Annotated in this window: 84 protein-coding genes, 4 tRNA genes and 6 rRNA genes (2 of these 94 only partly in view); 50 read left to right on the top strand and 44 right to left on the bottom strand. The window is 35.5% G+C overall.

Going from position 1 to position 115,343, the window contains the following annotated elements:
- Together ACKX2A_RS09875 and topA are read left to right on the top strand one after the other, a co-directional pair.
- A protein-coding gene (locus tag ACKX2A_RS09875) for a T9SS type A sorting domain-containing protein (RefSeq protein ID WP_415329261.1) crosses the window boundary here: on the top strand, window positions 1–3,208 show its 3' portion. The gene continues 275 nt to the left of window position 1, outside the view; only the last 3,208 of its 3,483 coding nucleotides appear in the window; the start codon falls outside the window, past its left edge; the stop codon is at window positions 3,206–3,208.
- A 269-nt stretch (window positions 3,209–3,477) separates the two neighbouring features.
- Window positions 3,478–6,051 carry a type I DNA topoisomerase gene (gene topA / locus ACKX2A_RS09870; protein ID WP_415329259.1) on the top strand — a complete coding sequence of 858 codons (2,574 nt, stop codon included), beginning with the start codon at window positions 3,478–3,480 and terminating at the stop codon, window positions 6,049–6,051.
- 154 nt (window positions 6,052–6,205) lie between these two features.
- Here the strand turns inward: topA and ACKX2A_RS09865 are convergent, their stop codons facing one another.
- A complete protein-coding gene (locus tag ACKX2A_RS09865; RefSeq protein WP_415329257.1) occupies window positions 6,206–6,889 on the bottom strand; it encodes a hypothetical protein in 684 nt (227 codons plus the stop codon).
- A gap of 267 nt (window positions 6,890–7,156) precedes the next feature.
- Between ACKX2A_RS09865 and ACKX2A_RS09860 the strand changes: the two genes are divergently transcribed.
- From ACKX2A_RS09860 to ACKX2A_RS09730, 27 genes are all read left to right on the top strand, one after another.
- Window positions 7,157–8,245 carry a glycoside hydrolase family protein gene (locus ACKX2A_RS09860; protein ID WP_415329255.1) on the top strand — a complete coding sequence of 363 codons (1,089 nt, stop codon included), beginning with the start codon at window positions 7,157–7,159 and terminating at the stop codon, window positions 8,243–8,245.
- 326 nt (window positions 8,246–8,571) lie between these two features.
- Window positions 8,572–9,642, top strand: a complete 1,071-nt coding sequence (locus tag ACKX2A_RS09855) for a formimidoylglutamase (RefSeq protein WP_415329253.1) — start codon at window positions 8,572–8,574, stop codon at window positions 9,640–9,642.
- A 3-nt stretch (window positions 9,643–9,645) separates the two neighbouring features.
- Window positions 9,646–10,647, top strand: coding sequence for a glycosyltransferase (locus ACKX2A_RS09850; RefSeq protein ID WP_415329251.1), 1,002 nt, complete (start codon window positions 9,646–9,648; stop codon window positions 10,645–10,647).
- Between the two features lie 102 nt (window positions 10,648–10,749).
- Window positions 10,750–11,877, top strand: coding sequence for a glycosyltransferase family 4 protein (locus ACKX2A_RS09845; RefSeq protein WP_415329249.1), 1,128 nt, complete (start codon window positions 10,750–10,752; stop codon window positions 11,875–11,877).
- A gap of 29 nt (window positions 11,878–11,906) precedes the next feature.
- Entirely contained in the window at window positions 11,907–12,797 is an 891-nt protein-coding gene (locus ACKX2A_RS09840) for a polysaccharide biosynthesis/export family protein (protein ID WP_415329247.1), read from the top strand.
- Between the two features lies 1 nt (window position 12,798).
- Window positions 12,799–15,294, top strand: coding sequence for a polysaccharide biosynthesis tyrosine autokinase (locus ACKX2A_RS09835; protein WP_415329245.1), 2,496 nt, complete (start codon window positions 12,799–12,801; stop codon window positions 15,292–15,294).
- Window positions 15,295–15,508: 214 nt separating this feature from the next.
- A complete protein-coding gene (locus ACKX2A_RS09830; RefSeq protein WP_415329243.1) occupies window positions 15,509–16,402 on the top strand; it encodes a DUF6089 family protein in 894 nt (297 codons plus the stop codon).
- Window position 16,403: 1 nt separating this feature from the next.
- Window positions 16,404–17,153 carry an isoprenyl transferase gene (locus tag ACKX2A_RS09825; RefSeq protein ID WP_415329242.1) on the top strand — a complete coding sequence of 250 codons (750 nt, stop codon included), beginning with the start codon at window positions 16,404–16,406 and terminating at the stop codon, window positions 17,151–17,153.
- 29 nt (window positions 17,154–17,182) lie between these two features.
- A complete protein-coding gene (gene bamA / locus ACKX2A_RS09820; RefSeq protein WP_415329240.1) occupies window positions 17,183–19,723 on the top strand; it encodes an outer membrane protein assembly factor BamA in 2,541 nt (846 codons plus the stop codon).
- An 8-nt stretch (window positions 19,724–19,731) separates the two neighbouring features.
- Window positions 19,732–20,277 carry an OmpH family outer membrane protein gene (locus tag ACKX2A_RS09815; protein WP_415329238.1) on the top strand — a complete coding sequence of 182 codons (546 nt, stop codon included), beginning with the start codon at window positions 19,732–19,734 and terminating at the stop codon, window positions 20,275–20,277.
- A 69-nt stretch (window positions 20,278–20,346) separates the two neighbouring features.
- The gene (locus ACKX2A_RS09810) at window positions 20,347–20,850 is read left to right on the top strand and encodes an OmpH family outer membrane protein (protein ID WP_415329236.1); all 504 of its coding nucleotides are present in this window, start codon (window positions 20,347–20,349) and stop codon (window positions 20,848–20,850) included.
- A 69-nt stretch (window positions 20,851–20,919) separates the two neighbouring features.
- The gene (locus ACKX2A_RS09805; RefSeq protein ID WP_415329234.1) at window positions 20,920–21,405 is read left to right on the top strand and encodes an acyl-CoA thioesterase; all 486 of its coding nucleotides are present in this window, start codon (window positions 20,920–20,922) and stop codon (window positions 21,403–21,405) included.
- Window positions 21,405–22,265, top strand: a complete 861-nt coding sequence (gene rfbD / locus ACKX2A_RS09800; RefSeq protein WP_415329232.1) for a dTDP-4-dehydrorhamnose reductase — start codon at window positions 21,405–21,407, stop codon at window positions 22,263–22,265. Before ACKX2A_RS09805 ends, rfbD begins: the two co-directional genes overlap by 1 nt.
- A 10-nt stretch (window positions 22,266–22,275) precedes the next feature.
- Entirely contained in the window at window positions 22,276–22,962 is a 687-nt protein-coding gene (locus tag ACKX2A_RS09795; RefSeq protein WP_415329231.1) for a hypothetical protein, read from the top strand.
- Between the two features lie 100 nt (window positions 22,963–23,062).
- Window positions 23,063–23,344, top strand: a complete 282-nt coding sequence (locus ACKX2A_RS09790; RefSeq protein WP_415329229.1) for a hypothetical protein — start codon at window positions 23,063–23,065, stop codon at window positions 23,342–23,344.
- 751 nt (window positions 23,345–24,095) lie between these two features.
- Window positions 24,096–25,612, top strand: a 16S ribosomal RNA gene (locus tag ACKX2A_RS09785).
- Window positions 25,613–25,827: 215 nt separating this feature from the next.
- Window positions 25,828–25,901 (top strand) — tRNA-Ile (locus ACKX2A_RS09780).
- An 80-nt stretch (window positions 25,902–25,981) separates the two neighbouring features.
- Window positions 25,982–26,055: transfer RNA gene (locus ACKX2A_RS09775), tRNA-Ala, on the top strand.
- Between the two features lie 158 nt (window positions 26,056–26,213).
- Window positions 26,214–28,966, top strand: a 23S ribosomal RNA gene (locus ACKX2A_RS09770).
- Window positions 28,967–29,091: 125 nt separating this feature from the next.
- A 5S ribosomal RNA gene (rrf, locus tag ACKX2A_RS09765) occupies window positions 29,092–29,200 on the top strand.
- Between the two features lie 1,441 nt (window positions 29,201–30,641).
- Window positions 30,642–32,158, top strand: a 16S ribosomal RNA gene (locus ACKX2A_RS09760).
- Between the two features lie 215 nt (window positions 32,159–32,373).
- Window positions 32,374–32,447: transfer RNA gene (locus ACKX2A_RS09755), tRNA-Ile, on the top strand.
- Window positions 32,448–32,527: 80 nt separating this feature from the next.
- A tRNA-Ala gene (locus ACKX2A_RS09750) sits at window positions 32,528–32,601 on the top strand.
- Window positions 32,602–32,759: 158 nt separating this feature from the next.
- Window positions 32,760–35,512 (top strand): 23S ribosomal RNA (locus ACKX2A_RS09745).
- A gap of 125 nt (window positions 35,513–35,637) precedes the next feature.
- A 5S ribosomal RNA gene (rrf, locus tag ACKX2A_RS09740) occupies window positions 35,638–35,746 on the top strand.
- Together the 16S, 23S and 5S rRNA genes with 4 tRNA genes alongside form the textbook arrangement of a ribosomal RNA operon.
- Window positions 35,747–36,432: 686 nt before the next feature.
- Window positions 36,433–39,342: a SusC/RagA family TonB-linked outer membrane protein gene (locus tag ACKX2A_RS09735; protein WP_415329227.1), complete on the top strand. Its 2,910-nt coding sequence runs from the start codon at window positions 36,433–36,435 to the stop codon at window positions 39,340–39,342.
- A 21-nt stretch (window positions 39,343–39,363) separates the two neighbouring features.
- On the top strand, window positions 39,364–41,259 hold the full coding sequence (locus ACKX2A_RS09730; protein ID WP_415329226.1) for a SusD/RagB family nutrient-binding outer membrane lipoprotein: 1,896 nt from the start codon (window positions 39,364–39,366) through the stop codon (window positions 41,257–41,259).
- A 252-nt stretch (window positions 41,260–41,511) separates the two neighbouring features.
- Here ACKX2A_RS09730 and ACKX2A_RS09725 read toward each other — a convergent pair whose 3' ends face one another.
- The 12 genes from ACKX2A_RS09725 to ACKX2A_RS09670 form a co-directional block, all read right to left on the bottom strand.
- Window positions 41,512–42,039, bottom strand: a complete 528-nt coding sequence (locus ACKX2A_RS09725; RefSeq protein WP_415329225.1) for a hypothetical protein — start codon at window positions 42,037–42,039, stop codon at window positions 41,512–41,514.
- Window positions 42,040–42,050: 11 nt separating this feature from the next.
- Complete coding sequence (locus ACKX2A_RS09720; RefSeq protein WP_415329223.1) at window positions 42,051–42,584, bottom strand: hypothetical protein; 534 nt, start codon at window positions 42,582–42,584, stop codon at window positions 42,051–42,053.
- On the bottom strand, window positions 42,581–45,322 hold the full coding sequence (locus tag ACKX2A_RS09715; protein WP_415329222.1) for a hypothetical protein: 2,742 nt from the start codon (window positions 45,320–45,322) through the stop codon (window positions 42,581–42,583). The genes ACKX2A_RS09720 and ACKX2A_RS09715 overlap by 4 nt, the downstream gene beginning before the upstream one ends.
- The gene (locus tag ACKX2A_RS09710; RefSeq protein ID WP_415329221.1) at window positions 45,315–46,094 is read right to left on the bottom strand and encodes a WxL protein host-binding domain-containing protein; all 780 of its coding nucleotides are present in this window, start codon (window positions 46,092–46,094) and stop codon (window positions 45,315–45,317) included. The genes ACKX2A_RS09715 and ACKX2A_RS09710 overlap by 8 nt, the downstream gene beginning before the upstream one ends.
- A 118-nt stretch (window positions 46,095–46,212) precedes the next feature.
- Window positions 46,213–46,788 carry a hypothetical protein gene (locus ACKX2A_RS09705; RefSeq protein WP_415329220.1) on the bottom strand — a complete coding sequence of 192 codons (576 nt, stop codon included), beginning with the start codon at window positions 46,786–46,788 and terminating at the stop codon, window positions 46,213–46,215.
- 240 nt (window positions 46,789–47,028) lie between these two features.
- Window positions 47,029–49,380, bottom strand: coding sequence for a phosphocholine-specific phospholipase C (locus ACKX2A_RS09700; protein WP_415329218.1), 2,352 nt, complete (start codon window positions 49,378–49,380; stop codon window positions 47,029–47,031).
- Window positions 49,381–49,470: 90 nt separating this feature from the next.
- Window positions 49,471–51,075 (bottom strand): hypothetical protein, encoded by a 1,605-nt coding sequence (locus ACKX2A_RS09695; RefSeq protein WP_415329217.1) that lies wholly within the window; start codon window positions 51,073–51,075, stop codon window positions 49,471–49,473.
- A 159-nt stretch (window positions 51,076–51,234) separates the two neighbouring features.
- The gene (locus ACKX2A_RS09690; protein WP_415329216.1) at window positions 51,235–52,029 is read right to left on the bottom strand and encodes an SDR family oxidoreductase; all 795 of its coding nucleotides are present in this window, start codon (window positions 52,027–52,029) and stop codon (window positions 51,235–51,237) included.
- Window positions 52,030–52,155: 126 nt separating this feature from the next.
- Window positions 52,156–53,385, bottom strand: coding sequence for a 3-phosphoshikimate 1-carboxyvinyltransferase (locus ACKX2A_RS09685; RefSeq protein WP_415329214.1), 1,230 nt, complete (start codon window positions 53,383–53,385; stop codon window positions 52,156–52,158).
- An 88-nt stretch (window positions 53,386–53,473) separates the two neighbouring features.
- Window positions 53,474–53,800 carry a nucleotide pyrophosphohydrolase gene (locus ACKX2A_RS09680; RefSeq protein WP_415329212.1) on the bottom strand — a complete coding sequence of 109 codons (327 nt, stop codon included), beginning with the start codon at window positions 53,798–53,800 and terminating at the stop codon, window positions 53,474–53,476.
- On the bottom strand, window positions 53,800–54,003 hold the full coding sequence (locus ACKX2A_RS09675; protein WP_415329210.1) for a hypothetical protein: 204 nt from the start codon (window positions 54,001–54,003) through the stop codon (window positions 53,800–53,802). The genes ACKX2A_RS09680 and ACKX2A_RS09675 overlap by 1 nt, the downstream gene beginning before the upstream one ends.
- An 18-nt stretch (window positions 54,004–54,021) precedes the next feature.
- The gene (locus tag ACKX2A_RS09670) at window positions 54,022–55,434 is read right to left on the bottom strand and encodes a hypothetical protein (protein WP_415329208.1); all 1,413 of its coding nucleotides are present in this window, start codon (window positions 55,432–55,434) and stop codon (window positions 54,022–54,024) included.
- Window positions 55,435–55,617: 183 nt separating this feature from the next.
- Here ACKX2A_RS09670 and ACKX2A_RS09665 point away from each other — a divergent pair, with 183 nt between their 5' ends.
- From ACKX2A_RS09665 to guaB, 7 genes are all read left to right on the top strand, one after another.
- On the top strand, window positions 55,618–55,869 hold the full coding sequence (locus tag ACKX2A_RS09665; protein ID WP_072961771.1) for a type B 50S ribosomal protein L31: 252 nt from the start codon (window positions 55,618–55,620) through the stop codon (window positions 55,867–55,869).
- Between the two features lie 177 nt (window positions 55,870–56,046).
- Window positions 56,047–57,207: a GlmU family protein gene (locus ACKX2A_RS09660; protein WP_415329206.1), complete on the top strand. Its 1,161-nt coding sequence runs from the start codon at window positions 56,047–56,049 to the stop codon at window positions 57,205–57,207.
- A 98-nt stretch (window positions 57,208–57,305) separates the two neighbouring features.
- Window positions 57,306–57,815, top strand: coding sequence for an RNA polymerase sigma factor (locus ACKX2A_RS09655; protein WP_415329204.1), 510 nt, complete (start codon window positions 57,306–57,308; stop codon window positions 57,813–57,815).
- Complete coding sequence (locus ACKX2A_RS09650) at window positions 57,790–58,467, top strand: hypothetical protein (protein ID WP_415329202.1); 678 nt, start codon at window positions 57,790–57,792, stop codon at window positions 58,465–58,467. Before ACKX2A_RS09655 ends, ACKX2A_RS09650 begins: the two co-directional genes overlap by 26 nt.
- A gap of 67 nt (window positions 58,468–58,534) precedes the next feature.
- Window positions 58,535–59,806, top strand: a complete 1,272-nt coding sequence (locus ACKX2A_RS09645; RefSeq protein WP_415329200.1) for a GIN domain-containing protein — start codon at window positions 58,535–58,537, stop codon at window positions 59,804–59,806.
- Between the two features lie 18 nt (window positions 59,807–59,824).
- A complete protein-coding gene (locus tag ACKX2A_RS09640) occupies window positions 59,825–60,331 on the top strand; it encodes a DUF4252 domain-containing protein (RefSeq protein ID WP_415329199.1) in 507 nt (168 codons plus the stop codon).
- A gap of 167 nt (window positions 60,332–60,498) precedes the next feature.
- Window positions 60,499–61,959: an IMP dehydrogenase gene (gene guaB, locus ACKX2A_RS09635; RefSeq protein ID WP_415329197.1), complete on the top strand. Its 1,461-nt coding sequence runs from the start codon at window positions 60,499–60,501 to the stop codon at window positions 61,957–61,959.
- Between the two features lie 167 nt (window positions 61,960–62,126).
- Here the strand turns inward: guaB and ACKX2A_RS09630 are convergent, their stop codons facing one another.
- Window positions 62,127–62,645, bottom strand: coding sequence for a DsbA family protein (locus tag ACKX2A_RS09630; protein ID WP_415329195.1), 519 nt, complete (start codon window positions 62,643–62,645; stop codon window positions 62,127–62,129).
- Between the two features lie 3 nt (window positions 62,646–62,648).
- Window positions 62,649–63,116: a redoxin domain-containing protein gene (locus ACKX2A_RS09625; RefSeq protein ID WP_415329193.1), complete on the bottom strand. Its 468-nt coding sequence runs from the start codon at window positions 63,114–63,116 to the stop codon at window positions 62,649–62,651.
- A gap of 275 nt (window positions 63,117–63,391) precedes the next feature.
- Here ACKX2A_RS09625 and ACKX2A_RS09620 point away from each other — a divergent pair, with 275 nt between their 5' ends.
- Window positions 63,392–65,260, top strand: coding sequence for a GEVED domain-containing protein (locus tag ACKX2A_RS09620; protein WP_415329192.1), 1,869 nt, complete (start codon window positions 63,392–63,394; stop codon window positions 65,258–65,260).
- Between the two features lie 44 nt (window positions 65,261–65,304).
- Here the strand turns inward: ACKX2A_RS09620 and ACKX2A_RS09615 are convergent, their stop codons facing one another.
- The 4 genes from ACKX2A_RS09615 to ACKX2A_RS09600 all read right to left on the bottom strand — a co-directional run bounded on the left by ACKX2A_RS09615 (window position 65,305) and on the right by ACKX2A_RS09600 (window position 68,093).
- Window positions 65,305–65,502: a KTSC domain-containing protein gene (locus tag ACKX2A_RS09615; RefSeq protein ID WP_415329190.1), complete on the bottom strand. Its 198-nt coding sequence runs from the start codon at window positions 65,500–65,502 to the stop codon at window positions 65,305–65,307.
- A 103-nt stretch (window positions 65,503–65,605) separates the two neighbouring features.
- Window positions 65,606–66,304 (bottom strand): T9SS type A sorting domain-containing protein, encoded by a 699-nt coding sequence (locus ACKX2A_RS09610; RefSeq protein ID WP_415329189.1) that lies wholly within the window; start codon window positions 66,302–66,304, stop codon window positions 65,606–65,608.
- A 6-nt stretch (window positions 66,305–66,310) separates the two neighbouring features.
- Complete coding sequence (locus ACKX2A_RS09605) at window positions 66,311–66,904, bottom strand: phage tail protein (RefSeq protein WP_415329187.1); 594 nt, start codon at window positions 66,902–66,904, stop codon at window positions 66,311–66,313.
- 118 nt (window positions 66,905–67,022) lie between these two features.
- Window positions 67,023–68,093, bottom strand: a complete 1,071-nt coding sequence (locus tag ACKX2A_RS09600) for a DUF4407 domain-containing protein (protein ID WP_415329185.1) — start codon at window positions 68,091–68,093, stop codon at window positions 67,023–67,025.
- A 171-nt stretch (window positions 68,094–68,264) separates the two neighbouring features.
- Here ACKX2A_RS09600 and ACKX2A_RS09595 point away from each other — a divergent pair, with 171 nt between their 5' ends.
- Complete coding sequence (locus ACKX2A_RS09595; protein ID WP_415329184.1) at window positions 68,265–68,675, top strand: hypothetical protein; 411 nt, start codon at window positions 68,265–68,267, stop codon at window positions 68,673–68,675.
- An 86-nt stretch (window positions 68,676–68,761) separates the two neighbouring features.
- Here ACKX2A_RS09595 and ruvC read toward each other — a convergent pair whose 3' ends face one another.
- Entirely contained in the window at window positions 68,762–69,316 is a 555-nt protein-coding gene (ruvC, locus tag ACKX2A_RS09590; RefSeq protein ID WP_415329182.1) for a crossover junction endodeoxyribonuclease RuvC, read from the bottom strand.
- 102 nt (window positions 69,317–69,418) lie between these two features.
- On the opposite strand from ruvC, the gene ACKX2A_RS09585 reads away from it, so the two are divergent.
- Together ACKX2A_RS09585 and ACKX2A_RS09580 are read left to right on the top strand one after the other, a co-directional pair.
- The gene (locus ACKX2A_RS09585; RefSeq protein ID WP_415329181.1) at window positions 69,419–69,910 is read left to right on the top strand and encodes a hypothetical protein; all 492 of its coding nucleotides are present in this window, start codon (window positions 69,419–69,421) and stop codon (window positions 69,908–69,910) included.
- A gap of 2 nt (window positions 69,911–69,912) precedes the next feature.
- Complete coding sequence (locus ACKX2A_RS09580) at window positions 69,913–71,274, top strand: M64 family metallopeptidase (RefSeq protein ID WP_415329179.1); 1,362 nt, start codon at window positions 69,913–69,915, stop codon at window positions 71,272–71,274.
- Window positions 71,275–71,333: 59 nt separating this feature from the next.
- Here ACKX2A_RS09580 and ACKX2A_RS09575 read toward each other — a convergent pair whose 3' ends face one another.
- Window positions 71,334–71,855 (bottom strand): 2'-5' RNA ligase family protein, encoded by a 522-nt coding sequence (locus ACKX2A_RS09575; protein ID WP_415329177.1) that lies wholly within the window; start codon window positions 71,853–71,855, stop codon window positions 71,334–71,336.
- Between the two features lie 82 nt (window positions 71,856–71,937).
- Here ACKX2A_RS09575 and ACKX2A_RS09570 point away from each other — a divergent pair, with 82 nt between their 5' ends.
- From ACKX2A_RS09570 to ACKX2A_RS09560, 3 genes are all read left to right on the top strand, one after another.
- Window positions 71,938–72,261 (top strand): PadR family transcriptional regulator, encoded by a 324-nt coding sequence (locus ACKX2A_RS09570; RefSeq protein WP_415329175.1) that lies wholly within the window; start codon window positions 71,938–71,940, stop codon window positions 72,259–72,261.
- Window positions 72,258–72,974, top strand: coding sequence for a hypothetical protein (locus ACKX2A_RS09565; protein ID WP_415329173.1), 717 nt, complete (start codon window positions 72,258–72,260; stop codon window positions 72,972–72,974). Before ACKX2A_RS09570 ends, ACKX2A_RS09565 begins: the two co-directional genes overlap by 4 nt.
- Window positions 72,975–73,069: 95 nt before the next feature.
- Window positions 73,070–73,705 carry a hypothetical protein gene (locus ACKX2A_RS09560; RefSeq protein WP_415329172.1) on the top strand — a complete coding sequence of 212 codons (636 nt, stop codon included), beginning with the start codon at window positions 73,070–73,072 and terminating at the stop codon, window positions 73,703–73,705.
- A 3-nt stretch (window positions 73,706–73,708) separates the two neighbouring features.
- Here ACKX2A_RS09560 and ACKX2A_RS09555 read toward each other — a convergent pair whose 3' ends face one another.
- From ACKX2A_RS09555 to ACKX2A_RS09540, 4 genes are all read right to left on the bottom strand, one after another.
- The gene (locus ACKX2A_RS09555; RefSeq protein WP_415329170.1) at window positions 73,709–74,851 is read right to left on the bottom strand and encodes a serine hydrolase domain-containing protein; all 1,143 of its coding nucleotides are present in this window, start codon (window positions 74,849–74,851) and stop codon (window positions 73,709–73,711) included.
- Window positions 74,852–74,983: 132 nt separating this feature from the next.
- Window positions 74,984–75,694 (bottom strand): diphthine--ammonia ligase, encoded by a 711-nt coding sequence (locus tag ACKX2A_RS09550; RefSeq protein WP_415329168.1) that lies wholly within the window; start codon window positions 75,692–75,694, stop codon window positions 74,984–74,986.
- 42 nt (window positions 75,695–75,736) lie between these two features.
- The gene (locus ACKX2A_RS09545; RefSeq protein WP_415329167.1) at window positions 75,737–76,777 is read right to left on the bottom strand and encodes a hypothetical protein; all 1,041 of its coding nucleotides are present in this window, start codon (window positions 76,775–76,777) and stop codon (window positions 75,737–75,739) included.
- 166 nt (window positions 76,778–76,943) lie between these two features.
- A complete protein-coding gene (locus ACKX2A_RS09540; RefSeq protein ID WP_415329165.1) occupies window positions 76,944–80,291 on the bottom strand; it encodes a methylmalonyl-CoA mutase family protein in 3,348 nt (1,115 codons plus the stop codon).
- Window positions 80,292–80,549: 258 nt separating this feature from the next.
- Here ACKX2A_RS09540 and ACKX2A_RS09535 point away from each other — a divergent pair, with 258 nt between their 5' ends.
- Window positions 80,550–80,882 (top strand): hypothetical protein, encoded by a 333-nt coding sequence (locus ACKX2A_RS09535; protein ID WP_415329163.1) that lies wholly within the window; start codon window positions 80,550–80,552, stop codon window positions 80,880–80,882.
- Here the strand turns inward: ACKX2A_RS09535 and ACKX2A_RS09530 are convergent.
- Window positions 80,879–81,991, bottom strand: coding sequence for a DUF3667 domain-containing protein (locus tag ACKX2A_RS09530; RefSeq protein WP_415329161.1), 1,113 nt, complete (start codon window positions 81,989–81,991; stop codon window positions 80,879–80,881). The genes ACKX2A_RS09535 and ACKX2A_RS09530 overlap by 4 nt on opposite strands.
- 338 nt (window positions 81,992–82,329) lie before the next feature.
- On the opposite strand from ACKX2A_RS09530, the gene rplM reads away from it, so the two are divergent.
- The 3 genes from rplM to rpsB all read left to right on the top strand — a co-directional run bounded on the left by rplM (window position 82,330) and on the right by rpsB (window position 84,147).
- Window positions 82,330–82,785, top strand: a complete 456-nt coding sequence (gene rplM / locus ACKX2A_RS09525; RefSeq protein ID WP_072961855.1) for a 50S ribosomal protein L13 — start codon at window positions 82,330–82,332, stop codon at window positions 82,783–82,785.
- Between the two features lie 7 nt (window positions 82,786–82,792).
- Window positions 82,793–83,179 carry a 30S ribosomal protein S9 gene (rpsI, locus tag ACKX2A_RS09520; RefSeq protein WP_039364978.1) on the top strand — a complete coding sequence of 129 codons (387 nt, stop codon included), beginning with the start codon at window positions 82,793–82,795 and terminating at the stop codon, window positions 83,177–83,179.
- 206 nt (window positions 83,180–83,385) lie between these two features.
- On the top strand, window positions 83,386–84,147 hold the full coding sequence (rpsB, locus tag ACKX2A_RS09515; protein WP_415329157.1) for a 30S ribosomal protein S2: 762 nt from the start codon (window positions 83,386–83,388) through the stop codon (window positions 84,145–84,147).
- Window positions 84,148–84,209: 62 nt separating this feature from the next.
- On the opposite strand, the gene ACKX2A_RS09510 is transcribed toward rpsB, so the two are convergent.
- From ACKX2A_RS09510 to tsf, 12 genes are all read right to left on the bottom strand, one after another.
- A complete protein-coding gene (locus ACKX2A_RS09510) occupies window positions 84,210–84,374 on the bottom strand; it encodes a bacteriocin-like protein (RefSeq protein ID WP_415329155.1) in 165 nt (54 codons plus the stop codon).
- Between the two features lie 142 nt (window positions 84,375–84,516).
- Complete coding sequence (locus tag ACKX2A_RS09505) at window positions 84,517–84,978, bottom strand: DUF6759 domain-containing protein (RefSeq protein WP_415329153.1); 462 nt, start codon at window positions 84,976–84,978, stop codon at window positions 84,517–84,519.
- 33 nt (window positions 84,979–85,011) lie between these two features.
- Window positions 85,012–85,659 carry a DUF6759 domain-containing protein gene (locus ACKX2A_RS09500; RefSeq protein ID WP_415329151.1) on the bottom strand — a complete coding sequence of 216 codons (648 nt, stop codon included), beginning with the start codon at window positions 85,657–85,659 and terminating at the stop codon, window positions 85,012–85,014.
- Between the two features lie 201 nt (window positions 85,660–85,860).
- Entirely contained in the window at window positions 85,861–86,538 is a 678-nt protein-coding gene (trmB, locus tag ACKX2A_RS09495; RefSeq protein ID WP_415329149.1) for a tRNA (guanosine(46)-N7)-methyltransferase TrmB, read from the bottom strand.
- 84 nt (window positions 86,539–86,622) lie between these two features.
- Window positions 86,623–87,417, bottom strand: a complete 795-nt coding sequence (locus ACKX2A_RS09490; protein ID WP_415329147.1) for a DUF6759 domain-containing protein — start codon at window positions 87,415–87,417, stop codon at window positions 86,623–86,625.
- Between the two features lie 211 nt (window positions 87,418–87,628).
- Window positions 87,629–88,417: a hypothetical protein gene (locus tag ACKX2A_RS09485; RefSeq protein WP_415329145.1), complete on the bottom strand. Its 789-nt coding sequence runs from the start codon at window positions 88,415–88,417 to the stop codon at window positions 87,629–87,631.
- Between the two features lie 164 nt (window positions 88,418–88,581).
- A complete protein-coding gene (locus ACKX2A_RS09480) occupies window positions 88,582–91,995 on the bottom strand; it encodes a T9SS type B sorting domain-containing protein (protein ID WP_415329143.1) in 3,414 nt (1,137 codons plus the stop codon).
- A 115-nt stretch (window positions 91,996–92,110) separates the two neighbouring features.
- Window positions 92,111–94,936: a T9SS type B sorting domain-containing protein gene (locus ACKX2A_RS09475; protein ID WP_415329141.1), complete on the bottom strand. Its 2,826-nt coding sequence runs from the start codon at window positions 94,934–94,936 to the stop codon at window positions 92,111–92,113.
- Window positions 94,937–95,048: 112 nt separating this feature from the next.
- Window positions 95,049–97,868, bottom strand: coding sequence for a T9SS type B sorting domain-containing protein (locus ACKX2A_RS09470; RefSeq protein WP_415329139.1), 2,820 nt, complete (start codon window positions 97,866–97,868; stop codon window positions 95,049–95,051).
- Window positions 97,869–98,002: 134 nt separating this feature from the next.
- Complete coding sequence (locus tag ACKX2A_RS09465) at window positions 98,003–101,161, bottom strand: gliding motility-associated C-terminal domain-containing protein (RefSeq protein ID WP_415329137.1); 3,159 nt, start codon at window positions 101,159–101,161, stop codon at window positions 98,003–98,005.
- Window positions 101,162–101,239: 78 nt separating this feature from the next.
- Entirely contained in the window at window positions 101,240–104,587 is a 3,348-nt protein-coding gene (locus tag ACKX2A_RS09460) for a T9SS type B sorting domain-containing protein (RefSeq protein ID WP_415329135.1), read from the bottom strand.
- A 197-nt stretch (window positions 104,588–104,784) separates the two neighbouring features.
- On the bottom strand, window positions 104,785–105,609 hold the full coding sequence (tsf, locus tag ACKX2A_RS09455) for a translation elongation factor Ts (protein ID WP_415329133.1): 825 nt from the start codon (window positions 105,607–105,609) through the stop codon (window positions 104,785–104,787).
- A 145-nt stretch (window positions 105,610–105,754) separates the two neighbouring features.
- Between tsf and ACKX2A_RS09450 the strand changes: the two genes are divergently transcribed.
- The gene (locus tag ACKX2A_RS09450) at window positions 105,755–106,477 is read left to right on the top strand and encodes a DUF6759 domain-containing protein (protein WP_415329131.1); all 723 of its coding nucleotides are present in this window, start codon (window positions 105,755–105,757) and stop codon (window positions 106,475–106,477) included.
- A gap of 64 nt (window positions 106,478–106,541) precedes the next feature.
- Here ACKX2A_RS09450 and ACKX2A_RS09445 read toward each other — a convergent pair whose 3' ends face one another.
- Both ACKX2A_RS09445 and gltX read right to left on the bottom strand, forming a co-directional pair.
- The gene (locus ACKX2A_RS09445) at window positions 106,542–107,498 is read right to left on the bottom strand and encodes an acetyl-CoA carboxylase carboxyltransferase subunit alpha (RefSeq protein ID WP_415329129.1); all 957 of its coding nucleotides are present in this window, start codon (window positions 107,496–107,498) and stop codon (window positions 106,542–106,544) included.
- A 48-nt stretch (window positions 107,499–107,546) separates the two neighbouring features.
- On the bottom strand, window positions 107,547–109,052 hold the full coding sequence (gltX, locus tag ACKX2A_RS09440) for a glutamate--tRNA ligase (RefSeq protein WP_415329127.1): 1,506 nt from the start codon (window positions 109,050–109,052) through the stop codon (window positions 107,547–107,549).
- A gap of 122 nt (window positions 109,053–109,174) precedes the next feature.
- Here gltX and ACKX2A_RS09435 point away from each other — a divergent pair, with 122 nt between their 5' ends.
- Window positions 109,175–109,519: a phosphomannose isomerase type II C-terminal cupin domain gene (locus tag ACKX2A_RS09435; protein ID WP_415329126.1), complete on the top strand. Its 345-nt coding sequence runs from the start codon at window positions 109,175–109,177 to the stop codon at window positions 109,517–109,519.
- Between the two features lie 41 nt (window positions 109,520–109,560).
- Here ACKX2A_RS09435 and ACKX2A_RS09430 read toward each other — a convergent pair whose 3' ends face one another.
- Window positions 109,561–110,445, bottom strand: a complete 885-nt coding sequence (locus tag ACKX2A_RS09430; protein ID WP_415329124.1) for a hypothetical protein — start codon at window positions 110,443–110,445, stop codon at window positions 109,561–109,563.
- A gap of 62 nt (window positions 110,446–110,507) precedes the next feature.
- On the opposite strand from ACKX2A_RS09430, the gene ACKX2A_RS09425 reads away from it, so the two are divergent.
- Window positions 110,508–112,574, top strand: coding sequence for a glycosyltransferase (locus ACKX2A_RS09425; RefSeq protein ID WP_415329122.1), 2,067 nt, complete (start codon window positions 110,508–110,510; stop codon window positions 112,572–112,574).
- 26 nt (window positions 112,575–112,600) lie between these two features.
- Here ACKX2A_RS09425 and ACKX2A_RS09420 read toward each other — a convergent pair whose 3' ends face one another.
- The 3 genes in view from ACKX2A_RS09420 to ACKX2A_RS09410 are tightly spaced (at most 31 nt apart) and all read right to left on the bottom strand, a layout consistent with a single transcriptional unit that may run on beyond the window.
- Window positions 112,601–113,554 carry a hypothetical protein gene (locus tag ACKX2A_RS09420; protein WP_415329120.1) on the bottom strand — a complete coding sequence of 318 codons (954 nt, stop codon included), beginning with the start codon at window positions 113,552–113,554 and terminating at the stop codon, window positions 112,601–112,603.
- 31 nt (window positions 113,555–113,585) lie between these two features.
- Complete coding sequence (locus ACKX2A_RS09415; protein ID WP_415329118.1) at window positions 113,586–114,626, bottom strand: glycosyltransferase family 2 protein; 1,041 nt, start codon at window positions 114,624–114,626, stop codon at window positions 113,586–113,588.
- 6 nt (window positions 114,627–114,632) lie between these two features.
- Window positions 114,633–115,343 carry the 3' portion of a glycosyltransferase gene (locus ACKX2A_RS09410; RefSeq protein WP_415329116.1) on the bottom strand. It continues 477 nt past the right edge of the window, so only the last 711 of its 1,188 coding nucleotides appear in the window; the start codon falls outside the window, past its right edge; it ends in the stop codon at window positions 114,633–114,635.

Genomic DNA, 115,343 nt, shown 5'->3' with positions numbered 1-115,343 from the left:
CCCTGTTAGGAAAGCTTACGCGATGTGGGATCAGGATAAATATATTGGCGGAGCTACAATTCCTAACGGAAAAATTACTGCCGATGTATTGTGGGAAGATGTTCATGGATTGATAAAATCCGGTGCGAATTACACTTTGGATATTATAGATTCCGGACAAAATGCGAAAATAAAAGTTCCGATCAATAAGGCTAAAGAAGGAAATGCAGTCATAGCATTTCGGGTAGATGGGGAAATCTACTGGTCTTGGCATGTTTGGGTAACAGATGATCCGTCAAACGGCTCAAAATATAAAAGTTTCCCGGGTGTAAAAAGACAGAAAGCAGATGGTACTGTCGAAGCAATTCCCGATACAGATTGGGGATGGATGGATAGGAATCTAGGGGCAGTTGGAAGTTCAATTACATCAAATGAATGGAATCGAAACGGAGGATTATTATATCAATGGGGAAGAAAAGACCCTATTCCGCCGTTGGTTTACAAAGGGAATGATTTTTATGAAGTTTCAGGAACAATAGGAAGAATTCGACACAGAGGTGCGAAAAACTTTACAGGAGCAACGAATTTTGATAATCTGAGAAAATTTGTTCTTCTTTCAAATGCGACAATTGCGAATAATATCAAGCTCGCTGTAAAAAATCCGTTGAGTCTCATTTATGTAAATAAAGATGATAATTCGGGGATTGCTTATTACAACAATAATGCAAACTTGATGGTCAATTGGTTTGGGAAAATGCCGGGTATGAGTGATGCACAATTGCCGGAACTCAATCTTTGGTCAGATAACTCTCAAGGGAAAGTATATTCAAATTATAATAGTGATAGTTCGGCACAGCCTTACCGGGATAAATCTGCTTATGATCCCTGTCCCAACGGTTGGAGACTGCCTTCGGCTTTGGTTGCTAATTTAGGTTCTTCCGCCTATATTGATGATATAAGGGTGGATTACTCTCCTTTTGGAGTAAGAACAAATATTGGAACAAATACATTTGAAGCCAATAATTATCATAAAATTAAGCCTTCGGATTCAGGAGTTCCTAGTTTCATGACTGGTTTTAAAATCTATTCCAACTTTGGTTTTGATTTGTCTAATGTTGGAGGGTTTAATATGGGAATTTTCCCTGGAACAGGAACAATATCTTATAATGCACATCAAGGTCAGTATTCCGATCAGCACCACACTGTTTTATGGACGGCAACAATGGCAAAGCATTTTGATACGACACCTGCTGTAGGTGCGAGAGCCTTATTCATGATTCCGGATAAAGGGCAGCCTGATGTTCCGGATCCAAATCAGCCTGGTGTTGTGGGGCGGTATTTATATTATCCTATGGGATATAATCCTACTTCCGATGTTAATGGTTGCAGATGTATAAAAGATCCTTTGTATGTAGTAGATGATTATAATTTCCCAACAGAATATCTTGCTCCTGCAACAGAATATAGTGAAGGTATTGACAATCCAAATACTTATCAGGTTGTAAAAAATACAACAACATTTACAGTAGAAATTCCTGTGAGTAAAGCCTTTTCTGTTCAAAGCCAATTATTGAACAATAAAGATATTTTAAATACAACAAGCTTTAATAATCTAAAAGCCAATGTACTTTGGACAACAAACACCTCATTATTAAATAAGGTCGAAGTCATAAATCCATCTCCAAGTTCTTTAGATGCAATTTCATCTTCAAAAATTGTCGTTACGGTTAACCCGAACCAAAGTGGAAATGCAGTTGTGACTTTGCATAACGGAAGTATTGCCAATCCTGTCTATTGGTCATGGCATATTTGGATTACAGATACTGCCGTTGGATCCTACAGTTATACAACAGAACTTCCGGCTGCAGCTGCTCCGAACTATGTTAATTATGTTCCAAAAGCAGACAATATTTTCCAGACAGAATTTATGGACAGAAATTTGGGAGCAACAGATGCTTTTCCTGTTGTTGTTAATAACCTTTTACCAACTGCGGCAGAATTGGCTAAAATAAAAGCTTCTACAGGTATGCATTATCAATGGGGAAGAAAAGACCCGATTCCTACATTCACTTATGCGGATGACAGAACAACATATCCTATTTATCTTGGAAGTGTGACAGCAAGTGGTACAGTAACTTATACAACTTTAACGCCTGCAGCTTACAATGATTTGGGAGGAAACTATATTGTTCCTTATAATACTTATACAAATGCTACCAATGCAAATGTGTTGGCTACAGATAAAACTCCAGATAAAATTGCAAAAGTTCTTTCTTATTCAGTTCAAAAACCTTTGGTTTATATGATTCCGAGTGCTTTTGCTCCGTATAATAGTGCTACTCCTGTTTATACTAATGGTACGGACTGGCTGGCAAACGAACCCAACTTAGCTCCCGACAGATGGGGCAGAGGCGGTAAAAAATCTCCTTTCGATCCATGTCCTGCAGGCTGGAGAATTCCAGATCTTAGCAATGTAGCAATTATCACCAATAAAGATTTTGGATTGACACCTTATTATAAAAAAGATAAAAACGTGGCAACGTCTTATGTTCTTACTTCAGATTATGCCGGAATCAGAATTAGAAGAAACGCTACTTATAGTTATACAATAGGTTATACATTTAATGATCCGAGCTATTATGTTGGTAATTATCCAAATTCAGGATCTAGAGGATTTAGAAGTGTTACGACAAATCAAACAGCTACAGGAACTTATAACTCAATTAATTTACAATATCCGGGAATATGGTCGGCTGGTCTAAATGCCAATTATATGGGAAGACCAATCAATCTTTTATTTGATGCCGCTGCAACAGCCAACCGCGAAATTGCTTTCCATGATAACAATGACCCTTATTTTGGAATGAGCTGCCGTTGTGTAAAAATAAAATACGATACCAATGGTAGTGAGGAGGGTGTAATTCCAAGGCTACAAATTCCTTCATCGATAGGAACAAAACCTGCTTCTGTTTTGAATAGCAATGATGTTCGAAATGCTGTGAAAGAAGATAAAATATCATTGTTTCCAAATCCTGTAAAAGACGATCTTTATATCAAAGCACCAAATAATAAGGGAGTTTATTATTATCAGATTTATAATATGTCCGGACAATTGGTGAAATCAGGGAAATTTGAAAACGATAAAACAAATATTTCTTCATTAATATCAGGAGCTTATTTAATTAGAATAAACAATTCCAAAGAAATTGTAAAAATCATTAAAGAATAGATTAAATTTAAATAATGAGTAAAAGGATAGAGCAGAAATTGTTCTGTCCTTTTTTATTTGATTTTATGTTTATCTATTTTAATTGATGATAATATCTATAATTAAATTTGACGGAATATTAGTTTTCTATGCTAAAAGCCTTTTAATCATTAATAAGTTTGAATTAATTTTTTAATTTAAATAAGAATAAAACCGCTTCATTTTTCAAATTAACCGACATTTCAAAATCTATCTAATAAAAAAACTTTACTTTTGCAAAAATTTTTAGAATGTCGAAAAATTTAGTAATCGTCGAGTCACCGGCAAAAGCAAAAACTATTCAGAAGTATTTAGGTAAGGATTTCGAAGTGAAATCCAGTTTCGGGCATATCCGCGATTTACCTAAAAAAGGAATGGGGATTGACTTGGCGACCTTCAGTCCGGATTACGAAGTTTCTGCCGACAAGAAGAAATTGGTAACAGAACTGAAAGCCGCTGTGAAAAAAGCCGAAATGGTTTGGCTGGCTTCCGATGAAGACCGCGAGGGAGAAGCTATTGCATGGCACTTGGCGGAAGAACTGAAATTAAAGCCGGAAAACAGAAAAAGAATTGTTTTCCATGAGATTACTAAAAATGCTATTCTAAAATCTATTGAAAATCCTAGAGATATCGATCAAAACTTAGTGAATGCTCAACAGGCAAGAAGAGTTTTAGACAGAATCGTAGGTTTCGAAATGTCTCCGGTCCTTTGGAAAAAAGTAAAGCCGGGATTATCTGCAGGTAGAGTACAATCTGTTGCAGTAAGACTGATTGTTGAAAGAGAAAAAGAGATCCGCGAATTTATACCAAAAGCAAGTTTCAAGCTGGATGGAGTTTTCTTAAATAAGGCTGAGCAGGAAATTTCAGCAAAACTTAAAAAAGATTTCGACAAAGAAGAAGATGCAGAAAAATTCTTAGAATTATCAAAAACAACTGAGTTTAAAGTTTTAAATGTTGAAACAAAACCGGGAACACGCTCTGCATCTGCACCTTTTACAACTTCTACGTTACAACAGGAAGCATCTTCAAGGTTAGGATATAATGTAACCAACACCATGCGTCTTGCACAAAGATTGTACGAAGAAGGATACATTACCTATATGAGAACAGATTCGGTAAATCTTTCTCAGGAAGCAATTGAAGGCGCGAAAAAACAGATCACCTCAGAATACGGAGCAGAATATTCTGCACCAAAAAATTATACAACAAAATCAGCCTCTGCGCAGGAAGCTCACGAGGCGATTCGTCCGACCGATTTTGCGGTGACAAGTATTGGAGATGCTCAATTAAACAGATTATATCAATTAATTTATAGAAGAACATTAGCTTCTCAGATGGCAAATGCTAAAATTGAGAAGACAATCATTGAAATTGGTAACGCAAAACTTCCTCAGCATTTCGAAGCGCAAGGAGAGGTTATCATTTTTGATGGTTTCTTAAAAGCTTACGGAATTGTAAAAACGGAAGAAGATGACGAGGAAAACAACGAAAAATTACTTCCGAAAGTAAGTGTTGGAGAAGTTTTAGACTATAAAAAAATCACGGCAACAGAAAAATTCACAAGACCAAGCGCAAGGTATACTGAAGCCGGCTTGGTAAGAAAGCTGGAAGAGTTGGGAATTGGTCGTCCATCGACGTATGCTCCAACGATTCAGACCATTCAAAACCGTGAATATGTTGATAAAAGAGAGATCGACCCACAAATTCGTGAGATCGTGAAAATGTCTCTGGTAAAAGATAAAATTAAAAAAGAAGTTCTTGACGAGAAATTCGGAGGGGATAAAAATAAATTCGTTCCTACGGACACGGGTGAGGTTGTAAGTGATTTCTTGACGGATAATTTCAAGGAAATCTTAGATTACGGTTTCACAGCAAGAGTTGAAGGTAGTTTCGACGAAATTGCAAACGGTGAACAGAAATGGAAAGAAATGATGACTGATTTCTACTCAAAATTCCATCCGAGAATTGAAGATGTAGAAGAAAATGCAGACAGAGCAACAGGAGACAGACTTCTTGGTGTTGATCCTAAAACGGGTAAAAACGTTCACGCAAGAATCGGAAGATTCGGAGCGATGATTCAGATTGGCGAAACGGATGATGAAGAAAAGCCTGTTTTTGCATCATTAATGGCTGGTCAAAATATCGCAACCATTACTTTTGAAGAAGCGTTGGAATTATTCAAGCTTCCATTTGATCTAAATGAAGTTGATGGACAGCCGGTTTCAGTTGGTGTAGGTAGATTTGGACCTTATGTGAAGTGGGGCGAAACGTATATCAGTATTCCAAAAGGTGAAGATCCGCTTTCGGTAGATCAGAAACGTGCGGAAGAAATCATCAACGAAAAGAAAATTGCAGATGCACCGATTGCTTCATACAAAGGTGAGCCCATTACCAAGGGAACGGGAAGATTTGGTCCTTTTATTAAGTATCAAAGTATTTTCATTAATGTCCCTAAAAAATATAACTTCGAAAATCTTTCTCAAAGCGATATCAATGAATTGGTGGAAGCTAAATTAGAAAAAGAAGCAAACCGCTACATTCAACAATGGGAAGCTGAAAAAATCTCAATTGAGAATGCAAGATGGGGTCCTATCGTAAAACATGGAAAGAATATTTATAAAATTCCAAAGAAAAAAGACGATACAAAATACGAAAGCGAAGAGCTGAAAGAAATTTCTCTTGATGAGGTTAAAAAATGGATTACCGATCAGGATCCGAAAGCTTTTGCAGAGAAAAAGAAACCTGCTGCGAAGAAAGCGACTACGGCTAAAAAGGCAACGACTGCGAAAAAACCTGCAGTAAAAAAACCGGCAACGAAGAAATAATTTATTTTAATGAAATAGAAAGCATAGATTTTAGGTCTGTGCTTTTTTATTGCTCTCCGAAGTCTCCTGACTTCGGAGTTGATTTGTTTATTGCGCAAAGTCGGGAGACTTTGCGTCGCAGAGATTACAAATCCGCGCTATCGGGTGCCGGAAATTAGGAAGTTGACACTAACATAACATCTTCTATTTCCCAATAATTATCATGCAATCTTAATTTAAATATAGCATTTCTACCGTAATAATCTTTTTTTATACGATGGTCAACAAAAACTAATGCTCTTTTTTTTGAAGTATCGAATACAATCTCTGAAAAATAGACAACACCTATCTCACATTCATTGGTATGTTTATCATACTCTGCCAGATCCAGCACTTTTGCGGTACACAAATTAAATTGATTTGCTTTTATAGAACTTCGTAGGCTTAAATTTTTAATAATATCTGGACTATTGGAAAAGTCTTTAAAAAAATCCTTCTTTCTTTGTATGTATTTTATATTATCTTCGGTACTACCTGTAGCAAAATCAGTATTTTTATTTTTAATAGAATCTATATACAAATTGCAAAATTTTTCAGGATGATTAAAAATTTCGTTGTGCGCTTTTGTCTTCTCTTCGATATATAAATCATCATCGTGAACTCTTAAACTATCAAAATATCTTTTTTCACCTAAATAATCTTCTCTAAAAAAATAAGGTATCAACTGATCTGTTAAATCATTATATAGTTTTACATTAGTATCGGTAGATTGGCTTATACATTTCTTCATTTCCTCCTTACAACTCGTAATTAATAAAGAGGATAATAAAATCATAACTATTTTAGTTTTAAAATTCATATTGTTAGGAGTTTTGGATTAACAACATCATCCTTAGAATTTAAAAGCAAATTATATTTGGTTTTTTATAACAATCTCTTATTTAAAATTACAAAATTTCATCAAAGAAAAGCCTCGAATTGAAATTAAGTGGCATCGAATTGCTTGTGATTTTAAAGTAGAAACAAAAAAATCATTATCAAACCATTTCTATTCTAAGAAAACCCGAAAGTGCAGGATGCTCTGCACAATCAATCCCATTACCTTGGCAGTAGCAAATTTTATGATATGGAACAGCCGAAAAACTTTTCACGCAAAGAATTTTTACAAATCTCAGCTTTGGGAATTGCGGCGGTATTTTTCGGTTCTTCGTTTACGAGCTTATTGTCTTCGGATGAAAAACCAAATTTCAATTTAAAACCAATTGGAAGGTCGTTAGCTTTGGAAGGATATTACATTTGGTGCAGTTCTCCGATTTGGGGCGACGACGGAAAAGTTCATCTTTTTTATTCCCGATGGAAAAAAGAAAAAGGAATGGGAGGCTGGCTCAATGGTTCGGAGATTTGTCGTGCAGAAGCCAATTCGCCATTTGATAAATTTGAACATAAGCAAGTCATTCTTGCGCCAAGAGGTGAAGGTTTTTGGGATGCAACGACATGTCACAACCCTTTAATTAAGAAAGTTGGCAATCAATATTTGTTGTTTTTCATGGGAACTTCCAACGGAAAAACAAATACCAAAAGAATAGGTTTGGCAACATCTAAAAGCCTTGATGGAGAATGGAAAAGACCGGATGAACCATTGCTTCTTCCCGGAAAAAAAGGCTCTTGGGACGATCATTGCACGACAAATCCAGCTTTTGTAAAAGGAAACGACGGAAAATATTGGTTGTTTTATAAATCATGGAACACATATGAATATGAAACTCAAAAAGGACCTATTCGCGGAAATAGAAAATATGGTTTAGCAAAATCAGATTCTCCGCTTGGACCTTACAAAAAAGTATTGGAAAATCCGGTGATTGATTTTTCATCCTTACCGAATAATGTTCAGCTTGAAGATGCTTTTGTCTGGAAGCAAAAAGGGGAATATCACATGGTTGCCCGTGACATGGGATTTTTTAATCATGAATTTGGATTGCATTTAACCACAAAAGACGGAATTCACTGGACAAAACCGGAAGTGGCTTATCTTAATATGAAAAGTTACATCACAGAGCCAACTCCTCCAAAAAACTTAAACAGATTTGGAAGATTAGAACGACCTATGATTTTGTTAGATAAAGACGGTGAGACTCCAAGATTTTTGTTCGGGGCAACGCAGGGTGGAGGATTTGAAACTTCTACGACTTTTGTTTTCGAGATTTTGAAGTCCTAAAATTTAAGACTGTTGTATATTTGAAAATCATCTTTTTGTTTTTCTTTTTTAAATGAAATGCCTTTGTTTATCTTTATTAAATATTATTGATTTCAAAAAAAGCTTTGTTTAGCCTTGCGATTATTAAAAGCAAAGAGAGACAAAGAATTTTTTTTAATCTTTTTTGCATTAAGATAAACAAAGGCGTTTCACTTATTTTCGAAATACAAGTGTAAAATGCCGAGTTGTTAACAATTTGTTGATGGTTTTTTTATGCATAAAAACCGTGACATAAGTTTAAATTCTTGAGGTTTTTTGTATGTTTGTGGAAATAACGCGGATCATAAATGAATTTTGAAGATTTTATCATTTCACCAAGGAATTTCAAGACTGAAAGCTGGCAAATCGGAAATCGAATCACGAAAGATATAAAGGAAGACAGCATTGTTCTCCTTTTTGTTTCGGATTACAGAGGCGCGAACGGCGATGCAGAGGTTCAGGATTTTACAGGAATCAGACAGGAGTTTTACAAATTGTCGCAACTGGATTTTGAAATTCCGATTGTGGATTTGGGGGATTTGGTTTCAGGAAAATCGGTTCAGGATTCTCATTATATTTTGCAGGAAGTTTTATCGGCTTGTCATTACAAAAGAGCGATTCCGGTAATTATTGGAGGTTCCAATGACTTTGCTTTTTCGCTTTTTTCGGCTTTAAATTTTCATACAAAAAGCATTAATTATACTCAAATCAGCAACATCATTTCTCTGAAACAAGGGGAAATGATTAACGAACATACCTTTTTAAGTAAAATTTTCGGAGCTAAAAATTTTGCAATTAAAAATTATCATCATTTAGGATATCAAAAGCATTTAAATGAAGCTGATTCCGTAAGATTGATTAAAGAAGTTGAGTTCGACATTATCCGTTTGGCTGAAATGATGAATTCCACAGAAAAAACAGAACCATTCTTCCGAAAAGCAGATTTGGTGACTGTAAATTGCGATGCGATTGAGAGTTTCAGCGAACCTTTTTCTATGAATCCTCAGGTAAATGGTTTGAACAGAAGAGAAGTTTGCGCTTATATGAAAGAAATCGGATTGAGCGAAAATTTAAAATCTGTCGGAATTTTTAATTATAATATTTATTCCGAAAATCAATTAAATCACCAGCTTTTAGCACAAATGATCTGGTATCTGATTGAAGGAATTAACATTCAAAAATCTCATCCCAAAGAACGACATTACGAAGTATTTTATGTGCTGGTTGATGACAGACAATATGCATTTAAGCGTGATACCTTCAGTAATCTTTGGTATTTTGGTGATGATGAAAATATAGAAAACTGTATTCCTTGTTCGAGGAAAGATTTCGACGAAGCCAAAAAGGGCTGGTTGAATGCACGACTGACGAAAATTTAATGTATGACAAACGTTCCCTCAAAAGTTTCCATCATTATTCCCGTTTATAATGTCGAAAATTATTTGGCGAAATGCCTTAATTCTTTGATAAACCAAACGCATCAAAATATCGAAATTTTGGTGGTGAATGATGGAAGTAAAGACAATTCTGAGCAGATTATTCAAGATTATGCTCAAAAATATCCTGAAAAAATTAAGCCTTTCCATAAAGAAAATGGTGGACTGAGCGATGCCCGAAACTTCGGAATCGATCGTGCAACCGGAGATTATCTGGGTTTTGTGGATAGTGACGATTATGTTACTCCAACAATGTTCGAAGAAATGGTAAACCTTGCAGAAAAATATGATTCTAAAATGGTGATCTGCAATATTCAAAAGGTCGATCAGAACGGAAATGTAACTCAAAAATTGACACAAATTCCGAATATGCCGGAGAAAATTGATTTGGATAAAAATTTTTCCGTTTTTTCGGATTTGAGTTATTTTGCCTGTAATAAATTGTTCAAAAAAGAACTTTTTAATGAAAAAAGATTTAAAAAAGGTGTTCATTTTGAAGATATTCAATTAATTCCTCAGCTTTTATTGGAATGCAAAACGATTGCTCAGACGCAAAATTTTCATTACCAATATCTGGAACGTACCGATTCTATTACAAAAACTCACACAGAAAGAGGTCTTGATATTTTGAAAGCCGTAACGGATGTTGAAACTGTTTTTACAGAATCTCAGTATTCAAATAAAAAGAAGGAATTAAAGGATTTCCAGATTTTCGAAGGGGTTTATTCTTTTTTGGCTTATTTAGCTTTTGTTAAAAATGATAATATATTCTATGAAATGGCTGATAAATTGGAGCTTTTCATGAAGGAAAGGCAGATAAAATTGAAAGATATATTGAATTATAATCGTTTTGATAAAAATTATCTGTTATCTTTGCCACTGAAAAAAAAGATATTTTATCTGTTGTTTTTTGCGGGGCAGAAAAAATTGATAAGAAAATTAATGTAAACACAAATGTAAGTACGATTGTTTCGTATGATAAAATTCCTTTGTTTTTGGAGGCTTTTTATTATGTCTTTACGAAACAACACAGTGCTTGAATAGAAAAAAATGAAGAATTTTGAATTGTTCTTAACCCAATCAGGAATACCTATTTTTTATATGAAGATAGGGATGGGTTTTTTGTTCTCCTTTTTAATCACTTATTTTTCCGTTCCTACCATCATTAAAATTTCAAGAAGAAAGAATTTGATGGATGAGCCAGGCGTAAGAAGTTCCCATCTTCGTAAGATCCCTAATCTGGGCGGAATTGCAATCTTTTATTCCATCGGAATTTGTGCATCTATTTTTGCCTACGAGCTTTTCGATTCGTATAAATTTTTATTTGCGTCATTAATTATTCTCCTTTATATCGGTGTAATGGATGATATTGTGGTGATGAGAGCGTACAAAAAGTTAGTAGCTCAAATTATTGTTTCAGCGCTTATGGTGATTGGGTCTGATGTAAGAATCAGGAGTTTATTTGGTGTTTTTGGGGTTTATGAAATGGAGTATTTTGTAAGTATCATTGTTACGATTATTACATTTATTATTCTGATAAATGCATTTAATCTTATTGATGGAATCGACGGACTGGCAGGAGGTTACTCTGTAATTTGTAGTGCGCTTTTTGGTATAAGTTATTATAGGTTAGGTGAATACAATTATCCATTGGTTGTTTTGTCGATGATTATAATAGGTGCTGTTTTAGCATTTTTATATTACAATTTATCCAATTATAGAACAAATAAAATATTTATGGGAGATACAGGGTCTATGCTTTTAGGTTTTTTACTTGCATTTACCTCTATTTGTTTTATTGATATTTTTATTGATAAAGAATTACCTAATATTCCAAGATATCATCTTCAGTCTGCTCCTGTTGTGGCTGTTGCTATACTTATTTTACCGATTGTTGATACTTTAAATGTGATTATTATTCGATTGGCAAATAAGAAATCACCTTTTGATGCAGATAAAAATCATATCCATCATAAATTATTAAAATTGAATCTTACGCACAGAAGATCAAGTTTTTATATTATTATCTATTATCTTTTTATTGTGTCAATAGCCTATTATTTCAGGCATGTTAATGTGAATCTCTTATTATTAATTATTGTATCTCTGGGTTTTTTAGGTGCCTATATTCCAGATATTGTTTATCTTTTAAAGAATAATAAGAAGACTATCAATTAAATTTTTATTTTTGCAAACAACTTGAAAATATGATGAAGAATTATAAGTATTTATTTCTAATATTGCCTTTTATGATGACAACATCGTGCATCACTACAAAAGATGTTCGATATATGCAGCCTAATGAAAGTCTTGTTATCAACGAAGAAGGTTTAGTTCCCTATAATATTCCCGTTTATAGAATTACTAAAAATGATCTCTTAAATCTAAACATCGTTACAACCCCAAAAGGAGATGCCGCGCAGTTTTATTCGTCACTGAATACATCTGGATCTGCTGTTTCTGCAGGTTCTGCAAACTTGGGAATAAGTGGAGGTGTTAACAGTGGGGGGCTCATCGGTGGTGGCGGTGGAGGAAATGGTCCTGGAGGAAACAGTATGTTTTATTTTAATGGGCTAAAAGTTGATGCGAATGGAGATGTTAATATCTTCGGTATCGGATATGTAAAGGCAGAAGGCAGAACTATTGATGAGGTAAGCAAAGAAATCCAAGATAAGGTAAATGAAAACTTTCAGGAAGGTAAGTCTGAAGTAAGATTGAATATTAACGGGATTACGTATTATATTCTTGGAGACGTTGAAACTACTGGCCTTACAGGGGAAAAAGTAGTTCATAAAAATACTCTTACCATTACCGAAGCATTATCTATTGCAGGAGGTTTAAATAGAACCGTCGACAGAAAAAATATTGTCATTCACAGAAAACTTCCGGAAGGAATCAAGATTGCAAAAATCGATCTTACCCGTGAAGATGTCATGAATTCACCTTATTATTATGTACAGAATGGTGACGAAATTTACCTTAATACAAGAGGAAAGAGTTTGAACGGATTCGGAAAAGACCCGATCCAGACTTTAACGACTGGAGTGTCGGTAATTACGACAGCTTTATCAATTTATCTACTTCTAAAAAACCTTTAATATGATTCCAGGAAAAGATGCTACTGTCGAGAGGAATGACTCTCAGAAGGAAAAGTACGGTTCTTTCTCTATGTTTGATATTGAACATTTTTTAAGAAGAGTTTTAAAGAATTGGTACTGGTTCGTATTTATGCTTTTAATTGGTTACGCAATCTCTTGGGTATATAGTAAATATTATGCGCAAAATGTTTATGCATCGAATTTATCATTAAGTATCTCTAGTAATACAGCAAGTTATTTTACACCCAATCAATCTATCAATTTCATTTGGGGACAGGGAGGAAATCAGGATGGAGTTTATCTTAAAAAAATGCTTTTATCAAGATCTCACAACGAATTTTTGGTAAAAGAATTAGATCTTTTTGTGAACTATTCTACAAAAGGAGCTATTAAAGAAACTTATCTTGATAAAGACGATTCGCCTGTATTTTTACAAATAGATAAAAAACACCTTCAACAGATAAACTATGCTATCACTTTAATTCCTAAAAATGGTAATACATACGAAGTTATTTTGCCTGATGAAGGTCAATCTACAAATCTATATAGCTATGAATCTGAAGGTTTTCAGACGATAAACGGATATAATAGACCCGCCAACAAAATAATAAAAGTTGGGGAATGGTACGAATCTCCCAATCTAAAATTCAGATTAGTTCCCAACCCTGTAAAGACTAAGATAAAACTAGATAATATTATTATTAGTCTTAATTCAGTCAATCAATCAGTTACAGATATCGTATCTACGATAGGTGTTGAATTTGATAAAGAAATTAACAGTATCATGATTATTACTAAAAAAGGGTATAATCTGAATAGTACGGTAAACTTTCTTAATAGATCTGTAAGTCAGCTTCAAAAGAAAAGACTGGCAGACAAAATTACAGTAGATAAAAATACGGATATCTATCTTCAAGGTAACCTTAATACAATCAGAAAAAAATTGGATTCTAGCGCAAACATACTGAATGACATGAAGACCAATGAAAAATTATATGATATTAAGGATAGAGATGAAAAATCATTAACGAGAATTAAAGATCTTGAAGCGAAAAAAGCAGATTTGGAAAGCAAAGTAAGTTCTTTAAACCAAATAAAACAAACTCTTGAATCTCAGAATTTCGATAAAATGATCAGCACCAATGCTGCAGGCTTTCAGGATGGTCTTTTTACTGCATCTATATCAGAATTGAAGGCTCTATATCTTAAGAGAAGAGAAATGGCGCTTATTTATAAGCCAAATTCTGAACCTATGAAGGAAATTGACAGGTTGATCAATGAGGCAAAAATGAATTCTAATGGCTCATTAAGAAACTATTATCAGGGTTATTATAACGAAATTAATAAAATCAATAGGCAGGTTGCAGATGCCAACGCTGATCTTGAAAGCTATCCGGAAAAAGAAAGAAGATATTTAGATGCGGAAAGAGGGTATAATATGATTGAAGCTACCTATAATAGCTTATTGGGTAGACAAAACGAAACCAAGATGAGAATGGCGGCAAACCAATCGGACATAACGGTTATTGACCCTGCTAAAAATGTTGGCCAGCCTGCCATCGGACCCAATGTTAAAGCCGCTAAAGCCGGTATCATTGGGGGATTGTTTATCTTACCTTTGTTATTCATACTTATTGGCGAAGTTTTGGACAGCAAGATTAGAAATATTAAAGAATTGCTTAGTGCAACAAAAATTCCTTTGCTTGGAGTAATTGGCAATAACAATCACGATAATATGCTTACCGTTTTGGATCAACCTAAATCTTCGGTATCGGAAGCTTTCAGAGGGATAAGAGCCAATATAAGATTCTTATCCGGTGAAAACGGAAATAGCAAAGTTATTCTTGTAACTTCATCTATTGGTGGAGAAGGGAAAACTTATGTATCCATCAACTTGGCATCTGTTCTTGGTTTAAGCGATAAAAAGACAATTTTATTAGGAATGGACTTAAGAAAGCCGAAAATTTTTGGAGATTTTAAGATTGATAACAAATACGGGATCTCAAATTACCTTACAGGTGAAGTTGATATGGATCAGATTATTAATAAAACAAAGATTCCGAATCTTGATGTTGCTACTTCTGGACCAATTCCGCCAAATCCTTCTGAACTTTTAATGAGTGACAGAAATATTAAATTCATCGAAGACCTTAAAGAAAGATATGATTTTATAATCATCGATTCACCTCCGGTAGGTCTTGTTGCCGATTCTTATGAATTGATGAAGCATTCCGACGCAAATATTTACGTTGTTCGTCACGAATATACAGAGAAATATATGCTCAAAATGATCACAGAAAAGTATCACAATGGAGAAATTGAGCATCTTGGATTAGTTTACAACGATTATAATACGAAGCAGGGATATGGTTATGGCTACGGTTATGGCTACGGTTATGGCTATGGTTATGGCTATTTCGATGAAGATAAAAATTATACAGAACCATTGTTGATAAGAATTAGGAATAAAGTGCAGTCGATATTCAATAAAAAATAATACATTTAAGCCCTCATTTAATGGGGGTTTATTATATAATGATAATTTATAATTCTATTAAAAAAAGAATAATTTTACGAGTTTATCGTTTACTTTATAACAAATTATGTTTTTTTGTTTATTTTTAACTAAACATTAAGATTATCATTAATATAAAAATGTTTTATATTTGCAAAAATTAATTTTTAAAATAACCATAAATCCATATTCTTTTATGAATAGAAAATTATTGTTTAGCTTCCTTGCCGCTCTAGGAACTGTGGTAAGTGTTAAAGCTCAAAGAAACGAACTTGGAGTTCGTCTAGGTATGAGTAACCTAGTTGGGGATATAGGAAGAACGAATTATATTTTACAAAAGCCATTGGATTTAAATAAAGCGTCGGATTGGGGAATCCCGTTTTATGGGGGTATTTTATACAGGTTTAATTTTAATCCGCATCAAACCGTAAGACTAGATCTTGGATACAACCAGGTTCAGTTCAGCGATAAAGCGGCAAAAGAAGAGTACAGAAAGAATAGAAATGCTTTTGGGAAAAACAATGTCTATGAAGCAAGCTTAATGTTTGAATATAATTTCTTTCCTGTAAATAATGAGCAAAAAGGTATGGTAAGTCCATATATTTTTGGTGGGGTAGGTGCTTTGATGTTTGATGCTCCGAAGGCAACTTTGGTGAATGATTTTAGAAGAGATGCAGATGGTGTGGCTCAGGCTCCGATTAATGAATTAGACTTCACAACGACACCTGTATATTCTACCGGAACCAAAACTACAATGCATATTCCTTTTGGAGTAGGTTTGAAATATAAATTTAATTATAGCTGGGCAATTTTTGCTGAAGCTACATTTAGATACACATTGACGGATCAGTTGGATCATAACAAGATTCTGTCAAAAGATGTAGTATCTACTTATAATGGGGATATTTTAAGTCCTGTTACAGGAGGTTCTCTTCTTCAGACAGATGCATATTATGTTGTGTCTAAGGAAAGAGAAGCTGCAATTATAGGTGAAAGAAATATTGGAGATCTTAAATCTAAAGATTGGATGAATACATTTAGTTTAGGACTAACATATTCATTCGGAAGACCTCCATGTTATTGTGATTAATATGTCGTTGATAAAAGATAAAATAGATCCTGAAAATTTACCAAAGCACGTTGCTATCATTATGGATGGTAATGGAAGGTGGGCAAAAACTCGTGGCGAAGAAAGAACTTTCGGACACAAGAATGCCATTGATGCAGTAAGAAATGCCATTAATGCGTGTAACGAGATACATATTCCTTACCTTACGCTTTATACCTTTTCATCGGAAAACTGGAACCGCCCGGCTGAAGAAGTAAATACTCTTATGAATTTACTTGTAGAAACTTTGTTGCTGGAAGCGGAAGAAATTTTCACGAAAGGGCTAAGAATGCACGTTATTGGTAATCTGGAAAAACTTCCTACACTCGTAAAAGATCAGCTTCTGCGAGTGGTGGAACTTACAAAAGAAAACACAAAAGGTAATTTGGTATTGGCAATCAGTTATGGTTCGCAAAACGAAATACTAAATGCCGTTAAAAACATAAGCACTGACGTAAAAGAAGGAAAAGTAGATGTAGAAAATATCGATGAAAAATTATTCGAAAACTACCTTTACACAAAAGACTTTCCACCTGTTGATTTATTAATCAGAACAAGTGGCGAAATCAGAATCAGTAATTTCCTCCTTTGGCAGATCGCTTATGCAGAGCTGCAGTTTTTAGATGTTCTGTGGCCGGACTTTACAAAAGATATTTTTTTCCAATGTATTGTAAATTATCAAAACAAGGAAAGAAGATTCGGTAAAACCGGCGAACAAATAAAGATCCAGTAAAATTTTAAGAAAAGAAAGACTACGATAAAATGAAGTTTAGACTATTACCCATCATTATGTTTGTTGCTTCTGCACATTTTTATGGACAGGTAACTCCACAGGATAGCACAAAAGTGAGCAGTTCTGTACATGCAGACAATCAAACAGGGACGTATACCTTGAAAGACATCGTTGTAGATGGGGTGAAAAAATATACGCCGGCTCAGATCTTGAGATTTACAGGACTTACGAAAGGAGAATCTGTAGACATTCCGGGACAAAAAATCAGTAACGCTGTAAAAAAACTTTGGGATACCCAATCTTTTTCGGAGGTTGAAGTATATGTTCAAAGCATTGAAGGCGAAACTATTATTCTTAAATTTTACTTACAGGATCTTAAAGATCTTGGAGAAGTGAAATTTAAAGGGAAAGGGATTGGTAAATCAAAAAGCGAAAAATTAGCAAAAGATAACAATCTTAAGCCCGGAACTAAAATTACTCAAAACTTAGTTTCAAGCCTTAAAACAAATATTCCAAAAGACTACGTTAAAAAAGGATTTGCAGATACTAAAATCACTATCGAGGATAAAGTAAATGCAGGAGATCCTAATTTAGTTGACTGGACTATTAATGTTGATAAAGGTAAAAGAATAAAAATCGATCATATCGAGTTTGAAGGGAACACTGCTGTTACTGACAGAAAATTGAGAAAAAGTGCCTTTAAAGAAACTAAACAAAAGAGATTTGGTATCGGTGGTATTTTAAAGTCTTCTAAATTCATTGAAGAAAAATATCAGGAAGATAAGCAAAACTTAATTAGCTATTATAACTCTTTAGGATATAGAGATGCGGCTATTGTTTCAGATTCCGTTTGGAGAAACAAAAGAAACAACTACGAAATTGATGTAAAACTTAAAGAAGGTAAGCAATATTATATCGGTGATATTACATTTACCGGAAATACTGTGTTTTCTACAGATTATTTACAAAGACTTTTAGGATACAAAAAGGGGGATATCTACGATGCAGTAGGTTTCAATAAAAAAGTAGGTGAAGACGGAGGTAAAGAAGATGATTCTGATATCAAGTCTATTTACATGAACAACGGCTACCTTTTCTCAAACGTAACGCCTGTTGAAAAATCTGTAGACGGAGACAAAATTAATCTTGAAATCCGTATCAACGAAGGTGAAAAAGCTAGCTGGAACAGAGTAACATGGGAAGGAAATACAACTACTCATGACCACGTTATTCTTAGAGCTTTGAGAACAAAGCCGGGTAACCTTTTTGCTAAAAGTGATATTAAGAGAACGTATTTCGATTTAGCGGGTATGCAGTTCTTCGATCCACAGCAGGTTGGGCAGGATATTCAGCCAAATCAGCAGGATAATACAGTAGATATTAACTGGAAATTAGTAGAGAAAGGTTCTTCTCAGGTTCAGTTGCAGGCTGGTTACGGTGGTAACAGCTTCATCGGAACATTGGGATTAACGTTCAATAACTTCTCATTAAAGAATTTCCTTAAATTCAAGGACTTTAAGCCGGTTCCTCAAGGTGATGGGCAAACACTATCTCTTCAGGCACAGGCTGGACAATATTTCCAAAACTATGGGGTTTCATTTACTGAGCCGTGGTTATTTGGAACAAGACCTACAGCACTTTCTGTAAGTTTAAACAACTCTAGAGTAAAATATTCTGATGCTTATGGAGCTTCTCAGAAATTGAATATTTTCTCCGCTTCAGTTGGTTTGAACAGATTATTGAAATGGCCGGATGATTATTTCTCATTATATACAGGTCTTCAGTTCCAGAAATATGATTTCAACAACTATCCTTTCGATTTCGGAGGAACTACAGAATATTATGGTAGTGCAAACAACTTAAGTATCAACTTAGGTTTAAGCAGAAACTCAGCAGGTATCGACCCTATTTTCCCGACTACAGGTTCAAACCTAGATCTTTCGGTGAAATTTACTCTGCCATATTCTGCATTTAACAATAAAGACTACTCTACGATGACTCCTACGGAGAAATATAAGTGGATGGAATTTTATAAAGTGAAGTTCAAAGCTGATGTTTACAACGAGATTGTTGGAAAATTAGTTCTTAGATCTTCTGCAGAAATGGGATTCATGGATGGATATAACTCTAAATTGGGGGCACCGCCATTCGAAAGATTCTATGTTGGAGGTACCGGCTTATTTGGTGGTAGATACGATGGTAGAGAATTGATCCCGTTAAGAGGTTATGAAAATGCTTCTACATACGGTGGACAATCAGGAACAGATATTACACCACTTGGAGGAGGTACTATTTACAACAGATTTACGTTAGAATTAAGATATCCGATTTCATTAAACCAAACTGCAAAAATTTATGCATTAACATTTGCTGAAGGAGGTAACGTATGGAATTCTTGGGGAAGCTACAATCCATTCCAGTTGAAAAGATCTGTTGGTGTTGGTGTAAGAGTTTATATGGGAGCTTTTGGTTTGATAGGGTTTGACTTCGCTTATGGATTCGATAAAACGATTGGATCTAGTGATCCGTCAGGTTGGAAGACACACTTCTTGATGAACCAGTCATTATAACTCAAAATATGAAAAATTTAAAAATTGTTTTCTCATTTGTTTTATTCTTGCTTTTCGGATTAAGCAATGCACAAAAGTTTGGTGTTGTAGATACCGAATATATATTGAGCAAAATGCCTCAGTATAAAGAAGCAGAAGCAAGAATGAATGCACAGATTGATACTTGGCAATCGGAACTGCAGAATCTGCAATCAGAATATGAGCGTAAAAGATCTGCCTTCGAAAGTGAAAAAGTACTTTTAATTGGAGATCAATTGAAATTAAGAGAAAAAGAAGTATTAGATTTAGAAAAAAATATCAAGACAACTACCAGTTTACGTTTCGGAGCTACGGGAGAAATCGCTAAGCTGAGAACAAATTTGGTGCAGCCTTTCCAGGATCAGATCTGGGGTGCGATCAAAACGATGGCAGAGAAAAATGCATTAGGCATGGTTCTTGATAAGACGAGTAACAATGTTTTGTTTCTTCAAAAAAGAATGGATTATTCAGATAAAGTATTGGATATCTTATTGAAAGGATCTGAAACAAAAGAAAAATCTAAATCTAAAAAATAAAAGTTACTTAAATTAACTTTTATTAAATTTATAGATCTAAAAACAAATTAAATTATTTATTTACCAATTATGAAAAAATTAAGCGTATTATTTGCAGCGGTAACGATGTTTGTATCGGTAGGTATGGCGAAGGCTCAGAAAGTTGCTACTTTAGACGTTATAGGTGTTCTTAATGCAATGCCTGAAAAGAAAAAAGCTGATGCAGATCTTAAAGCTTTCTTAGATACTAAACAAGCTGAGATCAAGAAAAAAGCTGACGCTGGACAAGCAAAACTAAAGCAATATTCTGAGGAAGCTCCTAAGAAAACTGCTGACGAAAACAAAGCTAGAGAAGCTGAATTAGCAAAAATGCAGGAAGAAATCCAGCAAATGAACGATAAAGCTCAAAAAGATTTTGTTGCTAAACAAGATGTTGCTTACGAACCAATCGAGAAAAAACTAAATGATGCTGTATCTAAAGTTGCTAAAGCAAACGGATACGATTACATCATGGATGCAAACTCTTCTGCTTTTGTATTCAAAGGAGGACCAGATGCTACTGCAGCTGTGAAAAAAGAACTAGGTGTTCAATAATTTTTAGAAATTAACAAACATTTATAAAATAACCATCTCTCATCGAGGTGGTTTTTTTATTTTTGCAGAATGGAAAAAGAAGTATCAACCACGGTAAAGGTGCGCTTTAGCGATTGCGATCCGATCGGTCATTTAAATAATGTGAAATATCTGGACTATATGTTCAATGCCAGAGAAGATCATGTGGAAACATTTTATGGCTTCACTTATGAAGAATATACTAAACAGACCGGTTGTACATGGATCGCGATTCAAAATGAAATTGCATACCTGAAAGAAGTAAGATATAATACTTCGGTTGTTATCAGCAGCAAAACTATTGAAGTAGCAGACAGAACTGCAAAAGTTGAAATCTTAATGAAAAGTTTAGACGAAAAAACAATTCATGCAGTATTGTGGGTTACGGTTATTTATTTTAATGTTAAAACAAGAAAATCGGAAGTACATCCTGAAAACATTAAAGAAACATTCAATCAATTTTATGTAGATTTGGAACAAAAAGATTTCCAGTCGAGAGTTAAATTTTTAAGATCACAAAACGCGAAAAATTCATAATGAAAAAAATATTAGTAATTGGAGGAAACGGACAATTAGGAAACTGTATCAGGAAAATCGCTCCGGATTTTGAACTGGATTATGAATTTACTTTTACAGATTCTCAAACTTTAGATATTACCAACGAAGATCAGATCACCAACTTTTTTGCAGAAAATAAACCAGATTTTTGCATCAATGCATCTGCTTACACTGCAGTAGATCTTGCCGAAACGGAAAAAGATAAAGCATTTGCTGTAAATGCAGAAGGTGTTGGATATCTTGCACGGGCTTGTAAAGATTTTAAAACAACTTTTATTCACGTTTCTACAGACTATGTTTTCGATGGCGAAACCAATCTTTGTTATTCTGAAGACGATTTCACAAGTCCGATTGGAGTTTATGGAGAATCAAAATTAAAAGGGGAAGAGCTGGCTTTAGAGATCAATCCGAATACAATTATTTTAAGAACATCCTGGTTGTATTCTGAGTTCAACAAAAACTTTGTGAAGACAATGTTGAATCTTTTCTCTCAAAAAGACGAATTGGGAATTGTTGCAGATCAGTTTGGTCAACCAACAAACGCGAACGATTTAGCAGAAGCCATTATGAATATTATTGAAGCTCCACAAAAAACATATGGCATCTTCCATTTCTCCAACTATCCTGAAACTACTTGGTTTGAATTTGCAAAAAAAATCGCTGAATTTTCAAAATCATCAGTTAAATTAAATGCATTAACGACCGAGCAATATCCAACACCGGCAAAAAGACCAAAAAGAAGTACCATGTGTTTGGATAAAATTGAAGAAACGTATAAAATTGAACCAAAATATTGGGAGCACAGCTTGGAAGAATGTGTAGAGATACTTTCAAAATAATAAATAAAGAATGAAAAATCTTATCCTTGTCGCTTTTGTTTTTCTTGCCCAGCTTTTGAGTGCACAAAATGTGTATCTTACAAAAGTTGCAAAAACTAATGAAAACACCGACAAATTTTTATATAAAATAGATGAAGAAATAAAAGACGCTGAATATTTAGGCGAAATAGAAGTTCAGGGTTTCTGGAAATACGACGACGAAGTTTTTTCATTAATATATAAGAAGGCAAAAGAAATCGGTGCAAATACATTTTCATTAAAGCCTTTTGAAAATATCGATGGTTTCCCTCAAAGCTTTAATCCCTCAAACTATCGTTTTAATTTATACTACTTGCCGAAAGCGAAGTTGCAGGATCAATCTGGAAACATGTATATTTTTGCATCTTCCGAAAAAGATCAGAAAATCAATCTCAATAAAAAGGATTATGTTCTTTCGCCAAGATCTTATATGGTTGTAAAAACAATTCCTGGAGAAGTTTACACGCTTTCAACAAAAAAATTATTAGGCTCTACAATCAAAATCCAGCCAAAAGAAAATAACTATAACCAATACTTCCAAATTTCTTCAGCAAAAATCAAAGCCGACGAAACAGGAGTAGGAGGTTTAAACTTAAAAAGCGGAGACATCATCGGTCTTGAAAAATCCTACGCAGAATTTTTGAGTACCATATATAATAGACAAAAGCAAAGTAATTAAACTTTGCTTTTTTTTATTTTCAAAAATCATCACAACATTTCGTCATTGCGAGGAGCACAATAATCTCAAACGAGAGCATTTTATAAAATTTATCCTTTCAATGTCAGATAAATGCATTCACACTATAACTCTCAAACGCTCAAACTCTCCAACCCTCATTTTTTTATTTGGAGCTAAATCCGGCTTTCCGCTGTATCTTTATGTCTACGGCTTGCGCTTTGCTCCATCCGCAGCCAAAAAGGATGCCGCTTCAATCCGGGCTATGGTTGAGGAATGTCCATTCCGCTTTCGTCAATCATCAAAAAGCTTAAGTTTTCAAATAAGACAACAATTTCCATCCAGCTTGTCATTCCGAAAGAATCCAGGCATATTATTAGAATAAGTTTACGTCATTGCGAGAAACACAGTTCCGAAGCAATCACTATCATATAAATACAAGAACACAAAAAATCACAAACATTAGCGTCATCGGCAAAATCTGCGAAAGATAAAAAAATAAAAAGGGGGGTATCCCAAATGACTATCATTCCAAAAATCACCCATTCTCATACCCAAATCCCTGTAACCCCAACTTAACAAACATTAGTTTAAAATTATTGTGACTAAGATTCAGTAGTTTAGCTTTAAATATTACAAAAAAGTAAATTTTATGTTAAATAAATTAGGATTATAAAGGAATAAATTTCTACTTTTGCCCCACTGAAAACGAGAGGAAGTAGGAAGCGCAGAAGAGCCTAAAACAAGGCCAATAACAAGAAACACTTTTAGATAACAAACGATTACATCAAACACAATTTTATTTAAGCTAATTGCAAAATTAAATTAGATAAAAAGTTGTGAGATTAGAAAAGTTTTGTATCTTTGCAGTCCGGTAAAACGGGGAGCAGGAGTGAGATTGACGGAGTGGAAATAAAGAGAATTAAGGTCATCAAAAAACTTTAAAAAATCTTTAAAAAGATTTGGTCAATTAAAAATAAGTTATTACTTTTGCACACGCAAATACGGGGTGACACTGACAGAAAGATTGTCCCGTTAAAAAGCGAAAGAACGAAGTTCATTGAAATACAATATAACAACCAAGTAAGGAAAAACTAAAGCGTTAAAAAAACTTTGAGTGAGTCAAGAACAAACATACAATGGAGAGTTTGATCCTGGCTCAGGATGAACGCTAGCGGGAGGCCTAACACATGCAAGCCGAGCGGTAGAGATTCTTCGGGATCTTGAGAGCGGCGTACGGGTGCGGAACACGTGTGCAACCTGCCTTTATCTGGGAGATAGCCTTTCGAAAGGAAGATTAATATCCCATAATATATTAACTGGCATCAGTTGATATTGAAAGCTCCGGCGGATAGAGATGGGCACGCGCAAGATTAGATAGTTGGTGAGGTAACGGCTCACCAAGTCAATGATCTTTAGGGGGCCTGAGAGGGTGATCCCCCACACTGGTACTGAGACACGGACCAGACTCCTACGGGAGGCAGCAGTGAGGAATATTGGACAATGGGTGCAAGCCTGATCCAGCCATCCCGCGTGAAGGACGACGGCCCTATGGGTTGTAAACTTCTTTTGTATAGGGATAAACCTTTCCACGTGTGGAAAGCTGAAGGTACTATACGAATAAGCACCGGCTAACTCCGTGCCAGCAGCCGCGGTAATACGGAGGGTGCAAGCGTTATCCGGATTTATTGGGTTTAAAGGGTCCGTAGGCGGATCTGTAAGTCAGTGGTGAAATCTCATAGCTTAACTATGAAACTGCCATTGATACTGCAGGTCTTGAGTAAGGTAGAAGTAGCTGGAATAAGTAGTGTAGCGGTGAAATGCATAGATATTACTTAGAACACCAATTGCGAAGGCAGGTTACTATGTCTTAACTGACGCTGATGGACGAAAGCGTGGGGAGCGAACAGGATTAGATACCCTGGTAGTCCACGCCGTAAACGATGCTAACTCGTTTTTGGGTTTTCGGATTCAGAGACTAAGCGAAAGTGATAAGTTAGCCACCTGGGGAGTACGTTCGCAAGAATGAAACTCAAAGGAATTGACGGGGGCCCGCACAAGCGGTGGATTATGTGGTTTAATTCGATGATACGCGAGGAACCTTACCAAGACTTAAATGGGAAATGACAGATTTAGAAATAGATCCTTCTTCGGACATTTTTCAAGGTGCTGCATGGTTGTCGTCAGCTCGTGCCGTGAGGTGTTAGGTTAAGTCCTGCAACGAGCGCAACCCCTGTCACTAGTTGCCATCATTGAGTTGGGGACTCTAGTGAGACTGCCTACGCAAGTAGAGAGGAAGGTGGGGATGACGTCAAATCATCACGGCCCTTACGTCTTGGGCCACACACGTAATACAATGGCCGGTACAGAGGGCAGCTACCTAGCGATAGGATGCAAATCTCGAAAGCCGGTCTCAGTTCGGATTGGAGTCTGCAACTCGACTCTATGAAGCTGGAATCGCTAGTAATCGCGCATCAGCCATGGCGCGGTGAATACGTTCCCGGGCCTTGTACACACCGCCCGTCAAGCCATGGAAGTCTGGGGTACCTGAAGTCGGTGACCGTAACAGGAGCTGCCTAGGGTAAAACAGGTAACTAGGGCTAAGTCGTAACAAGGTAGCCGTACCGGAAGGTGCGGCTGGAACATCTCATTTTAGAGCGTCTTAAGACGTAAAACAAAATTAGTGTCCTAGACACACTGTACTTACTTCAAAGTAAAGCTTTAGTTTTTTGTTTGGTTGATATATAAAAAAATACAAAACCCACTAGAAATTAGTAAAGGGAAGAGATTTTAGTAAGAAGTTAGAGGTTAGCAATTAGAAGATAGTTTACTATCGACTAAAAACCGACAACCACGAACTAAAAACAAAGTCTCGTAGCTCAGCTGGTTAGAGCGCTACACTGATAATGTAGAGGTCGGCAGTTCGAGCCTGCCCGAGACTACTAATTAAAGCGGATAGCAATTAGCGACTAGCTTCTGGCCAAAAGCCAATAGCAAAAAGCCAAAAGCTAAAAGCACTAGAGGGGAATTAGCTCAGCTGGCTAGAGCGCCTGCCTTGCACGCAGGAGGTCAAGGGTTCGACTCCCTTATTCTCCACAGTTTTGGAGGTTTAGTTTAAAAGTGACGATTGGAGCCAAAAACAACAATTGTTTACTAAACCAAAAAGAAGACATTAAGATCATTGACATTAACGGTAAAGACATCACAAAGAGAAAACCGAGCACTTATAAGTGCTTGAGTAACCTAAAAATAGGAAAGAAATCGTTAAGGGCGTATGGCGGATGCCTAGGCTTTCAGAGGCGACGAAGGACGTGGTAAGCTGCGAAAAGCTCGGGGGATTGGCACACACGAATAGATCCCGAGATGTCCGAATGGGGCAACCCGGCAGGTTGAAGACCTGTCACCTCGTAAGAGGAGCAAACCCGGAGAACTGAAACATCTAAGTACCCGGAGGAAAAGAAATCGAAGAGATTCCGTAAGTAGTGGCGAGCGAAAGCGGATTAGCCCAAAAGTCTATATATATTTAGAGGAATGTTCTGGAAAGAACAATCATAGAAGGTGATAATCCTGTACTCGAAAGGTATATATAGATGATAAATGAGTATGGCGGGACACGTGAAATCCTGTCTGAATATGGGGGGACCATCCTCCAAGGCTAAATACTCCTGAAAGACCGATAGTGAACAAGTACTGTGAAGGAAAGGTGAAAAGCACTTCGAATAGAAGGGTGAAATAGAACCTGAAACCGTACGCCTACAAGCGGTCGGAGCCCACAAGTTGGGTGACGGCGTGCCTTTTGCATAATGAGCCTACGAGTTAATTTTACTAGCGAGGTTAAGGACTTCAGGTCCGGAGCCGGAGCGAAAGCGAGTCTGAATAGGGCGGATAGTTAGTAGGATTAGACGCGAAACCTTGTGATCTACCCATGGGCAGGTTGAAGCTTTGGTAACACAAAGTGGAGGACCGAACCGGTTGACGTTGAAAAGTCTTCGGATGACCTGTGGGTAGGGGTGAAAGGCCAATCAAACTGGGAGATAGCTCGTACTCTCCGAAATGCATTTAGGTGCAGCGTCGCAAATGAGTTTATTAGAGGTAGAGCTACTGATTGGATGCGGGGGTTTCATCGCCTACCAATTCCTGACAAACTCCGAATGCTAATAAATGTTCTGCGGCAGTGAGGGCATGGGTGCTAAGGTCCATGTCCGAGAGGGAAAGAACCCAGACCAACAGCTAAGGTCCCCAAATATATGTTAAGTTGAAGCAACGCGGTTGGACTGCATTGACAGCTAGGATGTTGGCTTGGAAGCAGCCATTCATTTAAAGAGTGCGTAACAGCTCACTAGTCGAGCGGTCCGGCATGGATAATAATCGGGCATAAACATATTACCGAAGCTATGGATTTGTATTAATACATCTGGTAGGAGAGCATTCTGTTTGCGCCGAAGCAGTATCGTGAGGTATTGTGGAGCGGACAGAAAAGAAAATGTAGGCATAAGTAACGATAAAGGGGGCGAGAAACCCCCTCACCGAAAGACTAAGGTTTCCTCAGCCATGCTAATCAGCTGAGGGTTAGTCGGGACCTAACGCGAACCCGAAAGGGGTAGTGGATGGACAATGGGTTAATATTCCCATACTTGCTCACACTAAAAAGGGGACGGTTCGACGTAGCTATTGAAGACGGACGGAAGTGTCAAGGCCTAGCCTTCGGGCGAAGCTGTTATAGTGAAATCGGATCCAAGAAAAGCCGAAGTGAAGCAACCCGTACCAAAACCGACACAGGTGGTCGAGGAGAGAATCCTAAGGTGCTCGAGTGAGTCGTGGCTAAGGAACTAGGCAAAATAGTCTCGTAACTTCGGAAGAAGAGACGCCAGCAGCAATGCTGGCCGCAGTGAAGAGGCCCAGGCGACTGTTTATCAAAAACACAGGACTCTGCTAAATCGAAAGATGCTGTATAGGGTCTGACACCTGCCCGGTGCTGGAAGGTTAAGGAAGGGCGTTAGCGTAAGCGAAGCGTTTGACTGAAGCCCCAGTAAACGGCGGCCGTAACTATAACGGTCCTAAGGTAGCGAAATTCCTTGTCGGGTAAGTTCCGACCTGCACGAATGGTGTAACGATCTGGGCACTGTCTCAGCCACGAGCTCGGTGAAATTGTAGTATCGGTGAAGATGCCGATTACCCGCAATGGGACGAAAAGACCCTGTGAACCTTTACTATAACTTCGTATTGACTTTGAGTAAGTAATGTGTAGGATAGGTGGGAGGCTTTGAAGCAGGCACGCTAGTGTTTGTGGAGCCGACGTTGAAATACCACCCTTTACTTACTTGGAGCCTAACTTCTTTTAGAAGGACATTGCGTGGTGGGTAGTTTGACTGGGGTGGTCGCCTCCAAAAGAGTAACGGAGGCTTTCAAAGGTACCCTCAGCACGCTTGGTAACCGTGCGTAGAGTGTAATGGCATAAGGGTGCTTGACTGTGAGACCAACAAGTCGATCAGGTGCGAAAGCAGGACATAGTGATCCGGTGGTTCCGTATGGAAGGGCCATCGCTCATAGGATAAAAGGTACTCCGGGGATAACAGGCTAGTCTCCCCCAAGAGCTCACATCGACGGGGAGGTTCGGCACCTCGATGTCGGCTCGTCACATCCTGGGGCTGGAGAAGGTCCCAAGGGTTGGGCTGTTCGCCCATTAAAGTGGCACGCGAGCTGGGTTCAGAACGTCGTGAGACAGTTCGGTCTCTATCTATTGCGGGCGTTAGATGTTTGAGAGGGCTTGATTCTAGTACGAGAGGACCGAATTGAACAAACCTCTGGTGTATCAGTTGTACCGCCAGGTGCACCGCTGAGTAGCTACGTTTGGAAGAGATAAGCACTGAAAGCATATAAGTGCGAAACTCGCCTCAAGATGAGACATCTTTTAAGGGTCGTGGGAGATGACCACGTTGATAGGCTACAGGTGTAAAGTTGGTAACAGCATAGCCGAGTAGTACTAATTACCCGTAGATTTATAGCCTATTGGTTATTATTAAAACAAGCCTTATAAGTGCAGCCTTGGTTTTGCCTTTGTGATGAAATTTACCGATAAAACGCTAATGGCCAATGGCAATAAGCCAATAGCCAACAGCTATATACAACCTTTAGGGTGGTTTTAGCGGTGGGGCTCACCTGTTCCCATTCCGAACACAGAAGTTAAGCCCACCAGCGCCGATGGTACTGCGAATAGCGGGAGAGTAGGTCGCCGCCAGTTTTTATTTAAAAGTCTCATAGATTAAGTTCTATGAGACTTTTTTTTGCAATAAACTGAAGAAATCCGGGCTCAAAACTCAAAGATTTATCTTTGCCTATTGCCTATTGCCTATTGCCTATTGCCTATTGCCTATTGCCTATTGCCTATTGCCTATTGCCTATTGCCTATTGCCTATTGCCTATTGCCTATTGCCTATTGCCTATTGCCTGAAATAGAGCTCCGGAGGAGCGAACTGGTAATAGCATTACAATGTGATGCAGAGATCACGAGCCCCGTAGGGGCGGTCTGCTAATCACAGAAGATAGTTTTGTATTTTGTATCATTACGATACCGAAGCCGTCTGTGCTGTTCTGATGGAAGAAAGCCATCTCCTTAAATAATGCAACGATCTTACTTTTTAGAATATCTTTGATGTTTTTTAATATGACTTAAGATCTTAAATCTTATTTCATGGTTAATATAATATTCATTTTATATTTGAAGCAACCAGTCTGGATCCTCCAAAGTACAAACTGTATAGAGATTAATAAAGAAAGAAAATAAAATTTAAAATCAGTATAAAAATTTGCGCTCTCTGCAAAATCTGCGAGAGATTATCAGAATAATATATATTCCTGTATTTTATTTAAAAAGTAGAATTACTTTTAAGGGATCAAGTCCGCCGATTATTTTACGTCTCTTACATTCAATTTAAAATTATAAAAAAATTAATCAAAAATATCTGAATTTTTTTGAAATTCTCTATATGCTTTAATTTTGCTAAAACACTAAAACACTAAAACACTAAAACACTAAAACACTAAAACACTAAAACGCTAAAACGCTAAAACGCTAAAACGCTAAAACACTAAAACACTATTTCATCAATGTGGATAAGTATGAATAACCTTTTAATATAAAACAAACCAATAAGTTAGATATCAAAGTTTCCCACAATTGCGATTCTATTTTAATTTTATGTTAAATAAACTTGTTTGGTATTAAGTAAAGAACCTATCTTTGCCCCACTGAAAACGAGAGGAAGTAGGAAGCGCAGAAGAGCCTAAAACAAGGCCAATAACAAGAAACACTTTTAGATAACAAACGATTACATCAAACACAATTTTATTTAAGCTAATTGCAAAATTAAATTAGATAAAAAGTTGTGAGATTAGAAAAGTTTTGTATCTTTGCAGTCCGGTAAAACGGGGAGCAGGAGTGAGATTGACGGAGTGGAAATAAAGAGAATTAAGGTCATCAAAAAACTTTAAAAAATCTTTAAAAAGATTTGGTCAATTAAAAATAAGTTATTACTTTTGCACACGCAAATACGGGGTGACACTGACAGAAAGATTGTCCCATTAAAAAGCGAAAGAACGAAGTTCATTGAAATACAATATAACAACCAAGTAAGGAAAAACTAAAGCGTTAAAAAAACTTTGAGTGAGTCAAGAACAAACATACAATGGAGAGTTTGATCCTGGCTCAGGATGAACGCTAGCGGGAGGCCTAACACATGCAAGCCGAGCGGTAGAGATTCTTCGGGATCTTGAGAGCGGCGTACGGGTGCGGAACACGTGTGCAACCTGCCTTTATCTGGGAGATAGCCTTTCGAAAGGAAGATTAATATCCCATAATATATTAACTGGCATCAGTTGATATTGAAAGCTCCGGCGGATAGAGATGGGCACGCGCAAGATTAGATAGTTGGTGAGGTAACGGCTCACCAAGTCAATGATCTTTAGGGGGCCTGAGAGGGTGATCCCCCACACTGGTACTGAGACACGGACCAGACTCCTACGGGAGGCAGCAGTGAGGAATATTGGACAATGGGTGCAAGCCTGATCCAGCCATCCCGCGTGAAGGACGACGGCCCTATGGGTTGTAAACTTCTTTTGTATAGGGATAAACCTTTCCACGTGTGGAAAGCTGAAGGTACTATACGAATAAGCACCGGCTAACTCCGTGCCAGCAGCCGCGGTAATACGGAGGGTGCAAGCGTTATCCGGATTTATTGGGTTTAAAGGGTCCGTAGGCGGATCTGTAAGTCAGTGGTGAAATCTCATAGCTTAACTATGAAACTGCCATTGATACTGCAGGTCTTGAGTAAGGTAGAAGTAGCTGGAATAAGTAGTGTAGCGGTGAAATGCATAGATATTACTTAGAACACCAATTGCGAAGGCAGGTTACTATGTCTTAACTGACGCTGATGGACGAAAGCGTGGGGAGCGAACAGGATTAGATACCCTGGTAGTCCACGCCGTAAACGATGCTAACTCGTTTTTGGGTTTTCGGATTCAGAGACTAAGCGAAAGTGATAAGTTAGCCACCTGGGGAGTACGTTCGCAAGAATGAAACTCAAAGGAATTGACGGGGGCCCGCACAAGCGGTGGATTATGTGGTTTAATTCGATGATACGCGAGGAACCTTACCAAGACTTAAATGGGAAATGACAGATTTAGAAATAGATCCTTCTTCGGACATTTTTCAAGGTGCTGCATGGTTGTCGTCAGCTCGTGCCGTGAGGTGTTAGGTTAAGTCCTGCAACGAGCGCAACCCCTGTCACTAGTTGCCATCATTGAGTTGGGGACTCTAGTGAGACTGCCTACGCAAGTAGAGAGGAAGGTGGGGATGACGTCAAATCATCACGGCCCTTACGTCTTGGGCCACACACGTAATACAATGGCCGGTACAGAGGGCAGCTACCTAGCGATAGGATGCAAATCTCGAAAGCCGGTCTCAGTTCGGATTGGAGTCTGCAACTCGACTCTATGAAGCTGGAATCGCTAGTAATCGCGCATCAGCCATGGCGCGGTGAATACGTTCCCGGGCCTTGTACACACCGCCCGTCAAGCCATGGAAGTCTGGGGTACCTGAAGTCGGTGACCGTAACAGGAGCTGCCTAGGGTAAAACAGGTAACTAGGGCTAAGTCGTAACAAGGTAGCCGTACCGGAAGGTGCGGCTGGAACATCTCATTTTAGAGCGTCTTAAGACGTAAAACAAAATTAGTGTCCTAGACACACTGTACTTACTTCAAAGTAAAGCTTTAGTTTTTTGTTTGGTTGATATATAAAAAAATACAAAACCCACTAGAAATTAGTAAAGGGAAGAGATTTTAGTAAGAAGTTAGAGGTTAGCAATTAGAAGATAGTTTACTATCGACTAAAAACCGACAACCACGAACTAAAAACAAAGTCTCGTAGCTCAGCTGGTTAGAGCGCTACACTGATAATGTAGAGGTCGGCAGTTCGAGCCTGCCCGAGACTACTAATTAAAGCGGATAGCAATTAGCGACTAGCTTCTGGCCAAAAGCCAATAGCAAAAAGCCAAAAGCTAAAAGCACTAGAGGGGAATTAGCTCAGCTGGCTAGAGCGCCTGCCTTGCACGCAGGAGGTCAAGGGTTCGACTCCCTTATTCTCCACAGTTTTGGAGGTTTAGTTTAAAAGTGACGATTGGAGCCAAAAACAACAATTGTTTACTAAACCAAAAAGAAGACATTAAGATCATTGACATTAACGGTAAAGACATCACAAAGAGAAAACCGAGCACTTATAAGTGCTTGAGTAACCTAAAAATAGGAAAGAAATCGTTAAGGGCGTATGGCGGATGCCTAGGCTTTCAGAGGCGACGAAGGACGTGGTAAGCTGCGAAAAGCTCGGGGGATTGGCACACACGAATAGATCCCGAGATGTCCGAATGGGGCAACCCGGCAGGTTGAAGACCTGTCACCTCGTAAGAGGAGCAAACCCGGAGAACTGAAACATCTAAGTACCCGGAGGAAAAGAAATCGAAGAGATTCCGTAAGTAGTGGCGAGCGAAAGCGGATTAGCCCAAAAGTCTATATATATTTAGAGGAATGTTCTGGAAAGAACAATCATAGAAGGTGATAATCCTGTACTCGAAAGGTATATATAGATGATAAATGAGTATGGCGGGACACGTGAAATCCTGTCTGAATATGGGGGGACCATCCTCCAAGGCTAAATACTCCTGAAAGACCGATAGTGAACAAGTACTGTGAAGGAAAGGTGAAAAGCACTTCGAATAGAAGGGTGAAATAGAACCTGAAACCGTACGCCTACAAGCGGTCGGAGCCCACAAGTTGGGTGACGGCGTGCCTTTTGCATAATGAGCCTACGAGTTAATTTTACTAGCGAGGTTAAGGACTTCAGGTCCGGAGCCGGAGCGAAAGCGAGTCTGAATAGGGCGGATAGTTAGTAGGATTAGACGCGAAACCTTGTGATCTACCCATGGGCAGGTTGAAGCTTTGGTAACACAAAGTGGAGGACCGAACCGGTTGACGTTGAAAAGTCTTCGGATGACCTGTGGGTAGGGGTGAAAGGCCAATCAAACTGGGAGATAGCTCGTACTCTCCGAAATGCATTTAGGTGCAGCGTCGCAAATGAGTTTATTAGAGGTAGAGCTACTGATTGGATGCGGGGGTTTCATCGCCTACCAATTCCTGACAAACTCCGAATGCTAATAAATGTTCTGCGGCAGTGAGGGCATGGGTGCTAAGGTCCATGTCCGAGAGGGAAAGAACCCAGACCAACAGCTAAGGTCCCCAAATATATGTTAAGTTGAAGCAACGCGGTTGGACTGCATTGACAGCTAGGATGTTGGCTTGGAAGCAGCCATTCATTTAAAGAGTGCGTAACAGCTCACTAGTCGAGCGGTCCGGCATGGATAATAATCGGGCATAAACATATTACCGAAGCTATGGATTTGTATTAATACATCTGGTAGGAGAGCATTCTGTTTGCGCCGAAGCAGTATCGTGAGGTATTGTGGAGCGGACAGAAAAGAAAATGTAGGCATAAGTAACGATAAAGGGGGCGAGAAACCCCCTCACCGAAAGACTAAGGTTTCCTCAGCCATGCTAATCAGCTGAGGGTTAGTCGGGACCTAACGCGAACCCGAAAGGGGTAGTGGATGGACAATGGGTTAATATTCCCATACTTGCTCACACTAAAAAGGGGACGGTTCGACGTAGCTATTGAAGACGGACGGAAGTGTCAAGGCCTAGCCTTCGGGCGAAGCTGTTATAGTGAAATCGGATCCAAGAAAAGCCGAAGTGAAGCAACCCGTACCAAAACCGACACAGGTGGTCGAGGAGAGAATCCTAAGGTGCTCGAGTGAGTCGTGGCTAAGGAACTAGGCAAAATAGTCTCGTAACTTCGGAAGAAGAGACGCCAGCAGCAATGCTGGCCGCAGTGAAGAGGCCCAGGCGACTGTTTATCAAAAACACAGGACTCTGCTAAATCGAAAGATGCTGTATAGGGTCTGACACCTGCCCGGTGCTGGAAGGTTAAGGAAGGGCGTTAGCGTAAGCGAAGCGTTTGACTGAAGCCCCAGTAAACGGCGGCCGTAACTATAACGGTCCTAAGGTAGCGAAATTCCTTGTCGGGTAAGTTCCGACCTGCACGAATGGTGTAACGATCTGGGCACTGTCTCAGCCACGAGCTCGGTGAAATTGTAGTATCGGTGAAGATGCCGATTACCCGCAATGGGACGAAAAGACCCTGTGAACCTTTACTATAACTTCGTATTGACTTTGAGTAAGTAATGTGTAGGATAGGTGGGAGGCTTTGAAGCAGGCACGCTAGTGTTTGTGGAGCCGACGTTGAAATACCACCCTTTACTTACTTGGAGCCTAACTTCTTTTAGAAGGACATTGCGTGGTGGGTAGTTTGACTGGGGTGGTCGCCTCCAAAAGAGTAACGGAGGCTTTCAAAGGTACCCTCAGCACGCTTGGTAACCGTGCGTAGAGTGTAATGGCATAAGGGTGCTTGACTGTGAGACCAACAAGTCGATCAGGTGCGAAAGCAGGACATAGTGATCCGGTGGTTCCGTATGGAAGGGCCATCGCTCATAGGATAAAAGGTACTCCGGGGATAACAGGCTAGTCTCCCCCAAGAGCTCACATCGACGGGGAGGTTCGGCACCTCGATGTCGGCTCGTCACATCCTGGGGCTGGAGAAGGTCCCAAGGGTTGGGCTGTTCGCCCATTAAAGTGGCACGCGAGCTGGGTTCAGAACGTCGTGAGACAGTTCGGTCTCTATCTATTGCGGGCGTTAGATGTTTGAGAGGGCTTGATTCTAGTACGAGAGGACCGAATTGAACAAACCTCTGGTGTATCAGTTGTACCGCCAGGTGCACCGCTGAGTAGCTACGTTTGGAAGAGATAAGCACTGAAAGCATATAAGTGCGAAACTCGCCTCAAGATGAGACATCTTTTAAGGGTCGTGGGAGATGACCACGTTGATAGGCTACAGGTGTAAAGTTGGTAACAGCATAGCCGAGTAGTACTAATTACCCGTAGATTTATAGCCTATTGGTTATTATTAAAACAAGCCTTATAAGTGCAGCCTTGGTTTTGCCTTTGTGATGAAATTTACCGATAAAACGCTAATGGCCAATGGCAATAAGCCAATAGCCAACAGCTATATACAACCTTTAGGGTGGTTTTAGCGGTGGGGCTCACCTGTTCCCATTCCGAACACAGAAGTTAAGCCCACCAGCGCCGATGGTACTGCGAATAGCGGGAGAGTAGGTCGCCGCCAGTTTTTATTTAAAAGTCTCATAGATTAAGTTCTATGAGACTTTTTTTTGCAATAAACTGAAATGAAAACTCAAACAATCTATATCATTTATTTTTGCTAGATGCTAGATACAATACGTTTCTATGACCCTGACCTAATGATATGATAGGAATTTATCTTGCCTTGGACTAAAGCGCCGTTTCGTACTCTCCTTGATAACTTTAAAGATTATTCACTTTTCTTGCAATGACAAATGTGAATAAGAATGACATCAACCCTAGCCTCGATAGTAGCGGTTACCCCGCAGTTGGGTTGGAGAGTTTGGGAGTGGATGGATTTAGAAACGGGGAAGGAGGGAAAGCAGTGGAGCGAGGAGTATGAGCGGATAGCGAGATTGAGCTCCTAGAAAATTATATTTTTATATAAATAATTTAACACATCTAAAATTTTTTAAGTTGGATTTATATTTTGGGGATTGTTTATTTATTTTAATTATTTGATTAATCGTTTAAATAAAAAAATCATTAAAAATCCAACATTAAGGACTTTATGTAATTTGGTTAAAAATTTTATTTTATCACTTAAATGTGATTATTTTTATTAATATATTTAAAATAAATAATTAATGATTCTGCATAATTTTAATATGAATCATTTCTATTTGTTAAAATATATTAAAATATTAGTAAGTTTATACCAAATCGCATTTTATGAAAAAAACTATTTTTAAGATTGGATTACTTCAATCCACATTATTTTGTATGAGTGGATTGTATGCGCAAAATAGTGATTCGCTTAAGACATCTAAAATTGATGAAGTCGTTGTCACCGCTTATGGTGTGAAAAAAGAAAAGAAAGCTCTTGGATATTCTTTCCAAGATGTAAAAGGCCAAACTCTTGTCGATGCTAAGGAAAACAATGTTACTAATGCTCTTGTTGGTAAGGTTGCGGGACTTCAAGTGATAAAAGGAGGTTTTGGTCCTGGATCGTCTTCGAGAATCAATTTAAGAGGCTTTAATTCGTTTGGAGGAGATAATCAACCTTTGATTGTTGTTGATGGCGTTCCTTTAAGCAATGGCTTAGGATCGAAGGTTAAACAAAATGGTAAAGACTTTAATAACGATTTTTGGAATCCTGATCTTGATATGGGGAATGGATTGAGCGACCTTAATCCCGACGATATCGAAAGTGTTTCTGTTTTGAAAGGTGGTGCAGCTTCTGCACTCTATGGTGCGAGAGGTGGAAATGGTGTTATTTTGATTACTACAAAAACCGGTAAGAAAAAAGGTGGTATAGGAATTAATTATTCTACCAGTTTAGGTTTTGAAAATATTTTTATGAAACCTGATTTGCAACATAGCTTTGCGCAGGGAAGTAATGGGCTATCTAATCCGACTGGTGTTGATAATACATCTTCTTGGGGACCCGCATTTGAGGGTTCGGATATGACGGTGCATGATAATTTAAAAAACTTTTTTAGAACAGGGACAAATACCCAACATACTTTAAGCTTTCAGGAAAACTTAGGAGAAGGAGCGAGTTTGTATACCTCTGCAAATTATTTAAGCAGTAATAGCCAGATTCCTAATTCTAAGTATGAAAGGTTCAATTTTATGGGTAAAATGAACGCTAATTTCGGGGCTAATAAAAAATGGACTACGGAAGTGAAAGCTCAATATATGAGCGTAAAAGGTAAGAATAGACCTTCTGGGGGACAAGGAGATGGGAACTATTATCCGCAAATTCTATTGATGCCACAGAATATCGATGTGAGAGATTATCGTGAAGGTCAAATGCAGAATGAAGTTACGTCACGCTGGATTACTTCAAATGGAATTAATCCTTATTGGTCGGCTTATAACAGTCTCAATGAAGATAAAAAAGATCGTTTTTTATTGAACGGTTATTTAAAATATCAGTTTAATAGCTGGCTAAATGCAGACGTAAGATTAGGAACGGATTTTTATTCATTAAATTCAGATGCAAGAGTTTGGACAGGTTCTTCCCGCAAAAATTCTTATTCGACGAGCCAAGAGAAGTTCTATGAAAATAACTATATAGCAAGTTTAAACGCCAAAAAAGATAATATTGTTGGAAAATGGGGAGGATCGCTTTCGGTTTACGGACAAATGATGGAAAGTAGAACCAAAGCGCTTTATTTTACAACGCAAAATCTTATTCTTGCTAATGTTTTCAGTACAACTAATACAAGTGATTTGGCTTCGCTTACGACGACTGAAGTTGATCAATGGAAAAAAATTAATTCAGTATTTGCAGCTGGGGAGATTAATTATGATGGATATTGGTTTATCAATGCCACTACAAGAAATGACTGGTCTTCAACTTTAAATAATACGAACAGATCTTATTTTTATTCTTCGATAAGCACATCTTTAGTTTTAACGGATATGCTAAAAAAACTAAACGGGACAAGTTCCAAAGTGCTGACTTTCGCCAAACTTCGTGCAGCATATTCGGCAACGGGGAATTCATTGGGGCCACAACAGTTGTATAATACATATTTTGCTTCTACCGATCCTACGGGACATATTACTTTAACTAGGAATAAAATACTTTTTGATTCAAATCTGCATGCAGAGAAATTAAAGACTTTTGAAGTGGGAGCAGACTTGAAATTCTTTGACAGAGTTTCATTGGATATAAGTTATTATAATAATAATGCAACAGATCAATTGATCGCTATTCCAATTAATCCGCTTTCAGGATATGAAAGAAAGATGATCAATTCTGGAGGTCTTCATAACAGAGGATTTGAATTTGTTTTGAATACGGATATTTTTAAGAAAGAAAATTTCACTTGGAATGTAAATGCTAATTTTTCAACATTACAAAGTAACATTGATAAAATTGACGGAAATATCACAAAATATGCTTTAGGAGGATACGATACTGTTGGAATTTTTGCTGAAGTAGGAAGACCTTATGGAGCTATTTATGGAACTAAGTTTTTGAGAGTTGAAGATCCAAACAGTCCTTATTTTGGAAAATTAATTGTAGGAACTAATGGATTACCCATTGCAACTTCAGATAGTCAGTATTTAGGAGATCAAAGTCAAAGGGCTTTATTTGGTTTTACGAATAGTTTTAATTATAGAAATTTCGGATTATCATTTTTAATTGATGGAAGAATTGGAGGTAAATTTTTCTCATCCACCCAAAACGCATTACAGAATGCTGGTCTTGCCGCAGATACAGCTCCAGGAGGAAGACGTGATAATTTTGTTCTTGATGCTGTTGTTCAAAGTGGAAATAGCTATACAGCGAATACTACTCAAATTACACAACAGGATTATTGGACGGCAGTAACGACATCAGGAGGAAATTTGGGAATTAATGAACAAAATATCTACGATGCAACCAATATTCGTTTAAGAAATATTCAACTGTCTTATAGTTTACCTAAAAGTGTTTTCCAAAAAGTTGCATTACAGAGTGCAAAAATAGCTTTTACAGCAAATAATGTATGGATGATTTACAGTAAGTCAAAAGGGATAGATCCGGAATCGGTTTTTGCGATCAATTCTAATGCTGTAGGATTTGAAAACCTCGCATTTCCTACCTCAAGATCATATTTATTTACCATTACTCTAGGATTTTAACACCAATAAAAAATTGAAACAATGAAAAAATATATCTTATCCATCTTTGCATTAACGGTACTTTCTGTTTCATGCAATGATTTTGAAGACATCAATAATAATCCTTTTGCTGTTGATACCAATAAAGCAGAACCGGAATATTTTTTAAATAACTCTATTCTCGGAGCTCAACAGGATCCTAATATCGCCGAACGAGTTTTTGTCTTATATTGGAAAACAGCGGGAAGACAACATTTAACAACAGGAATTGCAGGAGGAACCTATGATGATTCCTGGACGTCTGAATATTGGAAATATATTTCCGAATGGTTGAATAATGCCAACGGAGCTATTCAGCTTGCCAACGAAAAGAAAGCACTTGGACAAGGAAAGCCTTATTATGATAATATCATTCAGGTTTCTAGAATTTGGAGAGCTTATTTGATGAGCGAATTTTCCGATAATTTCGGACCACAACCTATTCAGGCATTTCAAGGAACCAATCCTACTTTTAATTCAGAAAAAGAAGTATATTATTTTATTTTAGATGAATTAAAAGAAGCAGTTTCAAAAATGGACGTAACTCAAGGTGTTCCTTCAAATTCGAATGCTTATGATATGGTTTACGGATTTAAATGGAGCCAATGGGTAAAATATGCCAATTCCATGAGAATGAGAATTGCCATGAGAATTGCCGAAGTAGATCCTGCAAAAGCAAAAACGGAATTTGAAGCAGCAGCCAATTCTAATATGTTTATTGCGACAAGCACAGATAATTTTAAAGTTGCAGAAAAACCGGGTTGGGATGCCCTAACCGGAGTGATGTCCAGAGAATGGAATTCTCAGATTTTATCAGCAACTTTAAATAATATTTACATTGGCTTAGGCGGAATCAATTCTGCAAATCAATTACCAGCATCGCAGGCTTCGGCTATAAAAGCTTCTGATTATATTGGAATTAAATATGATCAGCAATTTACAACCATGACCAATGATCCAAGTGCTGGTTATTGGCTGGATGGGCTTCCAAATAAAATTGACCCAAGGGCATACAAAACGTTTTATATTCCTGGAGATCTTACAAGTCCGATCTATTCATTATATCCGACATATACGAATCAGGCAACGACCAATCATGGTGATCTTACTTTTGCAGATAATTCTAAAATTACCATTAATACTGTAAATACCTGGAATGCGTATACCATAGGAAACTGGGGAGTAAAAGGTCAGCGAAACGGATTGAGGAATGTTGTAGGCTGCATGCCTGCTTTGGGAAAACAGTACAGAGAAAGTACCAATTCCAGAATATTTTTCGCGAGTTGGGAGTCTTATTTTTTAATTGCTGAAGCTGCTTTAAAAGGCTGGAATGTTCCAATGAGCGATGAAGCGGCCTATAATAAAGGTATTCAGGATAGTTTTACGTATAATAATGTTTCGCAGTTTTACAGTCAATATATAACTTCCACAGATTATAATAGGGATGGAACTTCGGTTTCTTATAGCCATACAGCAGAGCCCGGAGCAACGCATACCATGCAGTATAAAGATCCCGCAACCAATAATCTGATTTCTGTGGCAATTAATTATCCGGTCAATACAATTTATAAAAACGGAGCATTTAAAAATGATAAATTAACAAAAATTATTACCCAAAAGTACATTGCCAATATGCCGTGGTTACCTTTGGAATCTTGGAATGATCATAGAAGATTGGGTCTTCCTTTCTTTGAGAATCCTGCTATTGAAACGCCTTTAGTTAATTTACCAAACTTGAATTCAGGAAATTATATGACGAATTCTATTAAAAATTTCCCGCAAAGATTAAGATATCCAAGTACATTTAGAAATACGGATCAAACTGGATATGATAAAGCTGTTCAGCTTCTAGGAGGTGAAGACGCTGTTCTCACTCCCCTTTGGTGGGCAAAACATTAAAATAAAAGCGCAAATTTTATTTTTCATGGAGTTCTTTTCAAATTTTTGAAAGGGACTTTCTTTGCTTTGAACTTTTCTTATTTAAATTTATATCCATACAATTTGTCACTCCCATGCGATCTTGGGGATAACAGATTGTGATATTTTCTCCAATGTTTAATTGTGTGACTGCAACCCTAGCCCCGATTGGAATGAAAATCCTTTTTTGCAAAAAAAGATTGTAATGGAAAGCGGGAAAAGCTTCAAATATATTTATGGAGCAGCAATCGTAAAAACAACCAAACTATTGTAAGTCGCAGCAGGAATCGTCACAGAAACGCCCGACAACTCCAATTGTACAGGAATATTAGTATAAGATGCCAATGTCAAAACTGCTGTAATTCTAAACAATTCAACATCTGTAGACAAAGGAATAGTTGTATAATTTGTTCCTCCTGTAATCGTACAACCAACACATGAGGTCGTTCCGTTTCCGGTTCGTCTCGCCTTTAAAACAAGATTAGAATTCCATGTCGGGTTAGCCAGATAATGCACACTTACTTTTCCGTTTCCTAATAATAAAGGAACACTTGCATCCAATAAAACCTGATTGGTAGCGCTTTCGTAAGTTCCTGCATAATTAGACCCGGCTTCAGTTATGGAGGGAATTGAAACCGTCCAGTTTGTTCCGCCGACAGTAATTGTTCTTTGTGATTTTAAATTAAAACTTAAAATTAAAAGAATAATGAATATGCTTTTTGCAATAAATGAATGCCTAAAAAAATTATAGTAAAACTTCATTTCTTTTAATTTTATTCTGTGATAGTATAAGTAATGACAACGGGAGTGTTCGTTCTCGCAGACAGATTCGCATAGGTATTGGTTGTTAACGTGATGGTCAGTCGATGTCCGTTGTTTGCGCCGTTTCCTGTGAATGCTCCACCAATTCCACTGATGATAGTTTGAGCTGTCGTCGTCAACGTAACTTGTGCAGTAGGTGTTCCCAAAGTTCCGCCTCCTGAACCAGAGGCTGCGGCTGCCTGAATTTTAATATCAACTCCAGGAATCACCTGATTGATGGATGCTGTAATTCTTCTGGTTAATCCTCCTGATGCAATTGCAGACGTATAATTGATCCATTTTGTGGTATTGGCAGAAGGTGCAGTTACAGAGTTTCCTGCTTCGGTTGGAGCAGTGTAATTAAGACTTATGGCTCCGGTTGGTTCGATATCCATTAAAGTTACAACAGGCAAAGTCACAGCAACAGATCTGTTGCCCGTAGTTTGTGAAAATATTTTACAGGAAATTATAAGAACGGTTAAAAATATAATTTTGAAATACATCATTTTTTCTTCTTGTTTTCGTTGTAACTTACCTTGATGGTTTCCTGTTGGTATTTTATTTCAGATTGCTGTTTGATAATATTAATGGTTATTTTTTTTGTTTCTGATGGTTTTAAATTAAATTCAAACTGATCGACCGGAATTTTATACCGTTTATCCAAACCATTTCTATACACTTTTACTTTCCAGTCACCGGGACGCAGATAAGTAAAATCAAAACTTTCTCCGATAATTCCCATTTTTCGGAAAACCTGATCTCCGCTTGAAACTTCAAGAATGATATTGTCTTTTTTCTTTTTGTCTTTATTAAATGAATATCCTGCAAAACTTGCCTGTCCTGTTTCCGAATATTGAATTTCTCCTTGAATTTTAGCCGCACTTGTCAGCCCAAAATTGAAAATATTTTCTTTATTTGCTAAAACTAAAGAAGCGGGTACATTTACATTTGGAATATCATTAATATCAGTTGAAGATCGGTCAATCTCTAAAACATAATCTCCTGGAATTACATTTTTAAATATAAAATTTCCGCTTTTGTCCGTTATAGATAAATGATTTCCTAATTGTAAGCGGATTCCCTCGACTTTTTTCACACCAAGATTGTTGATATTTCCGGAAAGAGTTGTGTAATCTGCAATTTTCTGAGTGGGAACATTCATTCTTAAAGTATAGCGAAGCGAAAAAATGAAGTCTTTATTTCCCAATTCACCTCTTTGCAAAGCATATCGACCCGAAAGATCGAATTCATGACCTCGGAAAATCTGTTGATGAAAAAGCAATTCAAAAAGATTTCGGTCGGCGAAATATTCTTCCGGCATATAATTATTTTGATAGAACAAACTAAAGTTAGTTTTGTCTGAAAGCCGGCTTAAAATTCTCATACCATAATAAAACTGCTTCTGATTGAGCATCTCATAACGCGAAGTAATCGCATAACTTCCAAAAATATTAAATGAAGTTCTAAATTTTTCAAAACTAATATTAGCAGAATAAATACTTGAATTTCCAGAAAATCCACTCAAATAATTGTTGGTTTTTCCAAATTGCCCTTCAATATTTATCTGAAACATTCCGATTTGCTGATCGACTGTTGCGCGGAAGAATCGTTCTTTATAATCAAATTCTTTTGGCATTAAACGGTCTTCGTATCGTTGAAATCCGTTGTATAACATCAACGAGCCTTTTTTTGCATATTTATATTGTAAACCATACTGCAGAAATTTTCGGTAAGGAGCTGCTAAAAATAACGTATCACGCTGAAAATTTCTCGCATCCTGAACGTAATTAGCTATAATATTTATTCTTTTCGAAAGTTTATATTGAAGATTTCCGTTAAAATTATTGGTGTTGTTAAAATATCCTGCATATTCGGGACTCGATCTCATGTACATGACATTTCCACTTAATTTTTCAAAATTAACGATGGCTTGAATCATGAAAGCTGTTCCGTCGGTTCTGTCGGTTTTGCTGTAGGAAGCTTCTCCTGAGACTTCGATATTTTTATTTAATTTGAATTTTCCGGTAACATAAGGTAAATGTGCATTGGAGTCCAATCTCACATTGGTAAAACTTAAACCAATATTTTCCGTACGCGGAATTTTATACAGATATCCGGCGGTGATTTCCGATTCTTTTGCAATTTTATAAGTTGAATAAATATTAAATTCATCTTTAATATCTCTGAAAAATCTCGGATGATTGTAAAAACCACCAAAGCTGATTTTCTTTAAATCAAAACGAATTTCCGCACCGCGACCGTATCTCGCATACTCAGTTAAGAAAGATGATGAATAATTTTTATCTCCTAAATGAATATAGAAATCCTCTCTTCTGTAATTGATAAAATATTCTTCGTATTGTGTAAAAGAACTGAATTCCACTTGATTTTTGGTGACCGCATGAAATTCAATCTGATTTTTATTGTCTTTATCCAAACTTCCTTTTCCATAAATTTCTCCCTGAAAACCGTCATTATATTCACCCCGATTTCTCATTCCAATAAAAGATAGGGAAGCAGCAACAGGTAATCTGTGAAAAATATCTTCTTCAACAGGTTTTACCGAAATAATTTTTACGCTTGTATAAGCGGTCTGATTTTCTTTTGGATTGTCCGCGGAATAAACTGAAAGATTTAGATTTTGATATTCATTTGTTCCAAGATTAGGATTTGTGATTTTTTTGACCGTGATGATTTTGCTTTCTCCCGGAGGTAAAATTAATGATGAACCTTCTTCAACAACTGCATTTTTACTTTCGAGCAGTAAACTTTCGGAGACATTTCCGTTATTTTTTAAAAGAAAAGTAGATGAAATGATTTCTCCAGCTTTTACAAATTCAGGAGAATGTAAAGGATTTAAAGTGATTTTTCTGCTTCCTGTAACAAAGAAATCTGTCTTTTTAATGAATTTTTCACCTGTTGTTTTTTCTGTTCCGTTGAGAAATACAGAATATTTTCCTTGTGGTGTTTCTGTTGCGATTTTTAAGGGAACGATATAAATATTATTTTCATTAGAGGAAATTTTCAGTTCTCCATTTTTTAGAATCGGTGAAATATGAGGACTGGAAGTATCAACTTTAATGTCATAAATCTTATTTTCCGAGGTCGGATTTTCTATCGTAAAGGAAATAGAAGTAGAGGTTCCCGGCAGCAGACTATCTTTTTTGTTGACAAAATTTTCTTTTTGAGCAAAAATGAATACTGGGAATAATATGAATAGATATAAAGCACAATTTTTAATCATTCTTTACTTCTAATTCCACATTGAGAGCAAATGCGTTTTCATCTTCATCGGTGGCGATGAGTACAGCATTGTATTTATCAGGCGGCATTTTGCTGATATCAATATGGAAAGATTTTGAGGTTTGTGGTAGTAATCCCAATGCCTGACTGGAAAAATTACCAAGTTTTTCTCCTGTTTTTTTGTTATAGATCTCAATATTTGCGGTTGGTTTGCAATAGAGATTTCCTTGGTTGGCGATGGCAACTTTTAAAATTTGTTTTCCATCTTCTTTTTCAATTTTTACATCTTCAAATTTCAGATCGGGTTTTGCTTTATCAGAATTTAAATCCGTAATCACCTGAATCGCATAGCGAATAATCGACGTGATATTTACGCCTTGTTTATTATCATTAGGTTTAATTTCTTCAACAGGTTCTACCATAATCACACTCCAATAACTTCCCGGTTCGGAAACATTGTTGGGAACGGTGATTTCATAAAATATTTCTGTTTTTTGTTTCGCTTTAAGAGTTACGAGATTGGTATTCATTTTAATCCAATCTGTATTTGTTTTATCGTTGGTATGAGGAGCTGAATAATAAATCGTTCCGTCTGATTTATAGCTGTAATCCTGAAGAAATAATTTTACACTTTGTGATTGATTGCCTGTATTTTCTATTTCAATTTTTCCTTTGTAAACTTTTCCATTTTCGACCTGATAAGAATGTGAAAGCCCGTTGAGAACAACAATACCTGCTTTCAGAAAATAGAATTGAAAGATAAAAATTGACAAAAAGAGAATGCGCTTTATCATAATTATGTAAAGTTTGGTGTTTAAAAATTGATAATACAAGACCAAGAAGAAAAGAGGACTATTTCTTCTTGACTGTATATATATGAAATTGGGACAGTTAGTTGTCCGAAATCGTGTAAGTGACTGTAGCAACAGTAGTTGCAGTTGCTTGTAGATCTGCATAGACTGCAACTCCACCAGGTCCGCTTCCCGCAGCCAGAGCATAAGTCAGATTATGCCCGTTATTGGCTCCGTTTCCTGTGTATGCACTTCCAATTCCTGAAATGATTGTTTGATCTGTTGCGCTCAAAGTCAGCTGAGCAGCAGGAGTTCCCAATGTTCCTCCGCCGGAACCAGTAGCTGCAGCCGCAGTAACATGGATATCGATTCCCGGAATAATTGCGTTTACTTTTACGGATACATTACGGGTAGGATCTGCAACGGATTTTATAGAAGAGTAATTCAGCCAAAGTGTACTGTTAGCAGCATTTGCAATGACCGGATTTCCTGCTTCTGTAGGTGCTGTGAATCCCAGAGTGATGTTTTTGGTTGCAGCAGGCTCAATGTCAACCAGTGCAACTTCGGGTACAGAAATCGTTACAGTGTGATTGTCGGTGTTTGTGTCTTGTGCGTTCATCGCTGATGATGCGAAAGCAATCAAAGACAATGTTACAATTGAATTAAATTTTTTCATGGCGGTATATTTAGTAGGGTGAAGTTAATAAAATTCAACAAAGTATGAAATATTTTTAACAATAATTTTTTATGCTTGTTATTCGTTATCAGTATTTTAACATGTCACTTTGAGTTAATGAAGAAATATTTATGCGTTTTATTGCTTTTCAATTTAAAATTTTATGATCTGAGTCAATAAAACAAAAAGTCTTACACTTTTTTAAGTATAAGACTGTAAAAATTTCTCTTGTAGGTCTAATTAAGCCCAGTGTGGATCGGAAACAGAAGTCTTTCCATTTTCAATTCTTCCTGCAAAATGCCAAAAATTTTTTCCTGAAATTAATTTTAAATCATACCAACCTTTCATTTTACTTACATCAATAGTTATTTTTTCTAATAATCCATTGGCTGAGATTTCGCTTTTCTTCTTTTCATAAAGATTTTCTAAATCTATTTTTGTGGCAGTACTTTGCTTTTTATACCTTTCAATTATCAATTCAACCTGATTTTTTGATGGAATATTCATCAACGAAATTCCTAGTTCAGGATTATTTTCGCCTGAAAAATGTCTGTAAAAACCATTCGGCCCAAAAATTTCATAATCATATTTTCCCGATTTTACAGTATGCGACAATTCCTGTTTTGAATATAAAGCATATGAAAAATGGAAACTGTCTTTATTAAATTGTGTCCTGTCGTAGACTAATAAAGGAACAGCCCTTTCTTTTAAATTAATCATCGAGATTTTTCCATATCCCAAATTCACTTGATAATCATAGGGGAGCGGATTGGAAGGTTTTAAACCTCTTTCCTGAATTTCCAGTAAATTTTTATTTAATTCATTTTCAGAATACCATTTCAGATTCGGAACAGGTTTGTTTTTCGCTGAATTGATTGTTTGGGCGTAATCTTTTTGATTTAAATAATCCATCTTAGGAATTTTTACATTTGATGAATTAAAAGCTGAAGTCAAATCTCCACAAATTGCCCTTCTCCAATCACTGATATTTTCAACGGTAACATCTTTTTTAAGCTTCTTCTGAATAAATTTCTCCAAAAATTTTAAAACAGAAGTATGATCGGAAACCTCGGAATTTACAAAACCGCCTTTCGTCCATGGTGAAGCAATAATCATCGGAACGCGATACCCCAAACCTACAGTTCCTTCAATTTTTTCATAATCTTTTAAATCTGGTGAAGTCATGTATTCCTGATTGATGCTTACATATTCCGCGCCTTCTTTTCCGTCAAAATCAATCAATTGAGTCGGATTCATCGGTGGTGCGAAAGGGAGAACGTGATCGAAATATCCATCATTTTCATCATAATTAATAATGAAGATTGTTTTTTTCCACGTTTCAGGATCTTTAGTTAAAATATTTAAAACCTCAGAAATATACCATGCTCCGTACCAAGGTGAGCCGGGATGATCCGAAAAATGTTCCGGTGCAACTAACCAGGAAACCAATGGAAGTTTTTTTTCCTCAACATCTTTCCTGAATTGGAACAAAATATCACCTTTCGGAACGACCAATCTTTCTCCGGTTTCGTCTTGCCCGATTTCTAAATTCCAAAAATCGGGATCGTTGGAATTGTTGGTAAATGCTTTCTCATGAAGATTTTTTTCAAACTGTGAAAGTTTAGCAAAATTATCGGGATGATATTTAACTTTATCTTCTTCCAACTCGGCAATCATTTTTTCCAATCTTTCTTTCTGACTCGGATTTTTTTCGATTTCCTTTTTTAAATTGAAAATAATATTCGGAATGTTCTGATAATAACCTTTTGAAAATTTCACATTAAATCTTGAAAACCATTCAATCGGGTTGTCTGTAAAATTGCTCAACCAAGCTTCCTGTTCACCTGACATTCCTTTTGGAAGACTGATTTCATTCTGGTAAATTTTCCATGAAACATTATTTTCTTCTAAAATTTCAGGAAAAGTTTTCCATCTTGCCTGATGATTTTTATCGTAATCGATGTTTTCATTATAAACATTCGCCTTTACTTTTCCATTTTTTTGTTCACGCAATGTTCCCGACCAATGGAAAAGCCGGTTGGGAGTTGTACCCGTTAAAGACGAAGAAAAATATTGATCAAAAATGGTAAATGCATCTGCCAATTGATAATAAAACGGGAGATCTTCACGATTGTAATATCCCAATGTCAACGGAATTTCTTTGTAATCTTTATTTCCGGAGGCTTTTGCCTGAAGCCATTGATCGTATTTTCCTTTATTCAAAGCCTTTTGCTGGTTATCCCACGAATGTGGAAGTGAGCTCATCCATGTAGATTTTGTATTTCTTAAATCCAAACGCGCCGGAGCTGCATATTTTCCTGAATCACCTTTTTGAAAAAACGCTGAGTGACCATCGGGTTTTGTAAAAGTTCTTTGATCTAAAAATCCACGAACGCCTTTCAAAGCTCCAAAAGCATGATCGAAAGAACGGTTTTCCTGCATTAAAATCACAACATGTTCCGCATCATAAAAAGTTGATTCAGCAGCGGGATCTATCGTTAAAGCCTTTAAAATAGAAGGATGTAAAACCCCCGAAGTTCCCAAACCCGCTAAAAGTAAACTCGATTTTTCTAAAAATTCTCTTCTGTCCATTTTATATAGTAATACAAAGAAACCGCAAGTTAAGAGGTTTTTCCTGCGATCTATTTTATTTAATGTTAAAAAATGTTTAGATTTTAAGATTTAGAACCTACTTAAAATTCCCCAATGTATCTTAATATCATTAAACTTAAAAGGATTTCCAAATTCATTACCATTGGAAAGTTGGAAGCTCATTAGTCCGATCGGAATAAAGAAATTGAAACCGAGCCCGACACTATAGAGTTTGGGTTTTACATTTAGAGATTTGTTATTGAGCTGTCCATATTGCCCAAAGAGATCGAAGAAAGCCTGATTTCCGATGAGGTATCGGTATTCTAAACTTCCATAATAATAAAAGTCGGCGGCGAGGGAATTTTCATTGAAACCCCGCATGGAATTCCAGCCTCCAAAACGATATAATTCGTTGGCAGAAAACTCAATTTTTGAGTCCATCATTGCGCCTTCCGCTTTTATATTGAGGAAATGATTTCCATTGATATGATAATTGTGCTCTCCAAAAAAGTAGAATTGATTTTGAGGAGCTTTAATATTATCTTTCGTATAAGTCGTTGTTAGATAATCATATCCGGCGTTGATTTTTGTTTTGTAAAGAAACAGATCAATATCCGTAGGTTCGATCATTTCAAACCAAACCCCTATTCCTTTTTTGTTGTAATCTTTTCCCTGAACATACAAAGTATCGATGATGCTGGAACTTTCAAATGTTCCCCTTAGACCAATTTTATTTCTTGAATTCACATGATAATAGAATGCCGGCAACGCCTTCACATTGGCAAAAGTCGAGTCCTGTCTGAAGATATTTACTTTCATATTTAAACCGACATTAGATTTAAAAAGATAAGGAATATCAGTCTGAAGATCGAAAGTCTGTCCTTTATCAGGGTTTCTTTGCCAATACAAATTAACGGCTTCAAAACCGTTGAACATATTTTTAAAATTAACGTTCAGGGTTCCGTTTAAAGTAAATTTATCCGTTTTATCGTTTCCGAAACCGATCACCCCGTCAAAAGTATTCGTTTTTTTCTTTTCCATAAAGAGGTAAATACTGGTGGAATCTTTTGTAAATAAGGTTTGCGGAGGTCTTTCCAATGATATGAAAGGGTGGCTCTGGAAGTTTTTATTAATGGCGATCAGATTTTTGTCGTCGTAAGTTTTTCCTTTAAATTCTTTTTCGAGATTTTTGATAAATCTTTTGGGAACGCTGGTATATCCTTTTACAACAAATCCGTCGATGGTTCTTTTATCGTTTTTATTGATGTCGAGTTCGACAATCGGATAACCATTTTTCTGACCTTTATATTTCGACTTAATTCTGCTGAATGCAAAGCCATCATCAATATAAGTTTTATTGATACTTTTTTTGGTTGAATCTAAATTTTTAGTGAAAAATTCTTTCTGATTTTTAGTTTTAGCAATAATAGAATCCGAAAGATTGACGTAAGTGATATTGAAATTTTTTCCTTTGTCGTAAATAATTTCTGTGCTGTCGCCTTTTACTTTTACTTCTTTTAATTTGGTGAAAAAATAATTATTCTGAGCCAAAGAATCCAGAAATTTCACCGCAGAAGCGGAATCTTTTACCTTTTTTTTGAGCTTCGTTTCTGAATCTATTAGGAAATATTGTTTCTTTTGCGCCTGTACAAAAACGCAAAACAGTACAAAAAATATTTTCAGAAATAACTTCAATTAATACAAAAAATTAAAAAAATCTTGTTTGTCATTCCGTAGGAATCTCAACGATTTACGTTAAATTCTTTGCTTAGATTCCTACGGAATGACAAAAATGCTGTTTTATTTTGGTTAAATTTATATTTAAAAATAAAGTTTAAATATGTTTAACTGAAACTACGCCAGTTTATTATATTTCTTCATTAAATTCTCGTAAGTTCCCTGCGGAAGAATCCATTTCAATGGAACTCCGATTTTCTGCCCGAATTTACCAAAATAATAATGAGGTTTCCATTTATTTTTACTTAAAAGTGCGTCAACATATTCTGCAACTTCCAAAGGTTCGGTTCCGTCGCCAACGTGAGAATTCATCAAGGCGTACACTTTATCAAACACATTTTTATACGGCTCGGAAACCTTTGTTCTTACACGGTTTTCTGCAATATTGGTTTTAATATCACCCAAATGAAGCGAACAAACATGGATATTCCAAGGATAAACTTCATATCTCATGGCTTCCGTTACTTTATCCAAAGCCGATTTTGACGCCGAATAAAATCCGCGGAATGGCAGTCCCATTTCACTTCCGATACTGGAAACATTAATGATTTGTCCAAACTTATTTTCACGCATTTTAGGCATTACTGCACTCATCATTTGAACAGCTCCGACAAGATTTAGATTAAATAATTTTAAAATATCCTCTTTCGAAGAATCTTCCACAGCACCAACCATTCCCATTCCTGCATTATTAATTAAAACATCGATTCTTGTTTCTGCTTTCAGAACTTCTGTGATGGCATTTTGTACGGCATCATTGTCTGTAACATCAGTCGGAATAGATTTGAAATACTGATTTTCGGTATGTTTTCTGCTCAAGCCATAAACTTTATGACCTTTCTTCCCGAAATATTCTGCTAAAACGAAACCGATTCCTGATGAGGTTCCTGTGATGATTATAGTTTTTGACATTTAATTTTAGTCTAAATTTTTATTTATTCTTGTCATTCCCAATTAAAACGGAATGAAATAAAGAAACTGGCATTTTAAATTCATTTTCCTCTGTTGTCGGAATGACAAATATGCTGTTGATCTTTCTTAATTTTTATTATTTAATAAATTTTCCAAATCTTCCCAAAACATCGGATAAGACTTTTCCACAACATCTTCCTCTTCAATATTTAATTCTTTAATCAAACAAAATGGAGCAAAACTCATTGCCATTCTGTGATCTTGATAGGTTGCGATGGATATATTTTCTTGAGGCTCACCAAAGCTGATCGATTTTATCGTTAAATCCGTGAACTCTGTTTCTGTCCCCAGTTTTTTCAGCTCATTATGCAAAGCCAAAAGTCGGTCGGTTTCTTTCACTCTCAATGTTCCCAATCCTGAAATTTCAAAAGGTATTTTCAAAGCTGCTGCCGTTACACAAAGCGTTTGTGCGATATCTGGACAATTGTTCATGTCCAAAACAATCTTTTCCGGAAACTGGAAATTTTCAATTGGTTGAAGTGTTAATTGATGCTCATCTTCCGCGAAGGTTGTTTTAATTCCGAAAAACTTCTCATAAATTTCTGCAATCGCCGAATCTCCTTGTGTAGATTCTTTGTAAAAACTTTTCAGATGAATTGTTTCTCTTCCCAACGCTGCAAAAGAGTAGAAATAAGAAGCTGAACTCCAATCGCTTTCAACTTCATAGCTGATAGTTGATCGTTGTTGGTTGATCGTTGATTCTACTTTAATAGTATTGCCAACGAAACTATTTTTAATTCCGAATTTGGTTAAAATATCCAAAGTCATTTCGATATAAGATCTTGAAGTCACTTCACCAACAAGATTTATTTCCAATCCCTTTTCCAATTTTCCTGCAATCAATAGGAGAGAAGTGATGAATTGACTCGAAATATTGGCAGGAACATCTACTTTAGTTTCTGTGATTTTTCTTCCTTTAATTTTCAACGGCGGAAAACCTTCATTTTCCATGTACTCGATTTCAACGCCAAGATTTTGTAAAGCCGTAACCAGATTTTTGATTGGTCTTTCTTTCATCCTTTTAGAACCCGTCAGAATTGTCGTTTTTCCATCCTGAATAGAATAATAAGAGGTAAGAAAACGCATTGCTGTTCCCGCGTGGTGAATGTCTACAGTTTCTGTATTCTCAGACAATGCTTTTTTCAATAATTGCGTGTCCTGAGAATTAGACAAATTTCCGATTTGTATGTTTTTAAACAAACTTTCTAAAATCAACAAACGATTCGAAATACTTTTCGAACCGCTGATTTGTATGGTTTTGTTTCCTATTAGTTTTGATTTTTCTAGCTTCTTCATTGTTCTTCTTAAAAATGGAAGCCAGAGGCGGGGAGCGGAAAGTTTGTATTGCGCTAAACTTCCTGCTTCCATCCTCCATCTTCCTGCATTATTTTAATTTTTCATTATTCTGATGACGATCTTTGTCACGATCAGTTTTTAGCTCCATTTTTTTATCAAAAGCATCCTGCAAGTTCACTCCAGTTTGATTGGCGAGACATAAAGTTACAAACAGTACATCTGCCAATTCTTCACCAAGGTCTTTATTTTTATCGCTTTCCTTTTCGCTTTGTTCTCCATATCTTCTTGCGATAATTCTTGCAACTTCGCCCACTTCTTCCGTCAGCATTGCCATATTGGTGAGTTCATTAAAATATCGAACGCCAATTGTTTTTATCCACTCATCAACTTGCTGTTGCAGATTTGTAATTTCCATTAGGGTTTGTTGTTGATCTTTTGTTCTAAAGTGATGACTTTTGTATTTAATCTTTTCAGCTCTTCAGCCATTTCTTCTGAGCTATTGGTTGGATTTCCTAGTCTTTCTGTGAAATCAGCAAACTTTTTAAAAAGCTTTCTGACTACAAGATAAACTATCATCAATACAATAAAAATTAATAATTTAAAAATATCAAATTCCATTTTTTAATTAATTTTAAATTAGAAATATTGATAAGCTCCCAAAGTAGGATTTGATGTTCTTGAAACACCGGCAATATCTGTAGGAACAGTCGCCGCAACGGCTGTACTACCTTTTCCGATAGCGGGAGAATTTTGTTTTACTCTTAAATTCATCTGCGCCGCAAAATAATTAACAAATAGAGGATCCTGATTTTTTATAGATTGAATCACACTTGCATTTGTATCAAAGTTGAAGCCTGCTTCCGATGTATTGGAATATTTTAATAAGCAATTTTCAAAAGTGAAGTTGAATAATTGTCCCGGAGTTTGTTCAAAATTTACCGAGTTATCTCTGTCTGAATAAACGATACTATTTCTTACATTCAGAATTAAAGCGCCTTGTTCGGTTTGTCCCGAATCGTTTGTCCATTCGTTGGTAGCGAAAATTCCGTTTCTGTTATAAGAATGCATTACATCAGAGTAATTTGCAATCGTTGAATGAATATAATTATGAGTTCCACCCTTGAAAATCCCAATTGCAGATTCTCCACAGTTATTCATTACTAAATTTTTAGCATTAACTGTTGATGCCACGGCATAAATTCCATATTCTTCGAAAGTATGGATGAAAGTATTGTTGATGGTTGCATTGGTCTGCTTTAGTTCCAAACCTCGCATTCCTCCGAACAATCTTGCATAATTCATATTTAAATTAGAACCCGCTTCCATTTTAATAGAATTCCAGTTTTTAGGAATCGTATCGTGAGCAGGATCGTTTCTGTCACCGCGAAGAATGATATTGTCGGTCAAAGTCCCATTAATATTTAAAGTGGCTCCGGAGAGGACTCTCATTCCGCTGTTTTTATGGAAATAAACTTTTGTTCCGGGTTGAATATTTAAATTAACATTTTGATCAATCGTTAAATCACCATAAATAATTTTAGCTTTATTATTCGTCCAGGTTGCATCAGATGAAATTACATTCGGATTGGTCGGAGTTTCGATAAAGAATTCCGCGTCCTGAACCACAGAAAATAAAACTACCTGTTGCTGACCAGTCGGACTGTCGAAAAGAATTTTATCTTCGGCAATCGCTTCAGGACCAGTTGCTTCTGGTGCAATTTCAATGAAAATATATAAGCTGTCTTTCTTTCTTAAAGGAACATCTTTAAAATCGTACCCCGGTTTTCCGTCTACATTGATCTTATATAAAGAAGTTGCGCCTTTATCAAGATGGATTCTTGGGATCAAAACGTCCTTGTCTTCATTATTATATACCTTTACCGCATATGTTTCGGAACGAACCTGATGATAAACCGTGTCGCAAAATACCGTGTCTTTTGAAAAGCTTAGTTCCTGAGAAGGTGCATCGAAACTGATGTCATCCTTGTTACAAGATACAGCCATAACAAGCATCCAGAAAGAAAAAGCCAGTAATAATTTGAATTTCATCGAAATTAAAGTTTAAATAGATTTCAAATTTAACGAAAATACTTTGAATTTCTTATCCTGAAAAAAATATTGAGGACATATTTGGAAAATTAAAAAAATGTTGTATTTTTGCACCCTAAAATTAGCAGAGAAATATCCATTACTATTTCGAAAGCAAAATTTAATTTATTTAAAAATTGTATTATGAAAAACGGAATTCACCCAGAAAATTATAGACTTGTTGTTTTCAAAGATATGAGTAACGACGAGGTGTTTCTTTGCAAGTCTACTGCAGAAACAAAAGATACTATCGAGTACGAAGGACAAGAGTACCCATTGATTAAAATGGAAATCTCTTCAACTTCTCACCCTTTCTACACAGGAAAAACTAAACTAGTTGATACTGCAGGTAGAGTTGATAAGTTCATGAACAAATACAAAAAATTCGCTAAGTAATTTTTTGTTGTTAAAAATATAAAAAGTCTTTCGGTTTTCGGAAGACTTTTTTTATTGTAATTTTGTTGAGACTAGAAATTAGAAACTAGAAATTGGAATTTAATTGAAATCATACATTCAAGAACTTTCTGCTTCCATCCTCTGACTTCTAGCTTTTAACATCTAACTTCTATTAAAATGCAATTAGTATTTTCAGATGCGCAATATTGGGAAGATTTTCTTCCGCTTACTTTTACACGTCCCGTTGCAGAAATGCGTTGCGGAATTCTTACCTTCTCCGAAAGATGGCAGAAAATTTTAGATAACACAGAAATTTCTTTTTTCACAGAAACTTATTTACAGGACAAGTTCCAGGAGCCTGAAAAGAAAGAAAGTCTTTTTTTGGTAACAAATTTTTTACCAACAGAAACGGTTATCCAACAAATAAAAGATTTGAAACAAGGAGAAGCACTGGTTTATGAAGATGAATTGGTTGCTGCTAAAATAAATATGGATGGTTTTTCTCTTCATCAGATCGAAAAAATGACTGATATTAAAGAACAACTGATTTTCTATAAAAAGCCAACCGACCTTTTTACTTATAATAAAGAAGCGATCGATTTCGATTTCAATTTATTAACAAAAGGAAGAACTTCCCATGAATTATCTTCAACTAACGGATTTTTGGGAGATAAAAAAGACCTGTTCATAGAAGAAGGTGCGCAAGTTGAGTTCTCCACATTGAACACCAAAACCGGGAAAATCTACATCGGAAAAAATGCTGAGGTGATGGAAGGTTGCAATCTTCGTGGTCCGATTTCTTTGGGTGAAGAATCTAAATTTAATCTAGGATCGAAAATTTACGGAGCAACAACGATTGGTCCTCATTGCAAAGTTGGGGGAGAAGTGAATAACATTATTATTTTCGGATATTCCAGCAAGGGACACGACGGATTTTTAGGAAATTCTGTCGTCGGAGAGTGGTGCAATTTCGGAGCAGATACAAATTCTTCGAATCTCAAAAATAATTATGGTCACGTAAAATTGTGGAATTACAGAACAAAATGTTTTGAAGATACAGGCTTACAATTTGCGGGTTTAATAATGGGAGATCATTCTAAAACCGCAATTAACACTCAGTTGAATACAGGAACGGTTGTTGGTGTGGCTTCTAATATTTTTAAAGAAGGCTTTCCGCCAAATCATGTGGAAAACTTTTCGTGGGGCGGTTTTAAAGATGATGAAAAATTTAAACTAGACAAGGCCTACGAAGTTGCAGAAAAAGCAATGGCAAGAAGAAAAGTAGCGTTGACGGATCAGGATAAGGCTATTTTGAAACATATTTTTGATGTGTATTAATGCGACTAATAAAGAAACTTCAAAATTTTTTGAAGTTTTTTTGTTTTTGATGTAATGAAATTAAAATTCTAATTGTCTTACCTATAGAAACAAAACTTATGACCCAAGAGACTTTCAAGAATACGGTATTTATTCTCAAAGATGAGATGTATCGCTTTGCGAAAAGATTTGTCATGAGTAGTGATGAAGCGGAAGACGTAGTGCAGGATCTGATGATAAAATTCTGGCAGAAGAAAGAAGAGCTGGAGCAGTTTGGGAATTTAAAATCCTATGCCTTGAAAGCCGTCCGGAACGAATGCCTCAACAGATTAAAGCATCACGATGTAAAGTTAGGATTCGCAGATATGCAGCTTCATCGGTCGGAGCTTTACAGCATGGATGTCAATAATTTAAAGGAACATATCATTGGTTTTATCAACCAGCTTCCGGAAAAGCAGAAAGCAGTGATCCATTTGAAAGATGTAGAAGAATATGAAGTCTCGGAAATAGCAGAAATGCTGGAAATGGAAGAAAACGCAGTAAGAGTAAATCTGATGCGCGCCAGACAAAAAGTAAAAGAACAAATTTCACAATTGATGAGTTATGAACAACGACAAATTTCAAAATAAATACGACGAGATCTTCCAACATATAAAGGAAGACAAAATGGACTGGGATTTTGAAGATTTCCTGAAAAAAGCGGAAGGAAAAACAGGTGAGGTTCAGGAAGAAAGTGAAACACCAATTATCCCGATTGATACCAAAACAAAACCTTCGTTCCCGAAATGGTTCTGGATGGCTGCTGGTCTGGTTTTACTTTTCAGCATTGGACTTGTATTTAATTATAATAAAAATTCAAATGTAGAAGATCGGGCACAGTTGGTGGAAAATCAGATTAAAAAAGAAAAAAATAATTTCATTGAAGAAAATAATGATCATCAGGATCAGGTTGCTGTAAACCATGTGAATGATACGATTTCCGATGTAAAAAAAGATTCGCTTTCGCAGGAAAATACAATGGCCGAAAAAGATGTTCTTGATGAAATTTTACCCAAAAGAGGAAGACTGAAAAAGGAAAGAAAGGCAAAATATGTTTATAATTCCTCTTATAAAAAAGCTTCAGATTCTACGGGCTACAAAGATTCTTACGTCATTGTGAACGGGAAAAGAATCGAAAATGTGGAAGAAGCCATTAATGTGACTAAGTATTCATTTCAAATATTTGCAAATAACGTCAGTGAAAAATTAGTAAAGCCTACCGTCGTTGACGACGATTATTAATTAACCTTAACCCTTAAAGATTATGCTCCTGATCAGGCTCTAATAATCAGAAAAATAAAATTGACTCATGAAAAAGATAATCATAATATTCGCACTTGCTTTTTCCCACTTCTTCAATATATATGGGCAGGAAAAAGATAAACTCGATCAGCTTTTTGATAAATATCAGGAAGTGGAAGGAGTGACTTCTATAAAAATTGCAAAACCAATGTTCGGAATGCTGAATAATCTGGATTTGGGAGATGCAGAATTGGATCAGATCAAACCATTATTATCAAAAATTAAAGGTCTGAAAGTGTTCATTGCAGAAAAACCTCAAGGAGGAAGTTCTGCAAAAGCGCAGAAATTGAATCAGATCAGTAAAGATATTTCATCTTATTTAAGCACTTTGAATTACAACGAAATCATGACGATGAACAGTAATGGTGCAAAGATAAAATTCCTTTCTGCAGAAGAAAAAAATGGGATTCTTGATGATTTGTTATTAAGTATCGACAGCGGAGGTGAAGAAAATATCCTTGTAAAGCTGGACGGACAATTGTCGATGGATGATATCAATAAAATTATCAATTCCACAGAGACTAAAACAAATCCGGTTACGAATACAAGAAATAATATTACTTCGGAAAACACTTCTTCTTATTTAAGCGGTGAGTCCAGAAACGTAGGTGAATTTTCAGGAATAAATGTGAGCACAGGTGTGAACGTGGTTTTCAAACAGGAAAGTCCGACCAATATTAAAGTCATTGCAGATGCCGACAAACTTCAATACATTATTACTAAAGTTGAAAGCGGTGTTTTGAAAGTTTATGTTGATAACAAAGGTCAGAAAAATTTAAAATTCAAAAATATTAGTGTTAATGTTTCTTCACCAAGATTGGATAATATTAAAACATCTTCAGGATCGACTTTTACAACTGTGAGTTCTGTGAAAGAAAATAATATGATGATCGATGCGTCTTCTGGTTCTGTGGTGAAAGGTAAATTCAATATTTCCAACAATACAACGGTAGAAGCAACTTCCGGATCTGATATTAAAATTGATATTAATTCTAAAAACTTTGCATTCAAAGGATCAAGCGGTTCGAGTACAACGTTTGACGGACAGGCCGGAATGGCAGTTTTCGACATCAGCAGCGGCGCGCTTTGTAAAGCGGAAAATTTAAGAACAAACGTGATGGAAGCAGAGTCTTCTTCAGGATCGAGTCTTTCTGTAAATGTTGTTGATAAATTAAAAGCAAAAGCGTCTTCGGGCGGTGTCATTAAATACAAAGGAAATCCGCAAATCACTTCTGATATCAGTAAAAATTCTGGTGGAGCTTTAAAACAAATCAATTAAAATTAAAAACCAATCACCATGAAAATATTAAAAAACATTTGTCTCATCGTTTGCACGATATTTTTAATGCAGTCTTGCATCGTTTCTCCGGGAGCAGGTAAAATGGCTTACTTTTCAGATTCCGGGAACGATTTTAAAGGAGCGAGATTTACAACCATCAATGTTCCGATGTTTCTCGCAAAGCCTGTCATTAAAAAAGCATTGAGAGAAGATGGAAAAGACAACGAGGAAATTATTCAGCTTATAAAAAAAGTTTCTAAAATAAAAGTTTTAACGGTTGAAAATGGTGACAGAACCATGCTGAAAGATTTTGCTAATTATTTAAACAACAATAATTACGAAGATTGGGCAACCATAAAACACGACGGAGATAATGTAAACATCCGTGTAAAACAAAAAGATGATGTCATCAAAAGTATGCTGATTACCGTAAACTCGGATAAAGAACTGGTTTTTGTGGATGTGAAAGGAAGTTTTACAGCAGATGACATCTCAAAAATGATTGCTTCGGCATCGGATAAATAGACACTTCATATTCAAAATCATATACTAAATTTTATTTTGTACAAACTGCCGTCCCGCAAATTGGGGCGGTTTTTTGATTTAAGTTATTGATTGTTAAGTTTTATTTAAACTATTAAAATCAATTTTTGTATCTCGCCAAAATGTCTTAATTTTGCAAGAAAGTAAAGATGTCTATTCATAACAAAATTGTAGAGACAGCCATCACTTTCGATGACGTGCTTCTAGTCCCTTCTTATTCTGAAGTTTTACCTAATCAGGTTTCATTAAAATCAAGACTTACCGACAAAATTACGCTTAACGTTCCTATCGTTTCCGCTGCAATGGATACCGTGACGGAAGCTGAATTGGCGATTGCATTAGCAAGAGTCGGAGGTTTGGGCTTCATTCATAAAAATATGACGATCGCGGAACAGGCTGCACAAGTAAACAGAGTAAAACGTTCTGAAAACGGAATGATCTCTGATCCTGTTACCCTTTCAAAAGATCATACTTTAGGTGAAGCTAAAGAATTAATGGCTAAATATAAAATCTCGGGTCTTCCGGTTGTAGATGCTGAAAACACACTGATCGGAATTATTACCAACAGAGATGTTAAATATCAGGAAAACCTTAATGCTAAGGTAGAGGAGATCATGACGAAGGAAAATCTGATCACTTCTGATAAAAATACAAACCTGGAGAAAGCTAAAGAAATTCTTCTTAAAAACAGAGTAGAAAAACTTCCAATCGTAGACGCTGAAAATAAATTGGTAGGTTTAATTACGATTAAAGATATCGACAATCAGCTTGAATATCCAAATGCAAACAAAGATCAAAACGGTAGGTTAATCGTTGGAGCAGGTGTTGGAGTTGGTGAAGATACCTTAGAAAGAATCGAAGCTCTTGTGAAAGCTGGAGTTGATATCATCGGTATCGATTCAGCTCACGGACATTCTATCGGGGTTTTAAATAAGATTAAAGAAATCAGACAGGCATATCCAGATTTGGATATCGTTGGAGGAAATATTGTAACGGCTGAAGCTGCAAAAGACTTGATCGAAGCTGGTGCCAATGTTCTAAAAGTTGGAGTTGGACCTGGTTCTATCTGTACAACGAGAGTTGTGGCAGGAGTTGGAGTTCCTCAGTTATCTGCGATTTACAACGTTTACGAATATGCTCAGACTAAAAATGTTGCAGTAATTGCTGATGGAGGAATTAAACTTTCAGGTGATATCGTAAAAGCTATCGCAAGTGGAGCAGGAGCGGTAATGTTAGGTTCACTTCTTGCAGGAACCGATGAGGCACCGGGTGAAGAAATCATCTTCCAGGGTAGAAAATTCAAAACATACCAAGGAATGGGAAGTCTTTCTGCGATGAAAAGAGGAGGAAAAGAAAGATATTTCCAAAGTGAAGCTAAGAAATTCGTTCCGGAAGGAATTGAAGGAAGAGTTCCAAGCAAAGGTAAATTGGAAGAAGTTATTTTCCAGTTAGTTGGAGGGCTAAGAGCCGGAATGGGATATTGTGGAGCAAAAGATGTTACAGCTTTACAAACCGAAACTAAAATGGTAATGATCACAGGAAGCGGATTGAAAGAATCTCATCCTCACGATGTAATCATCACTCAGGAAGCTCCGAATTATTCTTTGTAATAATAAATTAAATATAATGAACAAGGCTATCTCAATGATGAGGTAGCCTTGTTTTTTAGGTTAATTGTTATCCATGTTTGTCATTCTGAATGAAACAAAGTGGAGCAAAGAATCCCTTCGTCAGAATAGTAAATGCTTTAAAATTATTTTGATTTGGAAACAGTCAACTAAGAAATTAGTTCAACAAAAGAATTATAAGTTCCATCATAATCTTCCCATCTTTGATTGTTCACGAAAAAAGATGGTGTTCCATTTACTCCGCTTCTTACGCCACCTTCAAAATCATTTTCAATCTTATCCTGAATATCTCCGGTGTTGATATCGTTTTCAATTTTATTAAAATCTAATTGTAGATCTTTTACGCATTCCTTCAACATTTCATTACTCAACTGATCCTGATTTTCATAAATAAGATCATGCATTTCCCAAAATTTTCCCTGATTTCCTGCCGCTTCGGCAATCGTTGCTGCTGCCATCGCAAATTCATGAGAATCTGTTAAAGGAAAATTCCTGAAAACAAAGGCAACATCATCGCCATATTCTTCGACAAACTTTTTTACCAAAGGAAAAGCATGTTTGCAATGTGGACATTGATAATCACCATATTCAACTAAAACAATTCTTGCGGTATCTGGATTTCCCTGAACTTGGTCTTTATCGCCAATTGGAATTCTTAATGTAGCCATAGTTTATGCATTTTTATTTAATTCTTCTAAAGCGTCGATAATTCCATCTGCTCCGGGATTTATTCCGTCCGGCGAAAGATAGCTCCACTGAATTATTCCTTCTTTATCGATTACAAACAATGCTCTTTGTGAAGTTCCATTTTCTTCATTATAAACACCGTAAGCTTTAGCAACTTCACCTTTAGGGTTAAAATCTGCCAGAAGAGGATAATGTAATTTTCTGTCTGCCATAAAAGCATCGTGACACCACGCGCTGTCTACAGAGATTCCTAAAATATCAGCATTGTATTTGTGAAAAATACTCAGCATTTCGTTGTATAATGCAACCTGATCTCCGCAAACCGGACTCCAGTCGGCTGGATAGAAAACAAGAATTAAATTTTTTCCTAAAAAATCAGTTCGTTTTAATTTCTGATCAGGAGTAGAGTGTAAGTCAAAATCAGGTGCTGCTGTTCCTTTTTCTAATATCATTTTTTTGTGGTATTGGTTAAATAATCAACTGTATTGTTTGAATTATAAATTAAAATTAGGGATAAGAATTTAATATTTTATAAAATGTTTACTTAAATTAATATTAAACTTTAAAATAGAGGTTGTGATAAATAATATTTTATGAATATAAATATTTGATAGAATTAATTTTTTATTGCTTTTTTTGAAATGTTGTTTTTACAATAAATTGATTTAAAAAATGTTTATAAAACATTAAATTTGCAAAATTATTCAAGTAAATAAAATTTTTTAAAATGAAGAAAACTTTCCTTTATGGTGCTATTCTATTTTCGTTGACATTAACTGCACAGCAGCAACAAAGACTGTGTGCTTTCGATCAGCATTTAGAAGAACAGGATAGAGATAATCCTGGAGCAAGACAAGCTATTGATGATATTGTAAGAAAAGTTCAGGCGCAGAAGAAGAAGAATCCAAATTCAACCTTTAATAAAACAGTGAATGGTGTGTATGAGATTCCTGTGGTTGTTCACGTTATTTATCCTACAGGAGCTGCTATAGGAAGTACTTATAACAAAACAGATGCTCAGATCCAAGCTTGGCTTGATAGAGCTAACCAGATGTACGCAGGTACTTATGCTTGGCCTTCATCTCCGGCAGATTTTGGTACATCGGCTGCATTTCCAATTAAATTGGTTTTAGCGAAAAGAGACCCAAACTGTAATGCTACAACAGGTATTGTAAGATATGATGGTGGAGGTATTACAAATTATAATACGAGTGGTGTAAGACAGCAAACAACAAACGGTGCTACTACTACTCAAATCAAAACTCTTGCTCCACATTGGCCTGAAGATACTTATTTCAATATTTATGTAGTAAGTATGTTTGATGGTGATACAACTCCCAATGCTGGTTTAATGGGTTGGGCTGCCTTTCCAACAACAGCGAACTCAGGATATGAATCTTTCATGAAGTCGGGTGTTGTTACAAATACTCATGATACAACTTTAGCTCACGAATTTGGGCATGCAATGGGATTATATCATACGTTCCAGGGTGGTAATTATGCTGCGCAAAGTGGAACAACAGGATATTGTCCACCTGCAGGAACGGGAGATTGTACACAAGATAACGATCAGGTTTGTGATACTGAAGTTTCTGGAGCTGCTTATTTCCAGTTTCCTTCACCTACAAACTCTCAGACAAACCCTTGTACAGGAGTAAACTATCAGGGTGTTCAATATAATATTATGAACTATACAAATTCTCCTGCACAGAAATTTACTTTAGGACAAGGCGATAGAATTCAGGATTTGTTTATGTTGATAAGAGGTAGCTTAACGACTTCGAAAGGTGCTACAGCAATTTCAGGATCTACAGGATCTGTAACGCCAGTAGCTTCTACTTGCGCTCCTTCAGGAATTGCAACTCCTGGAAATTATTTAGTAGGACCAACATCAGTGAAGCTAGGTCAAATTAATAATGCTTCGGCGGGATATTGGTCTGGTGCTCCCAATTATTATGTGGATTATACATCAAGAGCTTGCCAGATGAACATTAATACGCAATTGTTGGTTAATCAACCTCAAAATGTTCAGGTAGGATTTTCAGGAAATCCCCAGTCTGTAAGAGTTTGGATTGATTATAATAATAACGGAGCATTCGAAGCATCGGAATTAGTTGCATCAGGTGATAGTGTTGCTTTGGATCCTACGACAGGAGAAGGAAATTTCTCTGGAAATTTTATACCACCAGCTACAGCCGTTTTAAATACACCTTTAAGAATGAGAGTTCTTGCAGATTACAATGATCCTGCAGTTATTTCTGCTTGTGGGCAACTGAATTACGGACAGGTAGAAGATTATTCAGTAACTTTAGTAACAACTCTTCTTGGAACATCTGATGTAAAAGCAGATAATGATGATTTAGTGATTTATCCTAACCCAGTTGCAAGTGGTGATCAGGTATTTATTAAAGCTAAAAATGCTAAAGATCTTAAAGTTATAATTTCTGATATGTCAGGTAGAAGAATTGCAAGTCCATCTTTAACAGAGCAAAATACAGGAGTTTATAAAATCAATCAAACATTGAAAACTGGAGTTTATATGGTTCAGATTTCTAATGGAAAAGACAGTAAAACTTCTAAGTTGATTATTAAATAAGTATTTGATTTAATATATATTGAGCCCCTTTCGAGGGGCTTTTTTTATTTTATCTTATTGTATTTAAATTTTGCTTTAATTACATAATTCAAAAACCTCCCTTTTGACTGAACAGATTTAAATTGATCATAGATTTCCTGAGGTACTTTCAGGTAGTCATATATTGCTCCCGACTGATAAATGATTCGTAAAATTTCAGTCTCAGGGAAATATGTGTATGTATTGACTACTGATGAAGGCATATGAAATTTTGTGCAAAAAATGTTCCTAAATCAATCAAAAAAGCCTCCGAAAAAATTCCGAAGGCTTCAAATATAATTAGTGTTTTATAAAGACAATTGTGTTTTATTTTTTCACAAATTTAAATTCGTGAGATTGAGAGTCTTTTGTGTGTATCCTTAGTATATAAATTCCTGAAGTTAGTTGTGAAACATTGATTTTCTTATCAAATGTCTCCGAAATAACCATTTGTCCGCTGATGCTGTAAACTTGTACAGATTTAGCATTGTCGATTCCTGAAACGGTAATATAATCAGCAACAGGATTGGGGAAAATCTGAATTTTAGCACCAGAATTTACCGCTACATCAGACGTTCCAAGAAATGTAGTATGAACATCTCCTGTCATGGTCGCATTTCCTGTTGTAAGATTTCCGCCGCAACCTCCACCTGTGGAAGTAAAAGCAGTATTTTCAACCCAAGTTCCAATAGTAATTGCGGGTGGGTTCATAGCTGCTGTATTTCCTGTAGAGTTGTAATAAACTACATTTGGCGTCGTGAATGTTCCATTTCCTTCATCAGCTAGAAATTCCCATCTTGTCAGGGTATTGTTCCATTGAATTTTGAATTCGCAGGTTCCAAGACCACTGCAGGGCTGTCCGTCTACTGGTGTTGTTACGTAGATGTTTTTATTATTCGGACCAACGCCCGTTTTCGTAAAAACAAAATTCTGATCGTCAAATATATTGTGACAACCATTGAAGGTTATTGTCTGCGCAAAAGCCGAACTTCCGAGCGCGAGACAAAATAAGTAAAGAATTTTCATAATATTTTAGAATTGTGATGGGAAAACTCCTTGTAATGAAATAATGCATTTCAATGTAACAAATGGAGGCCTGTTTTCGTGAGGCTGATTTCCACCTGTTGGATTGATCATTGTAGATTTCATTGTTGTATTCGCTGTTGCGTCAGAATATTCTTTGTCCAGTCCTTTTGTGTCTGCGGGAAGACTGTTAGTTGGTACATTCTGATTTCCTTCCGAAGTTACTGCAGCTACCGTGTGAGAGTGAGCCGGCATTTGTGATACCAATAATGTTACCGATTCCGAGCCACCTGTTTGTCCCATTGTGTAATTTGTAGGACCTCCGGGAGCTTGTCCTTCGTGTATCAATACTCTTCCTCTCATATCAGGAAGGGCGAAAGTTGTTGTTCCGTTTCCTCCGTAAGTCGTTCCTAAAAGAGCAAAAAGGGCTTGGTTTTGTGCGATAGACATTATTTGTCCGTTACAAGCTGCCCAGTTTTTTGGAACGAAATTGTAAGGTACAAATGCGATTTGTCCAAGGAAAGGTTCGGAAGCTTGTGCTTTTAAAACAGATGTAGATGCAAAGCTCAGTAGCAGTGCGCATCCCAGTGCAAGTTTTTTCATGATGAAGTAGTTTTAATTAGGTGCTGCTAAGTTAGAGATTATTCTACATATTTCGATTATGAAAATAAAAAAACCTTTCAGAATTCACTAAAAGGTTAAATTATACTAAATTAATTAATTATTTATAAAGATTATTCTTGAAATCATCGATTCTGTAATCGGTTGCAGCATTTCCTTTTTCCACCTTTTCTTTGGAATACAACCGGAAATCGTTTTCTGTTTTTTCTAAAAGATAATCGTAAGGTCCAACATGTGAAATTAATTTAATCAAGACCGGCGAAATTTCAAGACAGATAAAAAGTCCCATAATGAAAGCTGCTGCCAAACCAATAATTGCTGAATTTTTGCCTAATTCATCTAATGCCTGAAGCCTCGCTGCAAATCCGTTAAATTTATCCTCAAAGGTTTCTGTAGATTTTCTTTCCGTTTCTAAGTTGGTATAAACTTTTGAAATTTCTTTATCTAAATATTCCAAACGTGGTGCAACCTGTTTCTGATAGCTTTCAAGATCATTTCTTCGTTGTTCTTTTAATTCCTGCTTACGTTTTGCGTTTGAACCGAAACCTACTTTTCCACTCGTTAATCCCGATTGTTTTCCTAAAATTTCTTTTTCAAGTTCTACAGAAGCGGAATCGTAGGATTTTTGATATTGAGCAATTTTGTCTGAAATCTGTTTTTTCTCAGTTTCGAAAGGTCCGCTTTGTTGAAGGATTCTTCCATTCATTTCGCCTTGAAGCTGTTTTTTATTTCGTTGAATAATGGTATTCAATTGTTTGTTCACTTCTTTTTCAAAAATTTTAAGCTCTAAAGGTTTAGAAATAATAATCCCCAAAAAAGTTGCCAATACCAAACGCGGAATTGCCATTAATATCTGATTCCACCAAGTTCCTGTTTTTTTAATGGAAGAAACTATATATCGGTCTAGATTGAAAATCATTAAACCCCACAAAACTCCAAATCCAATGGCTGTCCAAATTTCATCAAAAACAGTATACATCGCATATCCGGCCGAAAGGGTAGCGAAAATGGCAGTGAAAAGAACAATTCCTCCAATTCCTGCAAACTTGTTCCATTCGCTCGGTGTCTTTCTCAAAATATGAATGTTTCCGCCGGAACAGACCATCAGAAACTTCTGGAACCAATTTATTTTATGATTCGCCTGATTTATAGTTTGTTGATTATTTTTCATGATAGAAAATTTATACAAATGTAATACTAAAAATCATACCAATGCTAAAGATAGTATTATGTTTTACCAAGTATACGGATTCAAGTGTGTAAATGTTTGGTTATTAGAGTTTTAAATTATTAATTAAAATAGTCTTATATTTAAGTTACCAATTCACTTAAAAATAGAATTATGAAAAATCTACTAAGACTATCCATGTTTTGCATGATTTTGATCTCATTTTCATGTACAAAAGAGAAAACTATTAATGATGAACTGAAAGAAGCTGCTGCAAGTATGAACAAATCTACTCCGCAAATCCTCAGTGACGGAGTACGCCTCGACAGTGTAACAACACAGCCTAATAAAACGTTAAAATACAACTACACTTTAACTGAAGACGTAAAGGAAAGCGTAACTCCCGAAGAAATTGAAACTTTTAAGAATCAGGCAAAAGAAGGCGCAACAAAAACTATGAAAACTTCCGCAGACATGGAGGAATTCCGAAATAATAATGTTTCTTTAAAATATTCTTATTACGACAAAAATGGAAAACCCATCGCAGAATTTATCGTAACACCTGAAGATTATAAATCAAAATAATTAATTCAATTAAAATTTTATAAATAAAAAAGATCTGCGAAATCAGCAAAATCAGCGAGAGAAAAAGAAAAAATATTTAAAGGAAGCTATTTCAAACGATCCGGATTCTGTTTTAAAAAACTTTCCCAACCCGTGTAAGATTTTGTATCTGCAATCGTTCCCGAATTGAAATGATGACAAACGGCTACTGCCAAACCATCGGAAGCATCGAGATATTTTGTTGGAAATTCCTTTAATTTTAGAAGATTTTGAAGCATTCCGGCAACTTGTTCTTTACTTGCATTCCCGTTTCCTGTGATTGCCATTTTAATTTTTTTTGGAGAATATTCGGTAATCGGAATGTTTCGGTAAAGACTCGCAGCCATCGCAACCCCTTGTGCACGACCTAATTTTAGCATACTCTGAACGTTTTTTCCGTAGAAAGGGGCTTCCAAAGCAACTTCATCCGGATGAAATTCATCGATCAATGCTAATGTTTTGTCAAAAATATATTTCAGTTTGGTTTCGTGGTTCGGGTATTTTTTTAGCAATAATTCATGAATGGAAATCATTTCCATTTTACCTTTCTTAACGGAAATAATTCCAAAACCCATCACTATTGTTCCAGGGTCGATTCCTAAAATAATTTTCTCTGCAATCATTGCATCAAAGATATGACTTTCTAAATTTTTTATGATTGAAAAAAATAAATCAAATGATAAAATTTATTTAAAAATCTTCTTAACTTAACCAAAAATAGTACTATGAAAAATTTGATTATTTTATTAACAATTCCAATTTATTTCTCCTTCAACTTTCTAAAGCTGAAGGGATTGGGTGAGGATCGACAAAATGAACCAAATTTAGCTTTGAACAAAAATTCACAAATTGTTTATCTTTTTTTTAAAGTTGAAAAAAACAATTCAGGTTCAGAAAAAATCACTTTACAGGAAAAGAAAATTACAGATGGAAAATTAAAATCAATCCCAATTTCTGATGAAAATAAAGGTCAGAATGGAGATTTTATTGTTTCTCTGGCTAGCACAAACGGAAAAGAAATCATAAAAGAAATTGTGGAAGATCCGTTGAATCCTTCAAGAGAGGTTTACAATAGAGAAGAAATTAGCCGAGCGAAAATTTCTCTTCAAAATGCTGAATTCAGTGTAAGATATTCACATTCTGCCGAAATTCAAATGGTGAAAATCGAAAAGATTTCAGAAACCGGAAAACAGGTAATATTTACTCAAAAACTTTAATCATGAAAAAAACTTTATTATCACTTTTTATCGGAAGCTTTTGTTTTGCTCAGGTTTTTGAGACAGTTCCGGTTTTACAAAACGGATCGAATGATAAACGAATCAATATTGCAGTTTTGGGTGACGGTTTTACATCGGCTCAACTTCCGAATTTCGTGACTTCTGCACAAAATACGATCAATTATCTCTTCACAAAAAGTCCTTACACAGAATACAAAAATTATTTTAATGCTTATGCCATTAAGGTTATCTCGCCGGAAACAGGAGTTAAGCATCCCGGAACAGCAACCGATGTCACAGAGCCTGTAATTCCGGTAAGCAACCCGAATAATTATTTTAATTCTACCTTCGACAACGGAGTTCACAGATGTCTTTATGGGAATACAACGAAAGTTACACAGGTTTTGGCGGCTAATCTTCCGGATTTCGATATTGCTTATATTCTCGGAAATTCTACGGAATATGGAGGTTGTGGAGGTACGTATGCTTTTGCTTCACTAAATTCTTCGTCGAACGAAATTGTGGTTCACGAATTAGGTCATTCTTTTGGTAAATTAGCCGATGAATACTGGTTTTCCGGTACGGGAGAATCTGCAAATAAAACACAGAATTCCAATCCTGCAACGATAAAATGGAAAAATTGGGTTGGCCTGAATGGAGTAGGAGTGTATGCTCACGCCGAAAGTCCGTCTTGGTATAGACCACATCAAAGTTGTGAGATGAGGTATTTGAATCAGCAGTTTTGTTCGGTTTGTAAGGAGGCAATTATTGAAAAAATTCATGCGTTGGTTTCTCCCGTAGATTCTTACATGCCTGCAAATACATCAACTGTGAATGCGAATTCGAACGTAACTTTTACGGTTACAGAGATTCTTCCGATTCCAAATACTTTGGTGAATTCGTGGACGTTGAATGGAACACCTTTGGCTTCGACAAGCAACACTGTTACCATCACCCCAAGTCAATTGAATAATGGAAATAATACTTTACTTTTTTCGGTGAATGATAATAATCCGCTGTTGAAGATTGATAATCACAGTACAGTACATTTTACCAATGTTACTTGGACTTTGAATAAAACAGCAACTTTAAAAACTTCCGAAATTACAGCAGAAGAAAGAAGGTTTTCAATGTATCCGAATCCTGCAGAGAATGAATTTTATATTAAAGGTAAAAAAGATTTTTCTAAAAATGTCAACGTAGTTTTATACGATGCTTCAGGAAAAATGGTTCCTGTAAAATTCGATTTGAAAGATTCTTCAACATTACAAGTTAATATTCAAAATTTACCTTCCGGAACGTATACTTTCAGTGTTACAGAAAATAAAAGTTTAATTATTTCTCAGGAGATTATTAAAGAGTAATTTTTATTTTAATAGAAATTAACCGGCTTTTCAGTCGGTTTTTTTGTTTTAAATTAAATTTATCCCAACTTTTTTTCAGCGATCGGAATCCAACTAGAGTCATGGCGAAGCAATGTAATTTTATCAACTAAGAATTTAGTTTTGTATTCTTTGCTTTTGTAAATTTCCCAAGCTTTCAGGAAATTTTCATAAGTTAAATTCCTGTAGCCCACCGTCATATGTGGATTGAAGTTATACTTCATAAAATTAAATCTTTCTCGAACCCTCCAGTATAATTCCTGCAGGTTTTCGTTACTTTCCGGCTGTACAAAAAGAACAGGATTTTTTGGATTGGCAAAACTTCCAAAACCATTTAATTTAATTTCAAAAGGAGAATGAAGGGTGTCTATTTTTTGGAATGCTTCATGAATATCGCTTTCCAAACTGACCTCTCTTGAAAACGGTGGAAATAAAGTAATATGTGCATCGTTTTTTAATGCTTTTGAATTTTCATAATGTAAAGCAAGATCTTGCTTAAAAATTTTCACTTCATCAATAATTTCCTGAGGCGGATAAATGGCTATGAAATACAGCTTCTTCATGCAATGAATTTAAGGAAATTAAAAATAATTATAATACATAAGAAAATTATGTATAGATTTGCTAAGTATAAAAGATGAATATTTGAAAAAGAACAGTCTTTATAAAGGAACACTCCAAAATATCATTCTTAAGCTTCTTGCAAAAGAAGTGAAGATGTATGGTTATCAGATTACGCAGCGTGCAAAAGAGCTTACACAGGGCGAACTTGAAATGACGGAAGGTGCATTGTATCCGCTTTTGCACAAGCTGGAAGCAGATGGAATGATCTTATCCGAAATTCAGAAGATTAATGGAAGAGACCGCAAGTATTATCTTTTAACAGAAAAAGGAAAAAAACAGCAAATCGAGCAGGAAAACGAAATGAAAAATTATTTATTTAACTTAAACACGATTTTTAATATATGATTACATTTTTTCAGGAAAGAGAAATTGAAAAATATTTGTGGGAAAAGAAAATCTCAGGAAAACTTTTAAAAGAAATAAAAGATCATATGATTTCCCAGATTTTAGAAATTCAAAATGATAGGAGTATAGGCTTTGAAATTGCTTTCGAAAAGACAAAACTAAATTGGAATAAAGATCTAGCGATGGTTCGGAAAAATCCTTTTTCGAGACAGAAAATCACAAAGATTGCATACGAGATAGATAAAATTCAAAATCGGAATTTATTTTTAAGATCGATGATTTGTGCTTTTGTTTTTGCCGGTTTTTTGATGGCTCTTGCTTTTCTTTTTAATGAGGAAACATATTTAAGTATAAATAAAGCAATAAAAAGAACTTTTTTGATATTGCCATTATTGATGCTGGGAATGTATGTTCGACAGAAGAGATTGGCTTCTAAAAATAAGCAAAATAATGTTGTAGTAAACAATTTTATCCATCCACTTTTGGTTTTTGGGATTTTAATTGTTATGGATAATATGATTGATTATCCAAATACTTCTTCTAATATTATATTCAATTTTGTAAATTTCGGATCTCGAGGAGAAGTTACAACGTATGTTTTTATAAAGATTGTTATGAGAGGGATTCTTCTTCTTGCTCTTTATTTATTTTCATTTTTCTCTTTAATTGAAAACATTAAAAAGTTCAAACAAGATCAAAAAATTTATAATTAAACACAATGATCTCCACAATACAAGAACAACAGGTCACCAATTATTTAATTCTGCATCGACTTCCTTTAGATATTTTATTAGAGGTAAAAGATCATATGATTTCACAAGTTTCAGATATCCAAATGAGTGAAAATCTGAGTTTTGATGAAGCATTTTTAAAAACACAAAAATTGTGGGAAAGCGAATTTAAAATGACGAGTTATTCTGCTTTTTATAACGAACAAATTCCTGTTATTGTTAAAAAAATTGCAAAAGCAAAATATAATAATATTATTAAGAAATCTCTCTTTTATGCGTTAATTTCTTTAATGATAAATTTATTATTTGTTTACTTTTCTACTAATGTAGATGTTTATACAGGACTTTCAAGAATGCAAAATTGTTTATTTGTTTTAACTCCTTTTTTGATTTGGATATTCGATTCAAAAATGAGAAAGTATGTAAAACAAGATTATAAATACCAAGGGAAGTTGTTTTACACCATGTATCAAAAGAATTTAAGTTTATTTGCTGTGAGCTTAAGCTTTATGTTTCAAGTTGTAATTCGAGAGGATAAACATGTTTTTGAATTTTTCAGAACAAAAGCTCCAATGGAAATATTTCCATTAAGTATTTCTTTATTTGTTCCATTTTTGTTGCAGATAATTGTAATTTTTGTTCTCATAAATTTTTTTGAGCATAAAAAAACATTAACCAAAATGCAGAATTTTCTGAAAATTTCAACAGAATAAAATTTAAATTTTAACCAAAACTTTAGTACTATCTTTTCTCATCTCAGCCATGGCATTTTCAATCGCATCGGTGATTTTTTTGATTTCAATATGAGGTTTGAAGATTAAATTTTTCCCTTTCTCTTCATCCGCAATATTGGATAAAATAATGACTGAGGTTTTTGTTTCAGGATAAAAAATATTCAGAGATGGAGAACCTTTTACATAACCACTGTGGAAAAAACTTGCAGGTTTACCAATGTTCATCATGATTCCGTAGCCGTAACCCATTTTCCCGAAAATAGGATGATGCCTTTCTGCGGTTTGTGTCTCAAGCTTTCTTAATGTTTCGGAGTTTAAAATTTTTCCATTGTATAAAGCATTGTTCCAAGTGTGAAGATCGTCGATTGTGGATAAAATTCCACCAGCAGGAATTCCGATGTCTTTGCTGCCTAGTCTTTTGGGCATATTTTGAATTTTTTCGAAAACTTTTCCATCTCCCAAATATGCTCCTGCGAAATTTTTTCCTTCAAACAGAGTTCCCGTAGAAGAATGATACATTCCAATTTTCTTAAAAAGTTCTATTGCGTTTTCATCATAACTCTTACCTGAAACTTTTTCTATAATTTTTCCCAAAGCATTAAAACCATCATTTGAATAAAAAAAATCTGTTCCGCTTTTGAATTGCAGTTTCCCTCCGAAAGTATTTAATCCGGAAGTATGATTTAAAAGCTGATGAATCGTAATGTTTTCGTAATCTTTATTTTGAAAATCATTAATGTATTTTGAAACTTTATCATCCACATTTAACTTCCCTTGTTCCATTTGAAGCAACGTTAAAACTGCAGTAAATTGCTTGCTTACCGAACCGATGGCAAAAATCGTATTGCTGTCAATTTTTGTTTTGGTATTAAAATCTGAAAAGCCCTGATTTTTCCTGTATAATTCTGTTGAATCTCTGAATACGGCGACACTTCCGTTGAAATTATATTTTTTGAAAATAGAATCGATTTGATTTTTTAATAATTTTTTTTCAAAAACAGTCAAGGCGCTGTCGATGACCGCTTTTTTATCAACCTGTTTTATGGGAGTTGTTTCCTTTTGACATGAAATGAAATTAATCAAAAGAGAAATAATTAACGAAAATTGAAATATTTTTTGTGTCATTTTGTGTAAAAAATAAACTTTTAAGCATTTGTTATTTATAAAAATAAGAAAAACCTCCTAATTTTCATTAAGAGGTTAGAATAAATTATTTCGAAATGGTCTTATTTACAAATGTTCAAAAATTTATACATATTATTTTGAAATCAAATCACAAAACCAGAAAACATATTCTCCATTTTCTTCATTGTCGTTAGATTTCGGTTTAGGATAAGTTTTTTTGACTGTTTCCCCAACTTTAAAATCAATCGGATTTTTAAAAATAGGACCATCAAAAGTAAACGTATGAAACTCTCCGTTTTCTCCACAGGGATCTACATTTTCGGGTAAATCTTTAATGAAATTTTTATCAATTATCCTTCCTGCGAAACTTTTATCTAAATACGTTTCGTTCACGCAGGTTACAATGGTTTTAAAACCAAGATCTAAAAACTCATAGATAAGTTCGGTTGTATTAATTTTCCACAAAGGGAAAACACCTTCCATTCCGATGGAGTGTAATTGGTCTTCACGATATTTTCTTAAATCTTCTAGAAAAATATCTCCAAAAATAGAATGCGTAACGCCGTGGGATTTTATTTCATTCATCGTTTTAGACATGATTTCGCTGTATTCTTCCATCGAAGGTTCTTTCGGGATTTCCATTTTAATTAAAGGAAACCCTAAACTTTCCGCCTGTTTTTCCAACAACGAAACATGAACACCGTGCATAGAAATTCGTTGAAATTCTTTATTAACGCTTGTCAGTAAAGAGGTGATTTCAAATTGATTCTGTTTTAAAGTTTTATATAATGCAAAGGCAGAATCTTTTCCGCTGCTCCAGTTGAATATAGCTTTTGGTTTCATATTAAAAATAAAAATCTCCCCAAAATAGAGAGATTTTGTGAATTATTGTTTTTCAATTTCTTTAAGAGGAATAAACCCTCCGTTTAAATAATCTAGTTTCAATTCGAATGAAACTGAAGATGGTCCGGATGCGATTAAACCGCCAATAATACCAAAAAATGCTGAAGCTAGAATCACATCTCCGGTTTTAGCCGTAGATTTTATTTTTCCGGTGAAATAATAATCATCTTCTCTTTTCTCTGCCTTTGAAAAAGCATCTTCCATAGGCAAATAAATGTAAGGCACTCCTTGATAGACAATTGCAAAAGTGTTATTTTTTTTGATTTCCTTATCCTTTCCATCAATGGTCTCGTAAATTTTAATGATTTTAGATGTTTTTCCATAAAATTTAGCGTTTGAAATCGATTTTTCAGATGGCTGCTGATTCTTGAAAGCATTATAATCTGCATATATTCCTTCTCTTAGCTCGGTAGAGTTGTAGAGTGCTAATTTTTGTTTTTCAATTTCATCAAAATTTTTAATGTCTTCGAAAGTATATTGGTCTGTTGGAACCGCTTTTTTAGATATATTCTTACTGATAAAATTACTTACCATTTCGCTGCCTTTTCTCATAGTGGCTTTAGTAACATCCATAGATGAATGATCGATAACAGAATCTATTTTATCAATGTATGAATATGTTCCATTATCATTTTTGGCAAATAAATAGGCTTGAAAATAACAGTAGCCATGCTCGGAAAAAGCTCCTGTAAGTTCTGCAAAATATAATTGTTTAAGGTACATTACAATGGTACCTTCATCCGTATTTTCTCCATTGATTTGATTTAATAAATTTTGAAACTGAACAGCGAGGCTTGTTGTAGGAACCACCCTTGCTTTTGTATTAAATGCTCCTTTTTGCACAATTCCCAACGATGTAGAATCGGCTCTAGCATCTATGAGCTTAATGGTTTTATAATAACTTTTTTCAAGTTTTTTCTCAGGAAAGCTGATTGTAAAATCTTCAGTTCTCTTTTGAGTATAAGCTGAGGATGATACGACGAATCCTAAAAACAATAAAATATACTTCAGTTTATTTTTCATAGTTATTTTTAATTTTAGCGAAATTATAAAAAACTCTCGAAGCTAAAAGAAACTTTGTAAAAATTAACTTTTTAAACAACAAAAAACCTCAAAGAAAATTCCTTGAGGTTTGAATTTATAAATTATTGATACACGTAGTAGTCAACAATTGTCTACGGCACAGCCGTTACATATTTCTTCTGTACTTACCACCCACTTCAAACAAAGCATTGGTAATCTGCCCAAGCGAACAATATTTCACGGCATCCATCATCACTTCGAATAAGTTTTGCTGATTGATGGCTGCGTGTTGTAAGGTTTTCAAAGCTTCTGCAGATTTATCTTCATTCGAATTTTGGAAATTATGAAGCATTTCAATTTGGAATTGCTTTTCTTCCTCTGTCGAACGGATAACTTCTCCCGGACGAACTGTTGGCGAGCCATCTTTTCCTAAGAACGTATTCACCCCGATGATAGGATATTCTCCGGTGTGTTTCAACCATTCGTAATGCATCGATTCTTCTTGGATTTTCGAACGCTGATACATGGTTTCCATTGCTCCCAGAACGCCGCCTCTTTCTGTAATTCTGTCGAATTCTGTGTAAACAGCTTCTTCCACCAAATCTGTCAATTCTTCAATAATAAATGAACCTTGAAGCGGATTTTCGTTTTTCGCTAAACCTAATTCTTTATTGATAATTAACTGAATCGCCATGGCTCTTCTTACTGATTGCTCAGTCGGAGTTGTAATCGCTTCGTCATAAGCATTGGTGTGCAATGAATTACAGTTGTCATAAATTGCATAAAGTGCCTGTAAAGTCGTTCTGATGTCATTGAAATCAATTTCCTGAGCGTGAAGTGAACGTCCCGAAGTCTGAATGTGATACTTCAACATCTGGCTTCTCTCGTCAGCTCCATATTTCAGTTTCATGGCTTTTGCCCAGATTCTTCTTGCAACGCGCCCGATTACTGAATACTCAGGATCGATACCGTTGGAGAAGAAGAAAGATAAATTCGGTGCAAAATCGTTGATGTCCATTCCTCTTGACAAATAATATTCAACATACGTGAAACCATTTGCTAACGTAAATGCCAACTGAGAAACCGGATTGGCTCCCGCTTCTGCAATGTGATAACCAGAGATTGAAACAGAGTAGAAGTTTCTTACTTTTTCTTTAATGAAATATTCCTGAACGTCGCCCATTAATCTCAAAGCAAATTCAGTTGAGAAAATACAGGTGTTTTGAGCTTGGTCTTCTTTTAAAATATCTGCCTGAACAGTTCCACGAACGGTTGCTATAGTCTTAGCTTTAATTTCAGCATAAACATCGGCTGGAATCACTTCATCTCCTGTAATTCCTAATAATTTTAAACCTAAACCATTATTGGAAGGCGGCAATTCTCCGTTATATTTTGGTCTTGCTAAACCTTTATCGTCGAATTTTGCTTTTAAAACTTCCTCAACTTTAGCCTCAAGCTTATGCTCAGCAATATATTTTTCAACATTCTGATCGATGGCCGCATTCATAAAGAAAGCCAGCAACATCGGTGCTGGTCCGTTGATGGTCATTGAAACGGATGTCAATGCATTCACCAAATCAAATCCTGAATATAGTTTTTTAGCATCATCTAAAGTCGCAATAGAAACTCCTGCATTTCCGATTTTACCATAAATATCCGGTGGTAAAGCTGGATCTTGTCCGTAAAGAGTTACTGAGTCGAAAGCTGTAGACAAACGTTTTGCAGGCATTTCCGCAGAAACGTAATGGAATCTTCTGTTGGTTCTTTCAGGGCCTCCTTCTCCGGCGAACATTCTTGTCGGATCTTCTCCGGTTCTTTTGAAAGGATAAATTCCTGCTGTAAAAGGAAATCCTCCCGGAAGATTTTCCTGACCTTTCCATTTGATCAAATCACCCCAGTCGTTGTACTTTGGTAACGCAATTTTTGGAATTCTTAGGTGAGATAAAGATTCTGTTGAGGTTTCCACTTTAATTTCTTTTCCTCTTACAAAATAGGAGTAAAACTCTTCATGGAAAGCCTTTTTCGTATCGTCCCAGGTTTTTAGGAAGTCGATGTTTTCCTGTTGAAGTTCTTTTTCAGCTTTTTGATATTCAGCGTCCAAAGCTTCATTGGAGATTATTTTTTTAACACCATCAATATGATACATTGTTCTGGCTAATTCAGCTTGCTTTTCAATGTTGGCGTCATATTGTCTGTTGTTTTCAACAATTTCAGAAAGGTAACGAACTCTTTTTGGAGGGATGATCGTTACTTCATCAGTAATTTCTTGTTCAACAAAACCTTGTAGATTTAAACCAGCAAATCTATCGTTGACTTTAGAAACCAATCTGTTGTATAATTCAGTTGTGCCGTGATCGTTGAACTGAGATGCCTTTGTTGCGTAAACCGGCATTTCATCCAATGGCTGTTCCCATAATAAATGGTTTCTCTGGAATTGTTTTCTAACTGCCTGAAGTGCATCAAGAGCACCTCTTTTATCAGATTTATTTAAAGCAACCAAATCTGCATAATCCAACATATCGATTTTTTCCAACTGTGTCGAAGCTCCGTATTCAGGAGTCATCACATACATTGAAACATCAGCAAAATCCGAAACTTCTGAACCTGATTGTCCGATCCCTGAAGTTTCCAAAATAATTACATCCGGATGAGCTAATTTCAACACATTCAACGCAGAATGAATAAACGGAGAAACCGAAACGTTATTTTCTCTCGTCGCCATAGAACGCATGTAAACTCTTGGATCATTGATCGCATTCATACGAATTCTGTCTCCCAAAAGCGCACCTCCGGTTTTCTTTTTAGAAGGGTCTATTGAAATGATAGCAATCTTTTTATCAGGATTTGAACGAATGAAACGTCTTACCAATTCATCTGTCAATGAAGATTTTCCCGCTCCACCAGTACCCGTGATACCGATGATCGGAATATTTAAATCTTTTGATTTTTCGTCGATTGCTTTTACCAATTCTGGTTTTTCTTCTGAGAAGTTTTCAACAGCAGAAATGATTTTTGCGATGCTTGTTGAATTTTCAAAACTGATTGAATCTAAATCACTCGCTTCTACTTCTTTTCCCGTTGCAAAATCGGATCTTTTCACCAAATCATCGATCATTCCCTGTAAACCAAGTTCACGACCGTCATCCGGAGAATAAATTCTGTCGATTCCGTAAGACATGATATCTTCGATTTCTTCAGGCAGGATTACACCGCCACCGCCACCAAAAATCTTGATTTGCGGAGAGTTTTTCTCTCTTAAAAGATCGTAGATGTATTTAAAATATTCGTTGTGACCGCCTTGATATGAAGTAAGGGCAATCGCGTTGGCATCTTCCTGAATGGCTGTATTTACCACTTCTTCAGCAGATTTGTCGTGACCAAGGTGGATAACTTCGCATCCCGTTCCCTGAATAACACGGCGCATAATATTAATCGCAGCATCATGACCGTCGAATAAAGACGCAGCTGTTACGATTCTGACTTTGTTTTTAGGAGTATATTTCTGGGTTTCCATAAAAAATCTAGAGAATTTCTGAATTCCAAATATAATAATAAAATAAGAACCCGAATTTTGATTTTAATGTATTGATATTTAAATGTTTAGTTAATTTGAATAATTTGAACCTTCTCTAAAATAATAAACATTCGTTTAGGGTAATGTTGAGACTAAGATTTAGTTTAAGGATGAAATTTAAAAGAGATATATTTGAAACTGTGTCGTTTTTTAATTCTCAAATTAATTTCTCTACTTTTGCATCATATATATTAAGGTATGAAAAAGGCATTGCTATATTTTGCGTTGGGAACGGTTCTGAGTTTTTTAATCAATTATTTCTTTTACAGCTCAGAAAATATAGGTCTGGATATTTATTATGCCCTTGCCTTCGGTTTTGCATGGGGAATTGCTTATTATCTTGATACGCCAAACTTCACCTTACCTCAAAAATTGGGATTGTCTTTTGCTGCAATGGCTGTGATGGTTGCGATTGGGGCTGTTATTTTTAATCTAGAACTGGCGATTCCTTCTGTATTGAAATTTTCAACTGTTTTTGTGGCATATTATTTAATTGCAAGTTTTAGAGCAAACAAGACGCTTCGCGATTAATGCATCATAAAGAAACTCGCATACATTAATAATAGGAACATGCAAAGGATTCCTATAAAATTGATCATAAATAAAAATATCCCTTTGAAAACACTCATTGTTCTGGAGCTTTCATAAACTCTATGATGGGCTATGAAGAAATATACACTCATAAAAATAATAGCAGCGGTGAAAACTAATATATGTAATAAAGTTAAAACACCAACATCTGGAAGATAATCCGTTATTTTATCAAAACAAATCAAAAGGAGCGTTCCCAATAATAAAAAAGAAAAATAATGTAGAGTGAAAATTCCATGATCGAAATACCACCATTTCTTTTTATTATGAAAAATCCACAGGAAGAAAGCAAAAATAGGAAGATAAACAAATAATGCCTTCGGAAGTGTATGAACAATCGTTTCTTTAAATTTTCCGAAAATCTGATCTCTGTTAAAACCCTTTTCCTGCATATGAAAGATTTTCTTTGCAAAAGGTTTCATGAATTTAAAAACCCCTTGCTTATCACTTTTTGCATAAAGGGAATCAAATTGTTTCATATTTTTTGCACCAAGAACGCTTAATCTATTGTCTTCTGTTTCTCCGAAAAAGTCGGTTTCAATCTCGTTTCCGTTTACCTCCGTTACTTTTATGTCTTTATCGGGTTGTATAAGATCTTCTTTTTTTAATTGATTTTTGGTGAGTTCCTGTTTCAAACTGTCGGCAAACTTCGCAACTTTTTCATCTTTTGCTTTTTGTTTTTCGATTTCCTGAGAGGTATGAGTCTTTTCTTTGTGTTCTGACTCTTCATCTGAGCTTGAAAATAGGGAAGGAAGGAAAAATGTAATAAAACTTATAAAAATATAGAGTTTAACGGGTGCAACATACAATTGCCTTTTTCCTAAAAGATATTCCTTGGTTAGTTTTCCCGGACGTACAAGAAGATATTTAATAGTTTTCCAGAATTCTCCGTCGTAATGAGTGAAATCTTCTATGAAATGTGTAAAAAGATAATGAAAAGGCTGTCTTGTCTGAATATTTTCCTGTCCGCAATGTGGGCAGAATCTTTCTTCAACCAAGTGTCCGCAATTCAGACAGTCTTTTTCATCTCTTAATTTACCGTGGCTCATAGTTTTAAAGGATTTTGAACAAATATAATTATTTAAATAAATACAATAATCATATCTGTAAATATTTGAATAAATGTTTAAGGAAAATTAATAAATAGAATTGAAAATATAATAATTGTTTAAATGATTTTGTGTTTTTGAATTTTATTGAAGAATATTCTAGTAAAAAAATTAGATTTAATTTCTAGGTCATATTTTATAGATTAATTCTGTCGGATTGATGAAGTAAAGCACATAATCAATAGATTAAATAAAATATGTTTTTGCAATACAAAAATAATTTGTACCTTTGCACACCCTTTTGAGGGGAAATTATGTTTAATCTTTAACTAAAACGTGTGAATACATTAAGTTACAAAACTGTTTCAGCGAACAAAGCTACTGCTAATAAAGAATGGGTTGTGGTAGACGCTGAAGGACAACCGTTGGGAAGACTAGCTTCTACGGTTGCAAAGATTTTGAGAGGTAAGCACAAAACGAACTACACACCTCACGTAGATTGTGGTGATAACGTAATCGTTTTGAACGCTGGGAAAGTTACTCTTTCTGGAAACAAGTGGAACGACAAGACTTATATCTGGCATACAGGTTACCCTGGAGGACAGAAGTCTATGACTGCGGCTGAACTTCAGAAGAAAGATTCTTTAAAAGTATTGGAAAAATCTGTAAAAGGTATGTTGCCTAAAAACAGATTGGGAGCTGCTTTATTGAAGAACCTTTATCTTTATGAAGGAACTGAGCACAAACACGAAGCTCAACAGCCTAAAACAATTAATGTTAACGAATTTAAATAATTAATTTATGTCTATAGTTCACAAAATCGGAAGAAGAAAAACTTCTGTAGCTAGAGTTTATGTAAAGCCAGGAACTGGTGTTATTACAGTAAACGGTAAAGATGCTGCAACTTATTTCTCTACAGACGTGATGGTTTACAAATTGAACCAACCGTTCATCCTTTCTGAAACTGTTGGTCAGTACGATGTTACTGTAAACGTTTTCGGTGGTGGAAATACTGGTCAGGCAGAAGCTATCAGATTAGGTATTTCAAGAGCTTTATGCGAAATCAATGCTGAATTCAGATTAGCTTTGAAACCAGCTGGTTTACTTACAAGAGACGCAAGAATGGTGGAAAGAAAGAAGCCAGGTCAGAAAAAAGCAAGAAAGAGATTCCAATTCTCAAAACGTTAAGATTTGCTGTTGGCGAATGGCTTTTAGCTATTGGCTTCAGGAATTTATTAAATTTTTTTAAACTTAATCTCGGCGAAAAGCCAATTGCCAAAAGCAAAAAGCAAACCGCCAATTGCCCGTTACGTTTAGCATCCAAACACTTCTCCCATCTAAAGAAGTTGTTGATTGTTTAAAAAACGGAAAGTAAACTAACAAAAACAGAAAACATGGCAAAAGCAAATGTAAAAGACCTTCTAGAGGCTGGTGTACACTTCGGTCACATGACTAGAAAGTGGAACCCAAATATGGCTCCATACATTTTCATGGAGAAAAACGGTATTCACATCGTAGACTTACATAAAACAGCTGTTAAATTGGATGAAGCTTGTAACGCTTTAGAAAAATTAACTTCTGCAGGTAAAAAAGTTCTTTTCGTAGCTACTAAAAAGCAAGCGAAAGAGGTTGTTGCAAAACACGCTTCTGAACTTAATATGCCTTATATTACAGAAAGATGGCCTGGAGGTATGCTAACGAACTTCGTTACTATCAGAAAGGCTGTAAAGAAAATGAACTCTATCGACAAAATGAAAAAAGATGGAACGTTCGAAACTTTATCTAAAAAAGAAAGATTACAAGTAGACAGACAAAGAGCTAATTTAGAGAAAAACTTAGGTTCTATCTCAGACATGGTTCGTCTTCCTTCTGCAATCTTTGTTGTAGATATCATGAGAGAACACATCGCTGTAACTGAAGCTAAGAAATTAGGTATTCCAGTTTTCGGTATTGTTGATACTAACTCTGACCCTAGAAAAGTTGACTTCGTTATCCCAGGAAACGATGATGCTTCTAAATCTATCGATATGATCTTGAACATCGTTTCAGAATCTATCAAAGAAGGTCAGTCTCAGAGAAAAGCTGATAAAGAAAAATCTAAAGAAGAAGGAGAAGTAGTATCTGCTGATAAAGATGCTGACTTTGATGGAGAATAATTAAAGATTTTCTTGAAAATAATAAAACCGCTAAATTTATTTAGCGGTTTTTGTTTTTTTATTTATGGACACATTAAAATTCCGGGAAAATTTGGATTGGGTATACCAATTCTACAAACACCGCCACAGCATATTTCTGTTTCTAAATCGCATCCGTCACTGCAACGTTTGTATCCTCCTTTAATTGTTCTTAATTCATTTCTTGAAACTTTTTTTAAGTTTTTCATAGTTATAGTTTTATAATTTTCCTACTCTATATGCTTTTCGGATTCCGCAATAATGTGATTCAAATATAATAAATAATTCATTATGTCACTTATTTTGGAAAAATAAATATAATTTTTTTAAACTTAATTTTTAAGATAAAATTTAATTGCTCAAGGTAATGTTATAAGAACTCGTTACAAACTTAGTTTTCTGATAAACCGAATTACAAATCATTCCTGAAAGTGTATAATTTTGATTCTTTAAAACCATTGCAGAACCAATTTTATTAGCCCCAATCGGAATTTTCTTGAAATAATTATTCCCACTTATTGTTAGAACCATATTACAACGCGAGTTATTTTCCACCGTAATAGACGTTTTAGGACTGTCTGAAGAATCGTTTAATAAATCTGTTAAAACTTCTGCCGTTTCCGATTTATAGGTTTTTATTAAAGCCTGATATTCTGTTTCGGTCTGAGTTGCAGATGTATTTCTGGTTCCTGTAGGAGTTGTCGGACGAGGTTTCGCTGGTGCCGGACTACTGCTGGTTCTGTAATGAGTTGCTTCACAACTAACTAGCAATAAAGCAATAAGAGCTATGGAAAAAGGAAAATGCTTTTTCATATAAATATTTTTCTTATTGTAAAATTACTCTTTTTAGTTTTTTCCTAAAGAATTTTTATTCCCAACTTGCGTAGGATTGTTTATTGTTAAAAAAATACTCTTTTTAATATCCTTTTGCGAAGAATATAATACATCACAAACATTACTTGTTATAGTATAATTTCCTTTATTAATGACGATAAAGTTTTCTCCCTTCGCTGGAACAGCCATATTGTAGAAATCATTACCCTGAATTCTTACCACCAGATTACAATCCGATTGATTCTTGAATAAGAGAATAACTTCCTTGCTGCTAATATCTTCATTAAACATTGCATTTAAAAGCTTTACGGTTTTATTCTTATGTTCCGTTGAAGTTGACGCAATGAGGCGCTTAAATTCCTCTGCTTCGGCTGCATTATTTCTCATCGCATCCAAAGACATTTCGGAAATAATGGGTCTTGCTTCCATCGGTTTGGCGTCTTTCTTTCCTTTTGTCCATTCAAGATTTTTTAAAGCAATTAATTTTGGCTTTAAAACACTTCTTCTCGGATCATCAGGATGACATGTTTCAAGGAATTTTTCGATTTCCTGAATATTCTTGCTTTCAAGAATATTTTTCGAGCTTTTAGCTACGGTTGAAGTTGAACTGCATGAAGTCAGCATGAGAACTAACGAAATAATTAGGGAACATTTTTTCATAAATCATGAATTTTTTTAATAAATAGATTTTCATTTTTTTAGAGTGTGTGTTTGTGTTAAAATATATATATGATGACACTTGACTGTAAAATTTTACAGCCAGTATTTGTCTAAGTGAAAAATTTTCACTTTAAAAAGCTTAATGGTTTAAATTAATAATTGAAGTGTGTTTAGGAAATTTTTTTTCATCTTGATTGTTTTTTAATTAATTTTAAATTTAATGTATGTAATTGTCTTTCCTTTTGCAGAAAACAATTCCTCATAATAAGTTCTGATATCTCTTAGATGTGGAGTATTCGGATCATATTCTTCTGCTCCGTAAATGTCATGATGCGCACTGATAATTTCATAACCTGCACCTTGAAGATATCCTAAAGTATAACCATGCAAGAACTCAGAATCTGTTTTCAAATGAACAATTCCGCCTGGTTTTAGGAACTTTTTATATCTTTCTAAAAAGTCAGGGTGAGTTAATCTGTGCTTTGTACGTCTGTATTTGATCTGTGGATCGGGGAACGTGATCCAGATTTCATCTACTTCGTTTTCAGCAAAATAATGATCAACTAATTCGATTTGAGATCTTAAAAAAGCCACATTATTCATCCCGTTTTCTACAGCTTCTTTTGCTCCGAACCAGAATCTTGCCCCTTTAATATCGACACCAATGAAATTTTGTTCTGGGAAAGTTTTGGCAAGACCAACCGAATATTCTCCTTTTCCACAGCCTAATTCAAGAACGATGGGATTATCATTCTTAAAAAAATCTGTACGCCATTTTCCTTTCAATTCGAAACCATTTAAAGCTTCATCTCTTGTTGGCTGAATAACGTTTGGTAATATTTTGTTTTCTGCGAATCTTGCTAGTTTGTTTTTACCCATGAATAATTTCTAAAATCCCGCAAAAATAACGAAATTTAACCAAAGGGTGATTTTTTAGTGATAAAAAATAGCTATGATAGGAATTTATTTTTTTGCAGAACTTCCCAAAGCAACCATCAAAGGCTTCTGAATTGTCTTTTGAGACGCGTACTGAGCACCACAAACAATGCTTGTGAAAAGGTAATCTCCTTTTTGTACTACAATAGAGTTATCGCTATGAGCAGGAACAGGAAGTCTGTACTTTGTATTTCCTATACCTTCCATTCTCATGATAAGATTACAGTCGGATTTATTTTCGATCATTACAATGCATTCTTTTGCATTCGGATCGTTATCGAAAAGTGAGTTAAGAATTTTAACGGTCTTATTTTTATGCTCGACAGGATTTTCAGCCATCAGCATATTGAATTCTGAAGCTTCTGTGTCAGGAATTGCAGCAACGGGTTTAGTAGATCCTGAAGCTGGAGTTGTTGGAGCAATATAAACATTTTGCGGGGTACTTGGAGTGTACACGACGGCAGATTGCCCAACCTGCAGTTCTTTCTGATATTTTGCGATTTGCTTTTGTCTGATGATCGCGTTCATCTCGTCGAATGAAATTTTTGTGGAAGGTCTTCTTCTCAACATGGCAAGCCAGTCCTGCATTTGTCTCACTTTCGTATCTCCAGGCTGTGCATTTTTAATGTATTCCTTCATCATTTCCATCACACGAGGTTTCAGAACAGATCTTCTGGGATCATCGGGGTGCGCGTCTCTTAGGAAAGCATTGATCTCGTAGATGCTTTTACTTTTCAGAATATCACTGTAGTCTTTTCCTCTTGACTGAGCCGAAAGACCAATGGAAAGAATTACAAAAAAGAGTAGAAGTAGCTTTTTCATTCACTAATATTAAAGTTAAAAAATAAAATTTTTATTCTTTTACTTGTGTTTGTGTTTGATTATTAGTGTTTAAAATTGCAGCGAAAATTAAGCCAAATTAGTATTAAACACAGAATTTTGAGTTAAAATTAATCATTATTTAAAAAAATAAAAAATGTACACTACAATTTTGTAATGTACATCTAACAGATTTATCTTAAAAAAGTGAATTTTATTTTACAACCTCCTGAAGGTGAGAGTTTCTTAATCTTCGTTGGTAAATAGGTAAATATTTTTCAATCGGAACTTTTATCGCTTCAAAATTACCAACCATTACATAAGGTTCTATGTTTTCTGAACTATAAACGAACTGAAGAAAATTATCAATTAAATTCTCAGGAATCTTGAATTTTGCGAAGTAATCTTTGCCTAAATAATTTTTGATTTGGGCCACGGAACTATTCATTTTTTCATAGGCCATATATCGCTGCTTTTTCTTTCTGTCTCCCGATAAAATATCATAAATACTTTCTAGACTGAACGTAAGACCGCCGTCTCGCAATCCTGCAACCGGAAGCTGTGGAGAAGTTCCGTCGCCTTTCGGCTCAGGTAATCCGATTACTTTTTTGATGGCTAATCCTTTGTCTTCTTTCCTTAAAGAATTAACATCATACCTCAAATTTCCTGTTGGTTTGAATCTGCTAATAACAACTTCCTGAATATCGTGATATGCAATTTTTAATTCAATTAAATTCTTTTGACCGATCATCTGAGGAGTAATCTTAATATCTTTTCTTTCCGTAACTATAGACGTGAAACGAACAACATCACCAACATTCACGGCAAGATTAAAATCTCCGTTATAATCGGTAAGAACAGTTTTCTGAGCATTAAGATTGGTTACATACACCTGATTAAGGTACAGTATGGAATTATCCCTTAGAAAAACTTCTCCAGAATATATTTGAGCGTTAATTTTTGTCAGAAAAATCAACAGCAGTAAAGTAAATAACTTCTTCATACAATTGTGCAAAATTACATAGAATTGCGATAAATTATATGTTATTACAACACGAAAAGTGGTTAAAGTTATATTAAACTTTGCAATAAAATTGTTAATGAGTGTTATAATTTTTTTTTAAAAATTCATGATTTTAAGAAAATATTCTCGTTTTAAATGAAATATTAATAGTTTTTCACTAAAAGCCAACTTGAATATTTTACCGTCGTTTTTCCTCCAAATTCTGTCCAGCTTATGAAATACCAATACGTTGCTGTATTTACAGGTCGCCCGCTTCCAATAACTTTTCCGTCCCAAATGAATCGGTTGGTAGGATTTCCCCTGAAAATTTCAGCACCATATCTGTCGAAAATTCTGAATACAATATTTTCGTTATTCATTAATGCAGAATAATCTATTGCATCATTGTATCCATCTGCATTTGGAGTGATGGTATTAATTAAATTAATAATCACAAAAGTTTGTGTAATTTCCTCACATTGATTAGAATCTCGAACATGGATGATATGATTTCCTCTCGGAACATTTTGGAAAATATTCGAGCTTTGCCAGTTTACGCCATCCAAAGAATATTCGTAAGGAGGAGTTCCGCCGCTTACACCGATTGTAACTTTAGTTCCATCAATTTCAATCATTGTAATGATTGGAAGTGGAGATTCTGTAACATTCACGTGCTGTCTGTAAGTACATCCGTCGAATGTAAGGTCTACCCAATAACTTCCTGCAGGAACGTTTGTGATAGAAGGTGTTGTTGCTCCCGTACTCCACAAATAACTGTCAAATCCCGGACCTGCATCTAAATTTGTAAGTGTTTTAGGACAGATAATCTTATCAACTAAAACTGGGGCATGCTTCGGAATTCTTACCGTAATCGTAATCGATCCAACATTTGGACAGGCACCTGGTTTCTCAAATCTGATATAAATGGTTTGGGTTCCTGATAAGTTCATCGGATTTCCAAGCGGAGCCACATCATTATTTGCATCGGCTTGCGTTGCATGGAAGCTTACAGTCACCAGAGCATCGGTTGTAAACTGAGAAATGTAAGCCATTAGATCAATCTGTTTTACGCCATCAAGATCATCATCGCAGAAGCTTACCGGCAAGGTATTTCTTAATAAAGGAATTCTTCCGCCGATATTAAATACAAGAGGTTTAATCACGGGAGGACATCCATCCGGAGAATCTACTCTTATGTAGATTGTTGTTGTGGTTGTATAAGACCAAAGGTTCGGAAGTGTATTGCTGTTTCCTAAATTGGCATCGGCTAAGTTTGCATAATATCTTACGTTGGTAAAATAAGTAGGATTACTCAACACAATTTGTGTGATATCCGATAAAGTTACAGTCACAGTTCCGTCTAGATTATCATCGCAAAAAGAACCGATGTAATTGTTGATAACATTTGCAAAAGGATATAAGTTTAGTGTGATTTGGGCAATACTTTTACATCCGATTGAATTTTTTACAACTGCATAAACAATCGTTCCGTTTGCAGCAGAATATGTTGTAGGAGTTGTGATTTGAGTTCCCGGAGTTTCGTTTTGAGCCGTTAACAGAGAGGGATAATAAGTAATCGTTACAGGAGAATTGCTTGTAACGTTTGCTGTTGTTAAATTAAATATTCCTTGCCCACTTCCATTGTTACAGGCATTTAAAGTAGCATCATTTGTAATTAATGGTTGAATATTAATTGTAACTGTTACCGTTTCGCAATCAGGGAAATCTGGATTGTTTCCGCAGAAAGTATAAGTAAAAGTATCTGTTCCTGTTGTTCCGGGATTCGTTACTGTATAGGTAATAACTCCGGTTGTTGAATTTATTGTTGCTGTTCCTAAAGTTGGTGTTGTAAGAATCGCAACTGTGGAAGGAACTGGTGTTTGTGTTGATGATGAAAATGTTGGTGGAATTGTTTGTGTTGAACAGACATTATAAGTTGCATTAGACAATTTAGTACAATTCAAAACTTTGTATTGTTCCGTTACCAAAGGTGCGCAACTTCCCATCGTTACAGAACAAGTGTAATATCCTGGCTGAGTCGGAGTAATGGAAGAACCTGTCGCTCCAGGAATCAAAACTCCGCCATTATACCATTGATAAGTGTCGTAAATAATTGGATCGACCGTCAAAACAATTCCCGGAATACAATCTCCACCGGATTTTAAAATAACAGGCTGTGTTGGAAATCCGGCAAAGAAACCTCCGTAACCGACTGCATCACTTCCGGCTGTAATCCCTGCTGTAATGGCTTTAGAAGAAACAATAGTCACCGTTCCGGTTGTGTTAGGAATTCCATAGGTTACCCAGTTGGTTGTTCCCGTCATGTCGTAAGGCCCTGTTGATGGAAGTGGAGTACTACCATTTACCGTCACAACAGCACCTCTTTCTGTAATTAAATTTAATTTGGTTGGAATATTTAAAATACCGGTTGGGTTTCCGTTGGAGTACACAAAATTTTCATCTAAGAAACCAAGTTCATTAATTTGTTTAGGCAAATAGCAATTTAAAGCCGGAATAAAATTAAACCCTCCCGTCGCAACTTCATTTCCCGTAACGCTGGAATCTCCTGCCAAAATCTGATAAATATAAGCGTTTTTGGTAGTTTTAATGTATAAATTGTAATGCCCGTTTGTTCCCTGTAATTGATATTTTGTATCTGGAATTCTGAAATATTCTCCTGCATTTAATGTGGCAATAGGCGTTAATTCGTTGTTGACACGAACTTCGGTATTATTTTCTGTGGCAATTACCAAAGCGCCTTCCATATTGGTTCCCACGACTCCGTTTCCTTTCACTAAAGCGAATTCAGTTCCTAATCTATCGACCGGAACAGATTGATCCATTAAAATATCTGAACTTGTAGGGAAGTTTCCGGCATATTGTCCGTTGAAATTTCCGTTGGTGACATTTATATTTTTAGTGGCAACAATTTTAGCCCCGATAAATCCATCAAAATTTCCTGTATTAAAACCACTTCCGTCGAGAATGTAGGATTGTCCTTTATTTAAAGTAAAAGTAAGGGTAGGTGTTGTAGCTCCTGTCGTTCCATTTGAAAATTGAACGGTTGGTTTATACCCTGAGATGGTCACCACAGTATTGTCTTCCGTTGCCAGGACACTGGTCATAAAATTTAAAATAGGATTGCTGACCGTAATCGGAGCATGCGCAGAATAAAAAAGTTTTCCCGTTGAAGGAATTCCCTTTGATGTAATAATTTCTGCATGATTGTAAACCGAAAATCTTAAGTTGGCGTAAAAAGGGAAGTCTGCTTTTAGATAAAGACCTTTCGTGGTGGGTGTAAAAAGATCGGTTTGTAAGGTCGTAATGATATAATCTCGTAAAACATCAAACTTTTGAGGATTATTTTTACTGATCGTTACCGTTCCGATCACGATGTTATTGTTATAAATCGTTACCGTAAAAGGTGTCGTACGGTTGGTAGATAAATATAATTTTTGATAAGGATTGGGATTTCCAGTTCTATCGACCATAGGCGCAAACCAATGCTCCCTATCCAATTGAGCAAATGTAGAGGTGAAAAAATATAGTATAAATAGAAAAGATAGAATTTTCTTCATTCAGGTCTTGCTTTTATCACAAATTTAATAATAAAATACGGTATTAAATTAAAAAATAAACAAAAAACCATGATTATAAAAATCATGGTTCGTGTGTAAATTTAAATTGAAAGTGCTACTCTAGATTTTTAACTAAAATCCAGCCAGTATATCTTATAACCGTCTGAGCTTTATTTGGCTCTGTCCAGTTGATTTCGTACCAATAAGTCGCAGTCGGAACTTTCTTACCAAAATGAGTTCCGTCCCATTTGTATCCGCTGAATTTATTCGCTTCATGGATTTTGTTTCCGTACCTGTCAAATATATTGAAAGTTAAGTTTTTTTTGTAAGATAATTCAGAATAATCTACATAATCGTTCTTATTGTCTCCATTTGGGGTAATTGCATTGATTAAATTGGGAACAGTTACCGTAACATCAATCGGTTCGCAATTATAAAAATCCTTTACATAAACTGTGTTTTCACCTCTTGGAAGATTCGCGAAGAAATTAGAATCCTGCCATTTTACTCCATCAATAGAATATTTGTAAGGTGGTGTTCCGCCAATTACATTTACGGTGATTGTATTATTTTTAATATCAAGACTAGAAATAACAGGTTGAATGGACGGTGAAACTTTTACCAATTGCTTAGTGAAACATTCTCCCGTTTTCAAATTTACCCAATAGCTTCCGACTCCAACAATGATGCTTTGCGTTGTTTCTCCGGTGCTCCATTGATAGCCGTCGAATCCAGAGCCTGCATCAAGAGTTGTTGTATTTTCGATACAGATAATTTTATCTTCTAAAACTCTCGATTTTACTGGAGGAAGTACCGTTAATGTAATTTCTGCAATGCTGAAGCATCCACCTGTGTTGATCACTTTTACATAAACTGTTCCGCTTGAAGCGATATAATTTGTTGTTTTAGGAGGCAAAATTTCATTAGTTCCATTATTAAGATCTGCTAATGTTGGATAATATTTTTTAATAGTACCAAATTCAGAGGTTACCGCAGCAGATTCAAGATTAAAAGAAGCAGTGCTCGGATTAGCTTCGATATAGCAAGACCTTAAATTAACATTTTTCACAACAGGACTTGGTGCAACCGTCAATGTTAAAGTTACCTGTTCACATCCGGCAACTGCAGGATTTCCGCAGAAATGATAAACCATAAGATCATTCCCTGTAAAACCTGAATTAGGAGTATAAGTAATTGCTCCGGTTGTAGGATTTATAGTTGCTGTTCCATGAGAAGGTGGAGTATCTATTCCTAACGTACTGACAACTAAAGCCTGTTGGCTGTTTGTAAATTGTGGATTTATTGTCTTTGAATTTTCACACAATACCACTGTTTTTACAGTGTAATCGTAGCATAATTCTACAGCATATTCTGTTGAAAATGCCGAACAGCCGCCCATGCTTACCTGCACAGAATATTTCCCGGGCTGTAAAGGTGTATGAGTAGAATTTGTAGCTCCACTAATAGGATTTCCATCAACATACCATTGATAACCTTCAAAATTATCATTCACTTGCAAAACAATTCCGGGAATACAGTTTCCTGATTTTTTGCTAATGACCGGAATAGACGAAAATCCGGCAAAATATCCTCCATATCCCACAACCCCACTTCCTCCTGCAATTCCTGCTGTGACAGCTTTGGTGGAAGTAACGGTTATATTTCCTTTAACATCGGGAATGGAATAGGATACCCAATCCAAAGTTCCGGAAACATCGTAAGGACCTTCTGTTGGGGAAGGATTATTTCCATTTACGGCTACGGTTGCTCCTTTTTCGGTTAAAATATTTAATTTAACGGTATTAATGGTAGGTGGAAGTATATCGATCATTCCGATTTCATCGATTTTTCTTGGAAGAAGACAATTTAAAGGTGGAATATAATTAAATCCGATAGTCGCACTGGAATTAGGAGTTCCCGCCAAAAGCTGATAAACATAAGCCCTTTTCGAGGTTCTTATATACATATTATAATGATCATTCCCCTGATTGATATAGTTGGTATTTGAAGTCTCATTTACTCTGTAATGTTGCCCTTCATTGATGGTTTTAACGGGAGTAAGACTTCCATTGACATAAATTTCAGTATTGTTTTCAGTGGCGACAATTAATGCATCTTCAGTAGCTGCCGAAATATTTCCGAAGCCTTTTACCAAAACAAATTCTTTTCCTAATCTTTCCACCGGAACAGATTGATCCATCACAATATCTCCACCTGTGTGAGCCGTTCCTATATTGTATTCTCCGAGAAAATTTCCGTTGGTAATCGTAATGGGCTTGTCGGATGTAATTTTAGCTCCAATAAAACCTTTTTCATTTCCTGCTGTATTTCCTTTTCCTTCAATAATGTAGGATTGCCCTTTATTTAATGTAAACGAAAAACTTGGGGTAGATGCAGCCGTAACTCCATTACTGAAAACTACGGTTGGAGCATATCCGGAGACAGTAACGACGGTATTATCTTCTGTTGCCAAAACTCCTGTTGTGAAATTCATGAAGTTGCCGGGATTCGTAATTGGAGAGACAACAGCATAAAATTTTGTTCCGATTCCTGCTTTTCCTTTTGATGTTAAAATTTCAGCGTGGCTGGTTACTGAAAATCTGAAGGTCGCAAAAAATGGTTTTTCGGCTTTTAAATAAAGTCCTTTTGTTGTAGGTGTGAATAATTCCGCATCCGTTGTGGCAATCATCATCGATGTAGGAATGTCGAGCGTTTTCGGATTTCCTTTACTAATTGCTATTGTTCCCAGTAATGTTCCGTTGTTATAAATTTCAACCGGAAAGGAAGTTCCAGAATCTGTGGAAAGATATACTGCCTGTTGAGGATTGAATAACTCAAGACTCGTTGAAAGAGGAGCAAACCAATGTTCGGTATCTCTTTGTGCCGAAACAGGTAAGGCGGTAAACAGAACCAAGAGTAAACTGTAGAGGTGTTTTTTCATGGATATGCAATTAGTTTTAACAAAAATAGAATATTATTTCGAAAAAATTGCAAATTGCATAAAAAAAACACGATTTTAAAATCGTGTTTTTAATATTTTTAATCAAATGATGTTATTCTCTGTTTTTCACCATAATCCAACCAGAGTATTTTATAGGTGTTTTTTTGCTGTTAGGCTCGTTCCAGCTTACATCAAACCAATAGTTTCCTGTGGATACTTTTTTGCCGCCAACTGTTCCGTCCCATTTGTATTGAGTGGTTTTGTTTCCTTCATGCATTTTGCTTCCGTATCTGTCATAAATACTGAATACAAAATTAGGTTTATGAGCTAATGCCGAATAATCAAGAATATCATTTACGCCATCTCCGTTTGGAGTGATTACGTTAATTAAATTTGGAATCGTGATTTCAACTTCATTTGGATTACAATCGTAAGAATCTTTTACATAAACAATGTTGTTTCCTCTCGGCACATTTTCGAAAATATTAGAATCCTGCCAATTAATATTATCCATTGAATATTGGTAAGGTGCAGTTCCTCCAATAACATTTACGGTCACTTTATTATTTGAGATATCAATATTTGAAATCACAGGCTGTTCAGAAGCGTACACTTTTACGTTTTGTCTTGTGATACAGTCTCCTGTTTTCAGATCAACCCAATATGTTCCCACTGTAACATTACTGATCGTTTGTGTTGTAGCTCCGGTGCTCCATTTGTAGGATGTAAATCCAGGACCTGCATCTAATGTTGTCGTGTCTTCCATACAGATAATTTTGTCCTCCAAAACATCTGAATAAGTAGGAGGAAAAACTATTAAGCTAACCTGAGCTACTCTGTAACATCCGTTTGCATTGATTACCTTAATATAAACAACTCCATTCGGTGCAACGTAAGTTGTTGGATATGTAATTTCATTAGTTCCGTTTTCTGCATCGGTAGGGGACGGATAATATTGCTTAATAATTCCTGTTGTCGTTGTAACCGGAGCCAGCGTTAAATCAAACAAACCTGTTGCCGGATTTGATGGAATGAAACATGTTCTTAATGTAGCATTTGTTACAGTTGGACTTTCAGAAACCGTTAAGGTTAAAGTTACCTCTTCACAATCTGTAAAATCAGGATTGTTTCCACAGAATTTGTAAACGATAGTATCTGTTCCTGTAAATCCGAAGTTTGGAGTATAGCCGATTACGCCGTTTGGATCAATAATTACTGTTCCATTTGTTGGAGGTGTTACAATTGTTACTGTACTTGGAACATAGGTTTGAGCTGAATTTGTGAATTCAGGAATGATTGATTTAAATCCTTCACAAACAGTAAGCGATTTTGTCGATTTATGAAGACAAGTATACACTTTGTAAACTGGAGTTGTTGCCGGTGGACATGTTCCAACGGTAATTCTCACGGTATAATTTCCTGAAGAAGTTGGAGTATAAGAATTTGAATTTGCACCCGCAATCGGATTTCCATTCAAAAACCATTGGTAGGTTTCGAAGCTGTCATCAACTTCCAATACAAGTCCAGGAATACAATCTCCTGTTTGTTTAGCAATCAAAGGAATTGAAGAGAATCCTGCAAAATAACCACCGTATCCTGCAGAAGAATATCCTCCGTTTACTCCGGCTGTTACAGCTTTAGTAGAGGTTACTGTCACATTTCCTGTAATACCTGTGATCGCATAAGTTACCCAGTTTGCATTTCCTGTCAATGGATATGGTCCTTGCGCAGCTGTTGGTGTCGTTCCGTTTACTGTTACGGCTGCACCTTTTTCTGTTAAAATATTTAATTTTAAAGTAATGGCAGAAGTAATTCCCGGCATTAAATTAATATTACCAATTTCATCAATTTTTCTAGGGAGGAAACAGTTCAAAGGCGGAATGTAGTTGTAACCTCCTGTATTGTTTGCAGTTCCCGCTCCAACCAATTGATATAGGTAAACATTTTTAGTTGTTCTTACATAAAGATTTGAATGACCTCCACCCTGATCTTTATATTGATTGGCTAAAATTCTGTAATATTCCCCTTCATCAATAGTCGCAACCGGAGTTGTAGCATCATTTAAATAAATATCAGTACCATTTTCTGTTGCGATGATGATACCTCCCTCCATGTTTGCCGTACTGGTAGAAATACTTTTTATCATTGCAAATTCATTTCCCAAACGGTCTGTTGGTACAGATTGATCCATGATTAAATCTGCTCCATCGGATGAGGTTGTTGTTGCATAAAATCCGTTGGCATTTCCGTTGGTTACAGAAACAGGTTTGTTGGATTCTATTTTAGCTCCGATAAATCCGTCTTTGTTTACAGCTGTTGTTGAAGATAATCCTGTCAGGATATAAGACTGACCTTTATTCAAATTCACTGTTAGAGAAAGCGGAGTTGGAGAAGGAACATTTACAAAAGAAATATTTGGATCGTAGCCTGAAACTGTCACTGTTGTGTTGTCTTCTGTTGCCAAGATTCCTGTTGTAAAGTTTTTGTCTGTTGCGGCAACAGTTACCGGAGTTGCTGCGGCATAGAATTTTGTTCCTATACCGGCTTTACCTTTTGAGGTGATAATTTCGCCATGTGAAGTAACAGCAGCTCTTAGTGAAACAAAATAAGGTCTGTCACCTTTTGTGTAAACTCCCAAATTGGTCGGAACGGCAGCGCTTGAAGCGGATGTTGTTCTGATAAAGCCTTCATTCAGGGAAAATGTTTGCGGTGCTCCTTTAGCTATGGTTACGGTACCGATTACAGTATTATTGCTATAAATTTTTACGGGAAAGGGTGTCGTAGCATCCGTAGAAAAATATAAAATATGATTGTAAACGCCACCCGTAGAAACATCGTAGTAGGGTGCAAACCAATGGTCTGTATCTCTTTGCGCAAAGAGGGTATTAATACCAAAAAGCAGTAATACCAGACTTAGTAAAAATCTGTTCATAAATATGGAATTAGGATGCGCAAAAATAACAGAATTTTTGAGATTTGGTTTGAATTATTTCTAAAAAGCTTTCGTTGTACAAATAAAAAAACCACGATCTTGAAATCGTGGTTTAAAAAATTTATATTTAAAATTTAGTCTATATTTTTTACTAAAATCCAACCTGTATATTTAATTGGAGTTTTGTCTTTGTTTGGCTCATTCCAATTGATGTGGTACCAATAAGTTCCTGTTACAATTTTCTTGTCATAATGTTTACCATCCCACTTGTAATTGTTGAATTTATCACCCGTGAAGATTTTGTTTCCATATCTGTCATAGATTACAAAAGAAAGATTGTCTTTATAAGATAGCTCACTGTAATCGATGAAATCATTTTTATTATCTCCATTCGGAGTGATCGCATTGATTAAGTTTGGTACAGTTACCTCTACAGAGATCGGTGTACAGTTGTAGAAATCTTTTACGTAGAAGGTATGTTGTCCTCTTGATAAATCTGTAAATACATTAGAGTCCTGCCAATTTGTTGGTGCATCTACTGCATATTGGTAAGGAGCTTTTCCACCTGTTACGTGTACTGTTACTGTAGTGTTAGAAATTTCGATTTCTTTAATGACAGGGTCTTCTGCTTTTTTCACTTTTACGAATTGTTTCACAAAACATCCGTTGTCTTCAAGAATTACCCAGTAATCACCTACTTGTATATTTGTAATCGTTTGTGTAGTTGCTCCTGTACTCCATTCGTAAGATGCGTATCCTGGTCCTGCATCAAGGCTTGTTCTTGCATCAATACAAATTGTTTTATCTACAAGAAGAGGAGATCTTTTTGGAGGAATTACTTTTAAAATAACTTTAGCAATTGCATAACATCCGTTGCTATTGTACACTCTTACAAAAGCTTCTCCGTTTCCAGAGATGTATGTATTTGCCATTAATATTTCGTTTGTTCCATTACTAGCATCTACAAAGGTAGGGTAGTATTTTTTAGTAATTGGACTTTCTGCTGTAACTACTGCAATTGTTAAATCAAATTTAGCTTTCGTTTCATCAGTTTCAAGGAAACATTCACTTAAAGTAGCTTCGTTTACAACAGGAGTTGGAAAGAACGACAATGTGATCTTAGCTATACCCACACAACCTTCATTCGTCATTACCTGTACATAAACAGTTCCTGCTGAAGAAAGGTAGTTTGTAGGATTTGTGATTTGATTTGTTCCTGCATTTAGATCTGCTAAAGTTGGGAAGAATTTTTTAGTTACAGGATTGTAATTTGTTACAATTGCTGTTGTAAGATCAAAGAATCCTTGTCCGTTATATTGACAAGCCTTGATTGTTGTATCTGTTAAAATGAACGGAACAACAGTTAAATTTAATGTTACATGTTCACAATCGATAAACTCTGGAGCATTACCGCAGAACTGATAAACAATTACATCTGGTCCCAAATACCCTGCTGCAGGAGTATAGGTGATCTGCCCTGAAGAATTCACAGATACTGTTCCATGTGTTGGTTGAGTAAGAATTTGTACTGTTCCCGCTACTGGTGTCTGAGTTGTCGTGAATGAAAATGCTGGAGTGATTACTTTTGTAGCACAAGCATTTAAATTGGCAGTTGTATTTCTGATACAGGCAAATACTTTATAAATAGGAGTTGTAATAGGAGGACATGTTCCCATTGAAACTTTTACGGTATAGTTTCCTGCCTGTGTTGGTGTGTATGTATTTTGGGTAGCTCCTGTAATGGCTACACCATTTAAGAACCATTGATATCCTTCATAGCTGTCATCTACTTCTAAAACTATTCCAGGTACACAATCTCCTGTTTTCTTGGCAATAACCGGAATTGAAGAGAAACCTGCAAAATATCCTCCATATCCTACAGCTCCACTACCTCCTGCAATACCTGCTGTAACTGCTTTAGAAGAATTTACTGTAATATTACCTGTTAATCCTGGAATTGAATAGGAAACCCATGCTGTTGTTCCGGTAACAGGATAAGGACCTTGTGCTGCCGTTGGTGTAACGGGTGGCGCACCATCGATACTGTAGTTAACAGTAGCTCCTGCTTCAGTTAAGATATTCAGTTTAATATCCGGACTTGCGCTTCCGTTAAGGTCGTTAATTTTAGCAATTTCATCAATTTTTCTAGGTAAGAAACAGTTCAATGGTGGGATATAATTGTATCCTAAAGTAGCAATACTCGTCGAAAGACCGGCAAGAAGCTGATAAACATATACATTTTTACTTGTTTTAATATACATGTTAAAATGCCCGTTTCCTTGATCGATATAGTTAACATTATTCGCAGGAGTTCCGTTGTTAGGACCGTTTACTCTGTAAAATTGCCCCTCATTAAGGGTTGCAACTACAGGTCCGCCGTTAACTTGTATTTCGGTATTATTTTCAGTAGCAATAATCAAAGCGTCTTCCATTTTAGCATCGACATTACCATTTCCTTTTACTAAAACAAATTCGTTTCCAAGTCTGTCAACAGGCACAGATTGATCCATAATGATATCAGAGCTTCCACCCGTTGTACCCCAAGAAAACTGTCCGTTGAAGTTACCGTTCGTTACAGAAATAGGCTTGTCAGATTCAATTTTAGCACCAATAAAACCCGTAAGGTTTCCTGCATCGGTTCCTTTTCCATCAATGATATAGGATTGCCCTTTATTTAATGTAAAAGACATAGAAGTTGGAGATGTTCCTCCTGCCGGAACATTAGAAAACACCACAGTAGGTGAGTAACCTGAAACAGTAACTACAGTGTTGTTTTCGGTAGCCATAATTCCGGCTGTAAAGTTATATAGTGAATTACCTGCTTCAGTAATAGGTGCTGCTGCAGCATAAAACTTTTTACCGATACCGGCTTTTCCTTTAGATACCAAAATTTCTCCATGACTGGTAATTGAAACTCTAAGGTTGGCATAATAAGGTTTAGAACCTTTTGTATATATACCTCTTGAGATTGGTGTAAAAAGGTCTGTCTGTGCTGTTGCCACAAGGTTAGCAGACGCTGGTGGAGCAGTTGTGCTAGGAGGTGTTGCCCCAAGTAAATTAAATACTTTCGGACTACCTTTAACAATGTTTACTGTACCAATAACAACGTTGTTATTATAAATCTCAACATCGAACGGTGTCGTAGAATCTGTCGAGAAATAAATCGATTGTGCGTGAGATGACATAGAAGCTCTAGACATCATCGGTGCAAACCAATGCTCTGTGTCTCTTTGTGCAAAGAGCGTATTAACCGACAAAAGCATTAATACTAAACTAAGTAGAAATCTTTTCATATACTAGGAATTAGGATTTCTACAAAATTAAAATAATATTTGAAATATTGTTAATAAATTGTAAATAAAGTTGTAAAATTAATCACGATTTTTAATTAAAAGCCAACCTGAGTATGAAACTGGTAATTTTGTGTCTGGCTCCGTCCATCTTAGTAAATACCAGTAAGTTCCGGTTGATAGAGGGCGTCCGTTCAGCTTTCCGTCCCAGATGTAATTTTTGTTTGAAGATCTGTAAACAGGAGCTCCGTATCGATCAACAACTTCAATAGATACATTATCTTTTATTCTTAAATCTGAATAGTTTAAAGTATCGTTAATTCCATCATTATTTGGCGTTATGGCATTAATAAGATTTAAAACTAAAAATTCTTTAATTACGGGTTGGCAACCATCTGCTCCCAAAACATAAACCGTATGCATGCCTCTTGAAAGACCCATGAAAACATTGGAAGTCTGATAATCGATTCCGTTTAAAGAATATTGGTATGGAGCTGTTCCGCCCGTCACAGAAACTGTTGCATTTGTTCCCGAAACTTCAATTTTTGTAATAGTCGGAGCTTGTGCTGTCGTTACATTTACATACTGTCGATACATACATCCATTGAATCCTAGATCAACATAATAATTTCCAGCACCTACAGTTACAGACTGTGTTGAGGCACCCGTACTCCAAGAATAAGATGTAAATCCGGGACCTGCATCTAAGATTACCGTTTCGTTGGCACAAACAATTTTATCTGTCAATCTTGTTGACGCTTTCGGTGTTTTTAAAGTTAAATTTAAAACTCCTGTACTCGGACATTCTGTTGCGCTTGTAAATCTGATATAAAAAGTACTGTTCCCTGTAATGGTTTGGTTGGCAGAAATTGCATTTGTTCCTGCTTGAGCATTTGCCAAAGTTGTATAAAACGTTAATGAAACACCTGCATTTGCGGTGAATAAAGCTTTATAATCATTAAGATTCACATTTTCAGAACCGCTGATGTCGTTGTCACAAACATCGTTGTTTGCCGTTCCTGTAATTAATGTAATTCTGTTTCCTATTTTAAAATTAATTTGTCCGAAAGCAGGAGGGCAACTTCCTGATAATGCATCAACTCTTACATACACTGTGGTGTTTGCGGTATAAGTCCAATTTGCAGGTAATGTATTTGCATTTCCGGCATTCGCATCAGTTTGACTTAAATAATATCTTACATTAAAATTGGTAGAATTTGTTACAATTTGCGGAGAAATATTTGGGAAGTTTACATTTACAATTCCATCAAAATTATCATCACAAAGGGTTGCATTATAATTTGCAGTGTTGATATTTGGAGATGGGGTAGTCGTTAGTACAATTTGAGCCACTTTTGTACATCCATATTGCGAAGTTACATTAGCATAGATAGTTCCTGCAGGGCCATTGTAAGTTGCTGGTACAGCAATCGAAGTTCCCGACAAAGTGGAGTTTGTATAATACTGAACTGTTGTTCCCGGATCTGGCGAAACACTTGCCGAGGTCAAATCGTAAGTTCCGTTTCCTGCTGCATCTGCGCAAGATGATAAAGTTCCGTTGGTTGTCTGTAAAACATCAATATTTATGATAATTTTAAAATATTCAAAATCGGCAGGGCTTCCGTTTCCTTCAACATAATAAATGAATGTATCGGTTGCATCTGCTGTAAGTCCTGCATTCGGAGTATAAGTAATTTGTCCTGTTGTAGGATTTACTGTTGCAGTTCCTGAAGTTGGTGCTAAAATAATGTTCGTATGAGAAGGATCAATGGTTTGTGTAGCTGTTGTAAAAGCTGGTGAAATCGTCTTCGTATTACAAGATCCGATATTGTATGTTGTAGTTGTAATCGGCGGACATAAGGTATATGTGTATCCTGCCGTCAATTTAGATTCACAATTATTTTTTGTCACTAAACAAGTGTAAGTTCCTGCTCCATATAATTCGGGATTGATTGAATATGATGTTGCACCAGAAATTATCGTTCCATTCAAATACCATTGGTAAGCATCATACGTATTATCAACCTGTAATAAAACTCCAAGATAACAATCTCCCGTTTTTGAAATTCCCGGAACGGATGAGAAACCTGCAAAATATCCTCCGTAACCCACAGCACCGCTTCCTGCTGCAATTCCTGCAGTTACAGATTTTGTAGAGTTTACAGTGATATTTCCTGTAACATTCGGAATAGAATAGGTTACCCAGTTTGGATTTCCGGTAACGGGATAAGGTCCATTTGCAGCTGCAATAGCACCTCCGTTGTAGGTAACTGTTGCTCCTGTCTGAGTGATGATGTTTAGTTTTGTATTAAAAGTTTGATTCCCAATTTTATTGATGAATCCAATTTCATCAACTTTATTGGGCATGAAACAACTTAGAGGAGGAATAAAATTCATTCCTCCGGTAGGATATTCATTTCCTCCTGAAACTCCGGCTAATAATTGATAAACATAAATGTTTTTATTGGAGGAAATTCCCATGTTATAGTTTCCATTCCCTTGATTGATGTAATTGCTGCTCGGAACCATATAATATTGCCCTTCATTCATTGTAATTCCAGAAGCAACGCCATTTATGGTAAGCTGGGTATTATTTTCTGTAGCAATAATCAGCGCGGTTTCCATTCCCGACGTTACAGAGCCATTGCCTTTTACCACTACGAAATCTTTTCCTAATCTATCGACAGGAACAGCCTGATCCATCAAAACATCGTTGTTTGTAAAGTTTAAATTGGTATAAATTCCATTAAAGTTTCCATTGGTAACAGAAATAGGTTTTGTGGCCTCGATTTTTGCTCCGACAAGACCATTAAGATTGTATCCTGAATCGGTACTTGTGGCATCCATGATGTAAGATTGACCTCTATTTAAAGTAAAGGTTTTAGTTGGAGTTGATGATCCGTCAGAAAAAACAACACCGGGATTGTATCCTGAAACAACGACCGATGTGTTGTCTTCTGTTGCTGTAATTCCAATCGTTGCATTTACATAATAAGCAACTCCGGTTATGGGAACAACACCTGCATAAAAAACTTTTCCTAAACCTGCCAAGCCTTTAGAAGTTACGATTTCGGCATGATTTTGAAGAGAAAATCGATAATTCGCAAAGAATTTTTTTGAACCTTTTACATACATTCCCATCGTATTTGGTGTAAAAAGATCTGCCTGATTGGTTGTAATTAAAAAATAATTGGGAATTATTAATTGAACGGGATTGTTTTTACTAACCTGTACAGTTGTATATAGCGTATTGTTATTGAAAACCTGAACATCGAACGGAGTAGTTTCATTTGTTGACAAATATAAGTATCCTTCAAGGTTATTGTTTCCTGCTTTTGCAGCCATTGGAGCAAACCAATGATCGGTATCAAGCTGTGCATTGAATAATAAGCAAAGAAAAGTACAAATGGTTAGTAGAAGTTTTTTCATTTTTCTCAATAAGGGATGCAAATGTAAGTATTAAAAATCAGATTTTTAAATAAAATTTTCACTTGTATTCTTAATGTTGTTGATTTTGTTAAATATTTAATAAATTTTTAATATTAGATAAAATCTCGTAATTGTGAAATAAAAAAATCCCGATGATAAAAACCACCGGGATCTGTATTTTAAATCTTAAAAAAAGATTAAAGGCTAATTCTGATAAATCCTGTTACTTTAAGATCAGAGTTTACAGACTTCACATAGTCAGCAACTGAAATAGAGCTGTCTTTGATGAAATCTTGGTGTACCAAAGTGTTGTCTTTGTAGAATCTCTGCATTTTACCTTTCAAGATATTGTCGATAATGTTTGCAGGTTTTCCTTCTTCAACAAGCTTGTGTCTTTCGATTTCTAATTCTTTGTCGATAGTTTCCTGAGAAACAGCCGTTTCGTCAACAGCGATTGGGTTCATAGCAGCAGCCTGCATAGAAACAGCTTTAGCAGCCTCTCCAGCTCCTTCTACGTTAGCAGAAAGTGAAGTGATCGCAGCGATTTTGTTTCCAGCGTGGATGTAAGCTCCCAAGAAAGGTCCTGTAATTCTTTCGAATGCACCGATCTCGATTTTCTCACCGATAACACCTGTCTGCTCGATCAATTTCTCAGCAACAGTGATTCCGTGGAAATCTGTAGCTAATAATTCTTCTTTAGAAGCAGCGAAGATTGCCATTTCAGCCAATTCGTAAGCCAACTCGATGAAAGCTTCGTTTTTACCTACAAAGTCAGTCTCACAGTTTAAAGAAATGATAGCACCCAAAGTGTTATCTTCGTTTACTCTAGCGATTACTGCACCTTCAGTAGACTCTCTGTCAGCTCTGTTAGCAGCAACTTTCTGTCCTTTTTTTCTAAGGATATCTACCGCTTTTTCGAAATCTCCTTCAGCTTCTACTAAAGCTTTTTTGCAGTCCATCATACCTGCACCTGTCTGGTTTCTCAATTTTGCTACGTCTGCAGCAGCTGGTGTATAAGACATAATATCTATTATTTTTTTATTTTAGATTAGTATTAATTTTTAGCTTAATTTTAAAGCAGTGCAAAGATAATGATTTTAATGATAAACTAAAAAATGACTTTTTGCGTTATTTTATATATTTAATAAATTTTTAAATGTTTAGTTAATGAAAAAAATATTTCTCCTCATATTTTTATGCATTTTTACCCTTGGCTTTTCGCAAAAAAAGAAAAAAGCGAAATCTAAAGCCATTGTAGAGAAGGAAACAGCCATCATCTATACGGAAGCAGATGCGGAAACGACAACGGAAGCCAGAGTAATTGCAGGTTTCCTGAAACAAAATCCGGGTCATGCCAAGACAGATTATTTTAAAAGAAGATTGATTACCATCATCACGGCAGGAAATTCTCCGGAAGCAAAACCTACCATAAAACCATTAAGTGAAGATAAAATCAAGCAAATGGTTTTAGAGGAAAATAGTCTTAATAATGCTAAAACAATTGCGGCAAATACAGCTGCAGCAAAAGGAAGTTCTTCGAAAGCAGAAAGAACCGTGAATTATGCAAGTGTTGCGGGATCCAGTAAAAAAGCATCCGGACCAAGTGAGCAAAATAAGAGAACAGCTGCAATGCTGACTCATTTATTTAATGATGATCCGATGGATAAGGAAGCATATATTAATATTAAGAACAGATCGAAATGTAATTTGATTGTAAAAATCGAAGGAAAAAAATATTATAACCTTGATGTTCCTGCAAACGGACAAAACTTTTTGTTGGTAGATAAAGGAAATTATATTTTAACAACGATGGTTTGTGATGCCAAATATTCATCAGTGAAAAAAATTACAAAAGATATCGAGATAGAATTGAATTTAAGTGAAGATTAAAATAATTGAAGAAGAAAGCTAATTAAAAAGCGGTTAAGAAAATTTTCTTAACCGCTTTTGTTTTTTATCCTTTAAACTGTCCCATCGAGATAAATTTATCCTGCCTTTGGGTTTCAAGTTCTTTTCCTGTGAATTTTGAGAATGCTTTAATATTCTGTAAAATTGAATTCTTCAAATTCAAATAAGCCGTCTCAGGATCGTAATGCGCTCCACCAAGAGGTTCTTCCACGATTCCGTCGATGAATTTCTCTCTCAAAGCATCTTTTGGAGTAAGGTTCAATGCGTTGGCTGCATCTTCTTTATGATCCCAGTTTCTCCAAAGGATTGATGAGCAACTTTCTGGTGCAATTACTGTGTACCAAGTGTTTTCCAACATATACACTTTGTTTCCTACACCAATTCCTAAAGCTCCACCACTTGCTCCCTCACCAATAATGTAAGTGAAGATTGGAGTTTTAAGCATCGTCATTTCGAAGATATTTCTTGCGATTGCCTCACCTTGTCCTCTTTCTTCAGCTTCCAAACCTGGATAAGCTCCCGGTGTATCAACCAAGGTTACCACAGGAATATTGAATTTTTCAGCAAGCTTCATAAGTCTCAAAGCTTTTCTGTATCCTTCAGGATTCGGCATTCCGAATCTTCTGTGCTGTCTTTCTTTAGTTGTTCTCCCTTTCTGAGTTCCGATGATCATTACTTTCTGACCATCAAGAGTAGCTAAGCCACCGATCATGGCAGGATCGTCTGCGAAATTTCTGTCTCCGTGAAGTTCCAAGAAACTTCCTTTATCTACCATTCCGTTGATATAGTCTAATGTATACGGGCGATCCGGATGACGAGATAGTTGTACTCTCTGCCAAGGCGTAAGATTAGAATAGATTTCTTTTTTCTTTTCTACAATCTTGTCCTCAATCTGGCTGCATGCTAATTTTACATCAACACCACTTTCTTCTCCTACTAAAGAACAAGTCTGAAGTTGATCTACTAGTTCTTTGATAGGAAGCTCGAAACTTAAATATTCCATTTCTTGAAGTAAATTAAATCTTTCAAATTTATGAAAAATTATCAAAAACTATTTAAAATTATTGATCGCATTGTTTATTCTGGAGATACTTTCCTCTTTACCAATAAGTTCCAAAATATCCGGAACGTCTGGACCTTTCAATTCTCCAACCAAAGCTAAACGTAAAGGCATCATCACTTTACCCATTCCCAAGCCTTTGTTTTCCGCGAAATCATGCATAATTTGCTTTAAATTTTCAGCCTTGAACTCAGCACCTTCAAAGTTTGAAGCTAATTCCCCTAAAATAGCAGAAGTTTCCTCGTTCCAAGCTTTTTTTGATGCTTTTTCATCATAAGAAGTAGGTGATTCGAAGAAAAATTTTCCGTTTTCGTAAATGTCTTTCGGGAAAGTTGCTCTTTCTTTCATCAGATGAATAATTTTTAATAATTTTTCATCTTCAATATTTAAATTTAAATCAGAATTTTTCAAAATTTGAAGCAATTCTTCATCGGATTTTTGCTGAATATATTGATGGTTGAACCATTCCGCTTTTTCTTTGCTGAATCTTGCACCGGCTTTATGAACTTTATTTAAATCAAATTCCTTTGCCATTTCATCCAACGATAAAATTTCTTTATCATCTGCAGGAGACCAACCCAAAAGTGCCACCATATTGATGAATGCTTCCGGAAGATAACCGCTTTCTCTATATCCTTTAGAAATATTTCCTGTCGCAGGATCTGTAAAATTTAACGGGAAAACAGGGAATCCGAATTTATCGCCGTCTCTTTTGCTTAATTTTCCTTTTCCTTCGGGCTTTAAAATCAAAGAAAGGTGCGCAAACTGAGGTGCTTCCCAACCCATTGCTTCATATAATAAAGTATGCAAACCCAAGGAAGGCAGCCATTCTTCACCACGGATAACGTGAGAAATTTCCATTTCGTGGTCATCAATGATGTTGGCGAAATGATAAGTCGGCATTCCGTCGTTTTTCACCAAAACTTTATCGTCTAAAGTATTTGTATTTACCGAAGAATTTCCACGGATAATGTCTACAAGATTTAAAGTTCTGTCAACAGGCATTTTGAATCTTACAACATACGGAGTTTTTTCATCCAACAATTTTTGAACTTCCTCTTCAGAAAGTGCAATGCTGTTTCTCAAACGGTTTCTTGTTTTGTTGTCGTAAGAGAAAACATCACCTTTCGCTTCGTATTCAGCACGGATTGCGTCCAATTCTTCGGCTGTATCGAAAGCGATGTAAGCATAATCCGTTTTCAGGATCTGTTCTGTATATTTGTCGTAAATATCTCTTCTCTCAGATTGTCTGTAAGGAGCAAATTTCCCTCCTTTTTTAGGACTTTCGTCGGCGATGATTCCGCACCATTCAAGGGCTTCCTCGATGTATTCTTCTGCTCCTTCAACGTATCTTGCGGTGTCTGTATCTTCAATTCTCAATACAAATTCACCACCCTGATTTTTAGCAAAAAGATAATCATATAATGCGGTTCTTACGCCTCCCAAATGCAAAGGTCCTGTAGGACTTGGAGCAAAACGTACTCTTACTTTCTCCATTTCAATTAAAATTTTGATGCAAATTTACTTAAAATTATGTTTTTTAATGATGTTTAATGTTTGGGTTATTGGCTTTTTTGTTTTGAATATTTACATTTGTACAAATTAATAAGAAGTAAATTATGTTAGAAATCGGAGAAAGACCGTGGGGAAAATATTTTGTATTGGCAGATGAGCCAAATTACAAGCTAAAAAGAATTGAAGTAAATCCGGGACAAAAATTGTCTTACCAATATCACCACAAAAGACAGGAGCAATGGACAATCATCGAAGGCGATGCAACCGTTGTTTTGGATGATAAGGAAATCAGCTTAAAGTATGGTGAAAGTATTTTCATTCCTCTTGGTGCAAAGCACAGAATGATGAATCTTTCCGATAAACCTGTTGTTTTCATCGAAGTTCAGACAGGAACGTATTTTGGTGAAGATGATATTGTGAGGATTGAGGATGATTATGATAGGAACTAGATAAAATAAAGGTTACTGTTTAAACAGTAACCCTTTTTTATTTAAAACAAACTTTTAAACCAAAGCTTGAATTTTTTCGTTGATGATAAATCGAGCTGTAAATCTTTTTGAGGATATTTTTTAGCAAAAGAAGATATAAACTCATCAATGCTTTTTGCAGGGAAAAAAGAGATCTCTTTCCATTGTGTTTTATCTAATGGATGAAAATCTTTAAAATTTTTATAATTATTTGCATTCAAATCGTTCCAGAGATTTAAGAATGTAGATGTATCAAAATCATTTTTATGTCCCCAGTTATTAATTTTCTCGATAATTTCCTGCACATCTCTTGCCCAAGATTGATGAATAAGGTAAAAATCCAATGGTAAAGTTTTTCCTTTATTGGTAAGTCTTGCGTATTCATATTTTGGGTAATTGGTAATCAGCATACATTTCTCTTCAAATGGAGTAATTACAAAATAACCTTCGTTATTATGTTTAAATAAAGTCACAAAATTTACTTGAAAATTAAATGATTTCTTTTCAGGATTTTTTAAAAGATAGCTATGCCTTCTTAAGAATTGTGCTAGTTTTTTAAAATCATAAGCATATTCGTCTCCATCTATATGAATATGCCATCCACCTGATCCCATTTTTTCAGCCATCATATTTCTTTGTCGGGTTTCCAATTCCATTGGCTGCATTCCCGGGATGAAAAAAGAATCTTTGTAAAATACAATCTTGTTTTGCTTATCTAGATTTTTTATTTCTGAAAAAAAACTTTCAGGAATAAATACTTCATTTCCTGCCCATGTTTTTCCGTTGGCATCATAACTTATGACAATTTTATCTACCTCTTCATAAATTTGTTTTATGGATGTAATTATATACGAATAGTCATAGGACAGAAGATATCCGGCTTTGATTATATTTTTTTTGTAACTCATAATTTGCAATAAATGCTTAATTTCGTTTTCCTAAAAAGGCAGGACAAAATAATAAATTTAAAATGGGAATTAAAAGATTTTTTAAAAATAAAATAAAGGATCGAAATTTTATTAAAAATAAAAGGAAGCTTAAGATCAATCATTTTGAGCTTGATTTTTTTAAAAACTATCGATTTAGTTTTACCGCCGAACCCAATCCTGAGGTTTCCATTATTATTCCTGTTTACAACCAAATAAGATATACTCTTAATTGCCTATATACTATCGAGCAACATGATAAAAATGTTTCAAAAGAAATTATCATCATCAACGATAATAGTTCGGATGATACACTAGAATATCTGAAAAAAATTCCCGGAATTGTAATAATTGATAATTCTGAAAATTTAGGTTTCCTTCGAAATATTAATAAAGGAATTCAAACAGCAAAAGGAAAATATGTTTACTTACTGAATAACGATGTTGAGGTTCAGGAAAATTATTTATCCAGCCTTTTGGATGTTTTTAAATTAAAAGAAAATGTGGGAGCTGTCGGTTCCAAAATGGTTTTTGCAGACAATACTTTGCAGGAAGCGGGATGCCTCATATTTAAAGATACAGAAATTGTAAATTTAGGAAGATGTGAAGCAATTGACACTCCGAAATATAATTTTTTGAGAAAAGTCGATTATTGCTCAGGTTGTAGTTTGCTGCTTAAGAGGACAAGTGAACATGGTAATTTAAACCTTTTGGATGAAGCATTTTTACCTGCATATTATGAAGAAACAGATCTTTGTCAGAGATTAAAATATGAACAAAATTTAGATATTTATTATCAGCCAAATTCTGAGATTGTTCATTTTGAAAATATTTCTTACACCGGAAAAGATAATGGTAAAGAGCTGCTTCTTCAAAAAAATAGAGAGACTTTTATGTCTCGTTGGAACCAATATTTTACCAATGAAAGGTTTTTTGATAAGGACAAACGAAATAATATTAATGCTTTTTACAAAAAACCAAATATTCTTATTTTGGAAGAAAATATGCCGATGCCGGATAAAGATTCTGGATCGAGAAGGTTTCTTGAAATTGTAAAAATTCTTCAGAAAAATAATCATAGAATTATTTTGGCTGTGCAAAAAGTAAATGAGACGGATGATGTGTATGTCAAATTTTTCAGGAGCTTAGGCGTAGAAGTTTGTCAGGATTATGTAAATGCTCAAAATAACATGGTGAAGGTTCACGAACAAGTAGAAGAAGCTATTCATTATATTGATGTGATTTGGATTTTCAGACCTTTGGGATTCGATTTCTGGTATAAAAAGGTTAAGAATAAGATTGCAGGAAAAAAAATTATCTATGATATGGTAGATCTTCATTATTTAAGAATGGAGAGAGAAAATAAATATATAGAAGTAACAAAGAGCAGAAAAAAAGAAATGAAATTTTTTCTGGAAAAAGAATATTTTGGAATGGAAAAAGCGGACGCTGTAATTTCTATAAGCGATGAAGAAAAGAAGATTGTTTCAGAGCAGGGAATAAAAAATGAAAAAATCTTTACGGTAAGTAATATTCATGAACCTGTCATCAGTGAAAATATTGAATTTTCCAAAAGGCAAGGACTTTTATTTATCGGAGGATTTTATCATATGCCCAATATGGATGCCGTAAAATTTTTATATGAAAGTATAATGCCTTTGGTCTGGGCTAAAGATGATTCTATTAAAATTAATATCTTGGGACCAAATTTCCCTGATGAAATAAAAGATAAATACAATTCGGATAAATTTCAAATATTAGGCTACCAAAAAAGTGTTGACTTCTGGTTTGAAAATGCAAGAATATTTGTTGCTCCGTTACGATATGGCGCGGGTGTAAAAGGTAAAATCGGACAAGCTTTAGAATTTGGTCTTCCGGTTGTGACAACAACAATAGGTGCCGAAGGAATGGATCTGGAAGAAGGAAAAACAGCATTGGTTTCGGATGAAGATCCACAAAACTTTGCAGATAAAATTTTGGACCTTTATCATAATGAAAATCTTTGGCAGACGTTGCATAAAAATAGTTCGTTACCGTTAGAAAAATTTTCGATTGGTTATCAGGAAAAAAATATTAAAAACCTACTGAATTATTTAGGTTTTAATGATTAAAAAAATAGGCTTCAAATTTTTGAAGACTATTTTTCTATGATTTGCTTTATCCAATTACTAAAGCCGTATTTTTTTACAATCTCTTCTGATAATTGATGATATGGCGTTTTTAAAAACTGTTCAATATTTTTATAATTGTCATTTTCTACGACAAAGATATTATCAGGATGGTAAAAGTCATAATTTTTCACCATGATATTATCTGTAATTACCTTTTTTTCATAATATAAACCTTCAAAAAAACGTATTGAAAGCCCATTGTGTAAAGGATCTACAAAATCCAACAGAACATCGGAATCTTTTACCAATTCTAAATTTTCCGCAAAACTTATTCTGTTTTGTGTATATCTAATTTTTTCATTTCTTTTCTCAGGTTCTTTGAAATATTGAATGAAAATAGACAGATCAACGGATAAGTTTGAAACATTGTCTATAAACTTGTCAATTTTTTCTTCTCTGCTTTTCCAGTACAAACCCACAAAATACAGTTTTGGTTTTTCCGTATCATATTTTTTGAAAGAAGGAGGAAGAATATCGAAATAAAAGTTGGTAATGGATCTGATATTGGGTTGAGATTCTACTTTTTCGAAACAAAAAAAAGTATCAAACAGATTAAAATAATTTTTAATCTCAGGAAATTTTTCAATTCCATCCCATTGATAAGCAATCAGCTTTTTGGTTTTTTGTTTTAAATTTTTAATAAAATCAATTGGGAAATTATCGGGTCTTATCACCAGAATATAATCCAACTGATCTTTTATTTCAGAAATACTTTTATTAAGTTCTTCAAGAAAATGTCTGCTAATTAGTTCCTGCTTATAATTTTTGTTTCGAAAAACATTCTTAACAAAAAAATTTTTAATGCTTTGCGTTCCTTTATATTTAAATTCTGAAACTTTATCGGTTATTAAATAAGTTTCAAATCCAACCTTATCCAAGTTCTCTAAAAATAATTTAGGGAAATCGGAATAATCTGGCATTATTAAAAGAAATTTTTTCTTTTTCACCATTTTATTTAGAACTAAATAATTTGAAAATTAATATTTTAAAATGTTTTCGAAGACTGTTTACAGGATTATTAAAATATTCTTTTTTTATTGATTGATGATCTTTTAAACTGACGTGATTTAAAAATTTAAAATATGTTTTTTCGATTCTTTTCAGATTAATATTATCATTAAATGCAGGGTTTACTTCTTGAAAAGTTTTTTCCATTTCCCGTAAAGCATCAGTAGAATAATTTGAATGATGCTTGTAATTTCCTATGATTATTTTCTTTAAATAAGAAATATAATAGGCAATAACACCTTTTTCGGGATATTGCAGATAATATTTATTGAAAATTGTTTTAATAACACTCAGATATCCTAAAAGATTTTTATCACTGTTTTTTTTTGTGATTGAGTGAGCATTGTCTACTGTATAAAGATAAGTGATTTCGGGAATAAATGTTACGTTTTCAGCTTTGAACATTGTTTCAAAAAACCAGAGTTCGTCTTCATGATAAATTCCACTTAAAAATTTTAAATTATTTTCTTTTAAAAATGAATTTCTGTATAATTTATTTTGAGCAATTGGACTAAGACCTTCGGTAATATTTTTGATGAGAGCTTCAGAGTTTTTATTATCTAATACCTGTTTTTCTTTTGGATGTGGCAAGACCGAAATATTTTCCTTCTTTTCCCAAGTATAGGTTGCTGTTTTGCCTACAATAATATCTTCTCTCCCAGTATATGATGACAGTAAAGATTCAATGGCATTTAGTGGAAGCAAATCATCACTGTCGCAAAATAAAATAAAATCTCCGATTGCTTTTTCCAGTCCGAAATTTCTTGTATCTGAGAGGCCTTTATTTTCCTGGCTGTAGATGTGAAATCTTTCATCAGAAAAAGTATTGATTATTTCTAAGGTATCATCTGTACTTCCATCATTAATGATAATACATTCGATGTTTTTATAAGTCTGATTTTGAATGCTTTCGAGGACGTCTTTTACATAATAAGACGCATTAAAGCATGGAACTATAATGCTTATAAGATTAGAATTATTCATCCTTAGTTAAATTTTTTTCAATGTAGAGCTTACTTCTTCTATAGAAAACGGTTTCAAACTGTCAATGGAATGATCGCGCAATGTGTTCCAAAGTTCTTCATTATTGTTCAGTTGAAGAATAGCTTCAGCAAAAGATTTTTCGTTGTTGGCAATCAGTACATTTTTTTTATCGATTAATTTCATTCCTTCTGCTCCGATGTCTGTGGTAACGACGGGAAAAAAATATTCAAAGGCCTGACCGATTTTCCCTTTTACACCTGCTCCGAATCTCAATGGAGCAACCATAATTTTTGAATTAATGAAATGTTCTTCAATACTTTCTACAAATCCTAAAAACTTGAATTTCGGGTATTGTTTGATGTCTAATTTATCGGCTACGTTTCCTATGACACTTACTTCAAGTTCTGGGTTTTCTTTCCATACAAGAGGCATTATTTTATCATACAAAAACTTTACGGCATCAATATTTGGCTCGTGAATAGATCCGATGAAAATAATTCCTTTACTTTCATTAAAGCTTTTTCTCTCTGAAACATCAATTTTAGGATAATGGATATTAGAAATTGTTATGATTTTATTTTTATCCGCATATTGACTCATGATCTCTTTCTCTTTGTCGGAAATAGCAATAATATAATCGAGCTGAGGTGCAACAATTGTTTCTAATCGGAAGAAATGTTTATAATTTTTCTTTAAAGAAATACGATTTGGCTCTAT

This window comes from Chryseobacterium sp. MMS23-Vi53, from assembly GCF_047651245.1.
In the GTDB taxonomy this organism is placed as follows: Bacteria; Bacteroidota; Bacteroidia; order Flavobacteriales; family Weeksellaceae; genus Chryseobacterium.
This window is presented reverse-complemented; position numbering and strand designations above follow the sequence as displayed.

Bases quoted from the DNA above. Each gene is read 5' to 3' on its own strand.
- topA (WP_415329259.1), top strand. From the start codon at position 3,478: ATGTCGAAAAATTTAGTAATCGTCGAGTCACCGGCAAAAGCAAAAACT.
- ACKX2A_RS09865 (WP_415329257.1), bottom strand. From the start codon at position 6,889: ATGAATTTTAAAACTAAAATAGTTATGATTTTATTATCCTCTTTATTA.
- ACKX2A_RS09860 (WP_415329255.1), top strand. From the start codon at position 7,157: ATGGAACAGCCGAAAAACTTTTCACGCAAAGAATTTTTACAAATCTCA.
- ACKX2A_RS09855 (WP_415329253.1), top strand. From the start codon at position 8,572: ATGAATTTTGAAGATTTTATCATTTCACCAAGGAATTTCAAGACTGAA.
- ACKX2A_RS09850 (WP_415329251.1), top strand. From the start codon at position 9,646: ATGACAAACGTTCCCTCAAAAGTTTCCATCATTATTCCCGTTTATAAT.
- ACKX2A_RS09845 (WP_415329249.1), top strand. From the start codon at position 10,750: ATGAAGAATTTTGAATTGTTCTTAACCCAATCAGGAATACCTATTTTT.
- ACKX2A_RS09840 (WP_415329247.1), top strand. From the start codon at position 11,907: ATGATGAAGAATTATAAGTATTTATTTCTAATATTGCCTTTTATGATG.
- ACKX2A_RS09835 (WP_415329245.1), top strand. From the start codon at position 12,799: ATGATTCCAGGAAAAGATGCTACTGTCGAGAGGAATGACTCTCAGAAG.
- ACKX2A_RS09830 (WP_415329243.1), top strand. From the start codon at position 15,509: ATGAATAGAAAATTATTGTTTAGCTTCCTTGCCGCTCTAGGAACTGTG.
- ACKX2A_RS09825 (WP_415329242.1), top strand. From the start codon at position 16,404: ATGTCGTTGATAAAAGATAAAATAGATCCTGAAAATTTACCAAAGCAC.
- bamA (WP_415329240.1), top strand. From the start codon at position 17,183: ATGAAGTTTAGACTATTACCCATCATTATGTTTGTTGCTTCTGCACAT.
- ACKX2A_RS09815 (WP_415329238.1), top strand. From the start codon at position 19,732: ATGAAAAATTTAAAAATTGTTTTCTCATTTGTTTTATTCTTGCTTTTC.
- ACKX2A_RS09810 (WP_415329236.1), top strand. From the start codon at position 20,347: ATGAAAAAATTAAGCGTATTATTTGCAGCGGTAACGATGTTTGTATCG.
- ACKX2A_RS09805 (WP_415329234.1), top strand. From the start codon at position 20,920: ATGGAAAAAGAAGTATCAACCACGGTAAAGGTGCGCTTTAGCGATTGC.
- rfbD (WP_415329232.1), top strand. From the start codon at position 21,405: ATGAAAAAAATATTAGTAATTGGAGGAAACGGACAATTAGGAAACTGT.
- ACKX2A_RS09795 (WP_415329231.1), top strand. From the start codon at position 22,276: ATGAAAAATCTTATCCTTGTCGCTTTTGTTTTTCTTGCCCAGCTTTTG.
- ACKX2A_RS09790 (WP_415329229.1), top strand. From the start codon at position 23,063: ATGTCAGATAAATGCATTCACACTATAACTCTCAAACGCTCAAACTCT.
- ACKX2A_RS09735 (WP_415329227.1), top strand. From the start codon at position 36,433: ATGAAAAAAACTATTTTTAAGATTGGATTACTTCAATCCACATTATTT.
- ACKX2A_RS09730 (WP_415329226.1), top strand. From the start codon at position 39,364: ATGAAAAAATATATCTTATCCATCTTTGCATTAACGGTACTTTCTGTT.
- ACKX2A_RS09725 (WP_415329225.1), bottom strand. From the start codon at position 42,039: ATGAAGTTTTACTATAATTTTTTTAGGCATTCATTTATTGCAAAAAGC.
- ACKX2A_RS09720 (WP_415329223.1), bottom strand. From the start codon at position 42,584: ATGATGTATTTCAAAATTATATTTTTAACCGTTCTTATAATTTCCTGT.
- ACKX2A_RS09715 (WP_415329222.1), bottom strand. From the start codon at position 45,322: ATGATTAAAAATTGTGCTTTATATCTATTCATATTATTCCCAGTATTC.
- ACKX2A_RS09705 (WP_415329220.1), bottom strand. From the start codon at position 46,788: ATGAAAAAATTTAATTCAATTGTAACATTGTCTTTGATTGCTTTCGCA.
- ACKX2A_RS09700 (WP_415329218.1), bottom strand. From the start codon at position 49,380: ATGGACAGAAGAGAATTTTTAGAAAAATCGAGTTTACTTTTAGCGGGT.
- ACKX2A_RS09690 (WP_415329216.1), bottom strand. From the start codon at position 52,029: ATGTCAAAAACTATAATCATCACAGGAACCTCATCAGGAATCGGTTTC.
- ACKX2A_RS09685 (WP_415329214.1), bottom strand. From the start codon at position 53,385: ATGAAGAAGCTAGAAAAATCAAAACTAATAGGAAACAAAACCATACAA.
- ACKX2A_RS09680 (WP_415329212.1), bottom strand. From the start codon at position 53,800: ATGGAAATTACAAATCTGCAACAGCAAGTTGATGAGTGGATAAAAACA.
- ACKX2A_RS09675 (WP_415329210.1), bottom strand. From the start codon at position 54,003: ATGGAATTTGATATTTTTAAATTATTAATTTTTATTGTATTGATGATA.
- ACKX2A_RS09670 (WP_415329208.1), bottom strand. From the start codon at position 55,434: ATGAAATTCAAATTATTACTGGCTTTTTCTTTCTGGATGCTTGTTATG.
- ACKX2A_RS09665 (WP_072961771.1), top strand. From the start codon at position 55,618: ATGAAAAACGGAATTCACCCAGAAAATTATAGACTTGTTGTTTTCAAA.
- ACKX2A_RS09660 (WP_415329206.1), top strand. From the start codon at position 56,047: ATGCAATTAGTATTTTCAGATGCGCAATATTGGGAAGATTTTCTTCCG.
- ACKX2A_RS09655 (WP_415329204.1), top strand. From the start codon at position 57,306: ATGACCCAAGAGACTTTCAAGAATACGGTATTTATTCTCAAAGATGAG.
- ACKX2A_RS09650 (WP_415329202.1), top strand. From the start codon at position 57,790: ATGAACAACGACAAATTTCAAAATAAATACGACGAGATCTTCCAACAT.
- ACKX2A_RS09645 (WP_415329200.1), top strand. From the start codon at position 58,535: ATGAAAAAGATAATCATAATATTCGCACTTGCTTTTTCCCACTTCTTC.
- ACKX2A_RS09640 (WP_415329199.1), top strand. From the start codon at position 59,825: ATGAAAATATTAAAAAACATTTGTCTCATCGTTTGCACGATATTTTTA.
- guaB (WP_415329197.1), top strand. From the start codon at position 60,499: ATGTCTATTCATAACAAAATTGTAGAGACAGCCATCACTTTCGATGAC.
- ACKX2A_RS09630 (WP_415329195.1), bottom strand. From the start codon at position 62,645: ATGGCTACATTAAGAATTCCAATTGGCGATAAAGACCAAGTTCAGGGA.
- ACKX2A_RS09625 (WP_415329193.1), bottom strand. From the start codon at position 63,116: ATGATATTAGAAAAAGGAACAGCAGCACCTGATTTTGACTTACACTCT.
- ACKX2A_RS09620 (WP_415329192.1), top strand. From the start codon at position 63,392: ATGAAGAAAACTTTCCTTTATGGTGCTATTCTATTTTCGTTGACATTA.
- ACKX2A_RS09615 (WP_415329190.1), bottom strand. From the start codon at position 65,502: ATGCCTTCATCAGTAGTCAATACATACACATATTTCCCTGAGACTGAA.
- ACKX2A_RS09610 (WP_415329189.1), bottom strand. From the start codon at position 66,304: ATGAAAATTCTTTACTTATTTTGTCTCGCGCTCGGAAGTTCGGCTTTT.
- ACKX2A_RS09605 (WP_415329187.1), bottom strand. From the start codon at position 66,904: ATGAAAAAACTTGCACTGGGATGCGCACTGCTACTGAGCTTTGCATCT.
- ACKX2A_RS09600 (WP_415329185.1), bottom strand. From the start codon at position 68,093: ATGAAAAATAATCAACAAACTATAAATCAGGCGAATCATAAAATAAAT.
- ACKX2A_RS09595 (WP_415329184.1), top strand. From the start codon at position 68,265: ATGAAAAATCTACTAAGACTATCCATGTTTTGCATGATTTTGATCTCA.
- ruvC (WP_415329182.1), bottom strand. From the start codon at position 69,316: ATGATTGCAGAGAAAATTATTTTAGGAATCGACCCTGGAACAATAGTG.
- ACKX2A_RS09585 (WP_415329181.1), top strand. From the start codon at position 69,419: ATGAAAAATTTGATTATTTTATTAACAATTCCAATTTATTTCTCCTTC.
- ACKX2A_RS09580 (WP_415329179.1), top strand. From the start codon at position 69,913: ATGAAAAAAACTTTATTATCACTTTTTATCGGAAGCTTTTGTTTTGCT.
- ACKX2A_RS09575 (WP_415329177.1), bottom strand. From the start codon at position 71,855: ATGAAGAAGCTGTATTTCATAGCCATTTATCCGCCTCAGGAAATTATT.
- ACKX2A_RS09565 (WP_415329173.1), top strand. From the start codon at position 72,258: ATGATTACATTTTTTCAGGAAAGAGAAATTGAAAAATATTTGTGGGAA.
- ACKX2A_RS09560 (WP_415329172.1), top strand. From the start codon at position 73,070: ATGATTTCACAAGTTTCAGATATCCAAATGAGTGAAAATCTGAGTTTT.
- ACKX2A_RS09555 (WP_415329170.1), bottom strand. From the start codon at position 74,851: ATGACACAAAAAATATTTCAATTTTCGTTAATTATTTCTCTTTTGATT.
- ACKX2A_RS09550 (WP_415329168.1), bottom strand. From the start codon at position 75,694: ATGAAACCAAAAGCTATATTCAACTGGAGCAGCGGAAAAGATTCTGCC.
- ACKX2A_RS09545 (WP_415329167.1), bottom strand. From the start codon at position 76,777: ATGAAAAATAAACTGAAGTATATTTTATTGTTTTTAGGATTCGTCGTA.
- ACKX2A_RS09540 (WP_415329165.1), bottom strand. From the start codon at position 80,291: ATGGAAACCCAGAAATATACTCCTAAAAACAAAGTCAGAATCGTAACA.
- ACKX2A_RS09535 (WP_415329163.1), top strand. From the start codon at position 80,550: ATGAAAAAGGCATTGCTATATTTTGCGTTGGGAACGGTTCTGAGTTTT.
- ACKX2A_RS09530 (WP_415329161.1), bottom strand. From the start codon at position 81,991: ATGAGCCACGGTAAATTAAGAGATGAAAAAGACTGTCTGAATTGCGGA.
- rpsI (WP_039364978.1), top strand. From the start codon at position 82,793: ATGTCTATAGTTCACAAAATCGGAAGAAGAAAAACTTCTGTAGCTAGA.
- rpsB (WP_415329157.1), top strand. From the start codon at position 83,386: ATGGCAAAAGCAAATGTAAAAGACCTTCTAGAGGCTGGTGTACACTTC.
- ACKX2A_RS09510 (WP_415329155.1), bottom strand. From the start codon at position 84,374: ATGAAAAACTTAAAAAAAGTTTCAAGAAATGAATTAAGAACAATTAAA.
- ACKX2A_RS09505 (WP_415329153.1), bottom strand. From the start codon at position 84,978: ATGAAAAAGCATTTTCCTTTTTCCATAGCTCTTATTGCTTTATTGCTA.
- ACKX2A_RS09500 (WP_415329151.1), bottom strand. From the start codon at position 85,659: ATGAAAAAATGTTCCCTAATTATTTCGTTAGTTCTCATGCTGACTTCA.
- trmB (WP_415329149.1), bottom strand. From the start codon at position 86,538: ATGGGTAAAAACAAACTAGCAAGATTCGCAGAAAACAAAATATTACCA.
- ACKX2A_RS09490 (WP_415329147.1), bottom strand. From the start codon at position 87,417: ATGAAAAAGCTACTTCTACTCTTTTTTGTAATTCTTTCCATTGGTCTT.
- ACKX2A_RS09485 (WP_415329145.1), bottom strand. From the start codon at position 88,417: ATGAAGAAGTTATTTACTTTACTGCTGTTGATTTTTCTGACAAAAATT.
- ACKX2A_RS09480 (WP_415329143.1), bottom strand. From the start codon at position 91,995: ATGAAGAAAATTCTATCTTTTCTATTTATACTATATTTTTTCACCTCT.
- ACKX2A_RS09475 (WP_415329141.1), bottom strand. From the start codon at position 94,936: ATGAAAAAACACCTCTACAGTTTACTCTTGGTTCTGTTTACCGCCTTA.
- ACKX2A_RS09470 (WP_415329139.1), bottom strand. From the start codon at position 97,868: ATGAACAGATTTTTACTAAGTCTGGTATTACTGCTTTTTGGTATTAAT.
- ACKX2A_RS09465 (WP_415329137.1), bottom strand. From the start codon at position 101,161: ATGAAAAGATTTCTACTTAGTTTAGTATTAATGCTTTTGTCGGTTAAT.
- ACKX2A_RS09460 (WP_415329135.1), bottom strand. From the start codon at position 104,587: ATGAAAAAACTTCTACTAACCATTTGTACTTTTCTTTGCTTATTATTC.
- tsf (WP_415329133.1), bottom strand. From the start codon at position 105,609: ATGTCTTATACACCAGCTGCTGCAGACGTAGCAAAATTGAGAAACCAG.
- ACKX2A_RS09450 (WP_415329131.1), top strand. From the start codon at position 105,755: ATGAAAAAAATATTTCTCCTCATATTTTTATGCATTTTTACCCTTGGC.
- ACKX2A_RS09445 (WP_415329129.1), bottom strand. From the start codon at position 107,498: ATGGAATATTTAAGTTTCGAGCTTCCTATCAAAGAACTAGTAGATCAA.
- gltX (WP_415329127.1), bottom strand. From the start codon at position 109,052: ATGGAGAAAGTAAGAGTACGTTTTGCTCCAAGTCCTACAGGACCTTTG.
- ACKX2A_RS09435 (WP_415329126.1), top strand. From the start codon at position 109,175: ATGTTAGAAATCGGAGAAAGACCGTGGGGAAAATATTTTGTATTGGCA.
- ACKX2A_RS09430 (WP_415329124.1), bottom strand. From the start codon at position 110,445: ATGAGTTACAAAAAAAATATAATCAAAGCCGGATATCTTCTGTCCTAT.
- ACKX2A_RS09425 (WP_415329122.1), top strand. From the start codon at position 110,508: ATGGGAATTAAAAGATTTTTTAAAAATAAAATAAAGGATCGAAATTTT.
- ACKX2A_RS09420 (WP_415329120.1), bottom strand. From the start codon at position 113,554: ATGCCAGATTATTCCGATTTCCCTAAATTATTTTTAGAGAACTTGGAT.
- ACKX2A_RS09415 (WP_415329118.1), bottom strand. From the start codon at position 114,626: ATGAATAATTCTAATCTTATAAGCATTATAGTTCCATGCTTTAATGCG.